This window comes from Geodermatophilus sp. Leaf369 (genome assembly GCF_001424455.1).
In the GTDB taxonomy this organism is placed as follows: Bacteria; Actinomycetota; Actinomycetes; order Mycobacteriales; family Geodermatophilaceae; genus Klenkia.
In genome coordinates this window covers 737620-852962 of the sequence record NZ_LMQA01000002.1, presented here as the reverse complement: position 1 = coordinate 852962, position 115343 = coordinate 737620, and the positions used below count along the sequence as shown (strand labels likewise).

Here is a 115343-nt window from a genome sequence, read left to right as displayed (position 1 = left end):
CCGTGGTGCTGGGCACCTTGGTCACCTGGGGCGTCTCGCGCGCCGTCGAGGGCCGCCGCAAGTCCACCGACCGACTGGTGACCTGCCTGGTCAGCTCCGCCTTCGCGATCGCCATGGTCCCGCTGTTCTCGCTGGTCTACACCGTGGTGAGCAACGGCGTGGGCCGGCTGGACGCCGAGTTCTTCACCAGCTCGATGGTCGGTGTGGTTGGCGAGGGCGGTGGTGCCTACCACGCGATCATGGGCACGCTGATCGTCACCGCACTCGCCACCCTGATCTCGGTGCCGATCGGCGTGATGGCCGCGATCTACCTGGTCGAGTACGGCAACCGCGGCAAGCTGTCGAAGTGGATCACCTTCCTGGTCGACGTGATGACCGGCATCCCCTCGATCGTCGCCGGCCTGTTCGCCTACGCCCTCTTCGCGCTGCTCTTCGGCCCGGGCGTGCGGCTGGGCGTCGCCGGTGCGGTCGCCCTGTCGGTGCTGATGATCCCGGTCGTCGTCCGCTCGGTGGAGGAGGTCCTCAAGCTCGTCCCCAACGAGCTGCGGGAGGCCGCCTACGCCCTGGGCGTGCCCAAGTGGCGCACGATCGTCAAGGTCGTGCTGCCCACCGCGGCCGCGGGCCTGGGCACCGGCATCACCCTGGCGATCGCCCGCGTGGTCGGCGAGACCGCCCCGCTGCTGATCACCGTGGGCATCACGACCGCGCTGAACTTCAACCCGTTCGACGGCCGGATGGCGACGCTGCCGGTCTACGCCTACTACCAGCTGACCCAGCCGGGTGTGCCGCCGGAGTTCGGCATCAGCCGGGCCTGGACGGCAGCCCTCCTGCTGATCATCCTGGTCATGGCGCTCAACCTCATCGCCCGCCTGATCAGCCGGGTGTTCGCACCCAAGACCAACCGCTGACCCCGAACCCGACCCGCAGAGAGACGAGAGCAGACACCATGGCCAAGCGCATCGAGGTCTCCGACCTCGACATCTTCTACGGCAACTTCAAGGCCGTGGAGGGGGTCAACGTCTCGATCGAACCGCGCAGCGTCACCGCGCTGATCGGTCCCTCGGGGTGTGGCAAGTCGACCTTCCTGCGGTCGCTCAACCGGATGCACGAGGTCATCCCGGGCGCCCGCGTCGAGGGCAAGGTCGTCATGGACGGCCAGAACCTCTACGACCCGGACACCGACCCGGTCGCCGTCCGCCGGCAGATCGGCATGGTCTTCCAGCGCCCCAACCCGTTCCCCACGATGTCGATCTACGACAACGTGGTCGCCGGGGTGCGGCTCAACGGCGGCCGGATGAAGAAGTCCGACACCGACGCCATCGTCGAGCGCTCCCTGCAGAGCGCCAACCTGTGGAACGAGGTCAAGGACCGCCTCGACCGCCCCGGCGCCGGCCTGTCCGGTGGCCAGCAGCAGCGGCTCTGCATCGCCCGCGCGATCGCCGTCGAGCCCCAGGTGCTGCTCATGGACGAGCCCTGCTCGGCCCTGGACCCGATCTCCACGCTGGCCATCGAGGACCTGATGACCGAGCTCAAGGACCGGTTCACCATCGTCATCGTCACCCACAACATGCAGCAGGCCGCCCGCGTCAGCGAGCAGACCGGCTTCTTCAACCTCAACGGCGTGGGTCAGCCGGGTCGGCTCATCGAGTTCAACCCGACCGAGAAGATCTTCAGCAACCCCGACGTCAAGGCCACCGAGGACTACATCTCGGGCCGCTTCGGATAAGGACCTGGTCCCTCCCCACGACACGCTGCGCGCGCCGCGGGACCCGGGGACCAGGCCGTTCCATCAGGGAGGCCCCGTCGACCACCGGTCGGCGGGGCCCTCGTGGTCTCAGCCGCAGGTGGCGGTGGCTTCGGGGGTGGGGGTCGCGGTGGGGACGGCGCTCTCCGGGAGCGCGGCGCCCACGGTGACCGGCTGGACGGCGACGTCGGGGCTGGCGACCACCAGCTGCACCGCTCCGCCGACCGCGTCGCTGGGCTGCAGGACCGAGCCGGGGACGGCGGCGGCCACCGTGCTGGCCTGCGCCGCCGCGTCGGGTCCGAAGCGCACCAGCGTCTGGGACACCGCGCCGGACTCGGTGCCCACGGTGCCGGTGCGGAAGCCCTGCGCGGCCAGCGCGGACGCCGTCGAGGTGGCCACCTCCCCGGTCGCGCCGTCGTCCCCACGGGTGCCGGTGGCGTCCAGGACGTCGACGGTGACGTCGGCGGGGGCCACCGAGACCGTGGCCGGAGCCGCCACCGGGGCCGTCTCGGCGGTGGCCGGCTCGGTCGGGGCGGGCAGCGCGCCGGTGCGGATGACCGCGTCGAACAGGCTCCGGGTGGCGTCGCCGTCGAGCAGCACGTGCGCGGCGGTGCCGCCGGTGGGCACGTAGCCGACCCGCTCGACCGGCAGCGTGGTGCGCTCCACGGCGTCCCCGGACACCTCGCGCAGGGTCGAGGCCAGCGCCCGGACGTCGCCCAGCGTCGTGCCGTCGTCGACGGTGAACGCGTCGGCGGCCCGGGTGAGGAAGGACGTCGTCCCGATCGGGTCGACGAGCGACCCGGGGCTCAGCGCCTCGCGCAGGGTGGAGGTCAGCAGCAGCTGCTCGCGTTCGGCCACCTCGGTGCCGGTGACGTCGGAGCCGCTGCTGCCCGGGCGCAGCACCCCGGCGACCTGATCGCCGTCGAGCTCGCTGGTGCCCGCGTCCAGGGTCACCGCGGCGCTGCCGGCCGGCAGGGGCGCCGCGAGGCAGACCGAGATGCCCCCGACGGCGTCGACCATCCCGGGCAGCCCCCCGAGGTCGACCCCCAGGTAGTGGTCCACCCGCAGGCCGGACAGCTGCTGGACCGCGCGGACCAGGCACGAGGGTCCACCGTCGAGCAGCGCGTCGGCGAAGGACTCCGAGGTGGGCTCCCGCCGGCCGCCCTCGGCCGTGCGGCACTCGGGGGTGTCCACCAGGGCGGTCGGCGGGACGGTGACCAGCACGGCTCGACCGCCCTCGGCGGGCACGTGCGCGATGAGCGTGGTCACCGACGCCGGCCCGGTCTGCCCCGGCAGGTCGGTGCCGACGACGAGGTAGGTCTGCGCGCCGGCCTGCAGCTGGGGCGCGAGCACCTCCGGGGCGTCGGTGGCCAGCGCCGCGACCCGCTGCACCGACCGGTCGACGTAGAAGTACAGCCCCACGTAGTAGCTGCCGACCAGCCCGAGCAGCACCGCGAGGACGACGACGGCGCGCACCAGGCGGCGCCGCAGCGGGCTCATCGCGGCCCGGCGCTCCGCACGGGTCGGCGGCCGCTGGACGATCGGCACGTCCCGGCCCGGGATCGGCGGGACGGGCGCCCCGGCCCGGGCGGTGCCGGGCAGCGGCGGCACCGGGGTGGACAGCCGGACGCCGTCGCCCTGGGCTGCCGCCCGCGGGGTGCCGGGCAGCGGTGGCACCGGCGCCGAGGGCCGAGCTGCGGGCGGGGTGGGCGGCGGGACGGGCGGGGCGACCGGCGGGGTGGCGGCCTGCGCCGGGAGCTCGCTGGTGACCGGGGGCTGCGGGTCCACCGGGCGCCGGTCCGCGCGGCGTCGACCGGCGGCCCGCCCGCCGGTGTCCTGGGCCTCGCGGGAGCGGGCGAGCAGGGCCTCGACGGTCAGCGCCGCATCGGCGGCGCGCCCCCCACGCCGCGAGGCACGGCCCCCGCGGGGGGTGCTGGGGTCGGTGGGGCTGGTGGGGTCGGGGTGTCCGTCGCCGGGGCCGTCGTCCCGCCTCGGCTGGTCAGCCACCAGGTCTCGACACCCCATCGTCTGTGCTCCGCGGCGCCCTCGGCCCCGGCCGCCGGTCCCCGCCACGAGGTCGGCCGACGCCGCCGTCGGGGACCCGGCCACGATACGGGGAGGTCGGCAGCACCCGGTCGCCCCACGCCGGGTCCGTTCCCTGCGTAGCGTCGGGGCTGTGAAGCTGCCTCCGCTGCCCGGCCCGGCCGACCTGTTCTCCGCCGCGGAGGGCCTGCGCGACCTCGTCACGCAGTCACTCGCCCTCGTCCCCCGGGTCGTCGCCGCGGTCGGGCAGGGTGAACTGCTGCTGGACCGGGTGGCCGTGCTGCTGGCCCGGGTGGAGGCCGTCGTCGACCGCGCCGAGGACGCCGTGGCCGGGGTGGAGGGCACCAAGGCCCGCGCCGACCTGGCCATCGCCGGCGTCGCAGCGACCCGGGCCGCCGCGGACGAGGCGATCGCCGGGGTGGTGGACACCAAGCGGACCGCCGACGAGGCCATCGCGGGAGTGGCCGGCACCCGCACCGACGCGGACTCGGCGATCGCCGGGATCGAGACGACCCGGGCCGCCGCCGACGCGCTGCTCCTCGAGGCGACCGCCCTGCTCGGCCGCACCAGCCCGCTGCTGGACGCCTACCAGCCCGCCCTGGAGCAGCTGGCACCGCTGCTGCGGACCTTCGCCGACGACCTGGACCCCGCGGAGATCGCCGCCCTGGTCACCCTGGTCGACCGGTTGCCGGTGCTGGTGAAGCACCTGGACGAGGACGTGCTGCCGGTGGTGGCCTCGATGGGCGACCTGGCCCCCGACGTGCACCAGCTGCTGGACACCGTGCAGGACCTGCGCGAACTGGCCAAGGGCTTCCCGGGCTCCAAGCTGTTCCGCCGCCGGGGTGCGGAGGAGATCGCCGAGGAGGAGGCCGGCCAGCGCGGACGCTGACCGACTTCGGCCACTCAGTCCTCCGTGGGGTGGCCCAGGGCGCGGACCACCTCGCCGATCCGGGTGTAGGTCTCCCCTCCGGGCAGCCGGGACAGCTCGTCGGCCACCGCGTCCGGCGCCCGGTGGTCCAGGGCGGCCTCGACCAGGTCGGCGCCGGTGCTCGGGAAGTCCGCCCGGTCCAGCCAGCGCGCCAGCTCGCTCCGCAGCTGCACGGTCGCGGCGTCCGTCCCGGCCGGCACCCCACCGGTCAGGGTGCCGTCGGGAGCGGCGTCGACGTCGGGCTGGTCCTCGCCGCTGGGCTCGGCCTCCCGGGACTCCTCCACCCGGCCGTCGTGTCCGGTGCGGGTGACCGCCTCGGACTCCGCGGCGAGCACGTCGTCGCGCATCGCGCCGTGCGTGCCGCCGGTCTGCACGTCCTCCGCCGGACCGGTCACTGCTTGTCCAGCGCCTCGGGCTTGTGCACCGCGGTCTTGCCGGACTTGTCGCTCTCCACCTCGTACTGCGGCTCGTCCTCGCTGGCCTTGACCGTCCGGCCGCCGGCCTCGGTCTCCTCGGTGATCTTCCGTGTCACGGTGCCCTCGGTCTCGGTGCCGTGGGTCTTCCAGGTGACGTCGTCACCCTTCTTGAGGTCGTCGCTCACGTCGTGCTCCTCGCGTCGTCGGGCCCGACTGCTGCCCGCCCCGCCCCGGGTCCACACATCCGGCGCCGGCGGGACGGCTCGTCGACCAGCGGAAGCCCGGTTGGTCACCCGTCCGGGTGGCTGGAACCGCTCCAGCCGCCCCTGGGCCCCGGTGCTCACGTAGCGTGGTGTCCAGGACGACGCGACCGCCGCGAGGCCCGGTCGGAGCACCGTGACAGTCACTCTCTGTGATCAGTCGTCCTCCTGATCGCCGGCCCGGTCGGCCCCATTCCCCCGGGGCCGGCCGGGTCGGCCCCGCCGGCCGCCCTAGGCTGGCCGGTCGTGAGCACCCTCGACGTGAGCAGCCCCGAGGGGACCCGCCCGGTCGACGTGCTGACCGTGGTGTCCACCACCGACGTCACGCCCGCCGTGCGCCGGGTCTCGCTGTCGGCGTCTCCCGAGGTGGTCGCCGCAGCCGGACCCACCCTGGCCCTGCTCGTGCCCCGCGTCGGGGACCGCTCGCCCCGCTGGCCCGACGTGGCGCGGGACGGCCGGATCGTGTGGCCGCAGGGCAGCCACGGCGTCGCGCTGCGCAGCTACACCGCGCGCCGGCAGGACCCCGGTGCCGGCCTCGTCGACATCGACTTCGTGCTGCACGGCGACGGCCCCGCCGCCACCTGGGCGGCCGCTGCCACCCCGGGAGACGTGCTGGCCGTGGCCAGCGTGGCCCCCCTCGGGCACACCCCCGCCGGGTGGGTGCTGCTGGTCGGCGACGAGACCGCGCTCCCGGCGATCAGCCGGATCCTCGCCGATGCCGACCCCGGCACCCGGGGCGTGGCCCTGCTGGAGGTCGCCGGCGCCGCTGAGGAGCAGCCCCTGGCGCACCCCGCCGGGGTCGAGGTCCGCTGGCTGCACCGCGGGGACGCCGACCCGGGGGCACCCGACCTGCTGGTCGCCGCCGTCGCCGCCCTGGAGACGCCGGCCGACCCCGACGTCTTCGCCTGGGTCGCGGCGGAGTCCGCGACCGTCCGCGCCGTCCGGGCCGACCTCCGTGGACGGTGGGGCCTGGGCCGGGCCCAGCACCACGCGATCGGCTACTGGCGGCGTGGACGGGCGATGTCCCCCGCCGGGTGACACGGACGGCTTCGCAGACTCCTCACAGGTAGCGTCCAGTCCGGGCCCAGTCGCTGCGAACAACCTGTGGCCCATGACGACGACGGCACCGGAGCGCGGAGGGCACGTGAGCAGCAGCGCGGGACCCCGGACCCCCGAGGCGCGGCTCCTCGTGGTGGACGACGAGCCGAACATCCGCGAGCTGCTCTCGGCCAGCCTGCGGTACGCCGGCTTCGAGGTGGCGACCGCCGCCGACGGCCAGCAGGCCCTCGCCGTCGCCGCGCAGTTCCGCCCCGACCTGCTGGTGCTCGACGTGATGATGCCCGGCCTCGACGGCTTCGGCGTCGTCCGCCGACTGCGGCAGAACGGCACCCAGACCCCCGTGCTGTTCCTCACCGCCCGGGATGCCGCCGAGGACAAGGTGTCGGGCCTGACGCTGGGCGGCGACGACTACGTCACCAAGCCCTTCAGCCTCGACGAGGTCCTGGCCCGCATCCGGGCCGTGCTGCGCCGCAGCCTCAGCGCCCGGCCGGTCGGTGAGGCCCCGCGGCTGGTGTTCGCCGACATCGAGCTGGACGAGGAGTCCCACGAGGTCCTCAAGGCCGGCGAGCTGATCAGCCTGTCGCCCACGGAGTTCAAGCTGCTGCGCTACCTGATGAGCAACCCGGGCCGGGTGCTCTCCAAGGCGCAGATCCTCGACCACGTGTGGAACTACGACTTCAACGGCGAGGCCAACGTCGTGGAGTCCTACATCTCCTACCTGCGCCGCAAGATCGACACCACCGAGCCCCGGTTGCTGCACACCCTGCGCGGCGTCGGCTACTCGTTGCGCCTGCCCCGCGGGAGCTGAGCCGCCCCCGTGTCCGGCAGCGCCACCGATCTCCTGGAGGCCGACCAGCCGCCGCTGCACCCGCAACGGGTGCCGCTGCGGATCACCCTGGTCGGCCTCCTCGTCGTGCTGGTCGCCCTGGCGCTGGCCGCCACCGGCTTCGCGGCGACCAACCTCCTGCGCGAGTACCTCGTCGACCAGCAGGACGCCCAGCTCAGCGGCTACGCCCGCGACCTGGAGGGCGACCCGGCGACGACCCAGACCAACTGCAGCTCACCGGGGTTCCCCTTCGGCGCCAGCTACTTCGCCTGCGTGCCCACCGACGGCCAGACCCGGGTCTTCTACGGCCCGCGGACGAGCGTCTCCTCCCTGCCCGACGTCTCGGCCATCGACGTGGACAGCATCGCCGCCTACGACGACGCCCCGCTCACCGTCCGCGGGGCCGACGGCAGCACCTCCTGGCGGCTGGTGGCCGCCCAGGTCTCCGACGGTCTCGTCGTGGTCGTGGGCATCGACCTGTCCGACGACGAGAAGATCCTCGGCCGGCTGATCGCCATCCAGGTCGTCGTCGGCCTGCTGGTGCTCGTGCTGCTGGGCGTCGCCGGGTACCTGCTGGTGCGCAACTCGCTGCGCCCGCTGGTCGAGGTCGAGCACACCGCGGCCGCGATCGCCGGCGGCGACCTGTCCCGCCGGGTGCCCGCAGGTGACGACCGCACCGAGGTCGGGCGGCTGTCCACGGCGCTCAACGGGATGCTGAGCCGGATCGAGGGCGCGTTCCGGGCGCAGGCGACGTCGGAGGAGCAGGCCCGGGCCTCGGAGGCCCGGATGCGCCGGTTCGTCGCCGACGCCAGCCACGAGCTGCGCACCCCGCTGACCTCGATCCGCGGCTTCGCCGAGCTGCACCGGCACGGCGCGGCCAGCGACCCGGAGAGCACCGCCCGGATGATGGGCCGGATCGAGGCCGAGGCCACCCGGATGGGCCTGCTCGTGGAGGACCTGCTGCAGCTGGCCCGGCTGGACCAGCAGCGCACCCTGGCACTGCTCCCGGTCGACCTGGCCGAGGTCGCCGGGGACGCCGTCCACGACGCCGGCGCGGTCCAGCCCGACCGGCCGGTCTCCCTGGTGCTCGAGCCCTCCCTGACCGACGTCCCCGTGGTGCTGGGCGACGAGTCCCGGCTGCGCCAGGTGGTGGGCAACCTGGTCACCAACGCCCTCACCCACACCCCGGTCGACGCCGCGGTCACCGTGTCGCTGTCGGAGGACCCCGCGGACCCCGACGTGGTCACCCTGACCGTGGCCGACCGGGGCCCGGGCATGGACCCGGCCGACGCCGAGCGGGTCTTCGAGCGCTTCTACCGGGCCGACGCCTCGCGCACCCGGGCCGCCGGGGGCACCGGGCTGGGCCTGTCCATCGTGTCCTCGCTGGTGCAGGCGCACGGTGGCACCGTCACCGTGCGGACGGCGCCCGGTGAGGGAGCCGCCTTCGTCGTCCGGCTGCCCCGGTCCGGCCCCCCGGACAGCGGCCAGCTGGTGCCCGGGGAGGACCCCGACCCCGCCACCGACGCCCCCGGCTAGCCTCCCCCGGTGCCCGCCCCGCAGACCCCTCGCCGCGACGCCGTGGACCGGCTCGGGGCCGCCACCCGCCGGCTGCGCAGCGCCGTCGTCGGCACCGAGGCCCCCGACGACGTGCTGGACGACGTCGTCGCGCAGCTGGACGCACTGACCGACCTGCTGGCCGCGCACCCCCGGGCCGCCGGTGAGCCGCCCTCGGCCGACCGGCGAGATGACGGCGGCCTCGCCCCCACCGGCGCCTCGGCGTTCGACCCGGCCACCGGCAGCGGCAGCCCGGTCGCCCCGCCGCTCACCGTCACCCGCGCCCACCACGCCGCCACCGGCACCTGCCGGCTGGGCGCCGTGCAGCAGGGGGCACCCGGTGCGGTGCACGGCGGGGTGCTGGCCCTGCTCCTGGAGACGATGACCGGCCAGGCGGTGCTGGGCGACGACCAGCCGCGGCTGGTCAGCAAGCTGGCGATCGCCTACCGCGGGCCCGTGCCCCAGGACGCCGACCTGGTGCTCGAGGCCCGGGTCACCTCGGCCGAGGACACCCGGTGGCGGGTGACCACCACGCTGGCCACCGCCGCCGAGCCCGGGACCGTGCTGACCGAGTGCCAGGGCACCGTCCTGCAACTGCGCCCCGACCAGCTGGCCCGGCACCGCGCCCTGCAGGCCTGACCGGGCGGGATACGGTCCGGCGGTGACCACCGAGAGCCCCTACGACCCCGAGCTGATGGCCGCGGTCACCGACCTGGGCGACGCCGTCCGCGAGCTGGTGCAGGCCTCGGTGCGCACCACGGTCGGCCCCAGCCAGCTCGCCGCCGCCGCTGCCCGGGCGCGGGAGATCAGCCGGGGGCTGCTCACCAGCACCCGGGACCGGCACGAGCTCCCGGCCCTGGACGACCCGGTCGCCTTCCGCCGGGTGTTCTCCCCGGTCACCGGGGTGGGCAGCGCGATCGCCCCGCCGCTGCGCATCCGCCGGGACGGGGCCGGCGTGGTCGCCGAGGCCACCCTGGGCCTGCAGTACGAGGGCCCGCCCGGCTTCCTGCACGGCGGCATGAGCGGTCTGCTGATGGACCAGCTGCTCGGCTCCGCCGCAGTCGCTGCCGACCGCTGGGGCATGACGGCGCACCTGGAGCTGGACTACCGCGGCCCGGTGCCGCTGCAGACCCCGCTGGTGTTCCGCGCCTGGGTGGCCGAGGAGGACGGCCGCAAGACCATGGTCCACGGCAGCGTCGCCCTGGCCGCCGACCCCGACCGGGTACTGGTCTCGGTGCGCGGGCTCTTCGTCACCCCCCGGGACGAGCAGATGGCCGCCTACTTCGGCGAGATCACCGACGCCTCCGGCAAGCACGCCCCGCCCGGTCGGGCCACCGACGCCACCGCCCTGCACCCCGGGGACGACGCGTGAGCCGCAGCGACGTCGAGGTCGCCGCCCTCGCCGCCCGGGCCGCCGCCGACGTGCTGCTGCCGCTGCTGCAGGCCGGTGAGCTGCACGACGAGGCCCTCGGGGACGCCGGGGACGCCGCCGCCCAGGCCGCGATCGCCGCCGTCCTCGCCGAGCACCGGCCCGACGACGCGGTGTTCAGCGAGGAGGCCGTCGACGACCCGGCCCGGCTCACCGCCGACCGGCTGTGGATCGTCGACCCGCTGGACGGCACCCGGGAGTACCGCTCCGGGGACCGGCACGACTGGGCGGTGCACGTGGCGTTGTGGGAACGCTCCGCGGGCGACCTGACGGCAGCGGCCGTGGGGCTGCCCGCACTCGGCGAGGTGGTCACCACCGACCCGGCCCCGGTCGTCCCCCCGGTGCCCGACGGTCCGCTGCGCGTCGCGGTGTCCCGCAGCCGACCGCCGGCGCAGGCCCGGGCCGCCGCGGACGCCCTGGGCGCCGTCCTCGTGCCGTTGGGGTCGGCCGGCTACAAGACGCTGGCCGTGGTGCGTGGGGAGGCCGACGCCTACGTGCACGCCGGCGGGATGTACCAGTGGGACTCCGCCGCCCCGGTCGCGGTCGCCCGCGCCGCGGGGCTGTTCGCCTCCCGGCTGGACGGCTCGCCGCTGGAGTACGCGGTGGCCGAGGCGTGGCTGCCCGACCTGGTCGTGTGCCGGCCCGAGCTGGCCGACCGGGTGCTGGCCGCGGTGCGCGCCGGGGCATGAGCGAGACTGGTCGGGCAATCCCCACCTGACTGGTGGGGATGACCCGTCCGTCGCCCTCGAGCACCCGGAGCACCTGCGCGTGAGCACCCCTGAGCACCGGCTGACCCAGCTGCAGACCCTCGAGGCCGAGTCGATCCACGTGATCCGCGAGGTCGCCGCCGAGCTCGAGCGCCCGGTGCTGCTCTTCAGCGGCGGCAAGGACTCGATCGTCATGCTCGAGCTGGCCCGCAAGGCCTTCGCCCCGGCCCGCATCCCGTTCCCGGTGATGCACGTGGACACCGGACTGAACTTCCCCGAGGTGCTGGCCTTCCGTGACCGCCGGGTGGCCGAGCTCGGGGTGGAGCTCGTCGTGGCCTCCGTGCCCGACGCGATCGCCGCCGGCACGGTGAAGCAGGAGCCCAACGGCTCCCGCAACCGCATCCAGACTCCGGTGCTCCTGGACGCCGTCGAGCAGCACGGGTTCACCGCCCTGTTCGGCGGTGCCCGCCGGGACGAGGACAAGGCCCGGGCCAAGGAGCGGGTGTTCAGCTTCCGCGACGAGTTCGGGCAGTGGGACCCCAAGAACCAGCGGCCCGAGCTCTGGGACCTCTACAACGGCCGGATCCACCTGGGTGAGTCGATCCGGGTGTTCCCGCTGTCGAACTGGACCGAGCTGGACATCTGGGGCTACATCGCGCAGGAGCAGATCCCGATCCCCGACCTCTACCTGGCCGCCGACCGTGACGTCGTCGACCGCGCCGGGATGCTCTACGCGGTCAACGAGTTCATCACCCCCCGGGACGGCGAGGAGGTCACCCGCCGGTCGGTGCGCTACCGCACCGTCGGGGACGCCAACCTCACCGCGGCCGTGCCCTCGGAGGCCGCCACCGTCGAGGAGGTCATCGCCGAGATCGCGGTGACCCGGCTGACCGAGCGGGGGGCCACCCGCGGCGACGACAAGGTCAGCGACGCCGCGATGGAGGACCGGAAGAAGGAGGGCTACTTCTGATGGGCCCGTCGCCGTCTGCGCAGCAGCAGCCACCGCACCACGCCCACCAGCAGGGCCAGGCCCAGCAGCCAGCCCACCACCTCGGGCACCCCGGCACCGAGCGGGGCGCCGAAGGCCGCGTCCAGCCCGCGGCTGACCAGCACGGTCACCCCGTAGCCCACCAGGTAGCCGACCACCACGACCGCCAGTGCCGGGACCAGCGGTGCGAAGAACACCGGCCCAGCGTCCGCCTGTGCGCCGTCCCCCGCCACACCCCGACCCAGGAGGTGGCCGCGTGAGCGACCACGACGCCCTGACCTCCGCCGCCGCGGAGCTCGCCACCGCCCGCAAGGACATCCTGCGGATCGCGACCGCGGGTTCGGTGGACGACGGGAAGTCCACCCTCATCGGCCGGCTGCTCTACGACAGCAAGGCCGTGTTCGAGGACCAGTACGAGGCGATCTCGCGGGCCAGCCGGGGCGACCACGTCGACCTGTCGCTGCTCACCGACGGCCTGCGCGCCGAGCGCGAGCAGGGCATCACCATCGACGTCGCCTACCGGTACTTCACCACCCCGCGGCGCACCTTCGTCCTGGCCGACACCCCCGGGCACGTGCAGTACACCCGCAACATGGTCACCGGCGCCTCGACCGCCGACCTCGCGATCGTGCTGGTCGACGCCCGCAAGGGGGTGCTCGAGCAGTCCCGCCGGCACGCCTTCCTCGCCTCGCTGCTGCGGGTGCCGCACCTGGTGGTCGCGGTGAACAAGATGGACCTCGTCGACTGGTCGCAGGACGTCTTCACCGCCATCCGCGACGAGTTCCGGGCCTTCGCGGCCAAGCTCGACGTCCCCGACCTCACCGTCGTCCCCATCTCGGCGCTGGCCGGGGACAACGTGGTCACGCCCTCGGAGCGGATGCCCTGGTACGACGGGCCCTCCCTGCTGGACCACCTCGAGCGGGTCGAGGTGGGCAGCGACGTCAACCTCGCCGACGCCCGGTTCCCGGTGCAGTACGTGATCCGGCCGCAGTCCGACGCGCACCGCGACTACCGCGGCTACGCCGGCACCGTGGCCAGCGGGGTGTTCCGCCCGGGCGACGAGGTGCAGGTGCTGCCCTCCGGCCGGACGACGACGATCGCCGCCGTCGACGGCCCCGCGGGCCCGGTGGCCAGGGCGTTCCCGCCGATGGCGGTGACCCTGCGGCTGACCGACGACGTCGACGTCTCCCGCGGGGACCTGCTGTCCCACCCCGCGGGCGGGCCGACCGCGACGCAGGACCTGGACGCGGTGGTCTGCTGGATGACCGACGAGCCCCTGCGGCCCCGGCAGAAGCTGGCCGTCAAGCACACCACCCGCTCCGTGCGGGCGGTGGTGAAGGCGCTGCAGCACCGGCTCGACGTGAACACCCTCGAGCCCGACGACACCGCCACCGAGCTGGGGCTCAACGACATCGGCCGGATCACCCTGCGCACCACCCAGCCGCTGTTCGTCGACGACTACCGGCACAACCGGGCGACCGGCCGGTTCATCCTGGTCGACGAGGCCACCAACGCCACCGTCGCGGCCGGGATGATCACCACCGCCTCCTGACACGCCGAGAGCGCCCTCCCCGGGGTCCGGGGAGGGCGCTCTCGTCCGTGCTGCGGGGTCAGGCCGCGGCCGTGCTCTCCGCGGTGCTGGCCTCGGCCTCGCCGGCCGCGACCGCCAGCGCACGGCGGGTGAGCAGCCGGGCCAGGTGCGAGCGGTACTCGGCGTCGGCGTGCATGTCCGAGGACGGCGAGGTGCCCTCCGCGGCCAGCGCGGCGGCCTCCTCGATCGACTTCCCCTCGGCCAGCGCGGCCTCGACGGCGGTGGCCTTCAGCACCACGCCGCCCATGTTGGCCAGTGCCACGCCGACCCCGCCGCCGGGCAGGTGCGCCACGGCGGCCGAGACGATCGGCCAGTCGTTCTCCCGGCGGGTGAACTTCTCGTAGGCCCAGCCGGCGTCGCCGGTGCGGGGGACGCGGAGCTCGACGATGAGCTCCCCCTCCTCCATGGCCGTCTCGAAGAACCCGAGGAAGAACTCGGTGATCGGCACGGTGCGCCGGCCGTTCGGGCCCGCGAGCACCACGTCGGCGCCGAGCGCGAGGAGCGCGGTCGGCAGGTCCGAGGCGGGGTCGCAGTGCGCGACGGTGCCGCCGAGGGTGCCGCGGTGGCGCACCTGGGGGTCACCGACGCGGGAGGCGACGTGCGGCAGGAGCGGCACCTCGGCCTTCGCCACGTCGGAGTTCTCCAGGTCGTGGTGCCGGGTGCCGGCCCCGATGGCGACCTGGTCGCCGTCGACGCGGACGTAGTTGAGGTCGGCGATCCCGGAGATGTCGATGAGCACCGAGGGGATGGCCAGCCGCAGCTTCATGATCGGCAGCAGCGAGTGCCCGCCGGCGAGGATCTTGGCGTCCTCGCCGTGCTCGGCCAGCGCCGCCACGGCCTCGTCGACCGAGGAGACGCGCACGTAGTCGAACGGGCTGGGGATCACGCGGACACCTCCTGCGACTGCGGGACCTGACCGGCGACCGGTCCGGCCTCGGCGGCCTTGAGGACCGCCTGGACGATGTTGTGGTAGCCGGTGCAGCGGCAGAGGTTGCCCTCCAGGCCCTCGCGGACCTCCCGGTCGGTCGGGTTCGGGTTCGCCGCGAGGACGCCCACCGAGGCCATGACCATGCCCGAGGTGCAGAAGCCGCACTGGAGGCCGTGCTCGGACTGGAAGGCGGCCTGCACGGGGTGCAGCTCGCCGTCCTCGCCGGCCAGGCCCTCCAGCGTGGTGACCTGCGAGCCCTCGGCCTGGAGCGCGAGCACCGTGCAGCTCTTCACCGACAGCCCGTCGACGATCACGGTGCAGGCACCGCAGGACGTCGAGTCGCAGCCGATGTTGGTGGCGGTGAGCCCCAGGTTGTCGCGCAGGTGGTGCGCCAGCAGCATCCGCGGCTCGACCTCGTCGGTCCGCTGCTGCCCGTTGACGGTCATCGAGACCTGCATCAGTTCGTGCTCCCGTTCTGGGTCTGCTGCGCGGCCTGGACGGCCTTCCAGACGCGCATGGAGGTGGCGGGCATGTCGACGTGCCGGACGCCGAGGTGGGCGACGGAGTCGATGACGGCGGACTGCACCGCCGGGGTGGAGCCGATGGTCCCGGCCTCCCCGATCCCCTTGGCACCCAGCGGGTTCATCGGGGTGGGGGTGGCCATCTCGACCAGCTCGAAGCTCGGGAGCTCGGTGGCGGAGATGAACGGGTAGTCGGCCAGCGTGGAGGTCTGCGGGTTGCCGTCCTCGTCGTAGAGGACCTCCTCCAGCAGGGCCTGGGCCACGCCCTGGGCGATGCCACCGTGCCGCTGGCCCTCGGCGAGCAGCGGGTTGATGATCGTGCCGGCGTCGTCGACGGTGACGATGCGGACGACGGTCGCCTTGCCCGACTCGACGTCGGTCTCCACGACGGCCACGTGCGCGCCGAAGGGGAAGGTCGCGGCGGCTGCGGTGAAGGTGGTCTGCACCATCAGCGCCTCCTCGGCGGCCAGCTCGGCGAAGCTCACCGAGACCCCGGGCGTGCCCTTGACCTGCAGCGAGGCGGAGCCCAGGTCGACGATCAGGTCGTCGGGGTTGGCCTCCAGGCGCTCGGCGGCCCGCTTCTTGGCGACCTCGACGAGCTCGACGGCGGCCTGGTGCACCGCCGCACCTCCCTGCTGCAGCGAGCGGGAGCCCATGGTGCCGCCGCCCTTGGGGATCCGGTCGGTGTCACCGTGCAGGACGGTGATCTTCTCGACCGGGATGCCCAGCTGGTCGCTGGCGAGCATCGCCCAGGTGGTGGCGTGGCCCTGGCCGTGTGGCGAGGTGCCGGTGAGGACGGTGGCGGTGCCGTCGGCGTGCACCTCGAGCTCGGCCTCCTCGCCGGTGCCGGCGCCGTTGTCGGCCCCGGTGATCTCGACGTAGGTGCTGATGCCGATGCCCAGCTGGCGGGCGTCGCCACGCTCCCGGCGTGCCTTCTGCTCGGCGCGCAGCCCGGCGTAGCCCGAGGCCTCGAGGGCGCGGTCCAGCGCCGCGACGTAGTCGCCGCTGTCGTAGGTGGCGCCCATCGCCGTGGTGTGCGGCTCGTCGAACTTCGGCACCAGGTTGATCCGGCGCACCTCGGCCGGGTCCATGCCGATCTCGGCGGCGAACAGGTCGACGGCCCGCTCGACGGCGGCGGTGGCCTCCGGTCGGCCGGCGCCGCGGTAGGCGCCGATCGGGGTGGTGTTGGTGGCCAGCGCACGGGCCTGGGCGTGCACCTTCGGGAAGGCGTACGTGCCGGGCGTCATCAGCATCGTCAGCGTGGGCAGCACGACGCCGATGCGCGGGTAGGCGCCGCCGTCCTGGTCGGTGACCAGGCTGTAGGCCTCGATCTTCCCGTCCCGGCTGCCGCCGATCTTCACGACCTGGTCCTGGCCGCGGCCGTGCAGCATCGAGGTGAGGTTCTCCGAGCGGCTCTCGGTCCAGCGGACCGGGCGGCCGGACAGCTTGGCCAGGTGTGCGACGAGGGCGTACTCGGGGTCGGCACCGATCTTGGCGCCGAAGCCACCACCGACGTCGGGGGTGATCAGGTGGACCAGCGAGGCGTCCAGGCCGAGCCACTCGGCGATCTGGCCCTTGGCCTGCTGGGCGCCCTGGTTGGTGCACCAGACGGTGACCCGGCCGTCCTCGCCCCACACGGCCGAGGTCGCGCGGGTCTCCAGCGGCACCGGGGCGACGCGCTGGTTGACCACGGCCTGCTCGACGACGACCTCGCAGCCGTCGAAGAAGTCGGCCGGGGCGGGCTCCCCGAAGGCGGCGAGCACGTTGGTGCCGGCGGCCGGGAAGAGGATCGTCTCGTCCTTGGCGGCGTTCGCGGTGCCGACGACGGCGGGCAGCACGTCGAGGTCGACGACGACCTGCTCCGCGGCGTCCTCGCCCTGGTAGCGCTCCTCGGTGAGGACGACGGCGATCGCGTCACCCACGAAGCGGACGGTGTCGGTGCACAGCCACTGCCGCTCGAACTCGGCCGCGATGAACGGGAAGGGCGGGGCCAGCGGGGGCAGGTCGGTCAGGTCGGCGGCGGTGTAGACCGCGACGACGCCGGGAGCCTGCTTCGCGCCCTCGGTGTCGACCGACAGGATCTTTGCGTGCGCCACCTGGGAGCGGACGAAGGTGGCGTGCAGGGCGCCGGTGAGGCGCTCGTCGGTGAGGTCGTCGGTGTAGACCGCCCCACGCGTCAGGAACTGGGGGTCCTCCGTACGGACCACCCGGGTGCCGAGGATGCTCATGCGCTCGCTTCCACTGTTCGACGTCGGTGTTGCACAGGGGTGTTGACGTCACTCTTGCACGGTGGTGTGAGCGGGACCACCCCCGGTCGCAGCACGCTTGCACCCAGGTGGCACCGGGTGTCATCCGAGCCGGGTGCGGCCCGCCGCCGGAGCCCGTGGTCTGCTGACGCCGTGAGCGGACCGGGGGCTGTGGGCACCCTGCAGACACCCCCGGCCCGGACGACGGCCGGGACCCTGCTGCTGGCCCTCGCCGTCGTCCTGGTGGCGCTCAACCAGCGCCCGGCGGTCGTCGGGGTCGCACCGGTGCTGGTGGAGCTGCGGGCCGACACCGGGCTGTCCAGCGCGCTGGGCGGGCTGCTCACCTCGCTCCCGGTGCTGTGCTTCGGTGCGTTCGCCCCGGTCGCGCCCCGGCTGGCGCGCCGGCTCGGGCTGGAGACGGCGGTCGCCGCCTCCCTGGTGCTGCTGACCGGCGGGGTCGCCCTGCGGCTGCTGGACCCGGTCGCGGCCCTCTACGGCGGCACGGTGATCGCCGGCGGTGCCATCGCCGTCGCGAACGTGCTGGTCCCGGCCTACGTCAAGCGCGAGTTCGCCCGGCCCGGCCTGGTCATGGGCGTCTACTCCGCCGCGCTCAACGTCGGCGCCGCGGTGGCCGCCGGGCTCACCGTGCCGTTGCAGATGGCGCTGGGGCTGGACTGGCGGACGGCGCTGGCCGGGTGGGGGCTGCTCGCCGTCCTCGCCCTGGCCGTGTGGCTGCCGGTCGCGGGCACCGGCGCCAGCCGTCGCGGCGGGGTGCGGGCGCCCGGGGCGTCCTGGGGGTTGCTGCGGGAGCCGCTGGCCCGCCGGGTGACGGTCTTCCTGGGCATGCAGTCGACCCAGTTCTACGCGTTGGCCGCCTGGCTGCCGACCCTGCTCACCGACGCCGGGCTGCCGGCCGCCGACGGCGGGGCGCTCCTGGCGGTGTCCACGGTGACCGGCGCGGTGGGGGCCTTCCTCGGGCCGACGGTCGCGGGCTCGATGCAGGCCCGCGGGCGGGGGCAGCGGCCGCTGGTCCTCGTCGTCCTCGCCTGTTACCTGGTCGGCGTGGGCGGGCTGCTCCTCGCCCCGACCACGGCGACCGTGGTGTGGGTGGCGGTCTTCGGCGTCGCCCAGGGCGGCGGGTTCGCCCTGGCGCTGACGCTGATCGTGCTGCGCTCGGCGACCCCGCTGACCGCGGCCCGGATGGGCGGGGTGGCCCAGTGCCTGGGCTACCTGGTCGCGGCGGCCGGTCCGGTGGTGCTCGGCGTGCTGCACGACCTCACCGGCGGGTGGTCCTGGCCGCTGGCCCTGCTGCTGGTGCTGCTGCTCCCCATGGCCTGGGCCGGGTGGGGGGCGGCCCGCGACGTCGTGCTCCCGGAGTCCTTCCCGGCGCCGCCGCGGGCCTGAGGCTCACTCCGTGGGCTTCGGGGCCTCCGAGGCGTCGCCGTCCCAGTCCTTGCCGGCGTTCTGGGCGTTCTCCGAGGCGCTGTCGGTCTCCTCGGCCACGATGTCGACCATCTCGCGGTCGCTGACGCCCTCGCCGGCGGGCGCGGTGGTGCCCGAGCTGTAGCTCTCGACGGTGTGCGTCTCGGTGTGCGTGGTGGGCTCGCTCATGTTCTGCACTCCTTCTGAGGTGGTCACGGCTCAGTCCCCCGCCGCGGATCGACGCAAACGGACAACGCGGTCCCGCAGCCTGGACGCCGTGCTCGGTCTCGCCGTCCACCTCTCGTTCAGGCCGGACAGATGGGCACGGTGCACCTGAGCTGGCGCAGCGGGGTCGAAGAGCTCGTCTGCACCAGCCGCTGCGGACAGGGCTCGATCACGCAGGTCCGACGGGTCCAGCAGGTGAGCCCGGATGCCGTCGGCGAGAGCTGTCACGTCTCCCTCCGCGACCAGGTGCCCGTACCTCCCTCCCGCGAGGACCTCGGCAGGTCCCGCTGTGCAGTCGAAGGCGAGGCAGGGGACGCCACAAGCCAGGGCCTCCGCCAGTGAGAGGGAGAACCCCTCGTAACGGCTGGACAGGACGTAGAGCGCGGAACGGGCCACCACGGAATGCGGGTTCGGGGTGAACCCCGGGAGCCGCACCGAGTCCGCGACGCCCAGCTCGGCGGCCAGCGCCTCGAGGGCCTCCCGCTCACCACCTTCACCCAGGACCACCAGCTCGTGGCTCGGCGCACCGTCCTGCAGGGCTCGTGCGTGGGCTCGGACGAGCAGGTCGAAACCCTTCTGGTGTTCCAGACGTCCACTGGACACCACCGTCGGGTTGCTGACCGAGACCGCGACGGCCGGTGCTGCCTCGGACTGCTGCAGCACATCCCGCCGGTCCACGGAGTTCCGGGCCACGACGACGCTCCTGCTCGACACCCCGAGGCCCTCGATCGCGGGGCGCAGACCATCAGATACCGAGACCGCCAGGGAGGACGTCCGCAAGATCCAGCGGGTGATCGGACGGAGAGGCCGGTCCACGTAGTCCTCGACTGCTCTGTCGGGACGCGACTGCACGGTCACAGCGAGCGGGCGGCCTGTGAGGGAGGCTGCCATCCGCGCCACCAGCAGGCCGAAGCCCACCTCTGTGCCACTCACCACCACCTCTGCACGACGCGCCCGCAGCACAGCCCGCAGTAGCGCCCTGGGCAACGCCGTCCGCAACTGCGCGCCGGGCCGCGTGGCTCGCACGACGTCGAGCCCAGGGGGCAGCGCCGCGGTGCTCCCTTCTGCCTCCCAGGCGACCACGAGGACAGTCACGTGATCTCCGCCCTCATGCCACCGGGCCGCCCGGTCGAGAGTGACCCGGGTCGCCCCGCTGTCTCCCAGGTCGGACACCACCACCATCACGTCCATCAGCTCTCCTTCTCCGTCGTCATCTGACGCAGGTCAGCCGGCCGGGACCTCGATCGCGTCGATGGCCTTGAACAGCCGCTGCTCGCTGACCGGGCGGGGGGTGCCGACGACCTGGGCGAACAGGCCGATCCGCAGCTCCTCGACCATCCAGCGGATGCGCAGCACCGGGTCGTCCGGGCCGCCCACCCCGGGCACCTTCGCGCGCAGGTCGCGGTACTCGGTGGCCACGGCCTCCACCGTGGCCTGGCCCAGGGCGTCCCGGGCGGCGTTCGCGGGCAGCTTCTCCAGCCGGTGCGCCATGCCCTTGAGGTAGCGCACCAGGTCGGGCAGCCGGCGTCGTCCGGCGGTGGCGACGAAGCCGCGGTGCAGCAGCCCGGTCATCTGGGCCCGCAGGTCGGCGATCGCGGCCTCGGGCACCCGGCGGCCCGGGGCGGCACCGATCGCGATGGCGGTCTCCCGGGCCTGGGTGAGCACCGCCTCCACCTTGCGCACGCAATCGGCGGTGATCGTGTGCAGCTGGGTGCGGGAGCCCTCGACCAGCGCCTCGAAGGCGGCCTGGTCCCGCGGCGGGCCGCCGTGGGCGGCGATGAGCTCGTCGGCGGCGGCGTCCACGCAGTCGGCGACCAGGTCGGGGATCTCCCCGTCGGGGTTGAACTGCAGGGCCAGCCGGCTGCGCGGGCCCAGCGACTTGACCACCGGCTTCACCGGGGAGGGCAGGCTCAGCAGCAGCAGCCGTCGCGCGCCCAGCCAGGTGAGCCGGGAGGCCTCGGCCGCCGTCGGCACGACCCGGACGCCGACCGTGGCGCCCTCGTCGACCAGGGCCGGGTACGCCGTCACCAGGTGGCCGCCGCGGGAGACCTGCACGGTCGCCGGCAGCGCGCCCAGCGTCCAGGAGGTCAGCCCGGTGCGGGTGACGTCGGCCGACGCCCGCGCCAACGACGCCCGTGACTGCGGGGCGACCTGCCGGCGCAGCGCAGCCAGGTCCTTGCCCTCGGCCAGCGGCCGCTGCTGGTCGTCGAGCACCCGGAAGGTGGCCCGCAGGTGGTCGGGGACGTTCGCGGTGTCCCAGGCGTCCGGGGGCACCTGCACCGCGACGGCCCGGCGGATCTCCCGCTCCAGCGCCGGCAGCAGCGCCTCGGTGGGGTCGATGTGCGGCAGCACCTCGCGCACCCGGTCGGGGATGGGCACCAGGCCGCGGCGCAGCTGCTTGGGCAGCGCCCGCAGCAGGGCGGTGACCAGCTCCTCGCGCTGCCCGGGCACGGTCCAGGCCAGCGAGGCGCCCGAGGTCTGCTCGGCGACGGTGTCCAGCACCGCGAGCGGGACGTCGACGGTGATCCCGTCGTCGTCGGCACCCGGGTCGAAGGCGTAGGTCAACGGCAGGGTCAGGCCCTGCGTCAGGTGCACCTCGTCGGGGAAGTCCCCGGCCGCGACCTGCTCGGCGACGGCGGCGTCGGTGACCATCGCGGGGGTGAAGTCCAGCAGGTCCGGGCGCTGCCGGCGAGCCTGCTTCCACCAGCTGTCGAAGTGCCGGGCGCTGACCACCTCGGCCCCGATGCGGGCGTCGTAGAGCTCGAACACCGTCTCGTCGTCGACCCGCAGGTCGCGGCGGCGGGCGCGCTCCTCCAGCTCGGCGACCCGGGCCAGGACCTGCTGGTTGTGCGCCCAGAAGCGGTGGTTCGTCGTCCACTGGCCCTCGACCAGGGCGTGCCGGATGAACAGCTCCCGGCTGACGACGGGGTCGATCGAGCCGTACTGCACGCGCCGACCGACGACGAGCGGGATGCCGTAGAGCGTGACCCGCTCGGTGGCGACGACGGAGCCGCGCTTGGCGTCCCACCGCGGCTCGCTGTACTGCCGCTTGACCAGGTGGTCGGCCAGCTTCTCGATGGTCTCCGGGTCGACCCGGGCCACGGTGCGGGCGAAGAGCCGGCTGGTCTCCACCAGCTCGCCGGCGACCACCCAGCGCGGGGGCTTGCGGGTGAGCACCGAGCCCGGGGCGATGACGAAGCGAGCTCCGCGGGCACCGGTGTACTCGCGGGAGCCGCGCCGCTTCTCGGCCGGGGCGGCGTCCTTGCCGGGCTCCAGCTGGAGCCCGACCTGGGACAGCAGGCCCGACAGCAGGGCCGCGTGCACCCCGCGCTCGTCGGGCTCGGGGGCCAGCTCGCCGGTGGTCATCCCCAGCCGCCGCGCGGTGCCGCGCAGCTGGCCGTGCAGGTCCTGCCACTCCCGGATCCGCAGCCAGTGCAGGTACTCGCGCTTGACGGTGCGGCGGATCTGGTTGCCCGACAGCTCGTCCTGCTTCTCGACCAGGTACCGCCAGAGGTTCAGGATCGAGGTGAAGTCGGAGTCCTCGGCGGCGAACCGGGCGTGCAGCTGGTCGGCGGCGGCCTGCGCGTCGGCCGGGCGCTCGCGGACGTCCTGCACGGTGAGCCCGGCGGCGATGACCAGCACCTCCTCCAGCACCCCGCGCCGGTCGGCCTCCACGACCATCCGGGCCAGCCGGGGGTCCAGCGGCAGGGCGGCCAGCGCGCGACCGGTCTCGGTGAGCTTGCCGTCGGCGGTGAGCGCCCCGAGCTCCTCGAGCAGCGCGATGCCGTCGGCCACCGAGCGTCGGTCCGGCGGGTCCAGGAACGGGAAGTCCTCCACCTCGCCCAGGCCGAGGGAGGCCATCTGCAGCAGCACCGAGGCCAGGTTGGTGCGCAGGATCTCCGGGTCGGTGAACTCCGGCCGGGAGTCGAAGTCGTCCTCGCTGTACAGCCGGATCGCGATGCCGTCCGAGGTGCGCCCGCACCGGCCGGCGCGCTGGCGGGCCGAGGCCTGGCTGACCGCCTCGATCGGCAGCCGCTGCACCTTGGTGCGATGGCTGTACCGGGAGATCCGCGCCGTCCCGGGGTCGACCACGTAGCGGATGCCGGGCACGGTCAACGACGTCTCGGCGACGTTGGTGGCCAGCACGATCCGCCGTCCGGTGTGCTGCCGGAACACCCGGTGCTGGTCGGCCGCCGACAGCCGCGAGTAGAGCGGCAGCACCTCGGTGTGGGCGAACGCGGCCTCCCCGAGGGCGTCGGCGGTGTCCCGGATGTCGCGCTCGCCGGCCAGGAACACCAGCACGTCCCCCGGGCCCTCGGCGACGAGCTCGCGGCAGGCGTCGACGATCGCGGTCACCTGGTCGCGGTCGGGGTCGGCCTCCGGGTCGTCGGGGTCGATGACCGGCCGGTACCGCACCTCGACCGGGTACGTGCGCCCGCTGACCTCCACGACCGGCGCATCGCCGAAGTGCTTCGCGATCCGGTCGACGTCGATCGTCGCCGAGGTGATCACGATCTTGAGGTCGGGACGACGGGGCAGCAGCTGGGCCAGGTAGCCGAGCAGGAAGTCGATGTTCAGCGACCGCTCGTGCGCCTCGTCGATGACGATCGTGTCGTACTGGCGGAGCAGCCGGTCGCGCTGGACCTCGGCCAGCAGCACGCCGTCGGTCATCAGCTTCACCAGGCTGGTGTCGCCCACCTGGTCGGTGAACCGGACCTTGTAGCCGACCACCTCGCCCAGGGGTGAGCCCAGCTCCTCGGCCACCCGCTCGGCGACGGTGCGGGCGGCGATCCGGCGGGGCTGGGTGTGCCCGATCCGCCCGCGCACGCCACGGCCCAGCTCGAGCAGGATCTTGGGCAGCTGGGTGGTCTTGCCCGACCCGGTCTCCCCGGCGACGACCACGACCTGGTGGTCCCGGATCGCCGCGGCGATGTCCTCGCGCCGACCGCTCACCGGCAGCTGCTCGGGGTAGCTGACGGTGGGCACCGCGGCGGTGCGGGCGGCGATGCGCGCCTCGGCGCGGACGACGTCGGCGGCGACTTGCTCGTGCTTGCGGGCCCGGGCGGCCGGGTCGCGCACGGAGCGCAGCCCGTCCAGTCGACGGCGCAGGCGGTGCTCGTCCTCGATCGTCAGCGTGGACAGCCGCGACCGCAGGTCGTCGGACTCGGGCACGTCTCTCCTCGGGGGGTCGTACGGGGGCGGTGTCCCCAGGGTCCCACCCGTCCGCCACCGCGATGTCGCACAGCCGAGACCCGTGTACGTCACAACTGGTTGCATGTAGCGCGCAACAGTCCTATCGTCCTCGCGTCCCACTGCACGGCACACCCGGAGACCGCATGCCCCGCCCCGACACCCTCCCGGCCCCCGTCCGGCTCGACGACGTGCACGCGCTGTCCGACGAGCTGGCCCGGCTCATGCGGGTCGTGCACGCGCTCAAGGCCCAGTTCGCCGCCTCCGGCAGCGGCGACGCCGCCCGCGAGCGCGCCGCGCACGTGCTGCTCTTCCCGCTCACCCGGCTGGGTCCGCTGCGCCAGGGCGCCCTCGCCGAGCTGCTGCACGCCGACCCCTCGACCGTCAGCCGGCACGTCACGCTGCTGGTCGAGCGGGGCCTGGTCCGTCGGGTCGCCGACGCCTCCGACGGCCGGGTCAGCCGGCTCGTGGTCACCCCGTCCGGCGAGGCCGTCACCGAGGGGATGAAGGCCGAGCGCGAGGCCCTCTTCGCCAAGGTCACCGAGCACTGGGCCGACGCCGACCTCGCCGCCCTCACCGGCCTCCTCCACCGCTTCGTCGAGGACCTCACCACCGCACTCCCCGACACCTCACCCACCGGCAGCGCCACCACCCCCGAGAAGGACCGATGACCCAGACCACCGACCGCGACACCGCGGCCGCACAGAAGAAGGACGCCCGCGCCGCAGCCGCCGCGCCGGACGCCTCCGGGGCCTTCACCCACCGCCAGATCATGACGATCCTGATCGGGCTGCTGCTGGGCATGTTCCTGGCCGCGCTGGACCAGACCGTGGTCTCCACCGCGATCCGGACGATCGCCGACGACCTGCAGGGCTACGACCTGCAGGCCTGGGCCACCACGGCGTTCCTCATCACCTCGACCATCGCCACGCCGCTCTACGGCAAGCTGAGCGACATGTACGGCCGCCGGCCGTTCTTCATCTTCGCGATCAGCGTCTTCGTGGTCGGCTCGTTCCTCTGCGGCATCTCGCAGTCGATGTACGAGCTCGCCGCGTTCCGCGCCCTGCAGGGCGTCGGCGCCGGTGGCCTGATGTCGCTGGCACTGACGATCATCGCCGACATCGTGCCGCCCCGGCAGCGCGCGAAGTACCAGGGCTACTTCATGGCCGTCTTCGGCACGTCCTCGGTGCTGGGCCCGGTCATCGGCGGCTTCCTGGCCGGCCAGGAGTCGATCCTGGGTCTGGCCGGCTGGCGCTGGATCTTCTGGGTCAACGTCCCGCTGGGCGCCATCGCCTTGGCCGTCGTGTTCAAGAACCTGCACCTGCCCAAGCGCAGCAACCGCCACAAGATCGACTGGCCGGGTGCCCTCGGGCTCGTCGTGTTCCTCGTCCCGCTGCTGATCGTGGCCGAGCAGGGCCGCACCTGGGGCTGGACCGACCCCAAGTCGCTGATCGCCTACGTCGTCGGCGCCCTGGGCTTCGTCTGGTTCTTCGTCGCCGAGCGCTCCTACGGCGACGACGCCCTGCTGCCCATCCGGATGTTCAAGAACCGGACGTTCACCATCAGCGCACTGAGCTCGATCGTGCTGGGCGCCGGCATGTTCGGCGGCATCCTGCTGCTGCCCCAGTACCTGCAGATCGTGCACGGCTCCAGCCCCACCGTCGCCGGGCTGCAGATGATCCCGCTGGTCGGCGGCATCATGCTCGGCTCGATCACCGCCGGTCAGACCATCTCCCGCACCGGCAAGTACCGGCTGTTCCCGATGGTCGGCGTCGTCCTCATGGTGATCTCGCTGGTCAGCCTGTCGTTCATCGTCGACTCCGACACCTCGGTGTGGTCGCTGGTGCCGTTCATGGTGATGCTGGGCCTGGGCCTCGGGTTCAACTTCCAGCCGATCATCCTGGCCGTGCAGAACGCGGTCAGCCCCAAGGAGATCGGCGTGGCCACCTCCTCGGTGACCTTCTTCCGCCAGATGGGCGGCACGCTGGGCACCGCGGCCTTCCTCTCGGTGCTGTTCTCCGCACTGGGTGACAAGGTGCCCGCGGCCTACGCCGAGGCCCAGGGCACCGAGGCCTTCCAGGCCGCGGCCGCCGCCAACCCCGACCAGGCCGCCCAGCTGCAGGGCGCGGGCACCGACCTGGCCGACACCTCGGTGTTCCAGCGGATCGACTCGGTGCTGGCCGCCCCCTTCAAGGAGGGCTTCTCCAGCTCGATCGACCTGGTCTTCCTGATCGCCGCCGGCGTCGTGGCGCTGGGCTTCTTCGTGCTGGTCTTCCTGCCCCAGCTCGAGCTGCGCACCACCTCGGGCGTCCAGGGCCAGGCCGAGGGCGAGGGCGAGGCGGCCACCCGCACGGCGAACGCCGTCGGCGCCGCAGCACCCACGTCCAGCGCCGCGACCGGGGCGGTGTCCCAGGACGGCGCCCCGGCACTGGACACCGAGGCACACGGCCGGCACGAGGCCGAGGAGCACGGCCGGCACGAGGGGGACGACGACACCCCCACCGGCCTGGCCAGCATCCCGGCCGAGCACCTGCCGAAGTAGCACCCGCACCCCCGACGAGGCCCCCGACCGCACCCGCGGCCGGGGGCCTCGCCCTGTCCGGGGTGGCTCGTGCCGGACGGGGGTGCGACGGTCGGGGCATGACCACCGACGCGCTCTTCCCGGGGTTCGACGTCCTCGACGGTGCCGTCGAGCACGAGCACGGGGGGACGACGGTGCACGCCGTCGTCGGCGGGGAGGGCCCACCGCTGCTGCTGCTGCACGGCTACCCGCAGACCCACGTCATGTGGAGCTCGATCGCCCCGGACCTGGCCCGCGACCACACCCTCGTCGTCCCGGACCTGCGCGGGTACGGCGACTCCGGGACGCCGGCCGACGGGGAGGGCCACGCCGGGCACTCCTTCCGCGCGATGGCCGCCGACGTCGCCGCGCTCATGCGCGAGCTGGGCCACGAGCGGTACGCCGTGGTCGGACACGACCGGGGTGCCCGGGTGACCCACCGGCTGGCCCTCGACCACGCCGACGCCGTCGAGCGGGCCGCCGTGCTCGACGTGCTGCCCACCACGCACGTCTACGGCCACGTCGACCGCCGGCTGGCCACCGCGTACTACCACTGGTTCTTCTACCTGCAGCCCGAGCCGCTGCCGGAGAACCTGATCGCCGGCGACCCCACCGGGTACCTGCACAGCCTGCTCGGTGGCTGGGGCAGCGGACTGGACGTCTACTCCCCCGCCCAGCTCGCCGAGTACGAACGCTGCTTCGCCGACCCGGCCACCCGGCACGCCATGCTCGAGGACTACCGCGCCGGCGCGTCGATCGACCTCGAGCACGACGAGGCCGACGCCGCAGCCGGGCACCGGGTCAGCTGCCCGCTGCTCGTGCTGTGGGGCTCGAGGGGCGTGGTCGGCACCGGCCCGGACGACGTCCTGGCCGTCTGGCGCGAGCGCGCGGACGACGTCCGCGGCGAGGCCGTCGACGCCGGCCACTTCCTGGTCGACGAACGACCCGACGAGACCCTCACCGCCCTCCGCGCCTTCCTCCACCCCTGAACCGCGGTCTCTGGGAAAGTGGGCCGGTGCCTGCCTCTCTGATCCTGTCCCGCCGTGACCTGGACTTCCTGCTGCACGAGTGGCTGCAGGTGGAGACCCTGACCGAGCGCGAGCGGTTCGCCGCGCACGACCGGGACACCTTCGACGCGGTCCTGGACCTGGCCGCGGAGATCGCCACCGAGCACTTCGCGCCGCACAACCGCACCGCCGACGAGAACGAGCCGCACGTCGTCGACGGGAAGGTCGTGCTGGTCCCCGAGGTCGCCGCCGCGCTGCGGGTGTTCGGCGAGGCCGGGCTGGCCGCGGGCACGTTGAGCGAGGAGCTCGGCGGGATGCAGCTGCCCCAGGTGGTCAGCAAGGCCATGACGACGTGGTTCCAGGCCGCCAACATCGGCAGCTCGGCCTACCCGTTCCTCACCATGGCCAACGCGCACCTGCTCATCGCGCACGGCAGCCAGGAGCAGGTCGACACCTACGTGCGGCCGATGGCCGAGGGCCGCTGGTTCGGCACGATGGCGCTGTCCGAGCCGCAGGCCGGGTCGTCGCTGGCGGACATCACCACCCGGGCCGAGCGCCAGGACGACGGCACGTTCCGGCTCACCGGCACCAAGATGTGGATCTCCGGCGGCGACCACGAGCTCAGCGAGAACATCGTGCACCTGGTGCTGGCCAAGATCCCCGGTGGTCCGGCCGGGGTGAAGGGCATCTCGCTGTTCATCGTGCCCAAGTTCCTGCCCGAGGGCGACGGGATCGGCGAGCGGAACGACGTCGTGCTGGCCGGGCTCAACCACAAGATGGGCTACCGGGGGACGACGAACACCCTGCTCGGCTTCGGCGAGGGCGTGCACACCCCCGGCGGGCGCCCCGGCGCGGTCGGGTTCCTCGTCGGGGAGGAGAACCGCGGCCTGGCCGCGATGTTCCACATGATGAACGAGGCCCGGGTGGGCGTCGGGCTGGGCGCGACGGCGCTGGGCTACACCGGCTACCTGCACGCGCTGGAGTACGCCAAGACCCGCACCCAGGGCCGCCCGCCCGCGGGCAAGGACCCGTCCGCGCCGCCGGTGCCGATCATCGAGCACAGCGACGTGCGCCGGATGCTGCTGGCGGCCAAGAGCTACGTCGAGGGCGGCCTGGCCCTGGGGCTGTACTGCGCGCTGCTGGTGGACGAGGAGGAGACCGCCGAGACCGAGGCCGAGCGCACCCGGGCGCACACGCTGCTCGAGGTGCTCACCCCGATCGCGAAGAGCTGGCCCTCCCAGTGGGGGCTGGCCGCCAACGACCTGGCCATCCAGGTGCACGGCGGCTACGGCTACACCCGCGACTTCCCGGTCGAGCAGTTCTACCGGGACAACCGGCTCAACCCGATCCACGAGGGCACCGTCGGGATCCAGGGCCTGGACCTGCTGGGCCGCAAGGTGGTCGCCGGGGGCGGTGCGGGCCTGCGGGTGCTGGCCGGGACGATCGCGGCGACCACCGCGCGGGCCGCGGGCACCGAGTGGGCCGACCTGGCCGCCGACGTCGACGCCGCGGTGGCCCGGGTCGCCGAGGTGACCACGACGCTGTGGTCGGCCGGTGACCCCGACGTCACGCTGGCCAACGCCACGGTCTACCTCGAGGCGGTCGGCCACGTCGTCGTCGCGTGGCTGTGGCTGGAGCAGGTGCTGGCCGCCGGCGACCGGGACGGGGACTTCTACGCCGGCAAGCGCGCGGCGGCCCGCTACTTCCAGCGCTACGAGCTGCCGCGCACCGGGCCGCAGTTCGACCTGCTGGCCAGCCTGGACCGCACCACCCTGGACGCCCGGCCCGACTGGCTCTGAACAGCACGACGGCCGCCGTCCCGGGAGGGAGCGGCGGCCGTCGGGTGGTCCTGCTACGCGGTGGCGGGGGCCGCCTCCGGTGCGCTGCGCGCAGCGGCGGTGGCCCGTCGCTCCTGCTCGTAGCGCGCGGTGGACTGCGATCCCAGTGCGATCACGAGGGCGGTCAACAGCAGGAAGCCCAGCAGGGCCACGGCCGGCCAGAACACCATCGGAACAACAACCCCCAGCGTGCAGTGCGGTGGCCGGCGGGGGTGGGCCCCCGGCGGCGTCTCGTCAGGATCGGTGATGCCCGTGCCATCGGCGGCCGAACCCCCTCGGTCGGGGGAAATCACGTGAACTCCCCGTGACGAATCCCGCACCCCGCGACGGACCCACGCGTCTGGTTGCCCCCTGCACCCCACTCCGTGGTGTCATCACCGGGGACGGTCACCACCGTCCGTCGAACCTCGGAGGTCCCCGTGCGCTCCCGCACCCCTGCTCCCGGGCTGCTGGTGCTGACCCTGGCGCTCTCGGTCACCACGCTGTCGCTCCTGCAGTCCCTCGTCGTCCCGATCCTCCCGGTCATCGGGGAGCAGCTCGGGGTCGGCGCCGGTGCGGCCGGTTGGGTGCTGACGGCGAACCTGCTCGCCGCTGCCGTGCTCACCCCGGTCATCGGCCGGCTCGGGGACACCCTCGGCGAGCGCCGGGTGGTCCTGGGCGTGCTGGGCGTCGTCGCCGTCGGCACCCTGCTGGCGGTGCTGACGACGTCGCTGCCGCTGCTGCTGGTCGCCCGGGTGCTGCAGGGCGCCTCGTACGGGCTGTTCCCGCTGTCGATCTCGATCCTGCGTCGGGAGCTCCCGGCGGAGAAGCTCACCGTGGCCATGTCGATCGTGTCCAGCACGCTGGCCGTCGGCGGCGTCATCGGCCTGGTGGTCACCGGCCTGCTCACCCGGGACGGCGGGGACTACCACCACCCGTTCTGGCTGGGCTTCGGCATCGCCGTCGTCGCGCTGGCCCTGGCCGCCTGGGTGCTGCCGGCCCGCGAGCCCAACGCCACCGGCGGGGTCGACTGGTGGGGCGCGGTCGTGCTCGGTGCCGGTCTGGTCCTGCTGCTGCTCCCGCTGTCCCAGGGGCACACCTGGGGCTGGACCGACCCCCGGACCCTAGGCAGCCTGATCGCCTCGGTCGTGGTGCTCGCCGGCTGGGTCGTGCTGCAGCGCCGGCGCACCCACCCGCTGGTCCGCCCGCAGCTGCTGGCCGACCGCCGGATGCTGGTGCCCAACCTGGCCGGGCTGATGACCGGGTTCGGGCTGTTCGCCTCCTTCCTCGCCGTCACCCAGTTCGTCCAGGTGCCCGAGGCCGCCGGCTACGGGTTCGGTGCCAGCACGCTGGAGGCCGCGGTGGTCTACCTGCTGCCCGGGGGCATCGTCGGGGTGCTGCTGGCCCCGTTCGCCGGCACCGTGGTCAACCGGATCGGCGGCCAGGCCACCCTGCTCATCGGCGCGGGCTCCGGGCTCCTCGGGTTCGTGCTCTTCGCCGTCGCCCGCTCGACGCCGTGGGTCGTCGTGCTGGTCGGGCTGACCACCCAGCTCGCGGTCACCGTCGCCTTCGCCGCGCTCCCGGCCCTGGTCGTGCAGGCCGTCGAGCCCTCGGAGACCGGGGTGGCCAACGGGGTCAACTCGATCACCCGCTCGGTCGGCAGCGCGCTGGCCAGTGCGCTCATCATCACCGTCGTCGCGGGCTCGGCCGACGCCACCGGCCTGCCCAGCAGCGGCTCGTTCACCATCGTGGCCCTGCTGGGTGCCGGCAGCGCCCTGGTGACCGCGTTCGTCGCGGTGTGGGGCCTGGTGTCCGACCGCCGGGGCGGGCGGGGCCGCCGTCCCGACGACCTGGCCGAGGTGGAGCGGGCCTGCGCCCGGGCCGGCGAGTGGTCCCCGGTGTCCGGCATCCGCTGAAACGGGTTCGGCCTGATCCGGTACGGGCACGCCCCGAGGGACACACCCCTCGACCCACCGGAGCACCCCCATCGCCAGCACCCGAGCACGTGACGGCGGCACCCAGACGGACCCGGTGCCCCAGGACGACCAGATCACCGACGGCGGACGGGCCGACCACGCCCCCACCGGGGCCGTGGGCAAGCCGACCACCGCCGGCACGTTCAAGCGGCTGGTCACCGAGACCAGCGAGGACAACCTCACCGACTGGGCGGCCTCGCTGACCTACTACTTCGTGCTGGCCATGTTCCCCGCCGTCATCGCGATGATCTCCGTCGTCGGCCTGGTCTTCGAGCCGCAGCAGATCAGCGACGCGCTCACCACGCTGCTGCAGTCCATCGCCCCCGGCACCGCCGCGGACACCTTCAGCGGGGTGATCGAGCAGCTCGCCGGCAGCACCGCCACCGCCGGGATCGCGCTGGTCGTGGGCCTGGCAACCGCGCTGTGGGCCGCCTCGGGCTACGTCGGCGCCTTCACCCGGGCCGCCAACGTCATCTGGGAGACCCCCGAGGGACGGAAGTTCTACAAGCTGAAGCCGCTGCAGCTGCTGATCACCCTGATCGGCATCCTGTTCGTGGCCCTGATCGCGCTGTCGGTCGTGGCCACCGGCCCGATCGTCGACGCGATCGGCGAGGCGCTCGGCCTGGGCAGCACCGTCACGACCGTCTGGGACATCGCCAAGTGGCCGGTGATGGTCGTGATCGTGGCGATCATGATCGCGATCCTCTACTACACGACCCCCAACGTCCGGCTGCGCGGCTTCCGCTTCGTCTCCCCCGGCGCCGCGTTCGCCCTGGTCGTCTGGATCATCGCCTCGGCGCTGTTCGCCTTCTGCGTGGCGAACTTCGGCAGCTACAACAAGACCTACGGCGCGCTCGCCGGGGTCGTCGTCTTCCTCGTCTGGCTGTGGATCACGAACCTGGTGCTGCTGATCGGCCTGCAGCTCGACGCCGAGCGCGAGCGCACGATCGAGATGAAGGAGGGCGTGCCGCGCGCGGACAAGGAGATCCAGCTCGACGCCCGCGCCGAGCCCAAGGAGCAGAAGACGACCTAGCCGGACCGGCCCGGTCCGGCCGCGAGCAGCACGACCAGCAGGAGCGCGAGGGACGCCGTCAGCACGCCCAGCACGGCGGCGTCCCGCAGCGTGCGCTGCCGGGGCGTGCGCTGCCGGGCCAGCGGCGACTCCGCCCGGCGGTGCGGGCCCAGCAGCCGGACGGCGAAGAGCACCAGCAGTGGCAGCTGGGCCACCCACAGCGCCGTCCGCAGCCCGCCCTCGGCCCGGAACTCCCCGCCGAGCACCAGGGCGTGCCACAACGCCAGCACGTAGGTGAGCGCGGCGGCCTGGTGGGCCAGCAGCCACACCCGGCGCGGCACCCGCCGCCGCAGGTACCAGCTGGGGCCCAGCAGCACCGCCAGGTAGAACGCCAGGATCCCGGCGCTCCAGCCCAGCCGGCCGGTCTCGGCGGTCTGCGGCACGAACGAGGCCAGCCACGACCCGCCGCGCAGCCCGACCACCGAGGCCACCGCGTGCAGCAGGGTCAGCGCGAGGACGGCGAGGCTGACCTGGCGGTGCGCGGTGAGCAGCCCGACCCGGCCGCCGAGCCCCCGGGGACGGCGGGACCCGGCCACCAGACCGAGCACCAGCCCGCCGTAGGCCCACAGCAGCGCGGCCAGGCCGGAGCCCAGCAGCACCTGGTGGGCCGCACCGCCCTCCCCGGGCCGGGCCGGGACCATCAGGGAGAAGGCGACGGCGACCGCGGTGACGACGAGGGCGTGGGCGAGCCCGGCCAGGCGGCTCAGGTCGCGGAGCGGCGCATCGACCACATCTGGGCCGGCCGCTCGAACTGGGTCGCGATCTCCCAGCTGACGTGCGGCGGGCCGGTCTCCTTGCGGAAGTTGGCGACCGCGACCCGGGCCAGCTCGGGGTCGGCGGCGACCCGGGCGGCGAGCTCACGGGCCCGCGGCTCGACCTGGTCGGACTCGACCGCGGCCCAGGCCATCCCGAGCTCGACGGCACGGGTGCCGCTGATCTCCTCGCCGAACAGCGCCATGGCCGCTGCGGCCTCCCGGCCGATCAGCCGGGACAGGATCACGAAGTGCCCGCCGCCGGGGTGCAGGCCGCGCTTGAGGAACCCGCACAGCAGCCGGGCGTCGGTGGCCACGACCCGCAGGTCGGCGGCCAGCAGCATGTTCATCCCGGCGCCCACGGCCGAGCCGCGGACGGCGGCCACGGTGGGCACCCGCACCTGACCCAGCCGGTAGAACGAGTCGTAGATGGCGCCCATGCCGGCGTAGGCGTCCGGGGCGGCGGGGTCCCTGCCGGCGTCGGTGAGGGTCTGCACGTCCCCGCCGGCGCAGAAGCTCTTCCCGACGGCGGTGAGAACCAGGGCGCCGACGTCGTCCCGGCCGTCGACCTCGTCGAAGACGCCGATCAGCTCGGCCGCCATGGCCGGGGTGAGCGCGTTGCGGCGGTCGGGGGCGTTCAGGGTGACGACGGCGACGCCGTCCGCCACCTCGAGCAGGACCTCGGGCACAGCGACTCCTCGTGTCGACGGGGGCCGGCGACGGTGCCGGCCCCCGTGATCAGACCACGCGGGTCAGGAGGCGGCGCGCTCCTCCTCGAGACGCTCGGCGCCCGAGGTGGTCTTCAGCGTCTTCTCCTGGACGAAGAGGACGACGACCAGCGCGAGGGCGGCCAGCGGGGTGGCGATCAGGAACAGCTCGGCGGTGGCGTTGCCGTAGGCGTCCTGCACCAGGCCCTGCACCTCCGGGGGCAGCGACGCGACGTCGGGCACCGCGCCGTCCCCGGTGCTGGAACCGCCGAGCACCGACAGGTCCGCGGCGACCCGGGCGGCGAGCACCGCACCGAGCACGCTGACCCCGATGGTGCCGCCCAGGCTGCGGAAGAACGACAGCACCGAGGTGGCCGCACCCAGCTGGGCGGCCGGGACGTCGTTCTGTGCGGCCAGCACCAGGTTCTGCATCAGCAGGCCGACGCCGATGCCCAGCACGACCATGTACAGCCCGATCTGCACGATCGGGGTGTCGGCCGACAGCGTGGCCAGCAGGCCGAAGCCCAGGGTCATCAGCACGCCACCGGCGACCAGGAAGCGCTTCCAGCGGCCCGTGCGGGTGATGACCTGGCCGGCGACGGTCGAGGAGACCAGCAGACCGCCCACCAGCGGGAGGCTGAGCAGCCCGGCCGCGGTCGGGGAGTAGCCCAGCGACACCTGGAAGTACTGGGAGAGGAAGACCGTCCCGCCGAACAGCGCGATGCCGACCAGGGCGCTGGCGATCACGGTGAGGGTGACGGTGCGGTTCCGGAAGATCGACAGCGGGATGACCGGCTCGGGGACCTTGGACTCCACCACCAGGGCGAGTGCGACGAGCAGCAGCCCGCCGCCGACCATGAGCGCGCTCGGCCCGGAGACCCAGTCGAAGCTGCTGCCGGCCAGGGTCACCCAGATCAGCAGCGAGGAGATGCCGCCGGTGATCAGCAGCGCGCCCAGCCAGTCGATGTGCACCTCGCGGCGGCGCACCTGGGTCAGCTTCAGCGTCTTCTGCAGCAGCACGACCGCGGCCAGGGCGAAGGGGACGCCGAAGAAGAACGTCCAGCGCCAGCCCAGCCACGAGGTGTCGACCAGCAGGCCGCCGATGAGCGGGCCGGAGACGGTGGCGACGGCGAAGACCGCGCCGAAGACGCCGGCGTACCGGCCGAGCTGACGCGGCGGGATCATCGCGGCCATCACGATCTGCACCAGTGCGGTCATGCCGCCGGCGCCGATGCCCTGCAGCACCCGGGCGGCGATGAGCATGGTGGTGTCCTGCGCGAAGCCGGCGACCAGCGACCCGGCCACGAAGGTGCCCAGCGCCAGCTGGACCAGCAGCTTCTGGCTGACCAGGTCGGCGAGCTTGCCCCACAGCGGCACGGTGGCCGTCATGGCGAGCAGCTCGGCGGTGACCACCCAGGTGTAGACGGACTGGCTGCCGCCCAGGTCGGCGATGATCGTGGGCAGCGCGTTGGACACGATCGTCGCGGCCAGGATGGTCACGAAGATGCCGACCATCAGGCCGGACAGCGCCTGCAGCACCTCGCGCTGGGTCATCGCCGCACGGGTGCCCCCGGCGGTGCCGCCGGCGGGGTCGGCTGCGGGATCGGCGGTGGTGGTCACGGTGTCCCTCTTCTCGGGGTGGGGGTGGGGAGGCCGTCGACGACGGCGTCCAGCGCCTCGTCGAGCAGCCCGTGCAGGGAGGCGGTGGCGCCGGCGCTGTGCCAGCGCCAGAGCGAGACCCGCAGGACGGTGCTGACCACCGCGGCGACCAGACCCGGGTGGAGGTCGGCCTCGGCATCGAGGCCCGTGCGGGCCGCCACCGCCAGCGCCAGCTCGCGCTCGTCGGCCGAGCCGGTCTCGACCAGCCGGGGCAGCAGCGACGGGGTCGCGATGACCACGGCGAACACGCGCCGCCAGGTGTCGCCGTCGGCCTGCAGGCGGTCCAGGCAGGCGTGCAGCGCGGCCCGCAGGGCGGTCAGCAGCGGGACGTCGGGCCCCTGCTCGGCGAGCAGGTCGACCAGCCGCGGCCCGCGGTCGGGCTGCAGCAGGGCCTCCTCCTTGGAGGCGAAGTGGTTGAAGAAGGTGCGGTAGGAGACCCCGGCCGCGGTCGCGACGTCCTCCACGGTCACGTGGTCGAAGCCCCGCTCCTCGGCCAGGCGGAGCACCGCGTCGGCCAGCGCGGCCCGGGTGTCGGCCTTCTTGCGCTCGCGCAGGCCCGTCGTCGTCACGCGGACCATGGGACACCCTCGCTGCACACTGTGCAATCTTGCAGGGTGTGCAGCCGATCACGGTGGTGCCGGTCACACCCCCCGTCGTCCCGGAGTGGTTCCATTCCCGGAACAGGCGTGCGCGGAGGGAGACGGGTGACCGAGGACGGCGAGGGTGCTCCGGCGTCACAGACGCTGGACCGGGGCATCCGCGTCCTGGAGCACCTGGCCGCCACCCGCGAGCCGCAGTCGATCGCCACGGTCGCCGCCGCGGTGGGCGTGCACCGCTCGATCGCCTACCGACTGCTCCGCACGCTGGAGGCCCACCGGCTGGTCGAACGCGACGACGCCGGCAGCTACGGCGTGGGGCTGGCCGTCGTCGGGCTGTCCCGGTCGGTGCGCCGCACCCTGCAGGCCGCCGCCACCCCGGAGCTCGCCCAGCTGGTGCGGTCCCTGGGCATGACGGCCTTCCTCGTCGTCCGGGACGGCGACGAGGCGGTGACCGTGAACGCCGTCGAGCCCCGGGACAGCCCCGCCCACGTGGCGTTCCGGCCCGGCAACCGGCACCCGGTCGGGCTCGGCGCCACCGGCCTGGCCCTGCTCGTGCCCGACGAGCCCTCCCCCGACGACCGCACCGACCTGGTCACCGCCCGGGCCCGCGGCTGGGCGTCCACCCTCGGCGAGGTCATCCCCGGGATGCGCGCCGTCGCCGCGCCCGTGCGCCACGCCGACGGGTCGACCGCCGGGGCGCTGGCGGTCATCTTCGTCGACCAGGCGGTGGACGACGCCGTCGTCGGCGCCGCGCTGGCCACCGCAGCCGACCGGGTGTCCGCCGTCCTCGGTTGAGCCTGCCGCGGCCGGGTAGGTGCGCACCTCCCCGAGGAGAGGAACCACCGTGCGCCTGCTCGTGCTGGGAGGTGGGGGCTTCCTGGGCTTCCACGCCGCCACCGCCGCCCTCGGCCGGGGGGACGACGTCACCGTGCTGTCCCGCTCCGGGTCCTCGGTCCTGGACGGCGCCGAGGTGATCACCGGTGACCGGGAGGGCGACCTGTCCGCCCTGCAGGGCCGGGAGTGGGACGCGGTCCTGGACACCTACACCGACACCGACCTGGGCGCCCCGGCCGTGCGGCGCACCGCCGAGCTGCTGTCGGGCTACGTCGGCGTCTACGGCTACGTGTCGGGGATGAGCGTCTACGCCCCGTCCGGCAGCGCGGTCCCCACCGAGTCCGGCGCGGTGCGCTCCCCCGGCACCGAGCCCGACGACGACCCCCTGCAGGAGCGCTCCCTGGCCAAGCTGGCGGCCGAGGAGGTGCTCGCCGAGGCCTTCGACGGCCCGGCCCTGCTCCCGCGGGTCGGGATCATGGTCGGCCCCCGCGACCCCTCCGACAGGTTCACCTACTGGCCGCTGCGGATGGCCTGGGCCCTGGGCGGCACCCGCGAGGGGCCTGCGCTGGTGCCGGGCGACCCCGACCGCCCGGTGCAGTACAGCGACGCCCGGGACATCGCCGCCTGGACCGTGGGGATGCTGGCCGCCGGCCGCGGCGGGGTGTTCAACACCGTCGGGCCCGGACGCCGGGAGACCCTGGGCGAGGTGCTCGCCGCCTGCCAGGAGGCCGCCGGCATCACCTCCGGGCACGTCGAGCTGGTCTGGGCCGACGAGGACTGGCTGCGCCCCCGGCTCGCCGACCACCCCGAGGAGCGCCGGCCGCTGTGGTTCCCCGAGGACCAGATCCCGCAGGAGGCCATCGACTCCAGTGCGGCGGTCGCCGAGGGCCTGGTGTTCCGCCCCGCGGTGGAGACCGCCCGGGACACCCTGGTCTGGTCGTGGGACCACGTCGTGGCCGACGGCCTGGAGGCCGGGTTCAGCGCCGACCGCGAGCGCGAGCTGATCGAGGCCTGGCGCGCCCGCTGACCCGGCTACCGTTCCGGGCATGACGACCCCCGGCAACGAGACCACCCCGGAGACCGACGAGACCTCCCCCGCGAAGACCCCGGTCTGGTGGACGGCGGTCCCGGTGCTCGTAGGCGCCTACGCCGTCTACGGCCTGCTCCGCGGCGACACCGGGTCGATCTGGCCCTGGGGCGACCTCGTCGTCCTCGCCGTCGCCCTGGTCCTGCTGGCCCTCGTCCTCGCCCCGAAGCTCAAGGCCCGCCGCCGCCCCTGACGAGGAGCACCCTCCTCGTCAGGGCCGGGCGGCCTCCGGGACCCGGGCGGGGTCGGGGAAGGAGCGGTCGCCGAAGAGGACCGCGCGGGCCGCGGCCCGGCCGGGCGGTGTGCGCAGCAGTGCGAACCCGGCCTCGGCGACCAGCGGGGTGCGGACGGCGGCCAGTGCTCGCCGCATCGCCAGCCGGCCGCGGAACCGGGCCCGCAGCGCCGCCCCGTCGTAGTGGGCCGGCGGGCGGCCGGTGCGCAGTGCGTCGTCCAGCACCTCGACGGCGTGGTCGCTCAGGCGCAGGCACGGGTCGAGTCCGCCGGCGGTGAGCGGGGAGACCGCGCCGGCCGCGTCCCCCACGAGCAGGCCGTCGGCGCGGCCGATCCGGGCGAGGAGTCCGCCGACGGGTATGGGGCCGCCGCGTCGTTCGACGTCGTCCGGACGCCGGACGGCCTCGAGCCCGGGGGCGGTGGCCGAGAACCGGCGCAGTGCGGTGGTCATGCCGTCGGGGAAGCGGGCGGCGTACCCGGCGACGCCGACGTGGGCGTGCCGGCCGTCGTCGACCACCCAGGCCAGGTACCCGGGGGCCAGCCGCGGGTCGAGCACGCAGTGGAAGGTCGGCGTCCGGTCGTGCTCCGGGACGGCGAACACCTCCTCGGCGCCGATCAGCAGGTGCCGGTTGCGGTCCAGGCCCAGCTCGGCCGCGACCCGGGAGCGCGCGCCGTCCGCGCCGACCAGGAAGCGGGCGCGCACCCGCAGCGGGCCGGCCGGGCCGGTGAGCCGGTGCACGCCGGCGTCCCGCCCCTCGTACCGGGTGCCGAGCGCGAGCAGCACCCCAGCGGCCTCGGCGTCCCGGGCGGCGGCGAGGTAGAGCGGGCCCATGTCGCCGACCCGGAACTCGTCCCGCGGGCTGTCCAGCACCACCGGACGGCGCAGCCCCGGCGGGTACAGCGCCACCCGGCGGATGGGCGGCCCGAGGCAGGCCTCGGGCAGCGGGAAGTCGTCCAGGGTCTTGCGGACGAAGATCCCGGTGGTGCGGACGGCGACGTCCAGGGCCCGCCGCCGGTCGACCAGCAGCACGTCGTGCCCGCACCGGGCCAGACCGGTGGCAGCGCGGAGCCCGGCGAGACCGGCCCCCACCACGAGGACGTCGACGGCGATACTCGGCAGCGGCATGTGCCGACTGTCGAGCACTACCGATCGAGTGTCAATCGATGCTCATCGCGTGTCGATGACTAGACCGCGAGAACGGCGCCGTTCTCGGTGGGCACTCCGGCGCCCCGACGGGTCGGGGTCTGCTCCCCGGCCTCGACCGCGACCGACAGCCGGTTCTCCGCCGGCGGCAGCGGGCAGGTCGCGAGGTCGGTGTAGGCGCAGGGCAGGTTGACCGCCCGGTTGAGGTCCACGACCACCGCACCGTCGGCGTCGGGCTGGACCTGCAGGGAGCGGAACGCGTAGGTGCTCTGCCCGGACGTGGCGTCGGAGAACAGCAGCATCAGCCGGCCCTCACCGTGGCCGGGGAAGGCGGTGAGCGCCAGGTCCTGGCCGTCGAGGGTGAACTCGACCCGGCCGGGGGCGTCGTAGACGTGCTCCACGCCCTCGAACGCGCCGCCGACCGTGGTGGGCCGCACTGCGTCGAAGGGGACGTAGCGGCCGACGGAGCGCCAGCGGGGGTCGGCCGGGAAGGCCGGGGTGCCCTCGTGCCCGCGCAGCAGCGGTGACTGCGGGTCGCGCAGCCGGACGACGTACCGGCCGCCGCGCTCCGCGACCTCGACAGCGGCGTCGCCGGCGTGCGCCAGGACGCTCTCCCGCAGGCCCAGCTCGCCGAACGCGTGCTCGCCCACGACCGGGGCGCCGTCGACGCTCAGCTCCTCGCCGTCGGCCAGCGTGACGACGACCCCGCGCGCACCGGCGGACCACCGACCGGGCACGCCCGGCACCTCGGCCGGCTCCTCGGTCAGCCAGCCCAGGGCGATGACGGCGAGGAAGCCGTGCGGGTCGGTGAGCGTGGCCTCCTTCTGCGCGTGCCACGCCTCCCACTCGGCGGTGAAGACGTCGGTCTCGGGTGCGGTGGTGGTCATCGGTACCTCCGGTGGGGTGCAGTGCCCGTCGGAGGTGGTCAGCGCAGCCGCCGGCGCGCGTGTTCCCGGGAGGTGGGCCCCGTGGGGATCGAACCCACAACCCGCGGATTAAAAGTCCGCTGCTCTGCCAGTTGAGCTAGAGGCCCTGGCCGGTGCGAGTCTCCCAGACCGCTTCCCCGCCCAGCCGCCCGCAGGACCTGGCGTGCTCCGGCCGCATCCTGGGGGCGGAATGCGGACGCGGCACGCCCGATCTGGCCATCCCGGCCACTGGGACTCGTTGAGGCCTCAACCGGGTGAGCGGGCACCCGGTCACGGAGCGCCACGTCACAGGGCCGACCGGTGGCGTGCGCGCCGTGACTCTCCGCAGCCGTCACCTCGCGTGAGGACGACGCCGCCGTGTCACCCGCTCGGCACCGCTGTACGCCCGCTCGGGGGATGGCACGGCCACGGACGGTTACCTACGGTTCTACTTGTCACTGACGGTGACGGACGACGCCGGGGAGGCGCCGTCCACTGGGGGAGCCGAGCCCGCGGCGTAGCGGGTGCAGCACGGCTGACAGACACCGTTCCTGACTCTCGGTCATCAGCCGCCGGTCACTCTCCGGCACCATCGAAACGAGTCACGCATGTCCAGCAAGGACCTGGTCGTCCCGACCCGGCACCTCACCCAGGGCTCCGTCCTGCCCGCCTTCTCGGCCGGCGACGCACCCGTGCTCAAGGTCGCCGCCAGCCTCGGCGAGGCCAAGCGCAGCGTCTCCCGCTTCCTGCACGAGATGCGCTACCGCCCGCCGAAGCGCAAGACCGCCCGGATGCTCGTGCTCATCCCGGCGCACAACGAGGAGGCCACCATCGGCCGCACCCTCGAGGCGCTGCTGACCCAGAGCCGGGTGCCCGACCGCATCGTCCTGCTGGCCGACAACTGCACCGACCGCACCGAGGAGATCGCCCGCCGCTTCCGCGGGGTCACCGTCATGCGGACCGTGGACAACACCGAGCGCAAGGTCGGCGCCCTCAACCAGGGGTGGCGCCGCTGGCAGGCCGGCTACGACTACGTCGCCGGCATCGACGCCGACACCATCCTCGCCCCCGACTGCCTGCAGCAGCTGGAGGAGGAGCTGGCCCAGACCGCCCGCCCCGGCGGCGTGATGGCCCGCTACACCTTCGACCAGAGCCTGGGCTCCACCGCCATGGCCCGGATGCTCATCCGGATGCAGCGCCTGGAGTTCGCCTCCTGGACCATGGACGCGCTGCAGAAGAACCGGAAGACCTACGTCCTCGGCGGTCAGGCCTCCCTGTTCAGCGGCGAGGCACTGCGCAAGGTCACCGAGATGAACCAGACCCAGGGCCCGTGGGACACCACCGCCCAGGTCGAGGACATGCAGCTCACCGGCGACCTGCGCGGGATGAACTACCAGACCCTGGTTTCCACGACGGCCCGCGCCCACGCCGGCCCGATGCTGACCATGCGCTCCCTCTGGGCCCAGCGGCGCAAGTGGGACGAGGGCATGGCCCGGCTGCTGGTCCGGCCCTCGCTGAACAAGTGGACGATGACGCTCTGGAAGCAGCAGCTCTCGCTGCTGGCCAACGGCGTCAGCCGGCTGCTGTTCCTCTTCCTGCTCACCGCCTCGCTGATGGTCAGCCAGTTCGTCTGGTCCTGGATCTGGCTCACCCCGCCGGTCGTGGCCTCGATCCTGAACGCCAAGCTCGCCTGGCGGGTGCCCAACCGGACCATGGGCGACGTCCTGGCCGGGGCGCTCCTGATCCCGGTCGAGCTCTACCTGTGGATGCGGCTGGCCTGCACCACGGCGAGCTGGGCCAACGTGCTGGCCGGCATCAAGAAGGACGGCTGGGAGAACCAGGCCCGCGCCGAGCGGGGCGTCTCCAACGGCCCCGGCAAGGTCATCGCCTGGATGACCGGCATCTCCGTCGTCGTCGCCCTGGTCGTCTTCGGCTGGCTCAACGCCGGCCCGGTCTTCCAGGAGCGCGTGCTGACCGTCGGCTGGGGCGTCCTGGCCATCACCACCGTCGTCCAGACGCTCTTCATGGTCGTCCGGATCCTGCGACCGAGTCGGGGCCTCAAGCCCTGACCCCCCTGACCCCGCCCGCGTCCTCCCCCCAGCGACGCAGGCGGTGATGACCCCGGCCCCGGCCGGTCCCCTCCCCCGGGACCGCGTCCGGGGTCGGGCTCGTTCAGCCGCAGACGCGGTCCACCAGCGCCTGCAGCCGGGCCCGCTGGGCGTCGGTGAGGGGCAGGTCTGGCACCGCCTCGGTCTCTCCCACCCGCACCCGCAGCGGGAACGAGAACGGCTTCTTGGCCTCGGCCAGCACGTGCGGCTCGCAGGTCGCCAGGGTGATCCGCAGCGGCAGCACCAGCTCGCCGTCCTCCAGCGCGACCGGCAGGTCGGTCGGGGTGGCCGGCTCCAGCAGCACGCTGCGCCCCAGGGCGGTGACCTCGACGTCCTCGTCGTGCCCGGCCACCCGGGTGAGGACGACGTCGCCGGTCACGTCGTCCGGCCCGTCGGTGAGGCCGCGCACCTCGAGGGTGACGGCGGCGGCGAACTCCGCGACGGCGCACTCCTCGCCGGCCACGGTCGCCAGCGCGTCCCCTGCCAGGGGGACGACGAGGTCCTCGCTCTGCCCGCCGTGGGTCACCGTGACCCGGGCGGCGACCGGCTCGACCGGCCGCCCGCAGTCGACCGCCCCGAACGGCACCGGCAGGTCGATGGTCTGGCCGGCCCGGTACTGCGTGTCCTCGACCGTGGGCGGCCGGGCCGCGAAGGCGGGGCTCTGCAACGCGACCGCGGTGACCGTGAGCGGCTCGGCGGCGGTCAGCCGCACCTGCACCTGCCCACCGACCGCCTCGTCGGTGCGCAGCCGGACGACCTCGCCGGAGAGCTCGTCGACCGCCGGCAGCGACGGAGCGGCAGCCGGTTCCCCGGCGCTGCACCCGGCCGCGAGCAGGACGACGAGGGTCCCCAGGACCGCCGTCGCCCGCATGCCGGCCGACCCTAGGAGGCAGCGTGCGCCCGGACCACCCTCCGCCGGGCCCAGGCCGCGGTCACCAGCCCGGCCAGCACCGCGCCGGTGGTGTTGAGCAGGGCGTCCAGCGGGGACACCACCCGGTCCAGCGGCAGCCACCACTGCAGCGCCTCGATCGAGCAGGCCACGGTGAGGGCGGCAGCGAGCAGCCGGCCCGGCCGACGCAACGACGGCCAGCGGAGGACGGCGAGCACGGCCAGCGGGACCAGGAGCGCCAGGTTGCCCAGCAGCTGGGTGAGCGTGCCGGCGTCGTCCAGGCCGTCCAGGTACCAGCGCAGCTCCACGGTCGGGGCGCCCCAGGACCACCCGCCACCGGGGCCCGCAGGGGTCAACGTGGCCAGCACGACCAGGAGGACGGCCCCCACGAGCGCGACCCCCGGCACGAGACGGCCCGGATCGGCGGTCCGGGGGGCGGGCCGGGCGAGGGTCGGTGCGGTCACTCCCCCACGGTCACCCGGCGCCCCGTGACCGCCCCGGGAGGGAGCTGTGGGTCCCCTGGGCGACCCCGAGGTCGGTTGCAGGTGACAACCGTCACGGTTCCTGGCGCGCCCACCGGGAATGCACATCCGCTGCAGGGGTTGGCCACGTAAGCAGTACCGAGAGCTGTTGCGAGACCCCCGCACCGCCGAGCACCACCGCACCATCGGAGAACCCCGTGACCTGCCCGACCCTGCTCCGCCGCCACCCCGCGGTGGACGCCGTCTCCGACGCGGCGGACGAGTCGGCCCACCGGGTGCGTTCCTTCCTGCAGGGCCTGCGCGACGGCGACGCCGGCAGTGCCCAGTTCGCCCGCTTCGTCTTCGTCGGCGGCCTCTCCAGCGCCCTCTACGCCGTCCTCTTCGTCGCCCTCGACGGCTTCGGCGACCAGGCGGCCAACCTCGCCGGCGCGATCGCCTCGACGCTGCTGGCCAACGAGCTGCACCGCCGGCTCACCTTCCACGCCGACGGCCGGGTCTCCTGGTTCACCGCGCAGTGGGAGGGCGGCGGCCTCGCCGTCGTCGGTCTCGTCGCCACCTCGCTGGCGCTGGCCTTCGCCCACCAGCTCCTGGGCGACACCACCTGGCAGGTGAACGTGCTGCTGATCGGCGCCGTCACCGGGGCCATCGGGCTGGTCCGCTTCGTGGCCCTGCGCGCCTGGGTGTTCACCACCCGTTCGCTCCAGCGCGGGTAGTCCTGGGCTCACCGGGTAGGTGGTTGAGGACGCAACCGTCCTCGAGACCCCGGAGGCCTCCCCGCATGACCAAGATCGCTGTCGTCTACTACTCCTCCACCGGCAACACCCACCAGCTCGCCCAGGCCGTGGCCCAGGGCGCGCAGGACGCCGGCGCCGAGGTGCGCCTGCGTCGCGTCGCCGAGACCGCGCCGGACGCCGCACTGGACGCCAACCCGGCCTGGCGCGCGCACGCCGACTCCGTCGCCGACGTCCCGCTGGCCACCCCGGACGACATGGAGTGGGCCGACGGCTACGCCCTGGGGACCCCCACCCGCTTCGGGACGCCGTCCGCCCAGCTCAAGGGCTACATCGACACCCTCGGCGGCCTGTGGGGCACCGGGAAGCTCGCGAACAAGGGCGCCACGGCGTTCACCAGCGCGCAGAACACCCACGGCGGCAACGAGTCGACCATCCTGACGCTGTTCAACGTCTTCTCCCACTTCGGCGCCGTCATCGTCCCGCCGGGCTACACCGACCCGCTGCTGTTCGCCGCCGGCGGCAACCCCTACGGCACCTCGGCCCCCTCGGGCGGCAACCCCGACGCCGTCGCCGACGAGGTGCTGGCCGCAGCCCGTTTCCAGGGCCGCCGGCTCGCCGAGATCAGCGCCAAGATCACCTCCTGAACCACCCGCGCCCGGACGTGAGCCTGCTCGCGTCCGGGCGCGGCCCCACCAGGGGCTCACTACCCTGACCCGGTGACGACACCGCCCGTGACCAGCGACGACGTCGAGGGCGACCCGACCCCCACCCCGGCCCGCCGCAGCCGGCTGCGGGGCCCGGTCCGCTGGTTGCAGCGCATCGTCGTCGCCCTGGTCGGGGCCACCCTGGGTGTGCTGTTGTTCGCCCGGGTCGAGGCACCGATCGGCCCCTTCGACGCCACCGTCGCCTTCACCCCGGCCACCGACGGTGGGGCCGAGCTCGAGATCCCGCCGCTGGGCGCGCTCGCCGTCGACGCCTACGACGGTCCGCTCCGGCTGGACGTGCAGCTGCGCCGGGTCGACCAGCTGCGGGCCCAGGAGCTGGCCACCGACCCCGGTCAGCTCGACGGGGTCGTCGACCGGGTCAGCGCCGACCTGCAGGCCGCGGTCGTCCAGCTGGCCTGGACCACCGCCGCCGCCGGCATCGGCGGTGCGGCGCTGTTCTCCCTCGTCGCGCTGCGCCGGAAGCGGGAGCCGCTGATCGCCGTCGGGCTGTCCACCGTGCTGCTGGTCGGCACCGCCGGCCTGGGGGCTGCGACCTGGCGGCCGGAGGCGCTGTCCCAGCCGACGTACACCGGGCTGCTGGTCAACGCCAACAGCCTGATCGGCAGCGCGCAGGACATCGTGGCCCGCTACGACGCCTACCGGGCCTCCCTGGAGGACCTGGTCACCAACGTCAGCACGCTCTACTCCGCGGTGTCCACGCTGCCCGACCCCTCGGGCACCGGCGACAGCGTGGCGCTGCTGCACGTCGCCGACATCCACCTCAACCCCGCCGGGGCGGACCTGGTGGAGCAGATCGTGAGCCAGTTCGACATCGACGGCGTGCTGGACACCGGCGACATCGTCGACTGGGGCAGCGCCGCGGAGAACCAGACCTTCGACTGGATCGGCGACCTCGGCGTCCCCTACGTCTACATCCGGGGCAACCACGACTCGCTGAACACCGCCCTGGCCGTCGCCGCGCAGCCCAACGCGGTCGTGCTCGACGACTCCGCGACGACGGTGGCCGGGATCGAGGTCGTCGGCGCACCCGACCCCCGGTTCACCCCGGACAAGGACGCCATGCCCGAGACCCAGACGCTGGAGGAGACCGGCGAGGAGCTGCGTGACTTCGCAGAGACCCTCGACGACCCGCCGGCCATCGCGATGGTGCACGACCCCAAGCAGGCCCCGCCGCTGGACGGCGTGGTCGACGTCGTGCTGGCCGGGCACACCCACACCCGTGAGGTGTCGGTGCTCGAGGACGGCACCCGGCTGATGGTCGAGGGATCCACCGGCGGCGCCGGGCTGCGCGGCCTGCAGGGCGAGGACCCGACCCCGCTCAGCGCCACCGTGCTCTACCTGGACCCCACCACCGGCGCGCTCACCGCCTGGGACGAGATCACCCTGGGCGGCCTCGGCCAGTCCGAGGTGACCATCCAGCGGCAGTACGTCGAACCGCTGCCCACCGGGGACGACGAGACACCCACCGACGAGACACCCACCGACGGGACACCCACCGAGGCTCCTGCGGGCCCGACCGGCTGAGCCCTACGCTGCGGCACCATGCGCCTGACGACCCGCCCCGCCCGCCTCGCCGTCCCGCTGCTGGTCGGCGGCCTCGCCCTGGTGCCGCTGGCCGGCTGCTCGTTCACCTCGAACAACGTGTCGTGCTCGGGCTCGGAGTGCACGGCGACCCTGACCGGGGAGGGCTCGGAGGCCTCGATCCTCGGCAACTCGCTGGTGTTCGCCGGCACCCAGGACGGCCGGGCCACGCTGTCGGTCGGGGACGCCGAGGTCTCCTGCGCCGCCGGGGAGAGCGTCAGCGCCGGACCCCTGGAGCTGACCTGCACCAGCGTCAGCGACGACTCCGTGGAGCTGTCGGCCTCGCTGGGGTAGGTCAGGGGGTCTGGACCTCCACCACGACCCGCGAGGGTCCGGTGAGGGCGTAGACCCGGAACGGGGTCTCCGCGCCGAGACCCACGTAGGCCAGCGCCTGGCCCTCGAACACCGAGTCGTAGAAGACGCCCTGCACGGTCCCGGTGTCCGAGGCCGTGCCCCCGCGGGCGATCTCGGGCACGTCGGGCGCCTCGTAGGGGTTCGTGACGCCGGTCAGGGTGACCCGCAGGAACGTCGTCCCCGGCACGTCCACCGGGTCGCCGGTGCCCTCGGCCGTCGCGCTGTCGGTGTAGGCGACGTCCCAGCCCGGCACGGCGCTGCCCGAGACCTCGAAGACCACGCGGTCGAAGCCGTCGTGGGCCCCGATCCGCAGGTCGGTGACCACCGTCGGGCCCTCCCCGGCCTGCGCCTCGCCGGTGTCCGGCTCGGTGTCCGCCGGGAAGGGCGGTGCGTCGGTCGCCGCGTCGTCCTCGGTGTCGTCGGCGGGCGTGCCGGCGCTCCCGGTGGTCGTCGTCGGGGTCGTGGAACTGCTGGCGGCGGCCGGTGAGGAGCTGCTCGAGGTCTCCTCGGTGTCCCCGCCGCCGCAGCCGGCGAGCAGCACCAGCGCGGACAGCGGGACGGCGGCCAGTCCTCGGGTCAGGGCGGTGCGTGGCATGTCCCCACCCTGGCAGCCCCGATCCCGATGGCGGCCGACCGGCGCGCGGGCCTCCCCCGGGCAGGTGAGGCTGCCCTGCCGTTTCACCTCGGCGGGCACCGGGGAGGACGCACCGGCCCCACACCCCACCCCGGAAGGTCCCCCGTGCTCGACGTCACCGACCTGGTCCTCGAGGACCACCACACCATGCGCCGCCAGTTCGCCCTGCTCGACGACGTCTGGGACGACCCGCGCGCCCTCGGCATGATCTGGAAGGGCCTCGCCCGACTGCTGGACGTGCACGCCGCGTGCGAGGAGGAGGTGTTCTACCCCTACCTGCTGAAGTACGGCGACTCCGGCGACGACGACGCGACCGAGGGCGACGTCGTCGACGAGACCGACGACGCGATCGGCGACCACGACGAGATCCGGGACGCCGTGGCCGCCGCCGGCAAGGAGGAGCCGGGCACCGAGGCCTGGTGGGCGGCGGTGCGCAAGGCCCGCGAGGAGAACGACGACCACCTGGCCGAGGAGGAGCACGACGCGCTGCCGGACTTCCGCCGCAACGCCTCGGTCGAGCTGAGGGCCGAGCTGGCGCTGCGCTGGCTGGACTGGCGGTACGCGCACGACTCCGGCGAGGGCATCACCTACGACAAGGAGCCCGAGGCCTACATCGAGCAGTACCGGTCGCACTCGGTCGCCGACCCGGTCGAGCACCCCGTCGCGGCGACCTCGGTCACCCACGGCTGAGCAGCTCCTGGCTCGTCCGACCCCCTGTCCCGGGGGGTCGGGCGAGCCGTGTATGGTTCGTCCTGCCTCCAGCGAGCACGAGCCCTCATCGTCTAGTGGTCCAGGACGCCGCCCTTTCAAGGCGGTAGCACGGGTTCGAACCCCGTTGGGGGCACGCACCACAGCACAACAGCAAGGCCCTGTAGCGCAGTTGGTTAGCGCGCCGCCCTGTCACGGCGGAGGTCGCGGGTTCGAGTCCCGTCAGGGTCGCCGACCGATGTCCACGGAAAGCACCAGCCCGAGGATGCCGGCACCGGGGCCAGGTAGCTCAGTCGGTACGAGCGCTCGCCTGAAAAGCGAGAGGTCGGCGGTTCGACCCCGCCCCTGGCCACCCCACTCCCGCCGAGTCCTTCCACAGGATCGGCACAGCACCTCCACCTGGTCCACAGAGGCCGCCCCCGCAGAGTCGTCTCCACGACCTGAGGAGGACCCGTGGAGCAGACCGACCCGCTCGAGACCCGCCGCCGGGGCACCCGCCGCGTGCGGGCGGTGACCGCGTCGCTGGCCGGGGCGGCCGTCGTCGGCACCGGGGCGCTCGTCGTCGTGGTCGCCGACCAGCACCCGGCTGCCGCGTCCTCGTCCACCACCACGCAGGTGCCGGCCGACGCCGACCGGCCCACCGTCCCGTTCGGCGGCCCGCCCTCGACCGGACTCGGCCAGGCGGCCCCCGCCGGCGGCGGCTCGCACGCCTCGAGCGGTGGCTCGTGACCAGCACCCTGCCGGCGCGCACCGTCGCGACGGCGGACTGGGAGGCCTGGACCTGCCGGGTGCGGCTGGCCGTCACCGACCCCGCCGCGCTGGACGAGGCCCGTGAGCTGCTCGTCGACGACCTGGCCACCGTGGACCTGGCCTGCAGCCGGTTCCGCCCGGACGCCGAGCTGGCCCTGCTGGACGGCGCGCAGGGCCGCTGGGTGACGGTCAGCCCGCTGCTCACCGAGGCCCTGCAGGTGGCGGTGCGGGCCGCCCGGCTCACCGCCGGGGACGTCGACCCCACCGTGGGCGGCGCCATGGCCGAGCTCGGCTACGACCGGGACCTCGACCGGATCGACCCGGGCGCGGTGCCCGGCGTCGTCCACCCCGTCGCCGGCTGGCAGACCGTCGAGCTCGACGTGCCGGGCAACCGCGTCCGGGTGCCGGCCGGGGTCCGGCTCGACCTGGGTGCGACCGCCAAGGCCTGGACCGCCGACCGGGCCGCGGCCGAGATCACCCGCCGCACCGGGGCCGGGGTGCTCGTCTCGATCGGCGGGGACGTCGCCGTGGCCGGGCCCGCCCCGGAGGGCGGCTGGAGGGTGCGGGTCTCCGACGTCACCGGGGACCCCGACGGCCCGGCGCCGGCGGGCTCGGCCGTGGTCACGCTGACCGACGGCGGGCTCGCCACCTCCAGCACCCGGGCCCGGCGCTGGCTGCACGGGGGCGTCGAGGTGCACCACCTGCTGGACCCGCGCACCGGGCTGCCGGCCCGGTCGGCCTGGCGGACGGTGAGCGTCGCCGCGGGCAGCTGCGTGGACGCCAACACCGTCAGCACCGCCTGCGTCGTCCGCGGGCACCGGGCCCTGCCCTGGCTGCGGGAGCTCGGCGTCCCGGCCCGACTCGTCACCGAGGACGGCGACGTGCTCACCGCCGGGGGGTGGCCGGCGTGACCGCGCTGACCGACGGCGCCTTCCTCTGGTACCTCAACCGGGCCACCGGGCTGGTCTCGCTGCTGCTGATGACGGCGACCGTCGTGCTCGGCGTCGCCGTCCAGCGGCAGGTGCGGCTGCCCGGTCTGCCGCGCTTCGGCGTGGTCGGCCTGCACCGCAACGTGTCGCTGGTGTCGGCGGTGCTGCTGGTCGTGCACGTGGTCAGCGCGGTCGTCGACTCCTACGTGAGCATCGGCTGGCTGGACACCGTCGTCCCCTTCGTGTCGGGCTACGAGCCGTTCTGGGTCGGCCTGGGCACGCTGGCGGTCGACCTCACCGCGCTGGTCGTGGTGACCAGCCTGCTGCGCGGCCGTAACCCGGCCCGCGTCTGGCGCGGCGTGCACTGGACCTCCTACGCGCTGTGGCCGCTGGCCTTCCTGCACGGGCTGGGCGCCGGCACCGACCTCGGGTCGGGCTGGGTGCTCGCCGGCGCGCTGGCCTGCGCCGCCGCGGTGGCCGTCGCCTCGACGGTCGCCGCCACCGGACGGCTGCGTTCCCGGCCCCCGCTGGAGCGGGCCCCCGCCGCGCTGGCCGCCGTGTCCGCCGGCCCCTCCCCCGCCCCCTTCCGGAACAGGTGACCCCCGTGAGCGCACCCCCGATCACCCGCGGTCTGCTCGGCACCGGTGACCCCTCGCTGGGCGCCCACCTCGCCGCGCACGGCCCCCTGCCCACGCACGGCGACCCGGTGCTCGCCGCCGCCGGGCTGACCGGCCGCGGCGGCGCCGGCTTCCCCACCGCCCGGAAGCTCGCCTCGGTCCGGGATGCCGCCCGTGCGGCGCGCACCCCGGCCGTCGTCGTCGGCAACGGCGGGGAGGGCGAGCCCGCGGCGGCCAAGGACGCGACCCTGCTGGCCCGCTCCCCGCACCTGGTGCTGGACGGCCTGGCCCTCGCCGCCCGGGCGGTCGGCGCGGACACCGCCGTCCTGGCCGCCGGTCACCACCAGCTGGCCGGACTGGACCGTGCCCTCGCCGAACGGGGCGACCGCGGCCGGGTGCGGCTGGTCGGACTGGCCGACCGGTTCCTGGCCGGGGAGGAGACCGCGCTGGTCGCCGCGGTCGAGGGCGGCCCGCCGCTGCCCCGCGGCAAGAACCCCCCGGTGTGGCAGCGCGGGGTGCGGGGTCGGCCCACGCTGGTGCAGAACGTGGAGACGCTGGCCCGCCTGGCGCTGCTGGCCCGTGGGGAGTCCGCTGCCGGGCACACCCTGGTGACCCGGCACGGGCACACCGTCGACGTCGCGGAGGTGCCCCTGGGGGCCCGGCTGGGCGACGTGCTGACCGTGGACGCCGGCGTGCAGGCCGTGCTGGTCGGCGGGTACCACGGCAGCTGGCTGCCCGCGCTCGTCGCGGCCGGCGCGACCCTGGACCGCGACGGGCTGGCCGTGCACGGCGCCGCGCTCGGTGCCGGGGTGCTCGCCGCGCTGCCCGCCGACCGGTGCGGGCTGCGGGAGAGCGCGACCGTGGTCGGCTACCTGGCCGCCCAGTCCGCCGGCCAGTGCGGGCCCTGCCTGAACGGGCTCCCCCGGATCGCCGCCGCCCTGGACCGGCTGGCCCGCCCGGGACCGCCCCCGGCCGGCCTGCTGGACGACGTCGCCCGCTGGTCGGGCCTGGTCGTCGGCCGCGGCGCCTGCAGCCACCCCGACGGCAGCGTCCGGTTCGTGGCCAGCGCCCTGCGGGTGTTCGCCCCGGAGCTGGCCGCGCACGGCGCGGGCTGGTGCACCGCGTCGTCGTCGGCACGGCCGTTCCTGCCCGTGCCCGCGGTGACCCGGTGAGCGACCGGCTGCGGGTGGACCCGATCGGCTGCCAGGGGCACGGCGTGTGCGCCGAGCTGCTGCCCGAGGCGATCGCCCTGGACGAGTGGGGCCACCCCCTGCTGGCCTCGGGCGCGCTGCCCGACGACCTGCGCCGTCCGGCCCGGCGTGCCGTCGCGGCCTGCCCCGCACGCGCCCTGCACCTGGACCGTGCGGCAGACTCCGGGCGCTCGGCAGGTCGACAGACACCTCCTGGGGTGCTCACAGGGAACGCGCAGGGAGGGCTCGCACAGTGACTGCCATGACCGCGACGATCCCCACCTCGACAGGCTCCCGGGCGCAGCTGACCCGACCGGACGGCAGCGCCCTGCGGGTGCTGGTCGTCGACGACGAGCGCTCCATCTGCGAGCTGCTGTCCATGGCCCTGCGCTACGAGGGCTGGGACGTCAAGACCGCCTCCGACGGCACCGAGGCCGTCAAGGCCGCCCGGGAGTTCCGCCCGGACGCCGTCGTGCTCGACGTGATGCTGCCCGACATGGACGGCCTCGAGGTGCTGCGCCGGGTGCGCGCGGACCAGCCGCTCGTGCCGGTGGTCTTCCTGACCGCCAAGGACGCCCTGGAGGACCGGATCGCCGGGCTCACCGCCGGCGGTGACGACTACGTGACCAAGCCCTTCTCCCTCGAGGAGGTGGCTGCCCGGCTGCGTGGCCTGCTGCGCCGCACCTCCCGCGTGGTGGCCGACGACGGCCTGCTGGTCGTCGGCGACCTGACCCTGGACGAGGAGTCCCACGAGGTCACCCGCAGCGGCGACGACGTCCGGCTCACCGCCACCGAGTTCGAGCTGCTCCGCTACCTGATGCGCAACCCCAAGCGGGTGCTGTCCAAGGCCCAGATCCTGGACCGCGTGTGGCAGTACGACTTCGGCGGCCAGGGCAACATCGTCGAGCTCTACATCTCCTACCTCCGCCGCAAGATCGACGCCGGTCGCTCCCCGATGATCCACACGCTGCGGGGCGCCGGGTACGTGATCAAGCCCGCCGTCTGACCCCCGAGTGACCCCTCCCGCGCCCGCGACGACTCCCCCCGGCCACCGCCGGCGGCTGTCGTTGCGGGCGCGGTTGCTGGTGGCCTTCCTCGTCCCGACGCTCGTGGTGCTGGCACTGGTCGGGGTGGTCTCCACCCTCACCCTGCGCCACCAGCTGGTCAGCCAGGTCGACGAGCGACTGGCCGCCGCGGACTACCGGGCCACCGAGACAGCCCAGGGGTACGGCCCGCCCAGCGGCGCCCCGCAGGGCGGCGACGAGGACGGCGACGGGGACGGCGACGAGCCGGACTTCCTCGACGTCCGCGGCCAGGGTGCCGGCACCCTCACCGCGACGGTCGTCGACGGGGAGTGCACCACCTCCACCGTGCTCGGCGACCGGTTCGCCACCACCACGCTGACCGCCGCGCAGGGGTCGACCGTGGCCGCGGTCGACCCCGGCAGCGGCCCGCGCACCGTGGACCTGGGCGGGGACCTGGGCGACTACCGGGTCGTCGCCAGCCGGACCCCGGACGGCGACGTCATCGTCACCGGGCTGCCGCTGCAGGGCGCCAACCAGGCGCTGCGGATCCTGGTCGCCGTCGAGGTGCTGGTCGGCCTGCTCGGCCTGGTCGCGGCCGCGCTGGCGGCCACCGTGGTCATCCGGCGCACGCTGCGCCCGCTGGACCGGGTCGCCGCCACCGCCACCCGGGTCTCGGAGCTGCAGCTGGCCACCGGCGAGGTCACGCTGGCCGAGCGGGTGCCGCCCGGGGACACCGACACCCGCACCGAGGTCGGCCAGGTCGGCACCGCGCTGAACCGGCTGCTGGACCACGTCGAGGGCTCGCTCACCGCCCGCCAGGCCAGCGAGACCCAGGTGCGCCAGTTCGTCGCCGACGCCAGCCACGAGCTGCGCACCCCGCTGGCCTCCATCCGCGGGTACGCCGAGCTGGTCCGCCGCCAGCACACCGACGTGCAGCCCGAGGTGGGGCACGCGCTGCGCCGGGTCGAGTCCGAGGCGGTGCGGATGTCGGTGCTGGTGGAGGAGCTGCTGCTGCTGGCCCGCCTGGACGCCGGGCGCGACCTGTCCCTGGGCGAGGTGGACCTCGCCGCCCTCGTCGTCGACACCGTCTCCGACGCCCACGTGGCCGGCCCCGACCACCACTGGCGGGTGGACCTCCCCGACGCCGGCGTGCTGGTGCCCGGCGACCCGGTGCGGCTGCACCAGGTGTTGGCCAACCTGCTCGCCAACGCCCGCACGCACACCCCCGAGGGCACGACCGCGACGGTCCGGCTGCGCACCGAGGCCGGCTGGGCCGTGCTCCAGGTGGTGGACGACGGTCCGGGCATCCCCCCGCAGCTGGTCGCGCACGTCTTCGAGCGCTTCGCCCGCGGTGACTCCTCCCGCTCCCGGCAGGCCGGCTCCACCGGCCTCGGCCTGGCGATCGTGGACGCCGTCGTCACCGCCCACCACGGCACGGTCTCGGTGGCCAGCGAGCCCGGGCGCACCGTGTTCACCCTCCGGTTGCCGCACGCCACCGAGGTCGCCCGGGAAGCCGACCCGGAGTCCCTGGCGTGATCGCCGGACAGCCGGGTAGGGCTGGCACATGACGAGCCCCGACACCCCGCCGTCCGAGAGCCCCGCCGACGCTGCCGTCGACGCCGCCCCCGAGGTGTCCACGTCGACGCCGTCCCCCGGCGTGACCTGCGTGACCGTCGTCGGCGAGCTCACCGCCGAGGCCCGCAAGCCGCTGATCCGGGTGGTCACCGACCTGCTGCTCGGCGACCAGCCGCCCAAGAAGATGCAGCTGGACCTGCACGGCGTCACGTTCCTCAACTCCGCGGGGCTGTCGACCGTGGTCCAGGTGCACCGGATGCTCGAGGGCCGCGGCTCGGAGCTGCAGCTGCTGGTCGGCACCACCGCCGTCGCCCGCCCGCTCCAGCTGTCCGGCCTCTGGCACCGCTTCCAGATCGTCGACGGCCGCCACACCCCCTGACGCGATCCCAGAAACCGCGGTTTCTGGGGCGCTCCCCAGCCCCGGAAACCGCGGTTTCTGGGATCAGAGGCGGGGGAGGTGGTGGGCCAGGTCGGGGTGCGGGCCGGGGGGCTGCGCGTCGGGGACGACGTCGGCGGTGCCGAAGAGGGCGTCCAGCGGGAGGTCCCAGCGGGCGGCCCGGCGCAGGGCCCGGGTGGCCGACACGGTCACCACGGCGCCACGCACCTGCCCGACCCCGCCCGGGCGCACCCGCTCGACCAGCGCGGCCAGCCCACCGCGGGCCCACAGCAGCGGCTCGACGAGGTCGACCTGGGTGCGGCAGCGGGCCAGCACCGCCGGCGGCGGGTCGCCCGCGTGCACCCTCGGGTCGCCGTCGAACAGGTCGGCAGCAGGCGTCCAGACCTGGACGTCCAGGCCCGACGCCAGCACCGACCGGACGCCGAGCACGGTGGCGTCGTCGTCAGCACCCGGCGCCACCCGGACGACGACGTCGGGGTGCGGCCACCAGCCGCCCACGCCGCGGGCCGCCGGGTCGGGCAGCAGCCGGGCCAGCGACCGGGTCTCGGCGTTCTTCTCCCGGCGGGCGGCGACCGGGTCGTCCCCGCGCAACCCCCAGTCGGGCCCGTCGTGCCAGGCGACCGCCCGCTCGCGGTGGGCCAGCACCGCGCCGGCGGTGACCAGCCGGTGGGCCAGCTCCCAGTCCTCGCCGCCGTAGCCGCCGAAGGTCTCGTCGAAGCCGCCCACCTCGGTGAACAGCTCGCGGCCCACGCCCATGACGGCGCTGATCACGAACCGGTAGGAGCGGTCGTCGGCGTCCAGCAGCGACCCGGCCTGCCGCAGCCAGGCGGGTTCGGTGAGCTCCTCGGGCGCCGGACCGCCGGCGAACCAGGCGTGCAGCCGCTCGGGGGTCCAACCGGCGAGGTCGGCGTGCCGGCGGCGGCCGGTGACCAGCGCGTCGGGGAGCAGGGCGGGCAGCGCGGCCAGCTCGGCGACGTAGCCCGGCTCGGGCACGGTGTCGCCGTCCAGGAAGAGCAGCACGTCGCCGTCGGCGGCCCGGGCGCCCAGGTTGCGTGCGGCGGCGGCCCGGAACCCGCGGTCCTCCTGCCGGACGACGGTGACCCCGGCCGGCACCCGCGGCGGCTCGGGCGAGCCGTCGTCGGCGACCACCACCTGCAACCGGGAGGCCGGGTGGGTCTGCCCGGCAAGACCGGCGAGCACCAGGTCCAGCTCGGCCTGGGCCCGGTAGTACGGCACGACGACCGACACGGTGGGCGGCTGCGCCGGCACCGCGTCGGCGAGCGGGGACCAGTCGTTGCCGGCCACGACGTGCCGGCCGTCGGGGAGGGTCAGCACGCGGCAGCCCAGACGGCCCGGTAGGCCGCGACCGTGCCGGCGAGGTCGGCGCCGGTGGGCGTGCCGGGCGCCAGCCAGGTGGAGGCGGGGTCGGCGAGTGCGGCGGCCAGCGCGGGCGCCAGCTCGTCGTAGAGCGTGAGCGTGCCGGGCAGCCGCGCGGCGACCTCCCGGGTGTAGGCCACGTCGGGCACCAGCGGCCGGCGTCCGGCGGCCAGCCAGCTGCCGATCGAGCCGGACGCGCTGACGTGCCGGTGCGGGGCCAGCGGCACCGAGGCGGCACGCAGCCGGGCGGGCAGCTCGGCGTCGGGCACGTAGCCGGTGACGGTGAGCGGGCCCAGCGCGGACAGCTCGGCAACCAGGTCGTCGTGCCCGTCCGAGGGCCGGCCCAGCGCGGTGAGCCCCACGCCGTCCGGCAGGGCGCGCAGTGCCTCGTCGTGGCCCTTGCCCGGGTAGAGGAAGCCGAGGACGACGACCTGCCCGTCCGGCTCAGGCAACGGGCCGGCGGGCAGCGTCATCACCGGCAGCGGGACGACGACCGGGGTGCGGTCGGAGAACGCGGCGAGCCGGGCGGCCTCGTGGTCGCTGTTGACCACCACGGTGGCCGCTGTCGCCACGACCGCGGCGTAGGCCCGGGCCCGGCGCTGCTGGAGCACCGAGCCGTCGTCGGGCGGCACGTCGTGCAGGGTGACCACCAGTGGGCGGCCCAGCCCGGCCGCCGCCGCGGTGAACGCCTCGGCGCTGGCCTCGGCGGTGGGGGCGAACAGCCGGTCGGTGTAGTGCACCTGCACCACGTCGACGTCGGCCGGACCGGGGGCGACCAGCGGTCCCCCGTCGCCCTCGGCCACCTCGCGGGCGTACCGCACGACGCCGTGCTCGGCCGGCCCGACGAGCAGGTGCCCGACCCTCACGAGCTGGTGCGGTCCGCGGCGACCCGGCTGTAGACGTGGGCGTGCACCCGGCGCAGCTGGGCGCGCTGCTCGGCCCGCCAGGCGGGGTCCGCACGCGGCGGCCAGGGCCGGGTGACCGCGACCAGCACGGCGCCGGTGAGCGAGGCGGTGTCCAGCCCGCGGACCTCGTCGTTGCCGTAGGTGACCACGTCGGACCACTGGTCGGCGTAGTGCCCGCAGGTGGGTGCCACCACCCGCGTGCCGACGTCCCGGCAGGCCTCCAGCCAGCCCGAGTGGGTGCCGAACCGGTGCGGCAGCACCGAGACCGCGATGGACTGCAGGTAGGCGGTGAGCTGGTCGTCGTCGTAGCGGCCGTGCACCGCGAGCTCGTACTCCCCGCGCTCGGCGCCGGCGACCAGCCCGGGCACCCGGGCCTCGAGGTCGACGTCGTCGTGCACGTCGACCCGCAGCCGCCCGCCCCCGGACACCGCACCCGACGCGGCCGCCCGGACGACGTCCAGCGGGTCGAGCAGGTTGGTGCGCAGCGACTTCAGGTGCACCCCGACCAACCGGGGCTCCCGACCGACGTCACGCAGCGGGGTGACCAGGCCCGGGTGCGCGACGACGATGCAGCTGCGCTGGAACCGCTCGGCGATCTCGTCCGCGGCGCCCTCGGTGAGGGTCAGCACCACCTCGGCGGCACCGAGGAGGGCGGCCAGGTGCCGGTCGTGCCGCTCCCGGGTGGAGTGGTGCGGGTTGCGCAGGTCGTGCACGGTCACCACGAGCGCGACGCGGCTGCGCCGGACCGTCTCGGTCCAGGCCAGCATCTCGTCGGGGGTCAGTCCGTCGAAGCCGAAGTGCAGGTGGACGACGTCGACCTCGTCGGCGTGCGCGGCCAGGTACGCCGGGTCCAGCCACGGGCTGGGCGCCCAGGGGTCGCCGTCCGGCGGCGGCGGGCCGACCCGGACGACCTCGGTCGGCAGCACCGCGTCGAGGTAGGGGTGTGCGTAGGGGACGGTCGCGACCCGGATCACGCGGCCACCCACCCGTCGTCGGTCTGCCGCACCAGGCCCCGTTCGGCGAAGGCGTCCAGCCAGCCCTGCATCGGCCACCAGCCCCACCGGTCGGCGAAGACCCGGCCGTTGACCAGCACGTCGTCCAGGTGCTCGACCGGGGGGCGGGACACCGGGTGGTGCTGGTGGAACGCCGCGGCGCCCCCGACCCAGCGCAGCGGCACCCCAGCGGCGTGCGCGGTCTCGGCGAAGTCGGTGTCCTCGCCGCCGTAGCCGGCGTAGGCCTCGCAGAAGCCGCCCAGCCGGGTCCAGGTGCCGGTGGTCAGCGCGAACGACAGCGACCAGAAGAGCCGGTGGTCCGCGGCGGTCTCCACCGTGCCCTCGGCGGGCACCGGCCGGGCCGGGTGCGGGTCGGCGAGGGTGTGCAGGGTGGCCAGGTCGTAGCCCGCGGCGGACGGCGGGGGCAGGTAGCTCACGGGTCCCGAGTCGAGCACACCGTCCTGTGCGACGGCTGCGTACCGGGCCACCAGCGTCGGCGCGGGCACGCAGTCGACGTCCAGGAAGACCAGCAGCTGCGCGCCGTCGGCGATCGCCGCGGCCGCCCCGGCGTTGCGGGCCGCGGCCAGCGGGAGCCGGTCGGCGGCGGGCAGCTCGACCACGGTGGCCCGGTCACCGACGGCGGCACGCACCCCGTCGTCCCCCATGGCGACCACGACGTGCCGGTCGGCCGGGCGGGTCTGCGCGGCGAGCCCGGCCAGCTGCAGGGCGAGGTGGTCATGCCGGCCGTGCACGACGGTGACGACGGCGGTCCTCATCGCCGCGCCACCTCGGTGACGACGGCAGCGGCCCGCAGCGCGGCGTCCCCGGGCGACCAGCGCTCCCAGGCCCCGCCCCCCAGCTGCTGCGCCCGGGCGAGCAGTCCCGGCCACTCCTCGGCGGCCGGCCAGACGGGCAGGCCGACGGCGATGCCGGTGTCGTGCAGTGCCTCGGTGGTGCGGTGCTGCTCGCGGAAGGGCCGGTCCTGGGCCACCACCACGGCCGGACGGCGCGCTGCCGCCACCTCGGCCAGGGCGTTCTGCCCGGCGTGGGTGACCACGACGTCGGCGGCCGACAGCAGCGGCCACGGGTCGGCCGACCACTCACCCGGGCCACCGAGCACGGTCCAGGTGAGCTCGGGGGTCGCGGCCCGCAGCGCGTCGACGTCCGCGGCGGTGACGGCGCTGCCGCCGCCGCCGGCCAGCAGCACGGCCGTGCCCTGCGCACGGGGGGCGGGCTCGCGGCCGTCGAACCGGGAGACCGCACCGACGTGCACGGCCTTGTCGCCGTACTCGGCCAGCCACGGCGGGTCGAGCACGTCCTGCGGCCAGAAGGCCAGCACCCGGTCGGCCACGGTGTACCCGGTGGTGTGCGGGGTGTCGGTGCGGTCCCCGGGCATGGCGGTGACCACCACCGGCACGCCCATCAGCCGCAGGAAGACGCTGACCTCGACCGACACGTCGACGACCACGACGTCCGGGCGTTCGCGCTCGACCCACGCGGCCAGCCGGGCCATCCGGGCGCGCATGCCGTCGTGCCCGCGGGGCGCCCAGTGCAGGGCACCGCCGGCGGTGACCTCCTCGGCCGGGTGCGCGTCGTCGGGGTCGAGCTGGACCCAGTCGGCGAACGGCGCGCCCGGCGAGGGCAGCGAGGACAGCCCGACCACGGGCTGGTCCAGCGCGGCCGCCACCACGGTCGCGCGGTGCAGGTGACCGCGGCCCTGGTGGTGGACGTACCAGCCGATCACGGCGCCGCCGTGACGCCCGCGCTCACCAGCGACGCGTAGAGCTGCTCGTACCGGGTGACCATGGTGTCCACCGAGCAGTGCGTGCGGGCCCGCTCGCGGGCGGCGGCCCGGGACAGGCCCTCGGCCTCCGGGATGGCCGCGGCCAGCGCGGCGACGTCACCGGCGGGCACCAGGCGACCGACCGCGGGGGTCAGCACCTCGGGGATGCCGCCGCGGGCGAACGCGACGACCGGGGTGCCGCAGGCCAGCGCCTCGGCGACGACCAGGCCGTAGGGCTCGTCCCAGCACGGGGTGACCAGCGCGACCGAGGCCCGGCCGACGGCGGCGGCCAGCTCGTCCTGGCCGAGGTGCCCGAGGTGGGTGACCCCCAGGCCCAGGAAGGGCTCGATGGTCCGCTCGAAGTAGCCGTGGTCGATCACCGGACCGGCGATCTGCAGCTCCCGGCCGGCGGCCAGCGCGGCCTGCACGGCGAGGTGGGTGCCCTTCTCCGGCACGATCCGGCCCGACCAGATCAGCGGCCCGCCACCGGGGCCGGCGACCCAGCGGGTCAGGTCGACGCCGTTGGGGACGACGCCGACGGGCTGGCGGACGCCGGCCACCCCGGACCAGGCGCGCGCGGTGTGCCCGCTGACCGCGACCAGGTGCACCGGGGACGGCGTCCCGCTCTGCAGCGCCGACTCCAGCCACGGGGTGGGCGGGCAGTGCAGCGTGGACACCATCGGGACCCGCAGGGCCGGGGCCATCGCGATCGGCAGGTAGTGCAGCGAGTGGTTGTGGACCAGGTCGAAGTCGTGCGCGCGGGCGCCGGTGAGCTCCATCATCAGGCTCAGGTAGGCGTGGTGGTCCTCGAGGAAGACCTCAGGGCCCATGCTCACGTCGGCGCGGGCGGCCGGGCTCACCTCGACGGTGCGCACCGGCAGGCTCTCGGCGCCCAGGCTCGGGTCGGACCCCGGCCCGGCGAACAGCGTCACGTCGTGCCCGCGGGCGGCCAGGGACCGGGTGAGCTGCCAGACGTGCGCCTCGAGGCCGCCGGCGAACGGCTCGGCGATGGGGAACCGGCTGGACGCGATCAGCGCGATCCGCAGCCGTCGGCCGGGCTCGGCCGGGGCGACCGGCAGCGAGCTGACGGTGTGCAACCGGGTGGAGCGGCGCGGGCGGGGCAGGGTGGCCAGGCCGGAGGAGCGGCGGCCGCGGCCCTCGGAGGCCGGCCGGGTGGTGGAGAGGGGGTCCTGCTGCTGGGACACGGGGTTCTCGGACACGGACGGGCGACACCTCCAAGCGGGGAGCACCCGCGCAGGACCGGTGGGTCCGCGGGGTGCGGTGGGTGGCGGTCTGGCCCCGCTTCATGAGGCGACGACGCGGGCCCGGATCACCGTCCGCTGCGTCATCGGACCGAACGGCCCTGATCTTCACAGACGGGGGGGCCCCCCGCGACCCCAGGTCGCGTGCGATGTACCACCGGCCCGGTGTGTGGTCTGCGTAACCGCCTCTTCCGGGGGGTGCTGATGATCACGGCAGGCGGTCGCGGGTAGCGGTTCGGTAGCGTTCCGCCACCGACCGGGGACGTCTGGGCCTCCTGCGCCACCCCGGTCCCGTCGACGAGGGGGAACCGTGACCGAGCGCGGGGACGACCGCACACCGGGTGGACAGCCGGGCGGCTGGGGCGCCCAGCGCCCCGGCGGCCCGCAGGGGCCCGGTCCCCACGGGCCCGGCCCCCAGGGCCCGCAGGGGCCCGGTCAGCAGGGTCCCCAGGGGCCCCCGCCCGGTCGTCCCCCGGTGCCGCCGTCGGGGTGGCCCCGTCAGCAGGGGCCAAGTCAGCAGGGGCCAGGTCCGCAGGGTCCGCAGGGTCCCGGTCAGCAGGGCCCGCGACCGCCGGCTCCGCCGTGGGCCACGCCTCCCGGCCAGCAGGGACCCGGTCAACAGGGGTGGGCGCCGCGTGAGGACACCCGCCAGTTCGGCGCCGTCCCCCCGCAGTCCGGTCCGTCCGGCCAGCCCGGTGGCTCGTCGTCGTCCGCGGCCGGTGGGTGGTCCCCGCAGGGTGGCCAGCCGGCCCCCTGGACCGCCCAGCCGGCGACGAGGTCCAGCCGCAAGCCGCTGGTCATCGGCGGCGCGGTGCTGCTGGTCGCGCTCCTGGTCGCCGGTGGCCTCTTCTTCTTCCTGCGCGGCGGCGACTTCACCTACGCCGGGCGCACCGTCACCGAGCCCGAGAAGGTGCTCACCGACGGCGAGAGCGCGATCGACGCCTACGTCAGCAGCCGCAACGGCGCCAGCAGCGACGACACGGCCTGCTTCTACCGGTACCTGGACGCCGACACCACCGACGTGCAGGACGACCTGGTGTGCGGCCCGGTGCTCTTCGTCGACGGCGACACCGAGGCCCAGTACCTGCAGCTGCCGGTGACGCCGTCCGCCGGGTCGGGCGACGTGACCCTGGAGGTCGCCGCGGAGCCGAGCGACCCCGAGCCGCAGCCGATCGGCGACCGTGAGCTGCTCAGCCGGCCCGACGGGTCCTCCCCGCCGGACGGCGCCGGGGGCCTGGAGGTGCCCGAGCCGCAGCGCGCCGAGCCCGGCTACACCGCCGAGGGCCCCTTCGACGACGTCACGCTGGAGGCCCCCTCCGGCCCGGCCGTGCTGGCCGGCCCTGCCGCGCGGGTGACGGTGACCGAGGTCGGCGAGGCCGACCGGGTGGGCACCGGCGACGACGCCCGCCGCCCCGCCGAGGGCGAGGTGTTCCGGGTGTTCGGCTACCAGCTCGACTCCGGCATCGGCCTGTCCAACACCGCACCGTCGCTGGCCTACCGGGTCGACGGGGGCGACGAGGTCCCGGTCGACTCCGCCCTGGTCAGCCCCGGTGCGAGCATCGAGGGGCTGCTCTCGGTCCCCGAGGGCGCAACCCTGGACCTCGTCGTGACCGACGGCGACGTGGTGCAGACGCTGTCGCTGGTCGACGGCACCCCCGGTCCGGACAACCTGCAGGTGCTGGTGCGGGAGAACACCGAGGCCGCACCGGTGCCGGCCCAGCAGATCCCGGGCGTGATCAGCGCCCCGGGCCGGGTGACGACTCCGTTCACCTTCACCGTGACGATCCAGAGCGCCGAGCTGTCCTACTACGCGGGCACCAACGTCACCGCCCTGCCCTCGGGCCCCGACCGGGCGTTCCTGGTGCTCGACACCGACCTGGTGGCCGACGGGCTCAGTGGCGGCGAGGGCCCGGCGGAGTACTTCACGCTGACGCTCCCCGACGGCACCGTGGTGCCCAGCCAGGACCTGGTGCCCGACCCGAGCCTGGTGGGGACGGCGTTCGACGTCCCGGCCGACTTCACCGAGGGCACGCTGACCTTCGGCGGCGTCTTCACCTACCCGGACACCGCGACGGTCGACTTCCAGCCGAACACCCTGTCCTTCGCTGTCTCCGTCCCCGCCGGCTGACCCGACGGGTGGCCATCGCAGGAAGCGCCCTTTCCGGGATCCCGGAAAGGGCGCTTCGTGCGCTGGGCGGTCAGGGGGTGCGGAGCTCGGCGAGGATGGGCTTGGCGACGGCGAGGGCGTGGTTGGCGGCGGGGACGCCGGCGTAGACCGCGGTGTGCAGGCAGACCTCGGCGATCTCCTCGTCGGTCAGGCCGTTGTGCACCGCAGCCCTCACGTGCAGCGCGAACTCGTCCCAGTGCCGCAGCGAGGCGGTGATCGCCAGGGTGAGCATCGAGCGGGTGCGCCGGTCCAGACCGGGGCGCTGCCAGAGGTCACCCCAGGCCACCCGGGTGATGAAGTCCTGGAAGTCGGCCGTCAGCGGGGTGACGGCGGCGACGGCGCGGTCGACGTGCGCGTCGCCGAGCACCTCGCGGCGGGTGCGCATGCCGGCCTCGCGGCGCTCCTCGTCGGTGCTCACGAGGCACTGCCCAGGTGGGCCAGCAGCGCGTCGGTGACCTGCTGCGGCTGCTCGAGGTTGGCGATGTGCGCGGCCGGGGTGAGCTGCAGCAGCTGTGCCTCGGGGACCGCCTCGGCGATCGCGGTCTGGTGCTCCGGGGGGAGCGCCGGGTCGTCCAGGCCGCTGACCACCAGGGTGGGCGCGGTGATCCGGGCGAGGTCCGCGCGCAGGTCCATGCCCCCGACGGCGGCGCAGCAGCTGGCGTAGCCCTCGTCGGAGATGCCCTCGATGGTGGCCCGCATCTCGGCGACCAGCCCGGGGTTCGCCGCCGCGAAGTCCGGGGTGAACCAGCGCCCGACGACGGTCTCGGCCAGCGCGCCGGTGCCCTGGGTGCGGGCGGTCTGCGCCCGCTCCACCCAGGCGTCGGGGTTGCCGGTGTGCGCCGAGGTGCACAGCAGCGCGAGCCGGTCGACCCGCTCGGGGTTCCGGGCAGCCAGCCGCATCGCCGTCATGCCGCCGATCGACAGCCCGACGACGTGGGCCCGCTGGACGTCCAGCCGGTCGAGCAGGGCGACGAGGTCGTCGGCCAGGTCGTCGATCGTGGAGTCGCCGTCGGGCACCGGGGAGCGGCCGTGGCCCCGGGTGTCGTAGCGGACCACCCGGTAGCGCTCGGTCAGCGCGGGCACCTGCGGGTCCCACATGGCCAGGGTCGCGCCGAGGGAGTTGGACAGCACGACGACGGGTGCGTCGGCCGGGCCCTCCACGAGGGCGTGCACGTCGATCGGGGGCACGGGGTTCCTCTCAGTCCTGCATCGAGACGGTGTGCGCGGCGAGTGCCGCGTCGGTCTGTGCGCCGGCCTCGCCGACGTCGGGGGTGGCGTGGGCGAGCAGTGCGGCGACGTCGACGTCGGTCCGCTCGGCGACGACGTCGGCCAGGGTGCGGCCCTCCCGGGCGGCGGTGCGGACGGCGTCGGCGGCGGCGTCGTGGGCGGGCCCGCGGCCCAGGCTCCCGGTGAGCGCGTCGGCCAGCGCGCCGGCCAGCTGCGCGCCCCCGGCGGCGTCCACCACGGCGGCGGCGCGGGCGGTGTCGACGGTCAACCCGCCCAGGCAGTCCGCCAGCCAGGCCGCGGCCGAACCGACCGTGGCCAGCAGCGCCGAGAGGGTGGGCCACTCGCTGTGCCAGGCGCCGGCGGAGCGTTCGTGCTCCTGCTCCATCGCCCCGAACAGGGTGCCGACCAGGCCGGGGGCACGGCGGGCGCAGGCCCGGGCGGAGATCGCGGCGACCGGGTTGCGCTTGTGCGGCATGGCCGAGGAGCCGCCGCGGCCCTCGCCCGACTCGGCCGCCTCGGCGACCTCGGTCTGGGCCAGCAGCACCACGTCCACCGCGACCGTGGCGACGACGCCGGCGGCAGCACCGAGGGCACCGGCCAGGTCGGCGACCGGCAGCCGGGTGGTGAACCAGGGGACGGCGGTGGTCTGCAGCCCGAGCTCCTCGGCCAGCGCCGCGCGGAGGTCGACGCCGGAGCCGCGGCTGGCGGCCAGCGTGCCGACCGCGCCGCCGTACTGCACCGGCAGCGAGGCGTCCACGGCGCGCAGCCGGGCGCGGGCACCGTCGAGGGCGGCGAGCCAGACCGCGGCCTTGAGCCCGATCGTGGTGGGCAGCGCCTGCTGCAGCAGGGTGCGCCCGATGGTGACGTCGTCCCGGTGCTCGCTCGCCAACCGGGCCGCGGCGTCGGCCGCGGCGGCGAGGTCGGTGTCGACGGCGGCGAGGGCCCGGCGGGCGACGAGCACCAGCGCGGTGTCGACGACGTCCTGGCTGGTGGCGCCCACGTGCACGGCCGCGGCGGCGTGCGGGCCGACCGCGTCGGTGAGCGCCCGGACCAGCGGGGGCACCGGATTGCCGGCGTCCGCGGCGTGCGCGACGACGGTGGCCAGGTCCAGCGAGCCGGGCTGCCCGGCGAGCCGGGTGACCTCGGCGGCGGAGGTCTCGGCGACCAGCCCGACGTGGGCCGCGGCCCGGGCGAGCGCGGCCTCGACGTCCAGCATGGCCTGCAGCCAGGCCTCGTCGGAGACCGCCGCAGCCGCTCCCCCGCGTGCGAACGTGCCGTCCCAGAGTCCCGTCACGCGCCCATCCTCACACCGCGAAGAAGACGGTCTCGCTGTCTCCCTGCAGGTGCACGTCGAGCCGGTAGCCGTCCTCGGTCGGCCGGGCGACCAGGGTGGCCTGCTGCTCGGCGCTCAGACCGGCCAGCACCGGGTCGGTGGCGTTGGCGTCGGCCTCGTCGGCGAAGTAGACGCGGGTGACCACCCGGTCCAGCAGCCCGCGGGCGAAGACCGAGACGTCGACGTGCGGGGCCTGCCAGCCACCCTCGCCGTCCGGCACCGGGCCGGGCTTGAGGGTGCACACCGCGTACTCGCCGTCCCGGGTGTCCGAACGGCCGAAGCCACGGAAGCCCTCCGTGGTCGCCGCGCCGCGGGGGTCGTCGGGGTGGGCGAACCGGCCGTCGGGGTCGGCCTGCCAGGTCTCCACCATCGCGTCGGGGACGACGTCGCCGTTGCCGTCGAGCACCCGGCCCCGCAGCCAGACCGCGCCCGGGGTGCCCTCGGCGACGGCGAACGGGCCGTCCGGCCAGGTCAACCCGATGGCCAGGTAGGGCCCGACGGTGGCGCTGGGGGTGGTGCGCAGGGTGAGCGGCCCGTCGAGGAACCCGGTGCCGCGGCGCGGGGTGCCCGGCCGCCGGTCGTTGGTCTCGTCGGCGTCGCGCACCAGGTCGCTGTCGTGGGCGCTCACGCGACGTCCCCGTCCTCGTCGGTCTCGAAGGGCGTCTGAGCGGTGCCGCGCAGGACGATGTCCCAGGCGTAGGCCAGCGCCCAGTCGGGCTGGGTGCGGGACAGGTCGAACGTGGCGATCGCGCGGTCGCGGGCGCCCGGCGGGATGGCGTTGAAGATCGGGTCCTGGCCGAACAGCGGGTCGCCCGGGAAGTACATCTGGGTGACCAGCCGCTGGGTGAAGGCCGTGCCGAACAGCGAGAAGTGGATGTGCGCCGGGCGCCAGGCGTTGTGGTGGTTGCCCCACGGGTAGGCGCCGGGCTGGACGGTCGTGAACTCGTAGCGGCCGAGGGAGTCGGTGACCACCCGGCCCAGGCCGTCGAAGTGCGGGTCGAGCGGGGCGGGCCAGTTGTCCACCACGTGCCGGTAGCGGCCGGCGGCGTTGGCCTGCCAGATCTCCAGCAGCGCGTGCGGCACCGGACGGCCGCCGCTGTCGAGCACCCGGCCGAACACGATGATCCGCTGCCCCTGGGCCTCACCCCCGGCGCGCAGCGTGAGGTCGGCGTCCCCGGGAGCGACCCGGTCCTCACCCAGCACCGGGCCGGTGACCTCGGTGAGGCGGTGCGGCAGGTCGACCGGGGTGCGCAACGGAGCGCGCAGGCCGGTGGACCGGTAGCCGGGGGAGGCGACCGGGGTGCGCTGGTCGCCGTCCTCGGGCAGGTACCTCGGCAGGACGAACGAGGACGGGGAGCCGGACATGGGCCGCAACGTACGACGTGACCCGGGTCTCTGGCACTCTCGTCCTCCCACTGGGCGGAAGGGACATGATGGCGGGCGGGGGCACGGCGGGGCGGTCGGTGACCTCCCGCGCGCTGGCGGTGCTGGACGCCTTCGACGCCGACCACCCGCGACTCACGTTGAGCGAGGTCGCATCCCGCAGCGGGACGCCGATGACCACCGCGCACCGGCTGCTGGGCGAGCTCGCGGCCTGGGGGGCGCTGTCCCGTCGTCCGGACGGGCGGTACGAGATCGGTCGCAAGCTCTGGGACCTCGGCCTGCTGGCCCCGGTGCAGGCCGAGCTGCGCCAGGTGGCCAGTCCGTTCCTGCTCGACGTGCACACCGCCACCCGGGACACCGTGCACCTGGCCGTCCGCGACGGGACGACCGCGCTCTACGTGGACCGGGTGTCGGGCCGGGAGTCGGTGCCGGTGGTCAGCCAGGTCGGCAGCCGGCTGCCGCTGCACGCGGTCGGGGTGGGCAAGGTGCTGCTGGCCGCAGCACCCGACGACGTCGTGGAGCAGGTGCTGCGGTCGCTCACCCGGGAGACCCGGCACACCCTGGTCGACCCCGGCCGGCTGGCCCGCGAGCTCGCCGAGGTCCGCCGCAGCGGGTCGGCCCGCACCTCGGAGGAGATGAGCCTGGGGGCCGCGTCGGTCGCCGTCCCGGTCAGCGTGGTGCTGCCCGGGGGACGGCCGGTGGTCGCCGCAGCACTGGGCATCGTCGTCCCCACGCACCGGGCCGAGCGGGACCTGCCGCGGCTGGTGCCGGTCCTGGAGGTCGCCGCCCGCGGCATCGGCCGCGAGCTGGCCCGCACGGCCGAGTTCTCCTGACCCTCCCCCCTCCCTCCCCTCCCCTCCCCTTCTCTCGTTGATCATGGGGTTGTCGCCACCGGAACCGCCCGTACGAGCGTGTCCCCTGGCAACGACCCCATGATCACGCGAGAAGGGGCGGCCGAGGGCTTCCGGTCAGCGGAAGGGATCCGTCGCCCCGCCGACGTCGTCCGGGTCACACTCCGGGCGTGCGTACTCAGGTGGGGATCATCGGGGCCGGGCCGGCCGGACTGCTGCTGTCGCGGATGCTCGCGGTGCAGGGCATCGACTCGGTCGTGCTGGAGAACCGCAGCCGCGACTACGTCGAGGCGCGGATCCGGGCCGGGATCCTCGAGCAGCACACGGTCACCACGCTGCGCGACGTCGGCATGGGCGCCCGACTGGACCGCGAGGGCCTGGAGCACGACGGGATCTACCTCCAGTACCCGGGCGTGAAGCAGAAGCTGGACTTCCCCGAGCTGTGCGGTCGCAACGTGTGGATCTACGGGCAGTCCGAGGTGGTCAAGGACCTCATCGCCGCCCAGCTCGACGACGGCCCGCCGCTGCTGTTCGAGGTCTCCGACGTCCAGCCGCTCGACGTGGACACCGACACCCCGCGCATCACCTTCACCGACGCCGACGGGGTGGCCCAGGTGCTGGAGTGCGACGCGATCGCCGGCACCGACGGATTCCACGGCGTCTCCCGGCCGATCGTCACCGCGGCCACCGACGGGCAGCTGTGGGAGCGCACCTACCCCTTCGCCTGGCTGGGCATCCTGGCCGACGTCGCCCCCAGCACCGACGACCTGATCTACGCCCGGCACCCCGACGGCTTCGCGATGCACTCGATGCGCTCGCCGTCGGTGTCGCGGCTCTACGTCCAGGTCGACCCCACCGAGAAGATCGAGGACTGGTCCGACGACCGCATCTGGGAGGCCCTCGCCACCCGGATGGCGATGCCCGGCTGGGAGCTGCAGACCGGGCCGGTGACCGAGAAGTCGATCCTGCCGATGCGCTCGTTCGTGTCCTCCCCGATGCGGCACGGCCGGCTGTTCCTGGCCGGGGACGCCGCGCACATCGTGCCGCCGACCGGGGCCAAGGGCCTCAACCTCGCCGTCGCCGACGTGACCCTGCTGGCCCAGGCGCTGGTGCGGCTGCTGGCCGAGAAGGAGACCGACCTGGTCGACGCCTACTCCGACAAGGCGCTGGCCCGGGTCTGGCGCTGTACGCACTTCTCCTGGTGGATGACCTCGATGCTGCACACCTCGGGCGACCCCTTCGACGAGGAGCTGCAGCTCTCCCAGCTGCGCCGGGTGTGCGAGTCCGAGGCAGCCCAGCGCGAGCTCGCCGAGATGTACACCGGCCTGCCGGTCGCGCTCTGAGGAGCCTCAGCCACCCGACAGCGCGGTGAGCGCCCGCACGGCGTCACCGCCGGCGACCAGGGGGACGACGAACCGCGCCGCCCCCACCCCCAGCCCGACCTCCACCACGTCGGCGTAGCGCCGGTGCGGGGTGACCGCGTGCAGCTCGACCGCGGCTGCCGGCAGCACCAGGCGGGACAGCGAGCGGTCCGGGGCCCGCCCGCGCACCACGGGCTCGGCCCGGGACAGCACCTCGAGGGTGGTGTCGTCGAGGTGGACGAGGGTCGCGGGCAGGGTCGCCGGGGACAGCCGGTGCCCCACCCGGGCGAGCACGCCGGTCGGGCTCAGCCAGGTGCGGTGCTGCACGGCGAGCAGGCGGCCGCCCGGACGGCCGCCACGGACCTCGCCCAGTAAGGCGACGAGGTCCACGTCTTCGCGCCCCAGGTCACCCCTGTCCAGTGCCACGCCCGGACCGGCCGTGGCCCGACGGGACGGGAGGGTCGCGGTCAGGTGGTCGACGAGCTCACCGACCGTGGCCGCCGCCGACCCGTTGTAACCGATCCGCACCGACCCGCCGTCCCGGTCGTAGACCGCCAGCCGGCCGTCGAGCAGGTCCACGGTGTCCCGGACCCCGGCCACGGCCCCGGCGGGGACCCGGCGCACGGTGAACCCGGGCCCCGGGTCGACCGTGCGGCTCACGACCGTCAGGGCCCCGCCCTCGAGCGCCAGCAGGTGGTCGTACAGGTCCATCCCGGGGACGGCGTCCCGACGCGCGACGTTCCGCGGCACCTTGAACGCCACGGTCGACCGCGCCACGTCCACCCCGGCCGGGCGGAACAGCGGCGGCACGTCCTCCGTCGTCCGCACCGGGAGGATCCAGGGGCCGAAGGCGTCGTACTCCTGGAGCTGGGTGGCGGACACCCGAGGAGTCTCCCCCGACCACGCGTGCGCACCGGCTCGGTCGGGGGCACCCTGACACCCGTGCTCCAGACGCCCACCGAACGCCGCGCCCCCGGGGACCTCCTGCGGCGCACCCTGCTCGCCGGCGGTGCGCTCCTCCTGCTGGCCGGCTGCGGAGGTGGGGACGACGACACGGCCGACCGCCCGGCCCCGGCGACCGAGCTGACCGTCGAGCTGGACGCCGAGGGCACCGGGGACGTCGTCACCGCCACGCTGACCTGCGACCCGGCCGGTGGCGACGTGGCCGACCCGCGCGCGGCCTGCGACCAGCTCGCCGCGGTGGGCGTGGCCGGGTTCGCACCGGTCGGCAGCGACGTCGTCTGCACCCAGCAGTTCGGCGGGCCGCAGACCGCGACGGTCACCGGCACCCTGGACGGCGAGGACGTCGACGCCACGTTCTCCCGCACCGACGGGTGCGAGATCAGCCGCTGGGACGCACTGAGCGCCGTCCTGCAACCGGCGGGTTGACCACCGGGACAGCTGGGGCGGGTGGGACCAGGTCTGTCACAGTCCCCGCAGTCGCCGGCCGATGTTCGGTGACATCTGCTCACGCGACGGAACGGTCCGCGTACGTACCGTCATGCCCATGATGGAGACGCTCGTGATCGTCGGTGGTGTGCTGGTGGGCCTGCTGGTGCTGCTGGCCCTGATCGTGAGCCTCAGCGCCCGCCCGGCCGCCGGCCGCGGGACGACGACGGCCACCCGCACCCCGGGCTGGGTCGTCGACTCCGGCCAGAAGCACCCGGACGCCTGGGCCCCGCTGTCCAACACCAGCACGTCCATCCGCGCCACCCGCTGACCCACCCCACGCCCCCGCGGCGTCGATCAGCTGGGACGACCACTGTGCGTCCTCCTCCACCGACGCCGGTGGAGGAGGACGCACGTTCGTCGTCGGAGCTGATCGACGCCGGGGTCAGGCGGGGAGGGCGCGGCGGCGGGCGGTCTCGGCCTCCAGGCGGGCCAGGGTGTCGCGGCGGGCGGCCAGCCGGGACTCGATCGCCGTCCGGGAGAAGACCTCCCCCGGCGTGGTCAACGGCACCGGGCGCCCGGTGCGCCGCCACGGGGCCACGGCGTCCTTGCCGGGCCGCACCAGCTGGAGCAGCTGCTCGGTCGCCTGCACCGATCCCAGCGCCGCCAGCCAGGTCTGGTGCAGCTGGTCGTCGGACAGCGCGGTGGGCTCGACGTCCGCGGGCTGTTCGAACCGGTCACCCAGGTGGAGCAGGTCGCCACCGCCGAGACCGGGGCGTGAACCGTCCCGCCCCCAGGCCCAGGGCTCGGTGGGCGCGTCCTCGGTCCGCTCGCCGAACACGTGCACGGCCGGTCGCCCGCAGTGCGGGCAGTCGCCCCGCCAGACCCAGCCGCGGGACTCCTCGTCGGCGACGGCGATCGCGGCCCCGACCGGCAGCGGCTGCCCGCAGGAGTGCGGGCGGGCCTCCAGCAGGAACGCCAGCTCCCGCTCACCGCGCACCTGGGGGCCACTGCGCAGCAGCACCCGGTCGGGCCACTCCTTGGCCGACCGCGTCTGCAGCGGCAACGCGGGCAGCCACACCACGGCCAGGACGACGAAGGGAACGAGCATCGAGGGCTCCTGCTCGTTGCCCTCACTGAGCACGTACCAGAGCAGGAACACGGCGATGAACACGCAGACACCGGTGGTCAGCCGGGCCACGAAGAGCCCCTCGCGGTAGCTGCCGAAGTGCAGGGCGCGCTTGACCCCCCGCCAGGCCAGCGCGGACAGCAGGAACAGGGTGCCGCTGAACAGCACCGTCTTCACCAGGGAGAGGAACACCCCGTCGTCCCCGGTCCAGGTGTCGACCAGGACGAGGAGCGCCAGGACCAGCAGGACCAGCGGCACCAGCGCCATCAGGGCGACGGCGAGGAGCACCGACGCCGGTGGACGTCGACGACGCAGGCCGGCCAGCACCTCGCGGGTGGGCGGGCCCTCCCCCACGGGCGGGCGGGCGGCCTGCAGGACCTTGCGGGTCTCCATCAGCGGCGGGGGCTTGCCGGGCTGGGTCACGGCACGACCCTGACACGGCAGCGTGCCGGGCCGGGTGCCACCGGGACGGATAGTGTCGCCGCGATGTCCTCCGCCCCGCCGCCGGACGCGTCCTGGCTGCTCCCCCTCGGCCGATCCCTGGGGCCCCGGGAGGACGGCGTCACCCACGACGTGCTGGCCGGTCGGGTGGTGCACGCACTCGACCCGGTCGGCTGGCTGGTCTGGTCGCTAAGCCACGGACTCCCCGGTGCCGCAGCCCCCTGGACCGTCGCCGACCTCGAGCTGCAGACCACGGCCGCCGGGCTGCCCGACACCCCCGCCGTCCTCACCGACCTGCTCGACCGGGGCCTGGTCACCGCGGTCGAGCCCGACGACGCCGAGCTGCTCACCCGGGTCCGGGCGACCGTCCAGCTCCCCGCCCTGGGCAACAGCGCCGCGGAGCCCGAGGTGTGGACGCTGGGCACCCCGGAGGTGCCGCTGGTGCACCTGGACCGGGTCACCTTCGACGCGGTGACCAGCGCACACCGGTTCCCCGACCTGGCCGCCGCCGTGGCCTGGGCCGCGGGCGCCGCCGGCCGGGCCGGGCTCCCGGCCGCCGCCGGCAGTGACGCCGCCGTGCTCGCCGTCCGGGTCCGGGAGGCCCTCCCGCTGCTGCTGGCCGTCGGCGCGGTCCACCTGGAGCTCGTGACCGTCGGGGCGTCGGCGTGAGCCTGCCGGGCGGCGCCCGCCTGCTGCCGGTCGGCCAGCGGCTGGGTGAGCTGCACACCGGGACGGGCGGGGAGACCCGGGGCCTGCTGGTGCACACCGGCGGGGAGGCCGTGCTGGTGGAGGACGGCGACCCGGCCGACCTCTGGGACGTGGCGCACGGGCTGACCGCCGTGGTCGGCCACGTGGCCTGGGACCGCGGACAGGTCGGCGCGGTGTTCCCCGACCTGGGCCCGGCCGACGTCGACCGGCTGGTCGAGGACCTGCTCGCCCGCCGGCTGCTCGCCGAGGTCGACCCCGACGACGCCGAGGGGTTCCTGGCCGGCCACCGCTGGTACAGCCGGCTCTCCGGCCTGGGGTACCTCGAACGGGACCACGGCTGGGTCTGCGGGATCGGCGTCCCCGGGGCGCCCCCGGTCCGCGAGGTCTCCCCGCGGGTCTACGAGTTCTGGAGCCTGGCCCCCGAGCTGGGCTCGCTGGCCGAGGCGGCGGACTTCCTGGCCGCTGCCGCCGTCGACGACCCGGGCGTGACCGCGGCCGAGACCGACCCCGCCGCGGTGCGGGCCGCCGTCGTCGACTGGTTGCACGACCTGCTCTGCGTGGGTGCCGGCTGGCTGGAGGCCCTCCCGTGAGCGTGCCCGGGCCCGGACTGCTCGCGCTGGGCTGGTGCTACGAGCTGTGGCCCGACGGCGCCTCGGTCGCCGTCGGCCGCCGTCCGATCGACCCCTGGGACGCCCTGACGCACCGCGTCTGGGCGGCCACCCGGGGCGCCCCGGACCACCCGGCCGGTCAGCCGTGGACGCCCGCCGACGTGGCCCGGGTGGCCGGCACGACCGGGCCCGACACGACCGCCGTCCTCGGCGACCTGGTGGCGCAGGGCGCCGTCGTGGGCATCGACCCGGCCGAGCCGCGCCCGGTCGCCCGGACGCTGACCCTGCTGCCGCTGGCCGAGGGCTGGGGCAACAGCGCCGCCGAGCCCACCGTCTACCGCTACGGGCTCGGGGACGTCGAGCTGGCCCGGCTCCCCCGGGTGCTGCACGACGCGCTGTCGCTGGTGCACCGCTGGCCCGACCTGGCCGCCGCCTGCGACGGGCTGGCGGCCATGGCCCGGGACGCCGACGTGCCGATGGACGAGGCCCGGGACGGCGACGCCCTGCTGCGGCTGGTCGTCGGCTGGCTGCCGGTCTGGTGCTCGATCGGACTGGTCTGCGTACAGCCGGCCGGGGAGGTCTGATGGCCGACGTCGACCAGCAGTGGCCCGGGCTGGTCCTGCCCGTCGGGCACCGGCTCGGCGAGCTGCACGACCCCTCCTCCCCCGGGCCCCGGCAGGTCGTGGTCCGGCACGGCGCGACCGCCGAGCTGCTCACCCCCGAGGACTCCCGGGTCTGGGAGCGGGCGCACGCCGGCGGGGAGCCCTCCGGGGCGCGGGCCGTGGCGGTCGCGCGCCGGCTGCTCGGACTCGGCGTCGACCCCGACGAGGCGGTGCCACGGCTGGTGGCGCGCGGGCTGCTGGTCCACGTCGACCCCCGGGACCACGACGCCCCGAGGGTGTCGGCCACCGTGCGGGCCCGCCCGTCGGGCCAGGCCACCGGGGCCGCCCCGGACGGGACGACGGGCTACGGGCTGCCCGGACTCCCCCCGCTGACCCGGCTGACCGGGCGGCACGTCGACGTCTGGTTGGCCGCCGTCCTGGCCACCGACCTGCGGCGCGCCGCTGCCGGGGTGCAGGCGCTGTGGGCCGAGGACCTCGACGGCGCACCCGGCCCGGACCTGGAACGGCGGGTCCTGGTCGACCTGTGGGATGTCGTCGCCCAGATGGTGTCCGACGGCGCCGGGCACCTCGACACCGCCGGCTGAGGTCCTGCCCTACCCCTCCACCGGTTCCGGGGTCAGCCGGCCCAGCAGCTGGGCGACCGGGGTGAGCCCCAGCGCGGCCGTCGCGGCCGCGGCCTCCCCGGCAGGCAGGACGCGGGGTCCACCAACCGGCTGCACCGTGCCGTCCGAGGTGACGGTCACCGGGTACTCGGCCAGGTCGGGGCGGCCGCCCGGGCCCGGCCGCTCCGCGAGCAGCACCAGGCCGCGCAACCGGTCCGCGGCGCCGTCGGGCAGCAGCCGGTCCAGCGCGCCCGTGACCGCCTGCTGCACCGCGGCGGGCACGCCCCACCAGAAAGCCGCACCGGGCACCTCGGACAGCACCAGCACCGGACGTCGACCCGGGCCGGGCTCGACCCAGCGCGCCAGCACGGGCAGTGACTGCCCGGTCGGGGAGGTGACGTGCACGACGGTGGCCGTCGTCCGGCCGGTGCCGTCGGGCCGGTCGTCGACCAGCACCCGCTCGTCGGACCCGCCGGGGGACGGGACGTGGGCCGGGGCGTGGGCCGGAGCAGCACCCGGAGCGGGCGCCGTCGGGCGCGGGCCGTAGGGGAAGGGCGGTGGCGCGGCTCCCGCGGGACCACGGGACGGTCGGGTGGGTCCGGCCGCCCGGGCTCGGTCCGGCGGGACCGGCGCGATGTCCCGGACGACGCGCACGACGACCTCGTCCTCCTCCTCCGGCCACCAGCCCGTGGCGTTGGCGATCCTTGCCATCCGGGCCCAGTCGATCCCGGCGCTCGCCGTCCCGGCACCGTTCGCCGGGCCGCCGGGCAGGGCGGCGTCCAGCTCGAGCACCCGGTCCAGCTCGGGGCTGCCGGGGACGTCGCCCGGACCGAGGCCGTCCGCCCGGGCCGCGTGCAGCAGACGGGAGATCCGCTCGGGGGCCTCCGCGCGGGGTGCCACCGACAGCCCCGTGGCCAGTCGGGAGAGCGCGGCGCGGCCCGCGGGCTCGCCGGGCCGCGCACCGTCCAGGACGGCGCGGGCGACCGCTTCCGTCTGGGTCTGCATCCACTCGACCAACCGGACGACGAGCCCGGCAGGACGCCGGGGCACGGCGTCCTCGGCCTGCTGCTCGACCTGGACCGCGCGGGCGGTCGAGGCCGCCTCGGCCCGCCGGACGGCGTCCAACAGCCCGTCGCGGGCGGCCCGCGGTCGGCCCAGCTCGACCTCACGCAGTGCCACGGCCCGGGCGGCCTCGTGCACCTTCAGCGCGGCCGCCCGCTGCTCCCGGGTCGCGGCCCGGCTGTTCTCGGCCCAGGACTCCAGGCTGGTCGACACGCCCGCCGACACCGCGGCCCCGAGTGCGGCGACGACCGCCACGGCCCCGACCTGCGGCAGACCGGCCAGCGTCGTCCAGGTGCCCGGGTCCCAGAGCGCACCGGCGTCGGCGGCGAAGCTGGCGTGCCAGGCGACGACCGAGGCCACCGTGCCCAGGACCGGCGCGGCGACCGCGGTGGCCACCGACCGCACCCAGGGCGCGGTGACCGCCGCATCGGGGGTGACCGGGCCGGGCGCAGCGGGCACGGTGGGTCGGACCGGCGTGGGGCCGGGCACCACCGGCAGCTCCACCGCCGGGTCGGCCGGGCCGACCAGGGCGTCCAGCAGCCGGCGGCGGGCGACCTGCCGCTCGGCGCGGGCCTCCCGGACCCGGTCGACCCCGGCGGCGACGTCCTCGGCCGCGGCGAGGTCCTGCCGGCGGGCACGGGCGACGGCGCGGGCGTCGGCCACCTCGGCGTCGAGCAGCACGCGGGCAGCGGCGGGCAGGTCGGTCTTCGCCCGGGCCCGGGCCGTGGTGGCGCGCTCGACGGTGGAGGCGGCGGCGTGCTGCCGGACCGCGGTGGCCACGGCGGCGCCGACCGGCAGCACCCCGAAGGCGACCAGCGCGAGCGGGCCCACCCCCACGCCCAGCAGCACCCCGGGCAGGGCGGTGAGCGCACCGGGCACCGCGACCCCCCAGGCGGCCGAGGCCAGGTGGCTGCGCAGCCGGGGTACGGCGGTGGGGAGCGTGTCCAGCTGCGCGACGACGGGCTGCAGCGTGGGGTCCAGCAGGAGCCGGCGGTGCGGCCAGCCCAGGGCGTCGGGGTCGGACCCGGTCCCGGTGGGGTCGCTGAGCATCCCGGCGGCCTCGGCCGCGGCCCGCAGTCGGGTCTGCAGCGCCGGGTCCGGGTCGTCGCGTCCGGCGTCCAGCACGGCCTGTGCGGCGGTGGCGACGTCGGCCAGCCGGGCCCGGTCGGCCGACCCCAGGGACGCCGCGTCCAGCGGGCCGCGGACCCCACCGGGTGCCAGCACGGGACCCGACGGGGTCTGGTCGGCCATGCCGTCAGCGGCCGGGTCCCCGGTGACCGGCCGTCCGGTAAGTGGGCCGCGGACGGCTGCCAGCAGCCGTTCGGTGGCCTCGCGCGCCTCGACCTCGACCTGGAGCTCCGCGGCCGCACGGGCCTGCGCGGTGGCCGCACCCCGGGCCTGCTCCACGGCCTTGCGGGTCTGCTCGAGCTCGGCCTTCCGGTCGGCGAACGAGCGTTGCGCGTGCGCAACCAGCCCGGCCGCGGCCGTCGAGGCGAGCGCGCCCCAGGCCAGCGCCGGGGACAGCGGCAGCGCGACCAGGGCGAGGACCCCCACCCCGACCAGCGCGGTGGCCGGACCGGTCAGGCTCCGGGCGAGCCACGCGCCGAACCGCGGCACCGACGGCCGGACGTCGGGCGGGCCGGACGGCGTCGTGGCCACCACGTCCCCCGACCCGGTGGGGGCGGGGGCGGCGGGGGTGGTCGCCGGCGGCAGGACGCGACCGGGCCTCGCCCGGTCCGACCGGTCCACCCCGGCCGAGGCCAGCTCCGTCCGGAAGGCCTCGACCTCACCGGCCAGCCGGGCGGTGGCGGCGTCGAGGACCCCGCGGACCGCCGGGGACGGACCGCGCCGGGCGTCGTCGTGCACCGCCATCCGGGCGCTGAGCCGCGCGTGCGCCCGGTCGGCGAGGCCGAGCGCCGTCGAGGCCGCGACCCCGACCGCGGCGGAGGCCACCGCCGTCCCCAGCCTGGCCCAGTCCCCGCTGAGGGCACCGACGAGCAAGCCGGGCACCTGGGCGAGGACCGCGGGCAGGCCCCCGCCGACGAGCACCCGGACCGTCGTCGCCAGCCGGCCGGCCACGGCCTCGGGCACCGCGGAGGTGCCCAGCAGCTCGTTGAGGGTGCGCGCGTCCGCCTCGACGTCGGCCGGCAGCGCGGCCAACCGGAGCTCGACGTCCGGGCTGCCGCCGACGACCTGCCCGGTGGCGGTGTCCGCCGCGCCCTGGACGAGGCCGAGCTCGGTCAACAGCTCGGTCGCCGGTCCGCGGGCGCGCAGCCTGGTCGGGCCGGTGCCCTCCACCATCCATCGGCGCAGGTCGGCGAGCCGCTCGGCCTGCTCGGGGGAGACGACGCGTCCGGCCGTCAGCCCTGGTCGGCCACCATCTCCTGGTAGACCCCCGCTGCCGTGTCGTGGCCGTTCGACAGGACCGGTCGGACCGTCCCCCGGCGCACCAGGTAGGCCGAGTCGCCCCGCTGGCGGGGCGCCGGCGCCGTCCACCACGCGTCCCGGAACGGCCGGACGTCCCAGCTGCTCGGGTCCTGCTCCGTCGGGTCGACCCCCAGCCACCGCAGCACCGTCTCCAGTGCCTCCTGCGGTGTCCCCGGGGGTGTCGGTCCCGCTGTCTCGTGCTCGCTCAAGCGCTGCTCCCGTCCACGTGCCGCCCGGCTCCCGGACGGCTGCCTCGACCTGCCACACCTGCCGCTGGTAGCCCGGGGGCCACCCGGACGTCTCGCCGGTCTGCCCGTCCACCCACTGCACGCCGTCCTCGGTGACGACGGCGTTGAACCAGTGCCCGCCGTCGGGCCCCAGGTCCGGGTCGTGCCAGTCCACCCCGACGACGGCGACCGTGCGCACCGGCCGCCCGACGAGGTCGGTCTCCAGCGCCGCCCAGGCGTCGGCGGTGAACTGCACGTGGTCGGCGTCGGGTGCCGCGGTGAGGGTCTGCGTCGGCTGGCTCCCGGTCCAGGACCACATCTCCTGGCTCTCACCGGGCCGGAGGGCGCCGTCGCCCAGTGCGGGTCGGACGTCGATGCCCTGCGCGATGTCGGCCACCGCGCGGGAGCACTCACCGCAGTTGTTCGCCCACGGCTGGGCCTGCGCCGAGCGCGGGTCCAGGGCCCGCAGCACCGGGTTGACCGCCGGTACCCAGGCCGCCAGGTCTGCCAGCGGGTCGGTGGGCACCACCCGGGCCAGGGCGGCCGCGACGTCGTCCCCGGGTGACAGGTAGCGGCCGGGCTCGACGACCGAACGCGGGACACCCGTCTCGACGTCCCCGGGGCGGAACGCAGGTGCGGCCGCAGCAGGACGACGACCCCCCGGTCCACCGTCGAGGATCTCCGTTCCGCCGACCCGTTCCCCGGGCACGGCATCGCCGTCTAGTGCTCCACGACCCCCCGGTCCGGCCAGGTCCCCGTCTCGCGCTGCCGCTTCAGCACGGCCCGGACCAGCGTTGGCATGAGCGGTTCCTCCCCGCCCACCGTCGGCCACTGCGTCGGCGCCCTCGGATCGAGCACCACCCGTCTCGACAGGGCCCCCGGGTCGTCGCCCCACCGGTACTCGACCGTCTCCGGGGTCTCGCTCGCCTTGCGGTACACCAGGTACACCGCCATCCGTGCCCTCCAGACCTTCGATCGTCTCGTCGGCGCGGGTGGGCTCACCCGGCAGCCACTGCCCCTCCACCACGCGGTTCGCGGCCTCGTGGGCCTCGCGGTGGGTCGCCTCCGGGTTCTCCGCCCGGTGGCCGGACTCGGCGACCTGGTGCTCCACCAGGGCGACGTCGACCGCGGTGTGCGTGCCGCGGAGGACCCGGGTGAACGCCTCGGCCACGTCCGGGTCCGGGTCGAACCGGGCGCGGCGCGTGGGTCGGCCCGTGTCCGGGTCGGTCAGCAGGTGCTCGTCGACGACGACGTGCTGCAGCGCCCGGCGGACGTCCTCCGCACCGAACCCGGTGGAGCTGTCGGCGCGGGGGGCGTCGACCAGGTTGCCCGCCATCGTCGCGGCGGCGGCGGGGTCGCCGACCAGCGCGTCGTAGACCCGCTGTGCCCACTCCCCCTGCACGTCGGGGTCCAGCACGTCCCGCGGCCGGACCGCGCCCCCGGTCTCCAGGGGGGAGTCGTCCCGGGTCAGCTCGGCGGGAGGTCCACCAACGTCGAGCCCGCGGTCACCGCTGCCGCGTCCTCCGGGTGCAGCAGGAGCCCCAGCAGCTCGCCGTCCGCCGTCGTCCGCGAGTGGATCTCCCGGGACCGGACGCGCACCCGCTGGCCCGTCCCCTCGACCTGCAGGGTCGACGCGGTGAAGGGGATCTCCCCCTCCTCCAGCCAGCCCAGCGCCGCCGGGCCCGACCCGGTCAGCTCGTACGTCCTCTGCACCCGGTACCGCACGCCCACGTCCACCCTCCTCGTACGTCTGCCACGCGCCGTCCTCGACGCCGCGCGCCTCGGACTCCAGGTGCGCCGCCTCGGCAACGCCGGCCTCGACCGGGAGGGCGTGCGGGATCAGTCCGTCAGCTCGGTCCGCTCCTGCCGGAGGTCGGTCACCTCCGTCGGTGCTGCCGTCCCCACGTAGACCCCCGGCGCGGCCTTCGTCAACCCCAGGGTCCGTGCCTCCGTCTCGTCCCGGCCCAGGTACCCCAGCCGGAGGGCCCCCGACGGGGTCCGTCCCTCCACCCGGAACGGTGCTCCCCTCCACCGGCAGTACGTCGCCAGGCGGTACGGCTGCGCCTGGGTCCTGGGCAGCACCCGGGCCCACCGGCCGGTCAGCGTCGTCGTGAACTCCGGGTCCACCTGGACGTCGGCGAACACCTTCACCGAGCCCGGGGGGCGGCCCGTCGTCGCGGCCTCCCAGGTCCGACCCTGCCAGTCCACGTAGAGGCCGTCCGGACGGGTCGGTTCCTCCGGGTGCGGGGTCTCGGGCATCGGTGTCCTCCGTCGTCGTCGCTGCGGTGCTGGTCTGCTGGGCCTGCGCGCCCTCCACGGTGGGGAACCAGACGCCGTCCTCGAAGACGGCCAGCAGGGTCTCCCGGCCCTCGGGGTCCACCCCGTAGATCTCGGCGCCGTCGGGGAGGGGGGAGAAGTCGTCGGCCAGGAACTCGGGCACCCGGACGTCGGGGCTGGAGGTGAGGCCGTTGCCGGTGAACGGCGGGTCCCAGTCGTCCTGGCCCCCGAGCTCCGTGGAGTAGGGCGTGTGCAGCGCCGACGCCGACTCCACCGGGAAGCGCAGCACGGGGGTGAAGGAGTCCTGTGGTGTGTAGGGCGGGCGTCCGTTGCGCTCCACGTAGCCGGGGTCGTCGTACAGCAGCGCCAGTCCGTCGATGACCTGCGCCGGTGTCGTCAGGTCCTGCACGTCGGACGCGCGGGTGGTGAAGCCCTTCGTGCCGGCGGGGTCGAACAGGACGACGTCCCCGACGACGACCGGGGTGTTGGACAGGTAGTTGCGCAGGTGCTCGCCGGTCAGCGCGCGCTGCGCGAGGTCGCCGTCGGCCAGCACGACGGCGTCCCGGACGGTGCGCAGCACGGTCCGCTGGTCGGCGTCGAGGTCGGCCAGCGGGGTGGTGCGCAGGGCGTCGTAGGCCTCGGGGGTGACCCCGGGCGGGAGGTGTGCGGCCAGGTCGGCGTCGAAGGACGGCGGCAGGTCGAGCTGCGCCCGGGACCAGGAGGGCGTCACCCGGACCCCGTTGGCCAGCAGCACCTGACCGTCGTCGTCGAGGTTGCGAGGCGCGAGCGGTCCGGACGTGCCGTCGGAGGGCGACTGGTCGCTCGGGGTGCCGTCGCTGGGCGGCCCGTCGCCGGGCGGCGGGGTCAGCTCTGGATCAGACCCCGCTGCGGCCAGGCGCCCTCCCGACTGGCGGCCACCGCCGCCCGACCGATCACCTTCCCCGTCAGTGCCTGGCTGATCCCCTCCGGGAGCACCGTCTGCGACGGGTCCGCCTTGAGGATCGTCACCCGGTGCCCGGTCGGGTCCTCCGCCCCGCCGAAGAGGTACTCCACCTCCGTCTCGGTCTCGGCTGCCTTCGTGAACTCCAGGTAGATCGCCACGGGACCCTCCGTCGGGGATGCGCTGTCTGGTCTCGGGGCGCGGAGCCGGGATGTCGGACTCCCAGTCCGCCACCTCGTTGGCTGCCGCGTGCGCCTCGCGGTAGGGCGCACCCGGGTTCTGTTCGTAGTGCTGGAGCTCGGCCAGCTCGTGCTCGAGGAGCATGCGGTCCTGCGGCAGGTGCGCCCCGGGCTGCTGCATCCGGAACCACGCGTCGGCGATGTCGGCGTCGGCGTCGTACCGCCGCATCGACGTGCCGTCGCCCTCGGGACCGTCCAGCGGGTGCTGGTCGAGGAACAGGTGCTGGTGGACCGCGGCGAGCTCGGCGGCGCTGAACCCGGTCGACCCGTCGGCGCGTGGCGCGTCGGCGAGGGCCGCTGCCATCCGGTCGACCGCGCCCGGGTCGGCGCGGATCTGGTCGTAGGCGAGCCCGGCCCACACCTCCTGCCCGGCGTAGTCGGTGGCGCGCGGCCGGACGGCGCCACCTGTCTGGGCCTGGGCGTCCGCCCCGGGTTGGTCGGTCGACGCGTCGGTGGTGCCCGCAGCCGCGGCGTTCCTCGCGCGCAGGGCCTGCAGCAGCTGGTCGGAGGTGACGGGGCTGCCGTCGGGGTTGGTCGCCCCTGCCGCGGCGGCGTTCGCCGCGAGCGTGGACACGACGGAGTCGCGGGTGTCCACGGCCTGCTGCAGCCGCTGCTGGGTCTCCGCGTCGGCCCGGGTCCCCGCGTCCTGGCCGGTGTCGGTGTCGGTGTCGGTGTCGGTGTCGGTGGCCGTGTCGGTGCCGGTGGCCGCGTCAGTGCCGGTCGCCGCGTCAGTGCCGGTCGCCGTGTCGGTGCCCGTGGCCGTAGCGGCCGGGCCGTCGGTGGTTGTCGTGGTGGTTGTCGTGGTGTCCGTCGAGGTCGAGGCGGTGGACTCGGCCGACCTGGGGGACGCGGTCGCGGAGGACTGCTGACCGGCCGTCGTGGACGTCGTGGTCGGGGCCGGGGCCGGGCTCGTGGTCGACGTGCTGGTGGCTGCGGGGGCAGGGGCGGGTGTCGTGGCTGCCGGGGCGGCCGTGTCGGTGCCCGTCGAGGTGTCCGCCCCCGTCGAGGTGTCGGTCGCCGCGTCCGTACCCACCGACGGGTCCGAGGTCGCCGGGGCGCCGGTCGGGTCCGCGGTGGTGGAGGTGTCCGATGCCGCCGGGGACGCCGTCGTCGACGTGTCCGCGGGGGACGCGGGGGTGGTGTCGGTGGCGCTGGAGGCAGGCGGCCCGGACTCCGTCGGGCTCTGCGCCGCCGGGGACGTCGACGTCTCCCCCGGGGCCGAGGCCGTCGTCTCGGTCGTGCCCCCGCTGTCGGTGGTCGCCGGGGAGGACTCGGTGGTCGACGAGCTGCCCGGACCGCTGCTCGTCGAGCTGTCGCTGCCGCCGGACGTGCCGGAGTCGGTGCCCCCGCCCGAGGACGACGGGGACGAGTTCGCGGACGACGGCCCCTGGCCGCCACCACCCTGGCTCCCGGACCCCTGGGCCCCACCGCTCGCCGGGGCGCCACCGGACGGAGCCCCACCGGAGGGCGCCCCCCCGGAGGGAGCCCCACCGGACGGTGCGGCGGCCACGGGCGTCCCGCCCGCAGCGGCCGGCGCCCCCGAACCGCTCGCGCCGCCGGCGCCCGAGGTCGCCCCTCCGCCCCCGGCCCCCGCCGCCGCTGCGGACCCGGAGCCGGGGGTCGCCAGACCCGAGCCCGTGGCCGACCCGCTGCCCCCCTGGGCTCCCCCGCCCCCGGGAGCCTGCGCGCCCTGTCCCCCGGCCGCCGGGGCCGAGGTGCCCTGGCCGGCCGAGCCCGCGCCCGTCCCCGGAGCACCCCCGCTCCCGCCGGTGGTCGCACCGGCCCCGCCGAGCTGGCTCTGCGCGGCGTCGCCCCGCGCCACGGCTGCTGCTGCGTTGTTCGCGGCGGCGTCGGCCATGGTGGTCACCGGGTGCCGCACCGCCTGCGCGACCTCGACGCTGGTCGGGCTGATCGTCCCGGCCCGGCCGGCCCCGCCCAGCGCGGCAGCCAGCACGTCACCCCCGGTCGGCAGGGACCACTGCCCGTTGACCACGCCGTTGGTGAGGGTGTTGGCCAGCGGTGAGGTGATCGCGTTGTTCGCCGCGGCGTTGGCGGCGTTGCCCGGCCAGCGGCGGACGGCGTTGCCCACGCCGGGCAGGTTGCCGGTGGCGTCGCGGCCCACCCGGTTCAGCGGGAGGTTGCGGGTGGCCCGACTGAGCGCCGGCGCGACCGCACCGGCACCGATCAGCGCGCCGGCGGCACCCCCGGCGGCCGCGGTGAGCGTGTTGTTCCAGTTCCAGCTGTCCCGGGTGCCCTGGGCGATCTGGATGCCCTGGCTGATCGAGTCGATGAGGACCTCCTCGCCGACCTCCTCGATCACCTCCCGACCCATCCGGTTGGCCAGGTTGCGGGCCATGCTCTGCGCCGCGCGCTCGCCGACCTCCTGGGCCGCCTCCCGGGCGACGGCCCGGGTCAGGGCCTTGGTCGCGAACTTCTTGGCGACCGCGGCGATGATCTTCTGGATGATCTGACCGATCGCGGTGCGCGCGGTGGCGGCGATCGGACCGAGGGCACCGAGCGAGGCCCCACCGCTGAAGAACGCGGCCACGACGGCGATGAACGCCGCGATCACCGCCACCCAGAAGGCGACGTTGATCGAGATCTTCCCGAACTGGGTCTCCCGGGCGAAGTTGTCGGTCTGCATCGCCATGGACTGGGCGTTCTGCATCAACGCGACCAGACCGGCCTCCGGGGAGGCGACCAGCTGCGAGCTGAGGTCCTCGAAGGTGGTCGCAGCCGGCGCGTCCCACCCGGCCTTGAGCTGGCTGCTGGCGTCGCTGAGGTCGGAGGCAGCGGTGGAGAGCTCCTCGACGAGGTCGGACCAGGCGGCGCTGATGTCCCAGACGGCGCTCTCGCTGCCCTCGGGCCAGCTCTGGCCCGCCACGATCATGGAGACGAGGTCGACGAACCAGTCGGGCTGGTCGCCGATCTCCCACGCGGGGCTGACGTCGCCGGAGCTCACGTCACCCCCGTCTCGTCGTGCTGCTCGGTCGTCGGCGGGCAGTCTGGCAGGACGGTCCGTCCAGAACGGTCGGACCTGCCGACCGACCCGTGATCAGGAGGAGGGGCCGCGCAACGCGTCGCGGATCGAGACCCGCGGGGCCTCGTCGTCCTCCCGGTCCGTGGGCAGGTCGGTCAGCTCCGTGTGCACGGCCGCCGACTGCGGTCCGGGCGCTGCGCCGCCGCCCTGCTGACCGCCGCCGGCGGCACCGCCGGCACCCATCGGGGCACCGGAGGACTGCTGACCGGCCTGACTCGACGCGCCCGGGTCGGCCCCGGCGGGGGACTGCAGCGGCTGGACCGCCTCGAGCGGCGTCGCGCGCTCCAGGGGCGCGGACGCCTCGGCGGGCGCCGACGCGGCCTGCGCCTGTCCCACCACTTCGGCAGGTGCGTCCACCGGTGCGGACGACGCCTCCACCGACGGAGCCGAGGAGCCGGCCGTGCCCAGGGCGACCGCCTGGTCGCCACCGCCACCGCCGCCACCGCCGCCGCCCGCGCTGGACGTCGCTGCGTCCGACGTCAGCGCGACGGCCTGGTCCCCACCGCCGCCGCCGGTCGACGGCGCAGGGTCCGACGTCAGCGCGACCACCTGGTCACCACCGATGGACCCCGCCCCGGACGTCACCGTCGGTGCACCCCCCTGGTCCCCACCGTGTCCGCCCTGCCCGGTGCCCGGGCCGCCGTCGGTCGACAGCGCCACGACCTGGTCGCCACCCTGCCCGCCGCCGTGTCCCGGCCCGCCGTCGGTCGACAGCGCCACGACCTGGTCGCCGCCGTGGCCACCGCCGTGCCCGTCGGGTCCAGCGTGCCCGCCCTGACCGCCGCCGCCCTCCAGGGAGCCGAACGCCGACACGACCTCGGCGTGGTCGCCGCCGGGTCGACCACCCTCACCGCGTCCACCCTCGCCGCGTCCACCCTCGCCGTGGCCGCCCCCCTCGCCTCGCCCGCCGTCCACGGGTGCCCAACCGTCCGTCGCCACGGCCACGACCTGATCGCCGCGACCGCCTCGACCGCCCTGGCCGCCCTGGCCGCCGGCCGGCACCAGGCCGGCCTCGACGACCTGCGCGCCGTCGCCCCGACCACCGCGGCCGCCGACGGGGGCGAAGGCGGAGACCACGGCCGACGAACCGCCGGCCGATGCACCGCCACCGCCACCACCACCGCCGCCGGAGGCGCCACTGCCGCCGCCGCTCCCGCCGCCCGCGGCGGGCGCCCCGGTGAACTGCCCGTCGGCCTGCCGGACGGGTGCGGCCTGCTCCTCGTCCGAGGCCAGGGAGTTGCCGATGGCCGTCCTGGCGTCCTGGCCCAGCTCGTGCAGGCGGGTGGAGTGCTGCTCGATGCCGTCGGCGACCTGCCCCGACGCGGTCGGGTAGTCGGCGGCGAACTGCGCACCGGCGCCGTCGGCGCCCCAGGGTGCGGCGCCCTCGAGGCCGCGGATGGTGCTCAGCCGGGCCTGGACGTTCTGTCCGAGGGCCGTGTCGGCGGCCTCCCAGGCGGTGATCCCCTTGCCGGCCTGGGCCTCGTCGATGCGTACCTCGTCGCCGCTCATCCCGTCACCTTCCCTGGATCTGCTGGTTCATCGCGCCGAGCATCCCGTCGAGGTCGCCCTCGACGGTGGCCCGCATCTGCTCGGGCGGGATGATCGACTCGAACGTCTCCACGACCTGGTCGCGGGCCTTCCCGATGGCCTTCTGCACGGTCGCGGTGATGGTGTCGGCCAGCTCCCGCGAGTCCGGCCGCCGGTAGATGCGGGGGTCCAGGTCGAGCCGGACGAGGTCCCCACGCGGCCCGACGGTCACCGTCACCAGCCCGTCCTTCGACTTCTCGGTGACCTGGACGGCGCGCGCCTTCTCCACCAGGGCCGGCGCCTGCTCGACCATCTGGGAGAACTTCTGCTGCAGCTGCTCCGAGTAGGCACGCAGCGCCGCGGTCTCCGGCAGCTCGCTGGGTTCCACGGGGTCCTCCTCGGCGTGCGCGCAGGTCTCGGGCCGGGTGGGACGATACTGGTCCGGTCCGGTACGCACCTGCGATCGGGGACGACGACGCACGATCGGGGGACGGGCGCGTGCACCGCTGGGCCGGACGGGGCGGGCTGCTGGTGACCGCGACGCTGCTGCTCCCCCTCGGTGTGGCGGCCCCCGCGGCGGCCGTCCAGGTCTGCGAGCAGCCACCGGCAGCCGCCGGCACCGTCCCGGACGTGCCGTGGCCCCAGCTGTCCTGGGACCCGGCGGAGACGGTGTGGCCGTTCAGCACCGCAGCGGGGGTCACCGTCGCCGTGCTCGACACCGGCGTGCAGGCCGACGTCCCGCAGCTGGCCGGGCACGTGCTCGAGGGCGTCGACCTGGTGCGCGGGGGTCCGGCCACCGTCGACTGCGTCCCGCACGGCACCGCCCTCGCCGGCATCGTCACGGCGCAGGCCGCCGACGGCGTCGGCTTCCGCGGGCTGGCCCCGGACGCCTCGGTGCTGCCCGTGCAGGTCACCGACCAGGCGGCGACGGCGCCCGACGCCGACGCGGTCGACCCGGCCCGGGTGGCGGCGGGCATCGACGCAGCGGTCGGCGCCGGTGCCGGGGTGGTGCTCCTCGGGGTGGTCCTCTACGCCGACGACCCGGGGGTCGCGGCGGCCGTGGAGCGTGCGCAGGCCGCCGGTGTCGTCGTCGTCGCCCCGGTCGGGGACGGCCACGACGGCCAGCGGGACGGCACCGGGCCCACCACGGGCCGGGCCACCCCGTACCCGGCGGCCTACGACGGCGTCATCGGCGTCGGCGCCGTCGACGCCTCCGGCCTACGGGCGGCCTCCTCCCAGGTGGGCGACTACGTGGACCTGGTCGCCCCGGGGCAGGACGTCGTCTCGGCAGCGCTGGGCGGTCAGTCCCTCTACGAGGGGACGGCGTTCGCCGCGGCCTACGTCGCTGCCGGTGCGGCCCTGCTCGTGGGCGACCCCGACCTCGCCCTCCCGCAGGGCGCCGAGCGGGTCACGGCGGTGGCCCGCAGGCTCACCGCCACGGCCGTCGCCCCGCCGTCGTCCACGGGGTACGGCGCGGGTCTGTTCTCCCCGGGCCGGGCGTTGACCGAGTCGTTGACCGACGCGGCCCCGGCCCCGCTGCCCGGTCGCAGCACCCCGTCTCCGGACCCGGCCGCCGAGGCCCGCGCGGCCGCCGAACGGTCGGCCGCGGCGACGTCCACCGGCTGGGCGCTGGGCCTCGGAGCGGTGGCCGTGCTGGTCGCGGTGGTCACCCTCGTCGTGCCCCGCGCCCGTCGGCGCGGGTGGCGCACCGGACGCCCCGCGCCGGTGGTGCGGGACGAGGTGGAGCCCGGGTTCATCCCCGGCGACGCGCTGTTCCGCCCGCCTCCCCTGCCCTGAGCCTCCTGGGCCCCGGACGCGCGACGGCCGCCGTCACCGGGTGGGGTGACGGCGGCCGTCGAGGGACCTGTCCGGCGTCAGCCGCCGGAGACGAGGTTCGTGTTGCGGCTCTCCACGCCCTGCGAGGTCTCGGCTGCGCTGGTCAGCGAGGCCTGGAACTGCTGCAGAGCGGACTTGATGTTGTCCGAGGCCGTCGTCCACTGGCCCTGACGGGTGCCGTAGGCCTGCTGGGCGTCGGAGTCCCACGTCGCCATCAGCTTGTTCACCTGGGCGTTCACGTCGGACAAGGACGCGTCCAGCCCCGAGGTCGCCTTCGACACGTCGGAGGCCGCGTTCTGCTGGAGGGTCCAGCTGACCTGGTAGTCGCCACCGCTGCTCATCGTCTGGGTCTCCTTATCGGGTCAGGCCGGACGTGATGCCGCCGGCAGCACTGTCGACGCTGGTCATCGACGAGCCCATCTCGTCGTCGGCCTGGGTGTAGTTCGTACCGGCCGTGCCCACGTCTGCGGCGATGGACCCCAACGCCTGGTACATCACGTCGCTCTCGTTCTTGACCGTGGCCCGCACGCGGGCGAAGGCGGTCGCGAACTGACCGCGCGACGCCTGCTCCAACAGGGTCAGGTCGCCGTCCAGGGTGCGGAACGTCGACGCCAGAGCGGTCGATGCGTCGGTCGCCGAGCGGGCGAACTCCGCCATCTGCTGTGGGCTGGCACCTGTGCCGTCTGCCATGTGTCCTCAATCCCTCGTGTCCGGCCGTGGTGGACCGGTCGGGCCGTGGTGACGCTCGATGGCGCCGTGAGCGAGGCGAACGGTACCCAAGAGGGCCGGAGCCCGCGACCCTCAGCTGCCGCAGACCCCGTCCCGGACCCGCAGCTCACCCGTATGGGCGATGAGCGCAGGTCAGGCCGGTGCGGCCGCGGCGACCGGGTCCAGAGCCGGCCCCTGGGGCACCCGGGCCACGAGCGACTCGGGCAGCGCCAGCGCCTCGACGTCGGCGTACCCGAGGGTCGCGGCGACCTCGTCGTCGGGGACGGCGAACCGCCGTCCGTCGTCGGTCACCAGGAACAACGGGCCGGTGCCGGCGGTGGCCGAGGACAGCGACCGGACCAGCGCCCCGCCGCCCGGGGGGACGACGACGGCGTCGGCGAGCACCGTGCCCTCGGAGCTGCGCTGGGGGGTGTCCGCCGCGGCGGCGGTGTCCACCTCGGCGCCCAGGGAGACCCGGGCGGGCTCCTCGGCACCGGCGAAGGCCGCGCACAACGTCGTGCTCTCCGACGACGGGTCGGCGACCGGGGGCTGCTCCGCCGGGGGGTCGGCCGAGGTCGGCTCGGGGAGGGCCACCCGGTCGGTGGCGTTGGCCTCGGCCGCGGACAGCGGCAGCGCCTCGGGCCGGGCGCCGCCGTAGACGCTGCCCTGGATGTCCGGGTCGGCGAGCAGGAGCGTCGACTGGACCTGGGTGATCTCGATGATCGCGTCGACGTCCACCTGGTAGTACTGCTCGTCGCCGTTGGGCGACTGCACGACCCGGACCTGGCCGACGACGCCCCCGGGGACGGCGGACGAGGGCTGCCCCCGGTCGGCGACCGGCTCCGGGGCCAGCGCACGCCCCTCGGGGAGCCCGTCCAGCCACGCCGTGCCGACCTGCACCTGGGGCTCGTCGCGCAGGACCAGGCCCTCGAGCAGCACCTGCTCGTCGGGCACCGGGAACTGCCGACCGCCCCAGACGACGTGCAACGTGCCGTCCTCGACGTCCCGGACCAGCACCATGGCCTCGCCCAGCTCGGCACCGCCGCGGGCACCGCCGCCGACCAGCAACGCGGTGCGCGGCTCGGTCTCCCCGCTGCTGAGCTCGACCGGGGCGGCGCAGAGGGTCCACGGGTCGGCCGAGACGGCGTCCGCCGGGGGCAGGGAGTCCGGCCCGCCGACGATCCCCAGCCGCTGACCGCGGGGGGCGGCGCCCAGCGACTCCCGGGACACCGACACGGTCTCCGTAGTGCCGGCCAGGAGCACGGCCGAGGCGTAGTCGGTCACCGGGTGCAGGGCGAAGTCGCCCCCTGCGCCCTCGAGCCAGACGTAGCGCGCCCCGGTGCCCTCCTCCACGAGGACGGCACCGGACTCCTGCCACGAGGTGTTGCCCCCGGGCCGGATCACGCCGATCACCCCGGTGACCGCCAGGGACAGCACGGCGACCATCACCCCGGCGAACACCGCCCCGGTCGAGCGCTTCAGCGGGTCCTGGGCCGGGTCGGTCTCCCGCAGCACCAGCCCGGAGACGACGCGACGGACGAGGAACTGGTAGCTCTGGTAGAGGTCCCGGCGACTGGCCACCGGGTCAGCCGTACAGCCCGCGGACGTAGCCGTACAGGCCCACGACCACACAGACGGTGGGGATCACGGCCAGGACGACCAGCACGTCGAGGACGTCGGCCAGCCGGCCGACGTAGGGGCCGGGGGTGCGGTCCCGGTAGACCAGACCGGAGACCAGGACGACGGCGGCGGCCACGACGAGCACCGGCAGCACCACCGCGATCCGGGTCCCGGGCTCCAGGCCCACCGCCGCGGCGACGGCCAGCAGCAGCAGACCGCCGGCCCCGCCGGCCAGGAGCGGCAGCCGGTGTCGCAGCGCCGGGAAGAGCCGCGCGCGCAGCAGGCCCGCCACGGCGACGAGGGCGACCAGCACCAGCGCCGACGTCCGGCCGCTGCCCACCAGCAGGACCGCGGCGAGCACGGAGGTGAGCGCCCCACCCCCGAGCATCCCGGTCAGCAGCTCGTCGGAGCGGCGGACCCGGGCCAGGACCCGGGCCCGGGACACCGGCGGCGGATCGGCGAGCAGGTCCTCGGTGGTCGAGGGCAGCGTGGGCACCGGCAGCCCGCCGAGCCGGATGCTCAGCAGCGGCACCAGCGGGGTGACGGCGACGACCACCGCGGTGGTGATCGCAGCCGCGTCCACCGCGTCCACCGCGTCGGTGCGGGCCACGAGCGCGCCGAGCAGACCGCTCAGGCCGACCACCACGCCACCGACGGCGTACTGCGTGCGCCCGGCCACCCCGACCAGGGCGAGCACCGAGGCCACCACGAGCGCCACCGACCCGCTGAGCACCTGGGCCGGGGACACCGCGCCCAGCGGCAGGTCGCCGAGCCCGACGACCACGCCGCCCGCGGCCGCGCCCGCGGTGCCCACGACCGAGAGCGCCGTGCCGGCGTCGGCGTCGGCGGCCACCCGGGACACCACGACCCCGCCGGCCACGGCGAGCAGCCCGACGCCGAGCAGGAGCAGGCCCGGCAGCGTCCAGGACGGCCCGGTGGTGAGCAGCAGACCGACCGCGACCAGCAGGGCGGCCGTCGAACCGGCGACCCCGGCACGGCGGGTGGCCGCGCTCCCCCACGTCCGGCTCTGCGCCCGGGCGTCGGTGGCGATGGCGTCGACGACGTCGTCGTAGTCCAGTTCGGGCCACTCGGCCTGACGGGGCAGCAGGTGCAGCACCTCGCCGTCCCGCAGCTCCTGGGCGGCCAGGGAGCGGGCGGAGTCGACGAGCGTGCCGTCCGAGCGCCGCAGGACCCAGCCGCCGTGGTCCTGGCCCTCGTCGGCCAGCCCCTCACCGGCGTTGCGCAGCACCGCGGGCAGGAGCTCGGCCACCGGCACGGACTCCGGCAACGCCACGTCGATCCGTCGCCGTGGGGCGGCCACGGTCACCCGGGCGAGCCCACCTCCGACCGCACGCGTCACCGCTCGCCCACCCGTCCGTCTCGACCCGACCCGACCCACGGGACCCGTCCGGGGGGTCGTCCCCCGCCCGGCGCGCCCATACGATACGGATCGGTCGGCACCCGGCCCGTCGTGGCACACCGCACCCAGGCACACACGCAGCAGGGACCCAGGAGGTCGCGCCATCAGCACGGTCGTGCTCCGCCGCCAGCCCCGCCGGGACGCCCCCGAGCTCCCCTCGGGCGAGGTCGTCCTCGACCCGCCCCCGGAGATCCCCGACGCCGGCGGTCGCAAGTGGACCCAGATGCTGATGATGCTGCCGATGCTGGCCGGTGCCGGGGCGATGATGCTGATGTTCTCCGGCGGCCGCGGCGGCCCGCTCGGCTACGTGGCCGGGGGCCTGTTCGGCGTCTCGGCGCTGGGCATGGTCGCCATGGGCTTCATCAACGGCGGTGGCGGCGGCAAGAAGGAGATGGCCGCCAACCGGCGCGCCTACATGCGCCACCTGTCCCTGCAGCGCCGTTCGGTGCGCCGGACGGCGGCGCAGCAGCGCGAGGCGATGCTCTACCGGCACCCCGAGCCCGACCAGCTGTGGGTGACCGCGGCCAGCCACCGCCTGTGGGAACGCCGGGCCGAGCACGCCGACTTCGGCGTCGTCCGGATCGGCCGCGGCCCGCAGGCGCTGGCCACCCCCGTCGTCCCCCCGCAGACCCGCCCGCTCGACGAGCTCGAGCCGCTGTGTGCCAGCGCGCTGCGCCGCTTCGTCCTCACCTACTCCACCGTCCCCGAGCTGCCGGTCGCGATGGCGGTGAACGGGTTCTCCCGGGTGCACCTGGTGGGCCCGCGCGAGCGCACCCGCGCCCTGGTCCGCGCGGTGATCGGGCAGCTGGCCGTGCACCACAGCCCGGACGACGTGCTGGTCGCCGTCGTCGCCGGGACCGAGGAGCGCCCCGGCTGGGAGTGGGCCAAGTGGCTCCCGCACGGCCTGCACCCCGAGCGCACCGACGCCCTGGGCAAGCTGCGCCTGGTCACCCCGACCGTGCCGGCGCTGGAGGCGATGCTGGACGACCTGCTCGCCGTCCGGCCGCGGTTCAACCCCGCCGGGGCCACCGCGCAGGTCGCCGGTGCCCACGTGGTCGTGGTGCTCGACGGCGGCGACGTCGCCGGGTCCAGCCACCTGATGAGCGACGGCGGCGTCGAGGGCGTCACCGTGCTGGACCTGTCCACGCCCCCGCCGCGGCTGCTGGACCGCGGCACGCTGGTGCTCGAGGTCGACGAGACCGGGCGGATGCGCAGCCGCACCACCGACGGCGCCGCGGAGATCGGCCGGGCCGACGAGCTGGCCGCACCGCTGGCCGAGGCACTGGCCCGCCAGCTGTCGCCGTTCCGGCTGTCGGCCGGCGCGCGCGGGGAGCAGGCGATGAGCACCGCCATGGGCCTGGCGGACCTGCTCGACATCTCCGACCCGTTCACCTACGACGTGGCCGCCGGCTGGGCCCCGCGCCCCAACCGGGACCTGCTGCGCGTCCCGATCGGCATCGGCCCCGACGGCTCGCCGATCGAGCTGGACATCAAGGAGTCCGCCCAGGACGGGATGGGCCCGCACGGCCTGCTGGTCGGCGCGACCGGGTCGGGCAAGTCCGAGCTGCTGCGCACCCTGGTGCTCGGCCTGGCCGTCACCCACGACTCCGAGACGCTGAACTTCGTCCTGGTCGACTTCAAGGGCGGCGCGACCTTCACCAAGCTGGACCGGTTGCCGCACACCAGCGCCGTCATCACCAACCTGGCCGACGAGCTGCCCCTGGTCGACCGCATGGTCGACGCCATCAACGGCGAGCTGCTGCGCCGTCAGGAGCTGCTCCGCTCGGCGGGCAACTACAGCTCGCTGCGCGACTACGAGCGGGCCCGCACCTCCGGGGTCCCGCTGGCCCCGATGCCGACGCTGCTGATCATCTGCGACGAGTTCAGCGAGCTGCTCAGCGCCAAGCCCGACTTCATCGACCTCTTCGTGCAGATCGGCCGGGTGGGCCGTTCCCTCGGCGTCCACCTGCTGCTGGCCAGCCAGCGACTGGAGGAGGGGCGGCTCCGCGGCCTGGACACCCACCTGTCCTACCGGATCGGGCTGCGCACCAACTCGGCGATGGAGAGCCGGGTCGTGCTGTCGGCCCCGGACGCCTACGAGCTGCCGCGTGCCCCCGGGCACGGCTACGTCAAGTTCGGCACCGAGGCGCTCGAGCGCTTCCGCGCGGCCTACGTGTCGGGCACCTACAAGCGCCAGAGCGAGCGCGGTGAGGTGCAGGCCGCCGAGGGCCCGACCGTGCACGCCTACGACACCCAGTACCTGGCCCCACCGGTGACCACGGTCGACCCGGACGAGCCCGCCGCCACCGACGACGACAGCGTCGGGGAGAGCCTGCTCGACGTGCTCGTCGAGCGGCTGGAGGGCCGCGGCGCCCCGGCGCACGAGGTGTGGCTGCCCCCGCTGGCCGAGCCCGCCACGCTGGACCAGCTGCTGCCCGCGCTGGTGGCCCACGACGACCGGGGCTGCACCGTCGACGCCCCGGACCTGTGGGGGACGCTGCGCGCCCACGTCGGGATCGTCGACAAGCCGCTGGAGCAGCGCCGTGACCCGCTGGTGCTGGACCTGTCCGGTTCCGGTGGCCACCTGGCCGTGGTCGGTGGACCGCAGTCGGGCAAGAGCACGGCGCTGCGGTCGCTCGTCGCGAGCATGTCGCTGACCCACACCCCGCGCGAGGTGCAGTTCTACTGCCTGGACTTCGGCGGCGGGACGCTGTCCAGCCTGGCCGAGCTGCCGCACGTGGGCACCGTCTCCTCCCGTGCGGACGGCGACCAGGTGCGGCGCACCATCGCCGAGCTGCAGGGCCTGCTCGCCCACCGGGAGGCCCGCTTCGGCCGCGAGCGCATCGACGGCATGGGCACCTACCGGCGCCGACTCCGCTCGGGGCAGGTCTCCGACGACCCCTACGGCGACGTCTTCCTCGTCGTCGACGGCTGGCTCACCGTGCGCAACGAGTTCGAGGAGCTCGAGCCGGTCATCACCGACCTCGCCAGCCGGGGTCTGTCCTACGGCATCCACGTGGTGGTCTCGGCCGGGCGCTGGATGGACCTTCGCCCCGCCATCCGCGACCTCTTCGGCACCCGGCTCGAGCTGCGGCTGGGCGACCCCAGCGACTCGGTGCTGGACCGGCGGACCGCGGTCAACGTGCCCGCCGAGACCCCGGGCCGGGGGATCACCCCCGAGAAGCTGCACCTGCTCACCGCGCTGCCCCGCATCGACGGCGAGCAGTCCGTCGAGGACCTGGCCGACGGCGTCGCCGGTCTGGTCGACGAGGTCAAGACCCGGTGGCAGGGCCCGGCCGCTCCCGGCGTCCGGCTGCTGCCCGCACTGGTCGAGCACAGCTCGCTGCTGAGCGACCCCAACCTGGGCATCGCGATCGGGCTGACCGAGAACGACCTGTCCACGGTGCACCTGGACCTCTCCAGCGAGCCGCACCTGGTCGTGTTCGGCGACGCCGAGTCCGGCAAGAGCGCGTTCCTGCGGACCTTCGCCCGCCGCCTGGTCGAGGAGCGGTCGGCCTACGACGTCCGGGTGCTCACGCTGGACTTCCGGCGCTCGCTGCTGGGCGTCGTCGAGGGCGAGCACAGCATCGGCTACGGCACGTCGGCGCCGATGGCGCGGGACATGATCGCCGAGGTCGCCGAGGTGATGCGCAGTCGCCTGCCCGGCCCGGACGTGACCGCGGCCCAGCTGCGCGACCGCAGCTGGTGGGACGGCCCCGAGCTCTACCTGGTCATCGACGACTTCGACCTGGTGGCCGCGAGCAACCCCAACCCGCTGCTCCCCCTGGTCGACTTCCTGGCGCAGGGGCGGGACGTCGGGCTGCACGTAGTGCTCACCCGGCGCAGCGGCGGCGCCGGCCGGGCCCAGTTCGAGCCGTTCCTCATGCGGCTCAAGGAGCTGGGCACCCCGGGCATCGTGATGAGCGGCGACCGGAGCGAGGGTGCCCTGGTGGGCAACGTCCGGCCGATGCCTCTCCCGCCCGGTCGGGGCTGGCTGGTGACCCGCAAGCGCGGGACCGAGCTGGTGCAGGTGGCCTGGGCGGACCCGGCGGGCTGAGCCACCCGATCGTGTGGTGCAGGCCGCTGGGGACCGCCGTCGGGGCTGCGACCAGCCGGAACGGCCCGGTACCCTTGCGCGCGCAGCACCCCCGGCCCCCGCGGCCGGGCACGACCACGACCCACCCACATCGATGCGGGGAGACGACGTGAGCGACGAGACCAGGGCCGATGCCGACGGCATCTCCGACTTCGGGATGCAGACCGTCGAGCAGACCAAGACCCTGGCGGACGGGTTCACCAGCAACGCCGCGGACGTGATGGGTGCCAACGTCGGGGTGAGCGGCCTGGACACCGCTGCGTACTTCCAGGGTTCCTACGCCAACCACGCCGAGGCCCTGGCCGCGTTCATCGCCGAGGCCGGGGACGGCCTGATGTCCCTGGGCTACGCCGGGGTCACGGTCGCCCAGAACTACCGGGACGGCGACGCGGACCAGCAGGCGCTGATGGACGGGGTGGGCGCGGCCTTCGCCCCGCCCCCGGGCACCCCTTCCCTGCAGCGTGACCGCGAGGAGCAGCAGCGCAACGCCGCGGACCAGGGGCCTGCCACCGGGGACGCGCCCACGGCCTGGAGCCCGCCCCCGCCCACCGGCCCGATGGTGTGCACGCCCAACGGCAACGTCCCGGCCGGCTCCGGCGAGGACGACGAGCCCACGCCGTTCGAAGAGGTCCAGGACGTCAACGAGGACATCGGCGACGGCGCCGAGGCCGACTTCAACGCCGCCGACCACGCGGACGAGACCCGCGAGAACGTCGAACGGGCCGAGGACGAGGCGGACGACGAGGTGCTCATGGCCCCCGGTGACCCGTCGGCCGCGAGTCCGTCGCCGGCCACCGCCTGACGGGTCGCGCGGGCTCGAGCACGTGCAGCCCTGAGACCCACCGTCCGACGCCGCGAGCCCCACCCGCACCTTCCCGACGAGGAGCACCGTGTCGACCACCTTCGGGTACACCCCGTCCGGCGCCGGTGAGACCTACCCCGCGACGCACCCGTGTGCCATCGGCGACGACCCGTACACGATGGACATCAAGGCCCACTACCAGCTGGTCATGATGGAGGACCCCGAGTCGGTCACCGCGGCTGCGACGGCCTGGTCGGGCATCAGCACGGCCCTGGACGCCCAACGCGAGTCCCTGACCACGAGGGCGACCACGCTGCAGGGTCAGTGGGAGTCCGACGCCGCCGAGGCCTTCCTCCTCCGCGTGGGTGAGTCGACGTGGTCGCTGGACGACTGGTCGGCTGCCGCGAAGGAGACCAGCACCGCCCTGGAGACCCTCGCCACCCAGATCACGAGCGCGAAGACCACGATGGAAGAGGTCTGGTCGGCCTACGCGCAGGAGGCGCGGGAGACGGCCGAGGAGGACTCGACCGAGGGCATCGGGGGCGTGGGGTTCGGCGACATCGGCGACGCCTTCACCGAGGACCGTTCGGCCACGGTGCTCCGGGAACGGACGGAGGAGTCACTCCGCCGCGTGATCAACCCGCTGATGCAGGCGTACGCGGAAGCAGCCGGCGCGATCGCGCAGGGCTCGAAGTGGGCCGGCCCGACGAACGCGGCCACCCCCAGCGACGCCGCCTGGGCCGGGGCGATGGGACAGCCCGGTGCACCCGGTGCCCCGGGTGCACCCGGCGCCCCCGGCGGTCCGGGCGCACCGGCCCCGGTGGCCCCTCCCTCGGGGGTGCCCGGCCAGCCGCCCGGCACCCCGCCCGGTCTCCCGCCGACGTCGCCCCCGGTGACCGAGGTCGGCATCCTCGTCCAGCAGCCGCAGGCCCCGGTGGCGCCGGTGGCCCCCGTGATGCCCGTGGCCCCGGTCGTGCCGGTGGCGCCGTCCGTGCCGGTGGCGCCCGCCCAGGTCGCGCCGCCGCCCTCCGGCGTGGGCACCGCGCCGACCGCGCCCGCCGTGCCGGGTGGGCTCTCCGGTGCTGCAGCTGCCGCCGGTCTGGCCGGTGGCGCGGCCGCGGCCGCAGCCGGTCGGGGCGCACCGCCGGCCGCTCCCGGCGGTCTGGGCGGCCGCACGTCGGCCGGTGCACCCCCCGCCCCCGCCTCCGGGCGGGCTCCCGGTGCCCCGGGCGGTCCGCAGACCCTCCAGGGCCGCAACGCACCGGGGGCACCCCCGGCCGGCGGTGGCGGGCGCCCCGCCGCACCCCAGCTCCCCGGCCGCACCGCCGGTGGACCGGACAGCCCGGCCGGCCAACGTCCCGGCGCCCCCGGTGGCCCGCCCGGACAGGGCCGACCCGGCGCCCCCGGAACCCCACCCGGCCAGGGCCGACCCGGCGCTCCCGGTGGCCCCCCGGCGCAGGGACGCCCGGTGCAGGGCCGCCCCGGCAGCCCCGACCTGTCCGGCCGCACCGGCCCCGGCCGTCCCGGCACGGGCAACCCGGCCGGTCCGCACGCCCCGGGCACCCCCGGCCGCCCGCAGGGCCCCGCCGTCCCCCGCCCGCTGCAGGGCAGCCGTGGCGGTCCGTCGGTGCAGTCCCGACCGGGCGCCACGGCCGGCGGCCCCGCCGGCGGCACCCCCACGACGCCTCCCGGTCTCGGCGGGCGCGCCGCCCCGACGCGGGCCACCCGCCCGGAGACCTCGGCGACCGCGCGGTCCTCCATCCGCACCGGTCTGTCCGGGCGCAGCCCGGTCACCGGCAGGTCCGCGGCCGGTGCCGGCACACCCCCGGCCCCCCGCCCCCCGGCGGTGGCCGGCCGCAAGCGCGAGGACGAGCGGACCACCGCCCTGCCCGAGCGCGTGGGCGACGCCGAGCTCTTCGACGTCGACCAGGCCGGGTCCGGGGTCATCGAGCGACCCGAGGAGCGCACCCCGGCCCGCCGGCCGGGGCCCGCCCTCGGTGGCGAGCGCTGACGTGACCACGCCCCCGGCCGACCGGGACCGCACCCCGGGCCGGCACTCCGGCGCCGCCGCCGCACCCACGCCCGTTGCCCCACCGCCGCCCGCCCCCGAGCAGCGGGCGGCCCAGCGGCCTCCGGCTCCCGTCCGGCGCATCGCCGCTCCGCCCGCCGCCGGCACGCTGACCGGGAGGGTGCGCACGGCCCGCCCGGCCGGTGCCCCGGTCCCTGCCGCTGCCCCCGCCCCCGCCTCCAGCGGCCCCGCCCCGGCACTGACCCTCGACCCGGCGAGCGCCTACGGCGCCCGCTCCGCCGCACCCGCCACCGCGGCCCGACCGGAGGCGGAGTGGTCGGCCACCGCGCTGGCCGCGGGCTCGGCCGTGGGCACGGCGACCCCGGCGGTCGAGGCGGAACGGGGCACCACCGCTGCCGAGGAGGCCCGGGACCAGCCCGCGGGCGAGGCGGCGCCAGAGGTCCGGGACCGGCCCCCGGCCCCGGTACCCACCCGACCCCGCGTCCCGCGCCGACCGTGGACCCTGGGCGGGCTGCACCTGGTCCAGGTGCTGGTCTGGGAGCTGGCCCTCGTGGCCGTCCTCGCCGTGCACCGGGAGCCCCTGCCCGTGCTCGTCCCGGTGGCCACGGTCGCCGTCCTCGCCCTGCTGCTGACCACCGTGCGGCTCTCGGGCCGCTGGGCCTGGCAGGTGCTGGCCGCCCGGCTGCGCTTCCGGGGACGACGCCGCCGCACGGACCCGCCCGGCGCCGACCCGGTGGCCGCGGCCGACGCCGTGCTGGGTGCGGTGACCCGGGGCGGCTGGATCGACGTGGTCCGGGTCGACGGCGTGGACGCCGCGGTCTTCGACCACGCGGGCGGCGCGAGCGTCGTCGTGGAGGCCAGTCCGGCGACGACCCACCCCTTCGACGACCGGGTCCCGGTGCTGCCGGCACTGGGCAGCCTGCTGCCCGCGCCCGAGGACGGTGGCCCCCAGGTCACCGTCCAACTGCTGGTGCAGACCGTGCCGGCGCCGGGCGTGCTGGGTCCCGAGGACCCGGCGGCGGTGTCCTACCGGGAGCTGACCGGGGGGTCGGTCCCCGCGCGCCGCCGCAGCTGGATCGCGCTGCAGGTGCAGCGGCCCCCGGTCGACACCGACGAGGAGGACCTGCGCCAGGCACTGGTCAACGCGGTCCGGCGGGTGCAGCGCCAGGTGCGCCGCGCAGGTCTGCGCGGCCACCTCCTCGGCCCCGAGGACGCACGGGCGGGCGTGCTCACCCTGGTCGGGGGCACTCCGGACGGCACCCCACCCGGTGGCACCCAGGAGACCTGGCGGGCCTGGCACGGCGGGGACCTCCAGCACGTCACCCTGCACGTCGCACGGTGGCCCGACCTCGGCGACGGTGACGCCGCCCGCGCCTGGGTCGACCGGCTCGGCGAGGTGCCGGCCCTCACCACGACGGTGTCGGTGGCCGCCCGGCGCACCGGAGACGAGCTGGACCTCGAGGGCACGGTCCGGCTCGTGCTCCCCCCGGGGGACGACGCCCGGGCCGCGGTCACCGCACTGGTCGAGCAGGCGCGGGCCCTCGGCGGCACCGTGCGCCGACTGGACGGCGCGCACGCCGCGGGTGTCGCGGCGACCCTCCCGCTGGGCGGGTTCCTCCGGTGACCGCCCTCCCCAGCCCGGCGTCCGTCGTCCCGGCGACCGTGCTCCCACCGCTGCGCGCCGATGCCACCACCGTCGACGCCCTGCACGTCAGCTCCGGCGGGGGCGGGCTGGTGCTCGGCCGGGACCGGGACGGCGAGACCGTCCGGCTCGCGCTGTTCCGGCCCGAACCGACGGTGGCCCTGGCCGTCGCGCCGCTGTCCCTGGTCCAGGTGCTGGTCGTCCGGTCCCTCGCACTCGGCGCCCAGGTCGTCGTCCAGACCACCCGGCCCGCGGCCTGGAGCACCTTCGCCCAGCTCGCCGCCGGCCGCACGGGGTCCGTCAGCGTCGTGGACCAGCCCGGGACGCTCCGCCCGGGCACGCTCGCCGTCCCGCAGCTGCTGGTGGTCGACGACGAGGCCGGGGGCGGGGACCCGCACCGGGTGGGCGCCTGGGCCACCCAGCTGACCCTGGTGGAGAGCATGAGCCGCTGGAACGCAGCCGGGGTCGGGAACGCCGACGTCGTGCTCACCCAGGGCCTCGGGCTGAGCTCGGCGCAGGTGGTGGGGCGCGCGATGGGCCTGCCCGACCCCGAGGCCGCCCTCGCCGGCCTGCCGGGGGACGTGGTGACCCTGGTCAGCCGGGCCGTCGCACGCTCGGTGCAGGTCGTCCCCACCAGCGTCGAGCAGTGGCTCCTGCAGGCGGCCGCGCGCCGCTGAGCTCAGTCGAGCAGGGCGGTGTCCTCACGCAGGCCGCGCACCTCGTCCCGGAGCACCCACCGCCGGTGCACCCCTCGGGCGACCCGTTCGAAGCCGGCGGCCGCCGCCTCGGGGGTCGAACCGCCGGCGTACTCGACCAGCAGGTCGCCCCCGCCGTCCCCGGTGCGCTCGTCGTGCACGTGCACCGGCAGGCCGCGCCAGGTGCCCGCGGTGCGCACCAGCAGCAGCACGTCGCAGTCGGCCGCCGGCACCTGGCGCACCCACGGGCCGTCGTCGGTGACCGCGTCGAACCCGGCGGTCGCGCGGGGGGCGACCAGCCACACCCACAGACCGTCGAAGCGCTGCTCGGGGGTGGCCCGCAGCTCCTCGCCCCGCCAACGGGCCCGGTACGTCGTCCACCTCACGGCTGCGCCTCGGTGACCACCAGCGACCAGACCTCGCGGACGCCGTCCCACACCGCCCGGGCCTGCTGGGCACCCGACGGGTGCAGCTCCCACAGCTCGGCGCCGTGTGGGAGCAGCAGCCCCTGCACCCGGTACTCCCGCACCAGCGAGTCCGGCTGCGCCCACCCGGTGCCGGTGAACGGCTCCTCCTCGACGACCCAGCCCGCCACGGCGTCCCGGCGTTCCTCGTCGACCCCGCCCAGCGGCGTCCGGACCAGCTCCGGTCCGACGACGGCCCAGCGCAGGACGGTGACCGACCCGGTGTCGGAGAGCAGCTCGTCCTCCTCGGCGGCCCGCCCGACGGCGTCGACCAGCGCGGTGGGGGCACCGAGGTGGGCGACGTCGGAGGCGTGGTGCACGTAGCCGGACACCCGGGCCTGCGACGCGGCCAGCAGCACCGGGACGTCGGCCGGCCTCAGCAGCTGCTGGACCACCGCCGGCAGCGCGTCGGGGTCGGCGGCCCGGTCCTCGGCCAGGGTGGGTGCGGCCAGCCGGGCCACCGTGCCGGACTCCAGGAAGAAGGGGTGCTCGGCCCCGGCGTCGACGGCGAGCCCGACGCGGGTGTCCGGCCAGCCGGCGGCCAGCTCCAGGAACGGCGCGACCCGGGCGTGGGTGGCCTCGCCGCGGGTGCACTGCTGCATCCGCTCCACCGAGCTGTAGGCGAGCACCCAGGTCACGCCCTGCGCCTGCGCGGTGGCCCAGGCCGCCGGCTCGTCGCCGGCCGCGGCGGCCGGGGTGATCGGGAGCGCGAGGTCGCCGGTGCGCAGCAGCGCCAGACAGCGCGCGGTGTCACCGGCGCGGGCGGCGGCGTCCAGCGCGGCGGTGAAGACGGCGGGGTCACCGAGCTCCGGGCCCGTCCCGTCGTCCCCCGGTCCGCTCACCTCGGCGAGCCTAGGGGCAGCCGCGACAGTAGGGTCGCAGCGGACCCGCGGGTGCCGTAGAGGACCCGCTCCGACACGTCCGCGAGCAGGAGCTGAGCAGCACCGATGAGCGCCACCCTGCAGGTGTCCACCGACCGCCCCGGCGCCTACCCGACGCTGGCCGAGGCCCTGCTGGACGCCGGTGCCGGCGCGACCGTGGTCCTGGCCGCGGGCACCTACGACGAGGCCCTGGACCTGGTGGGCGCGGACGTGACGATCACCGCGGCGGACGGCGTCGAGGCCGCCGACGTGGTGGTGGGCGGCTCCTCCTACGACCCCACCCTGCGGGTCCGCGGGGGCTCCCTCACCGTCCGCGGGATCACCCTGGTCGGTCGCGAGGCGCACGTCGTGGACGCCGCCGAGGCCACGCTCACCCTCACCGACGTCACGGTGCAGGCCGGCTACGGCGCCGGCGTCCGGGCGGTGGACCGCTGCACGATCACCGTCACCGGTTGCACCGTCACCGGCGCCCAGCAGGGCCTGGTGGTGGAGGACTCCACCGGCACGGTCAGCGGCACCACCATCGCCGAGAGCGCCGACGACGCCGTCGTCGTCCGGCTCGGGGCCGACCCGGTGCTGCGCGACTGCACGATCCGCGGGGCGGGCAGCCGCGGCGTGTACGTCTACCAGTCCGCCCGGCCCACGCTGGAGGGCTGCGAGGTCTCCGCGACCGGCGACCAGGGCATCGCGGTCGCCCAGGGCGGGGCCCCGGTGCTGATCCGGGTCTCGGTGACCGACACCCGCGGGGTCGGCATCGACTTCGCCGCCGGCACCTCCGGCCGGGTCGAGGGCTGCCGCACCGAGGCCACCGCCGCGCCCGGGGTGCGGATCGACGACGCCGCCGACGTCGAGGTGACCGAGGCACCGAAGGCCGCCGCGGTGGGGGTGGGCGCCTCCTCGGCGGCCAAGGGCGACCCCGAGCGCGTCGAGGAGCTGCTCGCCGAGCTCGACCAGATGGTCGGGCTGGAGAGCGTCAAGGACGAGGTCCGCTCGATCATCGACGAGATCCAGGTCAACGAGTGGCGGCGCAGCGCGGGCCTGGCGGTCGGTGGGTCCAGCCACCACCTGGTGTTCGCCGGCGCCCCCGGCACCGGCAAGACCACGGTCGGGCGCATCTACGGCCAGCTGCTCGCCGCACTGGGCGTGCTGCCCGGCGGTCCGCTCAAGGAGGTCTCCCGGCGCGACCTGGTGGGGCAGTACATCGGGCACACCGCGGAGAAGACCGCGGCGGTGTTCGACGAGGCCGTCGGCGGGGTGGTGTTCCTCGACGAGGCCTACACGCTCTCCCGGCAGGCCGGCGGGGGCGGCAACGACTTCGGCCAGGAGGCGATCGACATGATCGTCAAGCTGATGGAGGACCGCCGCGACGCCCTGGCGGTGATCGCCGCGGGCTACACCGCCGAGATGGTCCAGTTCCTCGACGCCAACCCCGGGCTGGCCTCGCGGTTCGTCAAGACCGTGGAGTTCGAGAACTACGGTCCCGACGAGCTCACGCTGATCATCTCCCGGATGATCACCGGCGGGGACTACCTGCTCGACGGGGACGCCGAGCCACTGCTCCTGCAGCACTTCAGCACCGTCGAGCGCGGCGCGGACTTCGGCAACGCCCGCGAGGCGCGCAAGCTGTTCGAGAAGCTCCGCAAGGTGCAGTCCCAGCGGCTCCGGCAGCTGGGCGAGCGCCCCACCCTGGCCCAGCTGCAGACCATCACCGGCGACGACGTCCGGGCCGCCGTGGCTGCCTAGGGCGTGGCGAGCGCCGCGCCGAGCGCGGAGGCGGCCAGCCGGATCGCCGCCGAGCGGGTGCGGCCGTCCAGGGCCTCGAGGTGCAGCTGGCTGCCGGTGGCCAGGTGCCGGTCGGCGGGCACGGTCAGGAAGTCCCCGGCCAGCCCGGCGAACCGGGTGCGCGCCTCGGCGATGTCGACCGCCCCGCCCTGGGCGGGCACGTTGGTGACCGCGACGATGCTGCGGTCGGCGAGTGCCTCGAAACCCGACTGGCGCAGCCAGCGCAGCACGTTGTGGCTGGCCAGCAGCCCGTCGACGCTGGGCGAGGTGGCCAGCACCAGGCTGTGGCAGCCGCTGACCACCCGGCGCATGAGCGGGGTGGCCAGGCCGGCGCCGCAGTCGGTGACCATCACGGCGACGTGCTTGAAGACGGCGTTCATCGCCTGGACGTAGACGTCCTCGGTGAGCTGCGCGCTCTGCTCGGGGTCCCGGCCGCTGGGCAACACCCAGGCACCGTCGGCCGAGCGGGCCAGCGCGCCGGCGAGCACCTCGAACCGGCCCGGGTCGCCGGCCGCGGCGAGCTCGTGCGCCGAGGCCTGCAGCGGCACGCCGGTGCGCAGCGCGAGGGACCCGAAGGTGGTGTCGGTGTCGAAGAGCAGCACCGGGTCGCGGCGGGCGCGGGCCAGCGTGCTGGCCAGCAGCACCGACAGCGTGGTCTTGCCGACCCCGCCCTTGAGCGCGATGACCCCGATCCGCCGCGGGGAGGGCACCGGTGCGGCCAGGTACCCGGTCCAGGCGGCGACGTCGGCCGGGCCGGGCGTGGGGTCGCCCTCGGTGAGGCCCCGGCCGAAAAGCCGCCGGCGCGGGGCCGGGCGGGGCGCGTCGAGCCCGGCTACCCCGGGGTCGAGGTGCGGGGCGCTGCTGGTGCCGGAGTAGGGCAGGGGCGGGTGGTGCGGTGAGCTCACGTACGGACCCCGCCCGGGTCGGACACGGGGAGGGCACCCTGGGCGGCGAGCGGCGCCGTCGTCCGGAGAGTCCTCATGCCGCACAAGATACGACCCTGCGGGGGCCGTCACCTGCAGGACGTGGCCCGCCCCCACCCCACCGGGTCAGCCGCCGGTGACCAGCTCGGCAGCCCGTTCACCGATCGCCACCGCCGTCGCCGCCGGGCCCCGGGTGGTCACCTGGGGCATGACCGAGGTGTCCACCACCCGCAGGCCCTCGACGCCGCGCACCCGCAGGTGCTGGTCGACCACTGCGCCGGGGTCGGTGTCCGGGCCCATCCGGGCGCTGCCCGACAGGTGGATCGCCGTGGCCAGGTGCGACCGGGCCCAGGCGTCCAGCGCCCCGTCGTCGGCCAGCACGTCGTCGGGCAGGTCGGTGCGCCCGGCGACCAGGGGGCCCATCGCGTCGGTGCGCAGCAGCTCCGCGGCCAGCCGCACCGCCTGCCGCATCCGCCGGCGGTCGGTCCCGGTGCTCAGGTAGCGGTACCGGATGCGCGGCTGGACCGCCGGGTCGGCGCTGGTCAGCGTGAGCACGCCGCGGCTGTCCTCGGCCTGGAGCGCGACGCCGAGGTACAGGTCGTCCCGGGTGCGGGCCTGCTGCCACACCCGCTGCAGCGAGGTGCCGCGCAACGCCCTCAGGGTCGCGGCCGGTCGGCGGAGCACCTCGGTCAGCCCGGAGAGCGCGTGCCCCGAGGAGCGGGACAGCATCACCTTGCTGAACGGCTTGAGCCACGGCATCACCTCGAGGTGGTCCGCGGTGTTCAGCGCGGTGGTCAGCGGCAGCATCGCCCGCGGCATCGGCGTCCGGCGGGTGGGCTGCCAGGTCACGTAGAGGTCGGGGTGGTCGGTGAAGTCGGCCCCCACCCCGGGCAGGTCGACCAGCGGGGTCACCCCCACCGCGCGCAGACCGTCGGCCGGACCGATGCCCGAGAGCATCAGCAGGTGCGGGGAGCCGACGGCGCCGCAGGCCAGCACGACCTCGGCGGCCCGGTGCTCGGTGCCGTCCGCCGTCCGCACCCCGACCGCGCGGCCCCGCTCCACCAGCACCCGGACGACGGGGCTGTCCCCGCGCACCGTCAGCCCGGGGTGCCCGCGCCGGGGCGAGAGGTAGGCCATCGCGGTGTTCACCCGCACGCCGTCGCGGACGTTCACCGGCACCGGCCCCACCCCCGGTGGGGCGTCACCGTTCTTGTCCGGCTCGGCGGGGAACCCCAGCTCCAGGCAGGCCGCGGTGAACGCGTCGCTGACCGGGTGCGGCGCCGTCGTCCGGCTGACCGGCATCGGGCCGGTGGTGCCGTGCAGCGGGTCGCTCTCGCTGCGCCGGAAGGAGGGCAGCACCGCCTCGTGCGACCAGAGGTCGTTCCCGCGGGCCGCCCAGCCGTCCAGGTCCTCCTTCGTCGCGCGGATGAAGTAGGTGCCGTTGAGCGCGCTGGACCCACCCAGCACCCGGCCGCGGGGCACCGGCCAGCGCAGGTCGTCGGTGAGCTCCCCGGTGAGGTCCCAGTTCGCCGGGTGACCGGGGACGGCGGCGCCCATGGTCGCGGCGTCCCGGATCGTGGCCGGGAAGTCCTCGGGCTGCGGGTGGTCGCGGCCGGCCTCGAGCACGAGCACCGAACGGCCGGCGTCGACCAGCCGGGCGGCGAACGCGCACCCGGCGGACCCCGCGCCGACCACGACCACGTCCCGGTCGGTCACAGGCCCAGCACGCCCGGCAGGTCCAGCCGGCGGACCTTGCCGGTCGAGGTGCGGGGCAGCTCGCCGACCGGGTGCAGGGACTTGGGCCGCTTGGCCGGGGCCAGCCGCTCCCGGGCCCAGGCCCGCAGCTCCTCGGCCGGCACGTCGCCGACGTAGGCCGCGACCACCCGCTGGCCCCAGTCGTCGTCGGGCACCCCGACGACGGCGGACTCCACCACGGCCGGGTGCGCGTCGAGCACGGCCTCCACCTCGGCCGGGTAGACGTTGACCCCGCCGGAGATGACCAGGTCCTCCCGGCGGCCGTCCAGCCACACGGTGCCGTCCTCGTCCACCCGGCCGAGGTCGCCGACGGTGACGAGGTCACCGCGCCAGGCGGCGGCGGTCTTCTCGGGGGCCCGCCAGTACTCGAACCGGGCCCAGCGGGGGACGGCGCACCACAGCTGCCCGCGTTCGTCGGTCTCCAGGCTCCGGCCGGGCCGGGCCCGCCCCACGCTGCCCGGGTGGGCCAGCCAGTCGGCGGCCGAGCAGACGGTGAACTGGGCCTCGGTGGAGCCGTAGAACTCCCACACCGCCCCCTCGGGGAGCGCCTCGACGACCGCCCGCTTCGTCGGCTCGGGGCAGGGCGCGCCGGCGTGGGCCAGCACGCGGAAGGAGGACCAGTCGACGTCCTCCCGGAGCAGCCGCTGCAGGTGGGTGGGCACGCAGAACGTCGTCGTCGGGCGCAGCCCGCTGATCACCGCGGCTGCGCGGGCGGCGTCGAACGGACCGGGCAGCAGCACCTCTCCCCCGGCCAGCAGGGTGTGCGCGGCGAACCGCAGCGGGGCGGAGTGGTGCAGCGGGGAGAGCACCAGGTGCCGGTCGGTGGGCACGAAGCCCCAGAGGTCGATCTCCTCGGTGGCCAGCGCCCGGGCGTCGTCGTCGGTCAGGACGCCGGACCACACGCCCTTGCGTCGTCCGGTCGTCCCCGACGTGTAGTGCATCGGCCGGGCCAGCGGGAACGGCGCCAGCTCGGCGGTCGCCCCGCCCAACAGCTGCGCCGGGTCGTCCCCGACGTCCAGCGCGGGGTCGGCGTCGGCCACCAGGTCGGCCCGCTCGGCCGCCGGCAGCGCCGGGTCCAGCACCACCGGGACGACGCCCACGCGCAGCGCGCCCAGGACGACGGCCAGCAGCGCCGGGGACGCCGAGGCCGACACGACCAGCCGGTCGCCGCGGGTCAGGCCGAGGGCGGCGAGCGAGCCGGCCACCCGTCGCTGGTCGGCGAGGCTGTCGGCGGCGGTGACGAGGGGGACGTCGGCGGTGACGGTCACGCCCGCACGGTAGGCCCCGTCCGCTCAGGCCACCCGCCAGCTGTCCCCCGCGCCCCGGACGACCTGGCCCTGGGCGGACAGCTTGGCCAGCGTGGCCCGGGTCGACTGCGCCGCGGCCGGCCAGACCTCGCGGGGCACCGCGGCGTAGACGTGGGCGACCAGCTCGTCGACGGTCTGAGGGCACGGCAGCAGCGCGTCCACCAGCTGCCACTCGCGGTACGCCCGGTGCGCGGCGTAGAAGTCCAGGACCGCGCCGACGTCCTCGGTGAGCTCCGGGCCGTGCCCGCAGTACAGCGCCGAGGGGCCCAGGTCGTGCACCCGGCGCAGCGAGTCCAGGTAGGCCAGCACGTCGCCCTCGGGGTGGGTGACCACCGAGGTGCCACGGCCCAGCACGTGGTCCCCGACCAGCACCGCGCCGGACTCCAGCCGGAAGGCCAGGTGGTCGCTGCAGTGCCCCGGGGTGCCGACGACGTCCAGCACGGTGCCGGCCAGCTCCACCCGCTCACCGTGCTCGAGGAGCCGGCCGGCGGGCCCGGCGACGTCGGGTGAGGACGCCGCCACGGGGACGCCGAACCGGGCCGCCCAGGGCAGTGCGGCCTCGGCGTGGTCGCCGTGGTGGTGGGTGACGAGCACGCCGACGACCTCGGCGTCCCGCGCGGCCAGCACCTCCTCGACCGCGGCCAGGTGCGCGGCGTCGTCCGGGCCCGGGTCGACGAGCACCGCCTGCCCGCCGCCCGGGGCTCCGACGACGTAGGTGTTCGTGCCGTCCAGGGTCATCGGCGACGGGTTGGGCGCCAGCACCCGGGTGACCAGCGGTTCGAGCTCGGCGGTGCGGGCCAGCTGCCCGGGTGCGGGCAGGTCCCAGGAGCGGCGGGGGTCCGTGGGGGCGGTCACCCGGGCAATGTAGGCACCTGGATACGGTCGAGGCCATGCGTCTCCCCGTGCGCCTGCTGTGCGCCCTCCCGGTGTCCCTGCTCGTGCTGAGCGGCTGCTCGCAGAGCGAGGACGACGTGCGGATGGACGCCTTCTGCTCCGACGTCCCGGCGTTGCTGCGCGACGTCACCGCCGACCTGAACGCCTTCGACGGCTCCGACCCGGCGTCCGGCCCGGCCCTGGTGGACGACGCGGTGACCCGGCTGGAGGCCGTCGACCCGCCCGCCGACGTCAGCGACGAGTGGGACCGGCTTCTCACCGCGTGGACCGGTGTCCGCGACCTCCTCGGGCAGGCCGACCTCACCGACCCGTCGGCGAACACCGCGCTCGCCCCGGAGCTGGAGAGCCTGGGCACCGAGCTGACCGAGGCCGGCGGGGCGGTCGACGACTGGGGCCAGGCCAACTGCTGAGCCCGGACCGCTCCGTAGCCTGACCGGATGCGTCTGACCACCACCGTCACCTCCGGCCTCTCCGCGGCCGCCGCCCTCGTCCTGCTCACCGCCTGCGGCGGCTCGGACTCCGACGCCACGGCGTCCTCCTCCGCCGGCAGCAGCGCCGCCGGCAGCTCCAGCCCGGCGGAGTCCAGCGCGGCGACCGACGACGAGTCGGTCGCCTTCTGCACCGAGGCCGAGGCCGTGCTGACCGAGGTCGGACCGCAGCTGGAGTCCGCCACCCCCGAGACGATCCCGTCGGTGCTGCAGCAGGTGGTGGACGGCTTCGACACGCTCACCCCGCCGGCGGCCATCGAGGGCGACTTCGGCACCCTGCGCGACGCCTACGCCACCCTGCTGGAGTCGGCGAACGCCAACGACCTGACCACCCCCGAGGGCGAGTCGGCCTTCCAGGCGGTGTTCGCCGACGTCACGTCGGAGGCCACCACCGCCGAGACCGCGGTGGGTGACTGGATCGACACCAACTGCGCGGACGGCGCGACGCCGACCTCCTGAGCACGGTCCCCCGGGTCCCCTACCCTCGCCGCATGCGCCTGTCCACCACCCTGACCTCGGGCCTCTCCGCGGCCGCGGCCCTCGTGCTGCTCACCGCCTGCGGCGGCTCGGACACCGACGATACGGCGGCCTCCGCGTCGTCGTCCGGCAGCTCGGCTGCCAGCACCTCCAGCGCCCCGGAGACCACCGAGGGCGGTGGCGACACCGAGGCCGACGCCTTCTGCACCGAGGCCCAGGAGGTCTTCACCGACCTGGAGTCCGCCGGGACGACGGGCGACCCGGCTGCCCTGCCGGGCCTGCTGGCCGAGGCCTCGGAGCGGATCTCGGCGATCGAGGCCCCGGCCGAGATCAGCGGCTCGTGGGACACGCTGACCCAGGCCTTCGCCGGCATCGTCGCCGACACCCAGGGCCTGGACCTCAGCACGGCCGAGGGCCAGGCCGCGTTCACGTCCGCGCTCGGCTCGCTCCAGGGCGAGGCCGCCACGGCCCAGACCGACGTGCAGACCTACGTGCAGGCCAACTGCGACCTGCCCACCACCGCACCGACCTCCTGACCCCACGCACGACAGCGGCCCGGCACCCCTCGAGGGGTGCCGGGCCGCTGTCGTGTGCGGTCAGCAGCCGCGGATGGTCACTCCACGCGCCGCCATCCACGGCACCGGGTTGACCTGACCGCCGTACATCACGCCACCGGGGTGCACCTCGAAGTGCAGGTGCGGGCCGGTGGACTGGCCCTTGTTGCCGACCTCGGCGATCTGCTCGCCGGCCGAGACCCGCTCACCGGCGGAGACGAAGTACCGGTTCACGTGGCCGTAGACGGTCACCGCGCCGTCGTCCCCACGGATGTAGACGGCCTGGCCGAAGCCGCTGGCGGCACCGGCCCGGGCCACGACGCCGGAGGTGGCCGCGTAGATCGGGGTGCCGATCGGGGCGGCGATGTCCACGCCGCCGTGCAGGGTGCCCCAGCGGCTGCCGAAGCAGCTGCTGGTCCGGCCGGCCGCCGGGAGGACGTAGCCCGAGGACCCGGCGGACACCGAGCCACCGCCGCCGCTGCTGGCGCCGCCACCACCACCGCCGCCACCGCCACCGCCACCGCCACCGGAGGACGGCGCCGGGGTGCTGCGGGCAGCGGCGGCAGCAGCCGCGGCGGCCGCGGCGGCCTGCTGCTGGGCGGCCGCGGCGGCGGCCTCCTCGGCGGCACGCTGGTCCAGCCACGCCTGGTAGGCGTTGCGGGCGCCCTGCAGGGAGAGCAGCTGGATCTGCGCGGCCTGCAGCTGGGAGTCGTAGGCGGCCTTGTCGGCGCTCACCTGGGCGTAGACCGCGGTCTGGTCGGCGACCTGGGCATCGGCGTCGTCCTTGGCCTCGGTGGCGGCCTGCTCGGCCGCGGCCTGCACCGCGAGCGCCTCGCGGGCGGCGGAGTCGGCGTTGGCCTGCTGCACCCGGGCGACCTCGAGGTCGCCCAGCACGTCGAGCTGGTTCTCCGCGACCCAGTCCAGCATCGCGGCCCGCTGGACGAGCTCGGCCGGTCCGCCGGCGTCGAGCAGGGCGACCTCGCTGGTGAGCGCGGCACCGTTCATGTAGCTGTCGCGGGAGAAGTCGCTGAGCCGGCCCTGGGCGTCGGTGACGGTCTGGGTGGCGGCGGCGAGGTCGGCCGCGGTCTGGTCGGCGGCCGCCTGGGCGGCGGCCAGGGCCTCCTCGGCGGCCAGCAGGGCCGTTCCGGCGGCCTCGGCCTGCACCTGCACCTGCTCGAGCTGGGACTCCGCGGCGGCGACCAGGCCGGCGATGCGGCCCACCTCGGCCGCGGCGGCGTCCTGGGCGGCCTGGGCGCCGCCGATCTCGGCGTCGCTGGGGTTGACCGGGGGGGCCGGCACGGCGAGCGCGGGACCGGCACCGGTGACCACGAGCGCAGCCGCGAGCAGGCCCACCAGCGTGCCGGTCAGGGTCCGCCCGGCACGACGGCGGTGCGTCGTCGCGGGTCGGGTCGGACGTGTCCGGCGGGTGCCGGGGGCACGCAGCAGCAGCAGCTGCGACATGGTCGCTCCCTGGGGAAGAGGGATGGACGAGTGGGACGAAAGAGTCCCACCCGCACCACGAGTCACACGAGCAACACGCGGGAGCGCGGCGGAACTCGTCAGTTGCCGATCGCAACCCACGCCGTTCTGTCTCTTCCCCATCGACATGGGACGGGTGGGACTTGAGGGGCTCGGGAGGAGAAATCCCTCGAAGGGGAGCGGCGTGCCGCTCGACCCCGTCCCGCGGGTGCGCTAGGAGACCGGCGGGGTGGGGCGTTCCAGCTCGTGGGCGAGCTGGTCGAGCTCGGCGCCGCCGGCCATCATCGAGGTGATCTCGTCCCGGGTGACCTCGTCCTTGCGGAAGTCGCCCAGGCTGCGGCCGCGCTTGAGCAGCACGAACCGGTCACCCACCGGGTAGGCGTGGTGCGGGTTGTGGGTGATGAACACGACGCCGAGGCCACGGTCGCGGGCCTGCGCGATGTAGCGCAGCACCACCCCGGCCTGCTTGACCCCCAGCGCCGACGTCGGCTCGTCGAGGATCAGCACCCGGGCACCGAAGTACACAGCGCGGGCGATGGCCACCGACTGCCGCTCACCGCCGGACAGGGTGCCGACCGGCTGGTCGGGGTCCCGGACGTCGATGCCCATGGCGAGCAGCTCCCGCCGGGTGGTCTCCTTCGCCGTCGCCGCGTCGAAGCGACGGAAGGGGCCCCACCCCCTGGTCGGCTCGGACCCGAGGAAGAAGTTCCGCCAGATCGCCATCAGCGGGATCATCGCGAGGTCCTGGAACACCGTCGCGATGCCGGCGTCCAGCGCCTCGCGGGGGGCACCGAAGCGCACCGGGGTGCCGTCGAGGAGCAGCTCGCCGCGGCTGGGCTGGTGGACCCCGGAGAGCACCTTGATCAAGGTGGACTTGCCCGCCCCGTTGTCGCCCAGCACGCAGGTGACCTCACCGGCCCGGACGCTGGTGGAGATGCCGTCCAGGGCGATGACGGAGCCGAAGTCGCGGCCGATGTCGCGCAGCTCGAGCAGCGGGGGCGTGCCGGTCGTCTCGGTCATCGTCGGGCCTCCGCGTAGCGCCGGATCGCCCGGTTGGTGAGCACGGCCAGCAGCAGCATCGCGCCGAGGAAGAAGAAGAACCAGTCGGAGTCGTAGCGCAGGTAGACGATCCCCTGCTGGGTCATGCCGAAGATCAGCGCACCCAGCGAGGCCCCGATCGCCGAGCCGAAGCCACCGGTGAGCAGGCACCCGCCGATGACGGCCGCGACGATGTAGATCAGCTCGTTGCCGATGCCCACGTTGGCCTGCACCGAGGTCTGGCGCACCGCGTAGACGACCCCGACGAACCAGGCCGCGGCCGCCGTGGTCATGAACAGCGTGATGGTGGTGCGGGCGGCCGGGACGCCGACGTTGCGGCTGGCCACCTCGTCGCCGCCGGTGGCGAACACCCAGTTGCCGAACCGGGTCTTCAGCAGCACCCAGGTGGCCAGCGCGGTGAACAGCACCCACCACAGGATCGCGATGCGGAACGGCTGCCCGGCGATGGTCACGGTGGAGGCGAAGACGGCCTCGGCGGAGTCGAAGCCGTCGGTGGCCCCGATGCCCCCGGCGTTGACCGTGCCGGTGAACAGCTTGGTCAGGCCCAGGTTCAGGCCCTGGAGCATGAGGAACGAGCCCAGCGTGATGATGAAGCTGGGCAGCCCGGTGCGGACGACGAGGAACCCGTTGAGGAACCCGACCGCCAGGGTGATCACCAGCGCGACCGCGATCCCGACCCAGATGCTGGTCTCGAACTGCACCGAGACGATGCCGACGGTCAACGCCGACGTCCCGGTCATCACCCCGGCCGACAGGTCGAAGTGCCCGCCGATCATCAGCAGCGCCACCGCGCAGGCCATGATCCCCAGCGTCGACGCCGGGTCCAGCCAGTTGGCGATGCCGGCCGGGGAGACGAAGACCGAGGACTGGGCGGCGAAGAACGCGAAGACGACGACGGCGCCCACCAGCGCGCCCAGCTCGGGCTTGACCAGCAGCCGCTTGAGCAGGCCCACCGAGGCCACCCGCTCGTCGGCCGCGGGCCGGCTCGGTGGTGCGTCCGTCGTCGTCACGGGTGTCTCCGTCGTCTGTGTCAGCTCGGTGGTGGTGTCAGCGGGTGCCGGAGGACGCCAGCTCGGCGATCTCGTCGACGTTGTCGGCGTCCACGATGCCGGGGCCGGTGAGGACCGGCTGGCCACCACCCACGGTGTTCAGGTTCTGCGCGTAGAGCTGCAGCATGACGATCGGCAGGTAGCCCTGCTCGTACTGCTGCTGGTCGACGGCGAAGGAGATGCTGCCGTCCTGGATGCCGGCGATGACGTCGGAGTTGAGGTCGAACGTGGCGATCTCGGCCTCGCTCCCGGCGTCCGTGGCGGCGGTGGCGGCCACCGCGGCGACGGCGGAGTTCAGCGTCAGGACCGCGTCGATGCTCGGGTCGCTCTGCAGCGAGGAGGTGATCGTCGACTGCGCGGCCTGCAGGTCGTTGATGT

104 protein-coding genes and 4 tRNA genes (2 of these 108 only partly in view) are annotated in these 115343 nt (G+C 75.3%); 57 read left to right on the top strand and 51 right to left on the bottom strand.

The window, feature by feature from the left end; all coding sequences use genetic code 11:
• Positions 1–908, top strand: the 3' portion of a protein-coding gene (pstA, locus tag ASG36_RS12915; RefSeq protein WP_055765093.1) for a phosphate ABC transporter permease PstA. 184 nt of this gene lie to the left of the window's left edge; the window shows 908 of its 1092 coding nt (coding positions 185–1092); the start codon falls outside the window, past its left edge; the stop codon is at positions 906–908.
• 38 nt (positions 909–946) lie between these two features.
• Positions 947–1726, top strand: coding sequence for a phosphate ABC transporter ATP-binding protein PstB (pstB, locus tag ASG36_RS12910; protein WP_055764371.1), 780 nt, complete (start codon positions 947–949; stop codon positions 1724–1726).
• A 108-nt stretch (positions 1727–1834) separates the two neighbouring features.
• On the opposite strand, the gene ASG36_RS12905 is transcribed toward pstB, so the two are convergent.
• Entirely contained in the window at positions 1835–3751 is a 1917-nt protein-coding gene (locus ASG36_RS12905) for an LCP family protein (RefSeq protein ID WP_235494940.1), read from the bottom strand.
• Between the two features lie 169 nt (positions 3752–3920).
• Here ASG36_RS12905 and ASG36_RS12900 point away from each other — a divergent pair, with 169 nt between their 5' ends.
• Positions 3921–4676 carry a hypothetical protein gene (locus tag ASG36_RS12900; RefSeq protein ID WP_055764367.1) on the top strand — a complete coding sequence of 252 codons (756 nt, stop codon included), beginning with the start codon at positions 3921–3923 and terminating at the stop codon, positions 4674–4676.
• Positions 4677–4690: 14 nt separating this feature from the next.
• Here the strand turns inward: ASG36_RS12900 and ASG36_RS12895 are convergent, their stop codons facing one another.
• Positions 4691–5110: a DUF2795 domain-containing protein gene (locus tag ASG36_RS12895; RefSeq protein ID WP_235494938.1), complete on the bottom strand. Its 420-nt coding sequence runs from the start codon at positions 5108–5110 to the stop codon at positions 4691–4693.
• Complete coding sequence (locus ASG36_RS12890) at positions 5107–5316, bottom strand: DUF2945 domain-containing protein (protein WP_055764364.1); 210 nt, start codon at positions 5314–5316, stop codon at positions 5107–5109. Before ASG36_RS12890 ends, ASG36_RS12895 begins: the two co-directional genes overlap by 4 nt.
• Before the next feature lie 321 nt (positions 5317–5637).
• Here ASG36_RS12890 and ASG36_RS12885 point away from each other — a divergent pair, with 321 nt between their 5' ends.
• From ASG36_RS12885 to cysD, 7 genes are all read left to right on the top strand, one after another.
• Positions 5638–6429: a siderophore-interacting protein gene (locus ASG36_RS12885; RefSeq protein WP_157498788.1), complete on the top strand. Its 792-nt coding sequence runs from the start codon at positions 5638–5640 to the stop codon at positions 6427–6429.
• A 73-nt stretch (positions 6430–6502) separates the two neighbouring features.
• Entirely contained in the window at positions 6503–7258 is a 756-nt protein-coding gene (locus ASG36_RS12880; RefSeq protein ID WP_055764360.1) for a response regulator transcription factor, read from the top strand.
• A gap of 9 nt (positions 7259–7267) precedes the next feature.
• The gene (locus ASG36_RS12875; protein WP_235494934.1) at positions 7268–8812 is read left to right on the top strand and encodes a cell wall metabolism sensor histidine kinase WalK; all 1545 of its coding nucleotides are present in this window, start codon (positions 7268–7270) and stop codon (positions 8810–8812) included.
• Positions 8813–8821: 9 nt separating this feature from the next.
• Positions 8822–9469 carry a PaaI family thioesterase gene (locus ASG36_RS12870; protein WP_055764357.1) on the top strand — a complete coding sequence of 216 codons (648 nt, stop codon included), beginning with the start codon at positions 8822–8824 and terminating at the stop codon, positions 9467–9469.
• A gap of 22 nt (positions 9470–9491) precedes the next feature.
• Complete coding sequence (locus ASG36_RS12865) at positions 9492–10202, top strand: PaaI family thioesterase (protein WP_055764354.1); 711 nt, start codon at positions 9492–9494, stop codon at positions 10200–10202.
• Positions 10199–10948 (top strand): inositol monophosphatase family protein, encoded by a 750-nt coding sequence (locus ASG36_RS12860; protein ID WP_055764352.1) that lies wholly within the window; start codon positions 10199–10201, stop codon positions 10946–10948. The genes ASG36_RS12865 and ASG36_RS12860 overlap by 4 nt, the downstream gene beginning before the upstream one ends.
• Before the next feature lie 79 nt (positions 10949–11027).
• Positions 11028–11936: a sulfate adenylyltransferase subunit CysD gene (gene cysD, locus ASG36_RS12855; RefSeq protein WP_055764349.1), complete on the top strand. Its 909-nt coding sequence runs from the start codon at positions 11028–11030 to the stop codon at positions 11934–11936.
• Here the strand turns inward: cysD and ASG36_RS12850 are convergent.
• Complete coding sequence (locus ASG36_RS12850) at positions 11927–12151, bottom strand: hypothetical protein (RefSeq protein ID WP_055764346.1); 225 nt, start codon at positions 12149–12151, stop codon at positions 11927–11929. The genes cysD and ASG36_RS12850 overlap by 10 nt on opposite strands.
• Before the next feature lie 59 nt (positions 12152–12210).
• Between ASG36_RS12850 and ASG36_RS12845 the strand changes: the two genes are divergently transcribed.
• Positions 12211–13506, top strand: a complete 1296-nt coding sequence (locus ASG36_RS12845; RefSeq protein ID WP_235494933.1) for a sulfate adenylyltransferase subunit 1 — start codon at positions 12211–12213, stop codon at positions 13504–13506.
• Positions 13507–13564: 58 nt separating this feature from the next.
• Here the strand turns inward: ASG36_RS12845 and ASG36_RS12840 are convergent, their stop codons facing one another.
• The 3 genes from ASG36_RS12840 to ASG36_RS12830 are packed head-to-tail and all read right to left on the bottom strand — an operon-like array spanning position 13565 to position 17222.
• Positions 13565–14431 (bottom strand): xanthine dehydrogenase family protein subunit M, encoded by an 867-nt coding sequence (locus ASG36_RS12840; RefSeq protein ID WP_055764342.1) that lies wholly within the window; start codon positions 14429–14431, stop codon positions 13565–13567.
• Positions 14428–14931 (bottom strand): (2Fe-2S)-binding protein, encoded by a 504-nt coding sequence (locus ASG36_RS12835; RefSeq protein ID WP_055764339.1) that lies wholly within the window; start codon positions 14929–14931, stop codon positions 14428–14430. Before ASG36_RS12835 ends, ASG36_RS12840 begins: the two co-directional genes overlap by 4 nt.
• Positions 14931–17222: a xanthine dehydrogenase family protein molybdopterin-binding subunit gene (locus ASG36_RS12830; protein ID WP_055764336.1), complete on the bottom strand. Its 2292-nt coding sequence runs from the start codon at positions 17220–17222 to the stop codon at positions 14931–14933. Before ASG36_RS12830 ends, ASG36_RS12835 begins: the two co-directional genes overlap by 1 nt.
• Positions 17223–17393: 171 nt before the next feature.
• Between ASG36_RS12830 and ASG36_RS12825 the strand changes: the two genes are divergently transcribed.
• Complete coding sequence (locus ASG36_RS12825; RefSeq protein WP_162245194.1) at positions 17394–18644, top strand: MFS transporter; 1251 nt, start codon at positions 17394–17396, stop codon at positions 18642–18644.
• 3 nt (positions 18645–18647) lie between these two features.
• Here ASG36_RS12825 and ASG36_RS12820 read toward each other — a convergent pair whose 3' ends face one another.
• Genes ASG36_RS12820 through hrpA form a run of 3 tightly spaced genes read right to left on the bottom strand, consistent with a single transcriptional unit; the run spans position 18648 to position 24059 of the window.
• Positions 18648–18851, bottom strand: coding sequence for a hypothetical protein (locus ASG36_RS12820; protein ID WP_055764331.1), 204 nt, complete (start codon positions 18849–18851; stop codon positions 18648–18650).
• Between the two features lie 30 nt (positions 18852–18881).
• Complete coding sequence (locus ASG36_RS12815; protein ID WP_055764328.1) at positions 18882–20078, bottom strand: glycosyltransferase; 1197 nt, start codon at positions 20076–20078, stop codon at positions 18882–18884.
• 33 nt (positions 20079–20111) lie between these two features.
• Positions 20112–24059 carry an ATP-dependent RNA helicase HrpA gene (hrpA, locus tag ASG36_RS12810; RefSeq protein WP_055764325.1) on the bottom strand — a complete coding sequence of 1316 codons (3948 nt, stop codon included), beginning with the start codon at positions 24057–24059 and terminating at the stop codon, positions 20112–20114.
• Positions 24060–24223: 164 nt separating this feature from the next.
• Here hrpA and ASG36_RS12805 point away from each other — a divergent pair, with 164 nt between their 5' ends.
• From ASG36_RS12805 to ASG36_RS12790, 4 genes are all read left to right on the top strand, one after another.
• A complete protein-coding gene (locus ASG36_RS12805; RefSeq protein ID WP_055764322.1) occupies positions 24224–24748 on the top strand; it encodes a MarR family winged helix-turn-helix transcriptional regulator in 525 nt (174 codons plus the stop codon).
• Positions 24745–26619: an MDR family MFS transporter gene (locus tag ASG36_RS12800; RefSeq protein ID WP_055764319.1), complete on the top strand. Its 1875-nt coding sequence runs from the start codon at positions 24745–24747 to the stop codon at positions 26617–26619. Before ASG36_RS12805 ends, ASG36_RS12800 begins: the two co-directional genes overlap by 4 nt.
• Positions 26620–26717: 98 nt before the next feature.
• Entirely contained in the window at positions 26718–27626 is a 909-nt protein-coding gene (locus ASG36_RS12795) for an alpha/beta fold hydrolase (protein ID WP_082523057.1), read from the top strand.
• Between the two features lie 26 nt (positions 27627–27652).
• Entirely contained in the window at positions 27653–29443 is a 1791-nt protein-coding gene (locus ASG36_RS12790) for an acyl-CoA dehydrogenase (RefSeq protein ID WP_055764316.1), read from the top strand.
• A 53-nt stretch (positions 29444–29496) separates the two neighbouring features.
• On the opposite strand, the gene ASG36_RS22335 is transcribed toward ASG36_RS12790, so the two are convergent.
• Positions 29497–29652, bottom strand: coding sequence for a hypothetical protein (locus ASG36_RS22335; RefSeq protein WP_200944461.1), 156 nt, complete (start codon positions 29650–29652; stop codon positions 29497–29499).
• Positions 29653–29901: 249 nt separating this feature from the next.
• Here ASG36_RS22335 and ASG36_RS12785 point away from each other — a divergent pair, with 249 nt between their 5' ends.
• Both ASG36_RS12785 and ASG36_RS12780 read left to right on the top strand, forming a co-directional pair.
• The gene (locus tag ASG36_RS12785) at positions 29902–31377 is read left to right on the top strand and encodes an MFS transporter (protein WP_055764313.1); all 1476 of its coding nucleotides are present in this window, start codon (positions 29902–29904) and stop codon (positions 31375–31377) included.
• A gap of 115 nt (positions 31378–31492) precedes the next feature.
• Positions 31493–32470 (top strand): YihY/virulence factor BrkB family protein, encoded by a 978-nt coding sequence (locus ASG36_RS12780; RefSeq protein WP_235494930.1) that lies wholly within the window; start codon positions 31493–31495, stop codon positions 32468–32470.
• Here the strand turns inward: ASG36_RS12780 and ASG36_RS12775 are convergent.
• From ASG36_RS12775 to ASG36_RS12760, 4 genes are all read right to left on the bottom strand, one after another.
• The gene (locus ASG36_RS12775; protein ID WP_055764305.1) at positions 32467–33240 is read right to left on the bottom strand and encodes a ferric reductase-like transmembrane domain-containing protein; all 774 of its coding nucleotides are present in this window, start codon (positions 33238–33240) and stop codon (positions 32467–32469) included. The genes ASG36_RS12780 and ASG36_RS12775 overlap by 4 nt on opposite strands.
• Complete coding sequence (locus tag ASG36_RS12770; protein ID WP_055764302.1) at positions 33213–33950, bottom strand: enoyl-CoA hydratase/isomerase family protein; 738 nt, start codon at positions 33948–33950, stop codon at positions 33213–33215. Before ASG36_RS12770 ends, ASG36_RS12775 begins: the two co-directional genes overlap by 28 nt.
• A gap of 63 nt (positions 33951–34013) precedes the next feature.
• A complete protein-coding gene (locus tag ASG36_RS12765; protein ID WP_200944460.1) occupies positions 34014–35588 on the bottom strand; it encodes an MDR family MFS transporter in 1575 nt (524 codons plus the stop codon).
• The gene (locus tag ASG36_RS12760) at positions 35585–36196 is read right to left on the bottom strand and encodes a TetR family transcriptional regulator (RefSeq protein ID WP_162245193.1); all 612 of its coding nucleotides are present in this window, start codon (positions 36194–36196) and stop codon (positions 35585–35587) included. The genes ASG36_RS12765 and ASG36_RS12760 overlap by 4 nt, the downstream gene beginning before the upstream one ends.
• 135 nt (positions 36197–36331) lie before the next feature.
• Between ASG36_RS12760 and ASG36_RS12755 the strand changes: the two genes are divergently transcribed.
• The 3 genes from ASG36_RS12755 to ASG36_RS12745 are packed head-to-tail and all read left to right on the top strand — an operon-like array spanning position 36332 to position 38340.
• On the top strand, positions 36332–37021 hold the full coding sequence (locus ASG36_RS12755; protein ID WP_055764297.1) for an IclR family transcriptional regulator: 690 nt from the start codon (positions 36332–36334) through the stop codon (positions 37019–37021).
• Between the two features lie 49 nt (positions 37022–37070).
• Positions 37071–38087 carry a hypothetical protein gene (locus ASG36_RS12750; RefSeq protein WP_055764294.1) on the top strand — a complete coding sequence of 339 codons (1017 nt, stop codon included), beginning with the start codon at positions 37071–37073 and terminating at the stop codon, positions 38085–38087.
• Positions 38088–38106: 19 nt separating this feature from the next.
• Entirely contained in the window at positions 38107–38340 is a 234-nt protein-coding gene (locus ASG36_RS12745) for a hypothetical protein (RefSeq protein WP_055764291.1), read from the top strand.
• A gap of 18 nt (positions 38341–38358) precedes the next feature.
• Here ASG36_RS12745 and ASG36_RS12740 read toward each other — a convergent pair whose 3' ends face one another.
• The 3 genes from ASG36_RS12740 to ASG36_RS12730 all read right to left on the bottom strand — a co-directional run bounded on the left by ASG36_RS12740 (position 38359) and on the right by ASG36_RS12730 (position 40555).
• Entirely contained in the window at positions 38359–39504 is a 1146-nt protein-coding gene (locus tag ASG36_RS12740) for an NAD(P)/FAD-dependent oxidoreductase (protein ID WP_055765077.1), read from the bottom strand.
• 59 nt (positions 39505–39563) lie between these two features.
• Positions 39564–40409: a DUF1684 domain-containing protein gene (locus ASG36_RS12735; RefSeq protein WP_055764288.1), complete on the bottom strand. Its 846-nt coding sequence runs from the start codon at positions 40407–40409 to the stop codon at positions 39564–39566.
• Between the two features lie 73 nt (positions 40410–40482).
• Positions 40483–40555 (bottom strand) — tRNA-Lys (locus ASG36_RS12730).
• A 480-nt stretch (positions 40556–41035) separates the two neighbouring features.
• Between ASG36_RS12730 and ASG36_RS12725 the strand changes: the two genes are divergently transcribed.
• Positions 41036–42496, top strand: a complete 1461-nt coding sequence (locus tag ASG36_RS12725) for a glycosyltransferase (RefSeq protein WP_055764285.1) — start codon at positions 41036–41038, stop codon at positions 42494–42496.
• A gap of 103 nt (positions 42497–42599) precedes the next feature.
• Here ASG36_RS12725 and ASG36_RS12720 read toward each other — a convergent pair whose 3' ends face one another.
• The gene (locus ASG36_RS12720; protein WP_055764282.1) at positions 42600–43406 is read right to left on the bottom strand and encodes a hypothetical protein; all 807 of its coding nucleotides are present in this window, start codon (positions 43404–43406) and stop codon (positions 42600–42602) included.
• Between the two features lie 11 nt (positions 43407–43417).
• A complete protein-coding gene (locus ASG36_RS12715) occupies positions 43418–43888 on the bottom strand; it encodes a VanZ family protein (protein WP_235494928.1) in 471 nt (156 codons plus the stop codon).
• Between the two features lie 215 nt (positions 43889–44103).
• Here ASG36_RS12715 and ASG36_RS12710 point away from each other — a divergent pair, with 215 nt between their 5' ends.
• The 4 genes from ASG36_RS12710 to ASG36_RS12695 all read left to right on the top strand — a co-directional run bounded on the left by ASG36_RS12710 (position 44104) and on the right by ASG36_RS12695 (position 47240).
• Positions 44104–44619 carry a GtrA family protein gene (locus ASG36_RS12710; protein ID WP_200944459.1) on the top strand — a complete coding sequence of 172 codons (516 nt, stop codon included), beginning with the start codon at positions 44104–44106 and terminating at the stop codon, positions 44617–44619.
• Positions 44620–44684: 65 nt separating this feature from the next.
• The gene (gene wrbA / locus ASG36_RS12705; protein WP_055764279.1) at positions 44685–45284 is read left to right on the top strand and encodes an NAD(P)H:quinone oxidoreductase; all 600 of its coding nucleotides are present in this window, start codon (positions 44685–44687) and stop codon (positions 45282–45284) included.
• Between the two features lie 72 nt (positions 45285–45356).
• The gene (locus ASG36_RS12700) at positions 45357–46889 is read left to right on the top strand and encodes a metallophosphoesterase (RefSeq protein ID WP_235494926.1); all 1533 of its coding nucleotides are present in this window, start codon (positions 45357–45359) and stop codon (positions 46887–46889) included.
• Positions 46890–46907: 18 nt separating this feature from the next.
• Positions 46908–47240 carry a hypothetical protein gene (locus ASG36_RS12695; protein ID WP_055764273.1) on the top strand — a complete coding sequence of 111 codons (333 nt, stop codon included), beginning with the start codon at positions 46908–46910 and terminating at the stop codon, positions 47238–47240.
• Position 47241: 1 nt separating this feature from the next.
• On the opposite strand, the gene ASG36_RS12690 is transcribed toward ASG36_RS12695, so the two are convergent.
• Positions 47242–47895, bottom strand: a complete 654-nt coding sequence (locus ASG36_RS12690) for a hypothetical protein (protein WP_055764270.1) — start codon at positions 47893–47895, stop codon at positions 47242–47244.
• Positions 47896–48039: 144 nt separating this feature from the next.
• Here ASG36_RS12690 and ASG36_RS12685 point away from each other — a divergent pair, with 144 nt between their 5' ends.
• The 12 genes from ASG36_RS12685 (at position 48040) to ASG36_RS12630 (ending at position 55107) form a co-directional block, all read left to right on the top strand.
• The gene (locus ASG36_RS12685; protein ID WP_082523056.1) at positions 48040–48624 is read left to right on the top strand and encodes a hemerythrin domain-containing protein; all 585 of its coding nucleotides are present in this window, start codon (positions 48040–48042) and stop codon (positions 48622–48624) included.
• 81 nt (positions 48625–48705) lie between these two features.
• Positions 48706–48778, top strand: a tRNA-Glu gene (locus ASG36_RS12680).
• 21 nt (positions 48779–48799) lie between these two features.
• Positions 48800–48873 (top strand) — tRNA-Asp (locus ASG36_RS12675).
• A gap of 47 nt (positions 48874–48920) precedes the next feature.
• Positions 48921–48994: transfer RNA gene (locus tag ASG36_RS12670), tRNA-Phe, on the top strand.
• A gap of 101 nt (positions 48995–49095) precedes the next feature.
• The gene (locus ASG36_RS12665) at positions 49096–49371 is read left to right on the top strand and encodes a hypothetical protein (RefSeq protein WP_055764268.1); all 276 of its coding nucleotides are present in this window, start codon (positions 49096–49098) and stop codon (positions 49369–49371) included.
• Positions 49368–50303 (top strand): FAD:protein FMN transferase, encoded by a 936-nt coding sequence (locus ASG36_RS12660; RefSeq protein ID WP_055764265.1) that lies wholly within the window; start codon positions 49368–49370, stop codon positions 50301–50303. Before ASG36_RS12665 ends, ASG36_RS12660 begins: the two co-directional genes overlap by 4 nt.
• Positions 50300–50920, top strand: coding sequence for a ferric reductase-like transmembrane domain-containing protein (locus ASG36_RS12655; RefSeq protein WP_200944458.1), 621 nt, complete (start codon positions 50300–50302; stop codon positions 50918–50920). Before ASG36_RS12660 ends, ASG36_RS12655 begins: the two co-directional genes overlap by 4 nt.
• Positions 50921–50925: 5 nt before the next feature.
• Positions 50926–52110 (top strand): NADH-ubiquinone oxidoreductase-F iron-sulfur binding region domain-containing protein, encoded by a 1185-nt coding sequence (locus ASG36_RS12650; RefSeq protein WP_055764262.1) that lies wholly within the window; start codon positions 50926–50928, stop codon positions 52108–52110.
• Positions 52107–52385 (top strand): ferredoxin, encoded by a 279-nt coding sequence (locus ASG36_RS12645; protein WP_082523054.1) that lies wholly within the window; start codon positions 52107–52109, stop codon positions 52383–52385. Before ASG36_RS12650 ends, ASG36_RS12645 begins: the two co-directional genes overlap by 4 nt.
• A gap of 5 nt (positions 52386–52390) precedes the next feature.
• Positions 52391–53134, top strand: coding sequence for a response regulator transcription factor (locus ASG36_RS12640; RefSeq protein ID WP_055764259.1), 744 nt, complete (start codon positions 52391–52393; stop codon positions 53132–53134).
• 7 nt (positions 53135–53141) lie between these two features.
• On the top strand, positions 53142–54689 hold the full coding sequence (locus ASG36_RS12635) for a cell wall metabolism sensor histidine kinase WalK (RefSeq protein WP_082523052.1): 1548 nt from the start codon (positions 53142–53144) through the stop codon (positions 54687–54689).
• Positions 54690–54717: 28 nt separating this feature from the next.
• Positions 54718–55107 carry an STAS domain-containing protein gene (locus ASG36_RS12630; RefSeq protein ID WP_055764256.1) on the top strand — a complete coding sequence of 130 codons (390 nt, stop codon included), beginning with the start codon at positions 54718–54720 and terminating at the stop codon, positions 55105–55107.
• Positions 55108–55170: 63 nt separating this feature from the next.
• On the opposite strand, the gene ASG36_RS12625 is transcribed toward ASG36_RS12630, so the two are convergent.
• From ASG36_RS12625 to ASG36_RS12600, 6 genes are read right to left on the bottom strand one after another with little or no spacing between them, the layout of a single operon-like run.
• Complete coding sequence (locus ASG36_RS12625; RefSeq protein WP_055764253.1) at positions 55171–56460, bottom strand: glycosyltransferase; 1290 nt, start codon at positions 56458–56460, stop codon at positions 55171–55173.
• Positions 56454–57368, bottom strand: a complete 915-nt coding sequence (locus ASG36_RS12620; protein WP_055764250.1) for a hypothetical protein — start codon at positions 57366–57368, stop codon at positions 56454–56456. The genes ASG36_RS12625 and ASG36_RS12620 overlap by 7 nt, the downstream gene beginning before the upstream one ends.
• Positions 57365–58381, bottom strand: coding sequence for a glycosyltransferase (locus ASG36_RS12615; RefSeq protein ID WP_235494925.1), 1017 nt, complete (start codon positions 58379–58381; stop codon positions 57365–57367). Before ASG36_RS12615 ends, ASG36_RS12620 begins: the two co-directional genes overlap by 4 nt.
• The gene (locus ASG36_RS12610; RefSeq protein WP_055764244.1) at positions 58378–59175 is read right to left on the bottom strand and encodes a galactosyltransferase-related protein; all 798 of its coding nucleotides are present in this window, start codon (positions 59173–59175) and stop codon (positions 58378–58380) included. The genes ASG36_RS12615 and ASG36_RS12610 overlap by 4 nt, the downstream gene beginning before the upstream one ends.
• Positions 59172–60143, bottom strand: a complete 972-nt coding sequence (locus ASG36_RS12605) for a glycosyltransferase (RefSeq protein ID WP_055764241.1) — start codon at positions 60141–60143, stop codon at positions 59172–59174. The genes ASG36_RS12610 and ASG36_RS12605 overlap by 4 nt, the downstream gene beginning before the upstream one ends.
• Positions 60140–61402 carry a glycosyltransferase gene (locus ASG36_RS12600; protein WP_200944457.1) on the bottom strand — a complete coding sequence of 421 codons (1263 nt, stop codon included), beginning with the start codon at positions 61400–61402 and terminating at the stop codon, positions 60140–60142. The genes ASG36_RS12605 and ASG36_RS12600 overlap by 4 nt, the downstream gene beginning before the upstream one ends.
• A gap of 853 nt (positions 61403–62255) precedes the next feature.
• On the opposite strand from ASG36_RS12600, the gene ASG36_RS12595 reads away from it, so the two are divergent.
• On the top strand, positions 62256–63572 hold the full coding sequence (locus ASG36_RS12595; RefSeq protein WP_055764240.1) for a hypothetical protein: 1317 nt from the start codon (positions 62256–62258) through the stop codon (positions 63570–63572).
• Positions 63573–63642: 70 nt separating this feature from the next.
• Here ASG36_RS12595 and pcaC read toward each other — a convergent pair whose 3' ends face one another.
• From pcaC to pcaH, 5 genes are read right to left on the bottom strand one after another with little or no spacing between them, the layout of a single operon-like run.
• The gene (gene pcaC, locus ASG36_RS12590) at positions 63643–64029 is read right to left on the bottom strand and encodes a 4-carboxymuconolactone decarboxylase (protein WP_235494923.1); all 387 of its coding nucleotides are present in this window, start codon (positions 64027–64029) and stop codon (positions 63643–63645) included.
• Positions 64026–64799 (bottom strand): 3-oxoadipate enol-lactonase, encoded by a 774-nt coding sequence (gene pcaD / locus ASG36_RS12585; RefSeq protein WP_055764236.1) that lies wholly within the window; start codon positions 64797–64799, stop codon positions 64026–64028. The genes pcaC and pcaD overlap by 4 nt, the downstream gene beginning before the upstream one ends.
• A gap of 10 nt (positions 64800–64809) precedes the next feature.
• Entirely contained in the window at positions 64810–66132 is a 1323-nt protein-coding gene (gene pcaB, locus ASG36_RS12580; protein WP_055764233.1) for a 3-carboxy-cis,cis-muconate cycloisomerase, read from the bottom strand.
• 10 nt (positions 66133–66142) lie between these two features.
• A complete protein-coding gene (gene pcaG, locus ASG36_RS12575; protein ID WP_082523050.1) occupies positions 66143–66799 on the bottom strand; it encodes a protocatechuate 3,4-dioxygenase subunit alpha in 657 nt (218 codons plus the stop codon).
• On the bottom strand, positions 66796–67536 hold the full coding sequence (gene pcaH / locus ASG36_RS12570) for a protocatechuate 3,4-dioxygenase subunit beta (protein ID WP_082523049.1): 741 nt from the start codon (positions 67534–67536) through the stop codon (positions 66796–66798). Before pcaH ends, pcaG begins: the two co-directional genes overlap by 4 nt.
• Positions 67537–67634: 98 nt before the next feature.
• Between pcaH and ASG36_RS12565 the strand changes: the two genes are divergently transcribed.
• Together ASG36_RS12565 and ASG36_RS12560 are read left to right on the top strand one after the other, a co-directional pair.
• On the top strand, positions 67635–68387 hold the full coding sequence (locus ASG36_RS12565) for an IclR family transcriptional regulator (protein ID WP_235494921.1): 753 nt from the start codon (positions 67635–67637) through the stop codon (positions 68385–68387).
• Between the two features lie 188 nt (positions 68388–68575).
• Complete coding sequence (locus ASG36_RS12560) at positions 68576–69748, top strand: 4-hydroxybenzoate 3-monooxygenase (RefSeq protein ID WP_055764226.1); 1173 nt, start codon at positions 68576–68578, stop codon at positions 69746–69748.
• 6 nt (positions 69749–69754) lie between these two features.
• On the opposite strand, the gene ASG36_RS12555 is transcribed toward ASG36_RS12560, so the two are convergent.
• Positions 69755–70648: a hypothetical protein gene (locus tag ASG36_RS12555; protein ID WP_055764223.1), complete on the bottom strand. Its 894-nt coding sequence runs from the start codon at positions 70646–70648 to the stop codon at positions 69755–69757.
• A 60-nt stretch (positions 70649–70708) separates the two neighbouring features.
• Here ASG36_RS12555 and ASG36_RS12550 point away from each other — a divergent pair, with 60 nt between their 5' ends.
• Both ASG36_RS12550 and ASG36_RS12545 read left to right on the top strand, forming a co-directional pair.
• Positions 70709–71155 (top strand): SSI family serine proteinase inhibitor, encoded by a 447-nt coding sequence (locus ASG36_RS12550; protein ID WP_200944456.1) that lies wholly within the window; start codon positions 70709–70711, stop codon positions 71153–71155.
• A 118-nt stretch (positions 71156–71273) separates the two neighbouring features.
• Positions 71274–71486, top strand: coding sequence for a hypothetical protein (locus ASG36_RS12545; protein WP_055764216.1), 213 nt, complete (start codon positions 71274–71276; stop codon positions 71484–71486).
• A gap of 114 nt (positions 71487–71600) precedes the next feature.
• Here the strand turns inward: ASG36_RS12545 and ASG36_RS12540 are convergent, their stop codons facing one another.
• Positions 71601–72707 (bottom strand): hypothetical protein, encoded by a 1107-nt coding sequence (locus ASG36_RS12540; RefSeq protein ID WP_055764213.1) that lies wholly within the window; start codon positions 72705–72707, stop codon positions 71601–71603.
• Between the two features lie 63 nt (positions 72708–72770).
• On the opposite strand from ASG36_RS12540, the gene ASG36_RS12535 reads away from it, so the two are divergent.
• From ASG36_RS12535 to ASG36_RS12520, 4 genes are read left to right on the top strand one after another with little or no spacing between them, the layout of a single operon-like run.
• Positions 72771–73394 (top strand): hypothetical protein, encoded by a 624-nt coding sequence (locus ASG36_RS12535; protein WP_055764209.1) that lies wholly within the window; start codon positions 72771–72773, stop codon positions 73392–73394.
• Positions 73391–74023 (top strand): hypothetical protein, encoded by a 633-nt coding sequence (locus ASG36_RS12530; protein ID WP_055764208.1) that lies wholly within the window; start codon positions 73391–73393, stop codon positions 74021–74023. The genes ASG36_RS12535 and ASG36_RS12530 overlap by 4 nt, the downstream gene beginning before the upstream one ends.
• Complete coding sequence (locus tag ASG36_RS12525; RefSeq protein WP_055764205.1) at positions 74020–74625, top strand: hypothetical protein; 606 nt, start codon at positions 74020–74022, stop codon at positions 74623–74625. The genes ASG36_RS12530 and ASG36_RS12525 overlap by 4 nt, the downstream gene beginning before the upstream one ends.
• Positions 74625–75248, top strand: a complete 624-nt coding sequence (locus ASG36_RS12520) for a hypothetical protein (RefSeq protein WP_055764201.1) — start codon at positions 74625–74627, stop codon at positions 75246–75248. Before ASG36_RS12525 ends, ASG36_RS12520 begins: the two co-directional genes overlap by 1 nt.
• 9 nt (positions 75249–75257) lie before the next feature.
• On the opposite strand, the gene ASG36_RS12515 is transcribed toward ASG36_RS12520, so the two are convergent.
• The 3 genes from ASG36_RS12515 to ASG36_RS12505 all read right to left on the bottom strand — a co-directional run bounded on the left by ASG36_RS12515 (position 75258) and on the right by ASG36_RS12505 (position 87393).
• A complete protein-coding gene (locus tag ASG36_RS12515) occupies positions 75258–85400 on the bottom strand; it encodes a toxin glutamine deamidase domain-containing protein (protein WP_055764197.1) in 10143 nt (3380 codons plus the stop codon).
• A gap of 93 nt (positions 85401–85493) precedes the next feature.
• Positions 85494–86987 carry a hypothetical protein gene (locus ASG36_RS21965; RefSeq protein WP_055764196.1) on the bottom strand — a complete coding sequence of 498 codons (1494 nt, stop codon included), beginning with the start codon at positions 86985–86987 and terminating at the stop codon, positions 85494–85496.
• Between the two features lie 4 nt (positions 86988–86991).
• A complete protein-coding gene (locus ASG36_RS12505; RefSeq protein ID WP_082523048.1) occupies positions 86992–87393 on the bottom strand; it encodes a YbaB/EbfC family nucleoid-associated protein in 402 nt (133 codons plus the stop codon).
• Between the two features lie 110 nt (positions 87394–87503).
• On the opposite strand from ASG36_RS12505, the gene ASG36_RS12500 reads away from it, so the two are divergent.
• A complete protein-coding gene (locus ASG36_RS12500; protein WP_055764195.1) occupies positions 87504–88802 on the top strand; it encodes a S8 family serine peptidase in 1299 nt (432 codons plus the stop codon).
• Positions 88803–88879: 77 nt separating this feature from the next.
• Here ASG36_RS12500 and ASG36_RS12495 read toward each other — a convergent pair whose 3' ends face one another.
• The 4 genes from ASG36_RS12495 to eccD form a co-directional block, all read right to left on the bottom strand.
• Positions 88880–89182, bottom strand: coding sequence for a WXG100 family type VII secretion target (locus ASG36_RS12495; protein WP_055764194.1), 303 nt, complete (start codon positions 89180–89182; stop codon positions 88880–88882).
• A gap of 13 nt (positions 89183–89195) precedes the next feature.
• Positions 89196–89498 carry a hypothetical protein gene (locus ASG36_RS12490; protein ID WP_055764191.1) on the bottom strand — a complete coding sequence of 101 codons (303 nt, stop codon included), beginning with the start codon at positions 89496–89498 and terminating at the stop codon, positions 89196–89198.
• Between the two features lie 204 nt (positions 89499–89702).
• On the bottom strand, positions 89703–91130 hold the full coding sequence (gene eccB, locus ASG36_RS12485) for a type VII secretion protein EccB (protein ID WP_055764188.1): 1428 nt from the start codon (positions 91128–91130) through the stop codon (positions 89703–89705).
• A 4-nt stretch (positions 91131–91134) separates the two neighbouring features.
• A complete protein-coding gene (eccD, locus tag ASG36_RS12480) occupies positions 91135–92529 on the bottom strand; it encodes a type VII secretion integral membrane protein EccD (protein ID WP_055765057.1) in 1395 nt (464 codons plus the stop codon).
• Between the two features lie 175 nt (positions 92530–92704).
• Here eccD and eccCa point away from each other — a divergent pair, with 175 nt between their 5' ends.
• From eccCa to ASG36_RS12455, 5 genes are all read left to right on the top strand, one after another.
• Entirely contained in the window at positions 92705–96646 is a 3942-nt protein-coding gene (gene eccCa / locus ASG36_RS12475; protein ID WP_235494919.1) for a type VII secretion protein EccCa, read from the top strand.
• Between the two features lie 148 nt (positions 96647–96794).
• Positions 96795–97487: a hypothetical protein gene (locus ASG36_RS12470; protein ID WP_055764184.1), complete on the top strand. Its 693-nt coding sequence runs from the start codon at positions 96795–96797 to the stop codon at positions 97485–97487.
• 88 nt (positions 97488–97575) lie between these two features.
• Positions 97576–99498 (top strand): WXG100 family type VII secretion target, encoded by a 1923-nt coding sequence (locus ASG36_RS23020; RefSeq protein WP_055764181.1) that lies wholly within the window; start codon positions 97576–97578, stop codon positions 99496–99498.
• Between the two features lies 1 nt (position 99499).
• Positions 99500–101140 carry a type VII secretion protein EccE gene (gene eccE, locus ASG36_RS23015; RefSeq protein ID WP_157498785.1) on the top strand — a complete coding sequence of 547 codons (1641 nt, stop codon included), beginning with the start codon at positions 99500–99502 and terminating at the stop codon, positions 101138–101140.
• A complete protein-coding gene (locus ASG36_RS12455) occupies positions 101137–101835 on the top strand; it encodes a hypothetical protein (protein WP_055764175.1) in 699 nt (232 codons plus the stop codon). The genes eccE and ASG36_RS12455 overlap by 4 nt, the downstream gene beginning before the upstream one ends.
• A 2-nt stretch (positions 101836–101837) precedes the next feature.
• Here the strand turns inward: ASG36_RS12455 and ASG36_RS12450 are convergent, their stop codons facing one another.
• Together ASG36_RS12450 and ASG36_RS12445 are read right to left on the bottom strand one after the other, a co-directional pair.
• Complete coding sequence (locus ASG36_RS12450; protein WP_055764172.1) at positions 101838–102239, bottom strand: hypothetical protein; 402 nt, start codon at positions 102237–102239, stop codon at positions 101838–101840.
• Complete coding sequence (locus ASG36_RS12445; RefSeq protein WP_200944455.1) at positions 102236–103159, bottom strand: SseB family protein; 924 nt, start codon at positions 103157–103159, stop codon at positions 102236–102238. Before ASG36_RS12445 ends, ASG36_RS12450 begins: the two co-directional genes overlap by 4 nt.
• A 105-nt stretch (positions 103160–103264) precedes the next feature.
• Between ASG36_RS12445 and ASG36_RS12440 the strand changes: the two genes are divergently transcribed.
• Positions 103265–104941: a right-handed parallel beta-helix repeat-containing protein gene (locus ASG36_RS12440; RefSeq protein ID WP_055764169.1), complete on the top strand. Its 1677-nt coding sequence runs from the start codon at positions 103265–103267 to the stop codon at positions 104939–104941.
• Here the strand turns inward: ASG36_RS12440 and ASG36_RS12435 are convergent.
• The 4 genes from ASG36_RS12435 to ASG36_RS12420 form a co-directional block, all read right to left on the bottom strand.
• Complete coding sequence (locus ASG36_RS12435) at positions 104938–105885, bottom strand: MinD/ParA family protein (protein WP_055764166.1); 948 nt, start codon at positions 105883–105885, stop codon at positions 104938–104940. The two genes, ASG36_RS12440 and ASG36_RS12435, sit on opposite strands and share 4 nt — an antisense overlap.
• 144 nt (positions 105886–106029) lie before the next feature.
• Positions 106030–107619, bottom strand: a complete 1590-nt coding sequence (locus ASG36_RS12430; protein WP_055764164.1) for a GMC family oxidoreductase — start codon at positions 107617–107619, stop codon at positions 106030–106032.
• Complete coding sequence (locus ASG36_RS12425; RefSeq protein ID WP_055764161.1) at positions 107616–108926, bottom strand: class I adenylate-forming enzyme family protein; 1311 nt, start codon at positions 108924–108926, stop codon at positions 107616–107618. The genes ASG36_RS12430 and ASG36_RS12425 overlap by 4 nt, the downstream gene beginning before the upstream one ends.
• A gap of 24 nt (positions 108927–108950) precedes the next feature.
• Positions 108951–109820, bottom strand: coding sequence for an MBL fold metallo-hydrolase (locus ASG36_RS12420; protein ID WP_055764159.1), 870 nt, complete (start codon positions 109818–109820; stop codon positions 108951–108953).
• Between the two features lie 35 nt (positions 109821–109855).
• Here ASG36_RS12420 and ASG36_RS12415 point away from each other — a divergent pair, with 35 nt between their 5' ends.
• The 3 genes from ASG36_RS12415 to ASG36_RS12405 are packed head-to-tail and all read left to right on the top strand — an operon-like array spanning position 109856 to position 111360.
• Positions 109856–110269 carry a hypothetical protein gene (locus ASG36_RS12415; RefSeq protein WP_157498784.1) on the top strand — a complete coding sequence of 138 codons (414 nt, stop codon included), beginning with the start codon at positions 109856–109858 and terminating at the stop codon, positions 110267–110269.
• Positions 110270–110296: 27 nt separating this feature from the next.
• Complete coding sequence (locus ASG36_RS12410; RefSeq protein ID WP_055764155.1) at positions 110297–110806, top strand: hypothetical protein; 510 nt, start codon at positions 110297–110299, stop codon at positions 110804–110806.
• 32 nt (positions 110807–110838) lie between these two features.
• Entirely contained in the window at positions 110839–111360 is a 522-nt protein-coding gene (locus tag ASG36_RS12405) for a hypothetical protein (protein ID WP_055764154.1), read from the top strand.
• 60 nt (positions 111361–111420) lie between these two features.
• Here the strand turns inward: ASG36_RS12405 and ASG36_RS12400 are convergent, their stop codons facing one another.
• The 4 genes from ASG36_RS12400 to ASG36_RS12385 all read right to left on the bottom strand — a co-directional run.
• A complete protein-coding gene (locus tag ASG36_RS12400) occupies positions 111421–112839 on the bottom strand; it encodes a M23 family metallopeptidase (RefSeq protein ID WP_055764152.1) in 1419 nt (472 codons plus the stop codon).
• A 231-nt stretch (positions 112840–113070) separates the two neighbouring features.
• On the bottom strand, positions 113071–113877 hold the full coding sequence (locus ASG36_RS12395; RefSeq protein ID WP_055764150.1) for an ATP-binding cassette domain-containing protein: 807 nt from the start codon (positions 113875–113877) through the stop codon (positions 113071–113073).
• Complete coding sequence (locus ASG36_RS12390; protein ID WP_055764148.1) at positions 113874–114926, bottom strand: ABC transporter permease; 1053 nt, start codon at positions 114924–114926, stop codon at positions 113874–113876. The genes ASG36_RS12395 and ASG36_RS12390 overlap by 4 nt, the downstream gene beginning before the upstream one ends.
• Positions 114927–114963: 37 nt before the next feature.
• Positions 114964–115343 carry the 3' end of a sugar ABC transporter substrate-binding protein gene (locus ASG36_RS12385; RefSeq protein ID WP_055764146.1) on the bottom strand. It continues 586 nt past the right edge of the window, so only the last 380 of its 966 coding nucleotides appear in the window; the start codon falls outside the window, past its right edge; the stop codon is at positions 114964–114966.

Coding starts and splice junctions, on each gene's coding strand:
- ASG36_RS12835 (WP_055764339.1), bottom strand. CDS start 14,931: ATGCAGGTCTCGATGACCGTCAACGGGCAGCAGCGGACCGACGAGGTC.
- ASG36_RS12440 (WP_055764169.1), top strand. CDS start 103,265: ATGAGCGCCACCCTGCAGGTGTCCACCGACCGCCCCGGCGCCTACCCG.
- ASG36_RS12690 (WP_055764270.1), bottom strand. CDS start 47,895: ATGCCACGCACCGCCCTGACCCGAGGACTGGCCGCCGTCCCGCTGTCC.
- ASG36_RS12820 (WP_055764331.1), bottom strand. CDS start 18,851: ATGAGCGAGCCCACCACGCACACCGAGACGCACACCGTCGAGAGCTAC.
- ASG36_RS12735 (WP_055764288.1), bottom strand. CDS start 40,409: ATGACCACCACCGCACCCGAGACCGACGTCTTCACCGCCGAGTGGGAG.
- pcaH (WP_082523049.1), bottom strand. CDS start 67,536: ATGTCCGGCTCCCCGTCCTCGTTCGTCCTGCCGAGGTACCTGCCCGAG.
- ASG36_RS12495 (WP_055764194.1), bottom strand. CDS start 89,182: ATGAGCAGCGGTGGCGACTACCAGGTCAGCTGGACCCTCCAGCAGAAC.
- ASG36_RS12720 (WP_055764282.1), bottom strand. CDS start 43,406: ATGCGGGCGACGGCGGTCCTGGGGACCCTCGTCGTCCTGCTCGCGGCC.
- ASG36_RS12535 (WP_055764209.1), top strand. CDS start 72,771: ATGTCCTCCGCCCCGCCGCCGGACGCGTCCTGGCTGCTCCCCCTCGGC.
- wrbA (WP_055764279.1), top strand. CDS start 44,685: ATGACCAAGATCGCTGTCGTCTACTACTCCTCCACCGGCAACACCCAC.
- ASG36_RS12410 (WP_055764155.1), top strand. CDS start 110,297: ATGCGTCTGACCACCACCGTCACCTCCGGCCTCTCCGCGGCCGCCGCC.
- ASG36_RS21965 (WP_055764196.1), bottom strand. CDS start 86,987: ATGAGCGGCGACGAGGTACGCATCGACGAGGCCCAGGCCGGCAAGGGG.
- ASG36_RS12520 (WP_055764201.1), top strand. CDS start 74,625: ATGGCCGACGTCGACCAGCAGTGGCCCGGGCTGGTCCTGCCCGTCGGG.
- ASG36_RS12725 (WP_055764285.1), top strand. CDS start 41,036: ATGTCCAGCAAGGACCTGGTCGTCCCGACCCGGCACCTCACCCAGGGC.
- ASG36_RS12640 (WP_055764259.1), top strand. CDS start 52,391: ATGACCGCGACGATCCCCACCTCGACAGGCTCCCGGGCGCAGCTGACC.
- ASG36_RS12400 (WP_055764152.1), bottom strand. CDS start 112,839: ATGTCGCAGCTGCTGCTGCTGCGTGCCCCCGGCACCCGCCGGACACGT.
- ASG36_RS12805 (WP_055764322.1), top strand. CDS start 24,224: ATGCCCCGCCCCGACACCCTCCCGGCCCCCGTCCGGCTCGACGACGTG.
- ASG36_RS12795 (WP_082523057.1), top strand. CDS start 26,718: ATGACCACCGACGCGCTCTTCCCGGGGTTCGACGTCCTCGACGGTGCC.
- ASG36_RS12745 (WP_055764291.1), top strand. CDS start 38,107: ATGACGACCCCCGGCAACGAGACCACCCCGGAGACCGACGAGACCTCC.
- ASG36_RS22335 (WP_200944461.1), bottom strand. CDS start 29,652: ATGGTGTTCTGGCCGGCCGTGGCCCTGCTGGGCTTCCTGCTGTTGACC.
- ASG36_RS12490 (WP_055764191.1), bottom strand. CDS start 89,498: ATGGCGGAGTTCGCCCGCTCGGCGACCGACGCATCGACCGCTCTGGCG.
- ASG36_RS12800 (WP_055764319.1), top strand. CDS start 24,745: ATGACCCAGACCACCGACCGCGACACCGCGGCCGCACAGAAGAAGGAC.
- pstB (WP_055764371.1), top strand. CDS start 947: ATGGCCAAGCGCATCGAGGTCTCCGACCTCGACATCTTCTACGGCAAC.
- ASG36_RS12695 (WP_055764273.1), top strand. CDS start 46,908: ATGCGCCTGACGACCCGCCCCGCCCGCCTCGCCGTCCCGCTGCTGGTC.
- ASG36_RS12830 (WP_055764336.1), bottom strand. CDS start 17,222: ATGAGCATCCTCGGCACCCGGGTGGTCCGTACGGAGGACCCCCAGTTC.
- ASG36_RS12815 (WP_055764328.1), bottom strand. CDS start 20,078: ATGGACGTGATGGTGGTGGTGTCCGACCTGGGAGACAGCGGGGCGACC.
- ASG36_RS12395 (WP_055764150.1), bottom strand. CDS start 113,877: ATGACCGAGACGACCGGCACGCCCCCGCTGCTCGAGCTGCGCGACATC.
- ASG36_RS12740 (WP_055765077.1), bottom strand. CDS start 39,504: ATGCCGCTGCCGAGTATCGCCGTCGACGTCCTCGTGGTGGGGGCCGGT.
- ASG36_RS12630 (WP_055764256.1), top strand. CDS start 54,718: ATGACGAGCCCCGACACCCCGCCGTCCGAGAGCCCCGCCGACGCTGCC.
- ASG36_RS12415 (WP_157498784.1), top strand. CDS start 109,856: ATGCGTCTCCCCGTGCGCCTGCTGTGCGCCCTCCCGGTGTCCCTGCTC.
- ASG36_RS12610 (WP_055764244.1), bottom strand. CDS start 59,175: ATGAGGACCGCCGTCGTCACCGTCGTGCACGGCCGGCATGACCACCTC.
- ASG36_RS12880 (WP_055764360.1), top strand. CDS start 6,503: ATGACGACGACGGCACCGGAGCGCGGAGGGCACGTGAGCAGCAGCGCG.
- ASG36_RS12405 (WP_055764154.1), top strand. CDS start 110,839: ATGCGCCTGTCCACCACCCTGACCTCGGGCCTCTCCGCGGCCGCGGCC.
- ASG36_RS12545 (WP_055764216.1), top strand. CDS start 71,274: ATGATGGAGACGCTCGTGATCGTCGGTGGTGTGCTGGTGGGCCTGCTG.